The sequence below is a fragment of the Saccharopolyspora antibiotica genome, from assembly GCF_047200635.1.
Taxonomy (GTDB): Bacteria; Actinomycetota; Actinomycetes; order Mycobacteriales; family Pseudonocardiaceae; genus Saccharopolyspora_C.
The window spans coordinates 169962-251492 of sequence record NZ_JBJZOI010000005.1; the positions used below are offsets into that span (position 1 = coordinate 169962).

Consider the following 81531-nt stretch of genomic DNA (forward strand, 5'->3'; position numbering starts at 1 on the left):
GAGACCCGGACCGGTCGCGGTGATCCCCGACCCGCGACCGGTTCGCCGGGTGGCCGGGCGGCCCCCTCCCCGACTCCGCCCGGTCACCCTCCCACCGCAGAGGAGATCGGCATGGCCCCGCACGACACGCCCGCCCGCTGCTGGGCGGCCTTCGGGTACCAGAACCACCTGATCCCGGCCGTCGACGCCGACGAGATCGCGGGATGCTGCGGGGTCCTCGCCGACCGGGACGAACTCGTTCCGCGCGACGACCGCCCGACCTGCTCGGTGTGCGCCACCGTCGCCCGGACCGGCGAGCACAGCATCGTTACCTTCCCCGGAACGACTGGTTGTTAATAGCCAAACGGGTGAGCTGCCGGTGCGCTGCCTTGACCACCAATTCCGGCATTCCCGCCCGGCAGCGCCCCGCCGCGTGCTGAGCTGATCGCTGACCCCACCCCCGAGATCCGGACGACGAGATGACACCGCCCCGCCCACCGCACGGACACCCGCCCCACCAGTCCCGGCCGCCCGTCCAACCGCCCCCGCACTGGCAGCCGCCCCCGCACTGGCAGGCACCCCTGCCCCTCGCGCGGGAGCCACGCCGTTCCAGCAAGAAGCCGGTGGTCCTCTCCCTCGCGGTCGCCGCCGTCGTGGTGCTGCTGCTCGGCGTCGGGATGTTCGTCCTCGGCAACGAGGGCGGGACGAGCGGTGCCCAGGACGAGCGCGGGGCGGAGCGGTTCCTCCAGATGACCCCCGGCGGCCCGGCGGTGCGCTACGGCGACGCGGCCGCCTACGACGCCTGCGCGGTCCTGCCCCCGGACGCCCTGGAGCAGACCGGGCTGGAGATCTCACCGAACCGGAACCTGGAGCACTCCTACACCAAGGAGGACGTGGCCCCGGACCAGGCGTTCACCGGGAACGAGATGAGCGGGTGCGATTACCTCGTCCAGTCCGCGACCCGAGGGGCCGACAACGTCTCGCTGAAGCTCTACCAGCAGCCGCGCTCCCCGCGATCCGAGCTGGAGTGGATCGCCGGCCGCGCGGCCGACGCGGACGTCCCGGCCGAGATCCGCACGGACCGGGGAGTCCAGGTCGGCTACTGGCGTGATTCCGACCAGGAAGGCGGGTGGCTGATGACCGCCGTCCGCCCCGAGGCCGCCGTCCACGCGGTGATCACCCTGACCGATCCGGAGTACGGCGGGCGCCCCGCCGAGCAGGTCGTGCGAGACCTGAGCACGCGCCTCGTGGACGGGCTCGCGGCCGGGCCGAGCGCGCTGGAGATCGCCTACACCGGGCCGTACGCGGACACCCCGCACCCCTGCGACCTGCTGAACCCGGCCGCGCTGGAGGCGTCCTTCCCCGGAGAAGCGAGCGGTTGGGTGCGGGACACCTACCTGCCGGGCGAGTTGAGCATGGCCGGAACAGGTGGGTACCGGGTGGACACCGGCTGCTCCCGTTCGATCGCCGCCGAGAAAGACATCTACGGTCCGAGCCCGGACGGCATCAGGGCCTCGTTCATGCACTGGGACGCCCCGGAAGCCGGGCGCGAGCACCTGGCGACCATCTGCGGCCGCGCCACCTTCGGGAAGGAGCCCGTGCCCTCGGACGTGCGGATCGGAGACGGGGAAACCTGCCTCACCGACCTCATCGGGGACTGGCGGCTGGAGTTCCAGGCCGGCAAGACGACCGTCACCCTGAGCCCGACCCACGCGCCGCAGGACCCGCAGCAGGTCGCACGGCTGCTGGAACCCGCCGCGCAGGAGATCATCCGCAACCTGCCCTGACGCGAACCGGCCGCGCACCGGAATCCGGTGCGCGGCCGATGTCAGCTCAGTCGGAGCCGGGTCACTCCCCGAAGACCGGGGGAGCGGTGCGCGGCATGTCGTTCAGCCACACGTCGTCCTGCTCCTCCAGCCAGCTCTCGTGCTCCTGGTCCTCGTCCCCGGCCTGGCCCTTGCGGCCCGCACCGGCACCGGCGCCACCCATCGCGCCCATGCCTCCGCGACCACCGACCCCGGCGCCCTTCGCGCCACCGGCCCCGGCACCGCCCGCGGCCCCGGAACCCGGAGTCCCGACGCCCGCGCGGCCGCCAGCGCCGGGCTTGTTCGCGGCACCCGCGCCCGCACCGGCACCGCCGAGGCCCGCGCGACCACCAGCACCACCAGCGCGGCCACCGGCGCCACCCGCGGAACCGCCGGCGCCCACGCCCGGCATCATGCCGAGCCCGGCCCCACCGGCACCCGCGCCCGCACCGGCGCCACCAGCTCCGGCGCCGCCCGGGTTGAACGAGGGCATCGGCGAACCGGAACCGGGAGACCAGGCCGAACCGCTGCCGGACGGGGTGTCCGGGACGTTCGAGCCACCAGGACCGAACCCGGAACCGCTGCCCACGCCGCCGATCCCGCCGGTGCCACCGCCGATCGAACCCGGATTGCCGCCCGCTCCGACGCCCATCGGCGCGTTGATCGACCCGTTGCGGCCGAAGGAACCCTGGCCACCGTCACCGTTCTGCGTCGGCGGCGGATCGAACCGCGGCGGGTTCTGCACCTCGGGGCGGATGGTGTTGTCGTAGGTGTCGTAGGTCTGCTTCGCCGCCCGCGCTGCCTCAGTGGCCTCCCGCTCCTGCTTCTGCAGGTCGGTCTCGCCACCGACGAGCCAGGCGCCACCCTTCTCCAGCAGGCTGTCCGTCGCGTCAACCGGCTTGGGCTCCGGCATCGAGTTCCGGACCGTGAGGAAGCCGTCGACCTGCCGGTCGATCGACTCGCCCGCGCTCTGCGACGTCGCCTGGGCGTTGGTCAGGAAGCTCGTCATCGGCTTCGTCGAGTTGCCGAACTGCTCGGCGGCCTTGCCCTCCCACGCCACGTTCGCGTCGCGGTTCGCCGTTTCGAGCAGCTCCAGGGCGTTCCCGAAACGGGTGCTGATCGCGCCCTTCAGGTCGTCAGAAGCCTTCGACATCTGCTCCGGGCCGGCGCCCTCGTGGATCTGCTTGTACTTCAAGGGGTGGTCGAACCCCACCTCTTGCATGATCTCGTCGACGTTGCCGCCGTCGATCGGCGTGACCAGCGCGGTGCCGATCACGACGGGGACCACGGGAATCACCATTGCGGTTCCTCTCCTGAGTGTGAGAGCCGAGTCGGGCTCAGGCTGCCGGGATGTTCTTCACGGCCTCGGCGGCGATCTTGCTCGCGTAACCGCAGGCATCCTCCATCTCAGGAGTGCCGCCGGAGATCACCAGGTAGTAGACGTGCAGGCTCTGAGTATCCGAGACCCCGACCGCCAGGTTGCACAGGTTTTCGGAGAAGTTGACCTTCACTGCCGGATAACCCGCGACTTCGGTCGCCTCGAAGTTGTCGAAGTTGTCCCGACGCTCGTGAGCAGCAGTCATGCCTCCAGCGTTGGTGTTGACGTCGAGAGAGGTGTCGAACGCGCTGCTGCTGAATTCGCAGGCAGGCTCGTTGAACTCGCTCTGCCTCTGAGTCGGAGCGCCTTCCACCTGGAGCGCCGTGCGCTGTTCGGGCGTGAGCAACTGGCAGGCGTCGGTCACGCTTTTGAGATTCTTGGGGTTTTTCACCGCCAAGGCGGGGTCGACGTTCTCCGTGCTCGGCGAGGCCTGCGGAGGCGTCTGCTCTCCTCCACCGCCTACTGCGCACGAGGAGATCGCGGTGAGCACGAGGAGGGATGCGGTGAGCGCGCTGGTGCGTCGAAGCACGGAAATGTCCTTACGCCTGGTTCGGGGTGGCTGCGTCGTCGGCGGACCGGTAGTCCTGCTGGGCCGCCTTGAGCTGATCGATCTGAGACTGAATGTGATCGATGGCGCCGTTGACGACGTGGGTAATCCCGCCGTTGGAGTTACCCATGAGCGATTTGATCGCCTGAGCCGCGCTTTCGCTGACCTCGTCGTCTCCAGGAGGCTTCAAGAAGCCGGAGGCGGAGACCGTGCGGAGGATGGAGCCGAGCTCTCCCAGCGCGTCCTCGTACTTCGCGATCATGCCCGGGATGGCGTCCGTGTCGACGGAGAACGACGCCCCCGACGTCACGCCGCCGTTGTTCACGGTGGTGTTGATGGTGGCCATGCTGGTCTTACCCCCTAGTGTCACGTAGATCCGTGATCGGGCAGTAGCTTGCCAGATCACGGGCGTGCGGTGCACCGATACGACGGCGTCCGGCCGCCGTTCGTTCCCGCTGGGCGGGCCGGATCACGCGATCGGCCCAGCAGCGGGAAGTCACCAGGCGGACCTGCGCTGCGCGGCGCCCGCGAGGTCGCCGAGGACGCGGCGGAAGGTGCCGACGTCGGCCCCGGCGATCATGCGCTGGGTGCCGGAGTTGTAGATGGAGACGCGGCCGCCCTCGACGTCGACGACCTGCACGGTGTGGTCACCGCGGAACTCCTTGCGCTGCTGGTTCCACACCGTGACGCCGATCTGTCCCGCGCCGAGCTTGGTGCCGTCGAGCAGGTCGGTGGCCTTGCGGAAGCCCGCCACCTCCACGCCCCTGCTGCGCAGGCCGTGCTCCACGGCGCGCGGGTCGGTGATGCCCTTCTTCTCCACCTCGGCCATCACCGCGCGCATCTCGCCCAGGTCGATGTTGACCGGCTTCATCTTCACCGGGGGATGCTCGGGCAGCACCGAGACCAGGGCGGGGACGGCGTCCTCCGAGCGGACGCGCTCCAGGACGAGGCGATCACCGTGCATCACGCTGCGGACCGCGACCTTCCCCGCCTGGGACACGACCGCGCGCAACTCGGTGCCCTTCTGCGCGGAGAAGCGCAGGTCGTACTCGACAGCAGGGGAGCCGTAGGCGCCGACGAGATCCCACACCTCGTCGCTGACGCGGTCGGCCCGATCGACGAGACCGCGACCGCGGCAGCGATCGGCCGCCGCGTCCAGCTCGGCCCTGACGTTCCGCACCGGCGTGCCGTAGCGGCTGTACTGCAGGACCGGCGGTAACCGCTTCAAGCCTGCGTGTCCGGTGAGGACCAAGAATTCGAGGCGATCGACATCGAGCTTGGACGCCACGCGCAACTCCCCAGTTGTCGGTACTTCGCGAGCAGCAGACTAGCGAACGCACCAGAGCCACCAGGGAGCTTTCCCGCAACACCTACCCGTCGAGGCCGGACAGGCCCTTCCACGCGCCTCGCGAGCCGCGCCGCGACGCCGAGCGCTGCCAGCGGAAGACCCCGTAGCCGGTGAGCCCGAGCAGCAGGCCCGCGACGCTCGTCCAGAACTCCACGCTCCCGGGCGCGGTGACCGCGAACAGCACCACCCCGGCCAGCCACAATCCCGTCCCCGCCAGCAGCACCGGGGTCGGCTGGGCCAGCCTCCGCGGCAGCGCGGGCACGGTGCGTGCCGCCCCGGAGGGCGTCGTCGCTGGTGAGGAGGGGGTGCGTGCGCTGTCGTCGGCCACGTCCGGCAGGCTACCCGGGTAGTCGTCGGCAGGTGAGGTAGTGATGGCGGACAGCAATCCGGAGGAGCCGAGCACCGGGGGCAACGCCGGGGAACGTTCCGGTGACGAGGGCGCCCGGCCGGTTGCGGGATCGAACCGCGCTCCCGAAGATCCACGGATGAGCACAGGCGACGACACCGGAAGCTCCGCCGTCCGGCCGGGCGGCGCACTGGACCGCTTCTTCAAGATCTCCGAGCGCGGGTCCACGCTGAGCCGGGAACTGCGCGGCGGCCTGGTCACCTTCGTCACCGTCGCCTACATCATCGTGCTCAACCCGCTGATCCTCGGCAGCTTCTCCGCCGATTCGCCGACCGCGAAGCGGGACGTGCTGGGCGAGATCCTCACGGTGCCCCAGGTCGCGGCGAGCACCGCGCTCGTGGCGGGCGTCATGACCCTGCTGTTCGGGCTCGTCGCGAACTACCCGTTCGCCATCGCCGCCGGGCTCGGCATCAACACGCTGCTGGCCGTCACCATCGCCCAGCAGGTGAGCTGGGCCGAGGCGATGGGGCTCGTGGTCGTCGACGGGATCATCATCCTGATCCTGGTCGCCACCGGGTTCCGCACGGCCGTGTTCAACGCCGTGCCGCCCGCGCTGAAGGCGGCGATCGCCGTGGGCATCGGCCTGTTCATCAGCTTCGTCGGCCTGGTCGACGCCGGGTTCGTGCGCAGGTTGCCGGACGCGGCGAACACCACGGTGCCGGTGGGGCTGGGCATCGACGGCTCCATCGCGTCCTGGCCGACGGCCGTGTTCGCGTTCGGCCTGGTGCTCACCGCGGTCCTCGTGGCGCGGAAGGTGCGGGGCGGGATCCTCATCGCCATCGCCGCGAACACGGTCGTCGCGATCATCGTGGAGGCCCTGGTGCACGCGGGCCCGTCCGAGGGCACCGATCCGCGCGGCTGGAACCTCGGCTACCCGGCCCCGCCCTCGCAGATCTTCGGGCTGCCGGACCTGTCGCTGGTCGGGGAGATCTCCTTCGGCGCGTGGACGCGGCTGCCCGCGCTGGCCGCCGCGATGCTGGTGTTCACGCTGGTGCTGGCGAACTTCTTCGACGCGATGGGCACCATGACGGGGCTCGGCAAGGAAGCCGGGCTGGCCGACCGCGAGGGCAACCTGCCGGGCATCGGCAAGGCGCTCGCCGTGGAGGGCGTCGGCGCTGTGGCCGGCGGGCTGGGGTCCGCGAGCTCCAACACGGTGTTCGTCGAGTCCGCCTCCGGCATCGCCGAGGGCGCCCGCACCGGGCTGGCCAACGTGGTCACGGGGCTGCTGTTCCTCGCGGCCATGTTCCTCACCCCGCTCTACAGCGTGATCCCGGTGGAGGCCGCGGCCCCGGCGCTGGTCGTGGTCGGCGCGATGATGCTCGCGCAGATCAGGGACATCGACCTGTCCGACTTCACCGTGGCGCTGCCCGCGTTCCTCACGATCGTCGTCATGCCGTTCACCTACTCGATCGCCAACGGCATCGGGGTCGGCTTCATCGCCTACGTCGTGATGAAGGCCGCGACCGGGCAGGTCCGGAAGGTGCACCCGCTGATGTGGGTGGTCTCGGCGGCGTTCGTGCTCTACTTCGTCGCCGATCCGGTCTCCGCGCTGTTCGCGGGATGACGATCAGGACACATCCCCCCACCTGGGACGATCAAGGCACCTCCGGTCGCCTAAGCTCCGCGCATCGCGCCCGACCACGGCGTGAATGTCCGCTTTGTCGTCAAATAGTTTGGTAGACTAACGACGTGTCCGAGATCGCTGACCGTGAGCGCACGTTGGCCAGTCGGCTGCGGATGGCCTCCGTCCGGCTCAACCGCAGGTTGCGGGCGCAGAGCACCGACTCCGTCGTCACGCTCTCCCAGCTGTCCGCGCTGTCCTGCCTGCACAAGGTGGGACCCATGACACCGGGCGGGCTCGCCGCGAAGGAAGGCGTGCAGCCGCCCTCGATGACCCGGGTCATCGCCGCCCTGGAAGGCCTCGGCCTGGTGGTGCGCACTCCGCACCCCACCGACGGGCGGCAGGCGGTCGTCGACCTCACCGACGCGGGCCGGGCCCGCGTCGAGGAGGAGATCTCCGCCCGGGAGCGCTGGCTGGACGTCCAGCTGGCCGAACTCACCCAGGAGGAGCGCGCGGCGCTGAGCCGCGCCGCCGAGATCATGGAACGGATCTCGGAGCGCTAGGAGGGAGCTGAGCACGTCGGCGGCGTCAGGAGAATCGCTGCACCCGTCCGGGCCTGACCCGGAGGGTGCGAACCGCGCATCCAGCACCGGCGAGCTCAGCGGACCACCGGGTTCCCCCGAGCGGGACCCGGGCGGCGGCATGTTCGGCTCGCTGCGGGTGCGCAACTACCGCTACTACGCCTCCGGGCAGGTCGTCTCGCTCACCGGGACCTGGATGCAGCGGGCCGCGCAGGACTGGCTCGTGCTCGAGCTCTCCGGCGGCAGCGCGGCCGCGCTCGGGGTGGCGGTCGCGTTGCAGTTCCTGCCCACGCTGCTGCTCACGCTGTGGGCGGGCACCGCCGCCGACCGGTTCGACAAGCGGCGGCTGCTCATCGCGACCCAGACCGCGCTCGGCATCTGCGGGCTGCTGCTCGGGACGCTCGACGTCAGCGGGGTCGTGCGGCTCTGGCAGGTCTACGCGCTGTGCGCGCTGCTCGGGGTGTTCGCGGCGATCGACGCCCCGGTGCGGCAGTCCTTCGTGGTCGAGATGGTCGGGCCCGGGCAGCTCACCAACGCCGTCGCGCTGAACTCGATGACCTTCAACCTGGCGCGGATCGTCGGCCCGGCGCTGGCGGGCGTGCTCATCACGGGAATCGGCACCGGGTGGGTGTTCCTCGTGAACGGGATCAGCTCCGCCGCCGTCGTCGGCGGGCTGCTGCTGATGGATCCGGCGCGGTTGCACCGCGGCACGCCGCTGCCGAAGGAGCGCGGGCAGCTGCTCGCCGGCCTCCGCTACGTGCGGGGCCGCCCGGACCTCGTGGCGGTGATGGCGCTGGTGTTCTGCGTCAGCACCTTCGGGATGAACTTCGAGAGCACCTTCGCGGTGATCGCGCGCAACGTCTTCGGCCGGGACGCCGACGGCTACGGGCTGCTGGTCACGATGCTGGCCGTGGGCACGCTCTCCGGCGCGACGCTCGCCGCGCGGCGCAGCGGGCGGCCGGGATCGCGGCTGCGGTTGATGGTGCTCGGGGCGGCCGCGTTCGGCGCGCTGGAGGCGGTGGCGGCGGTGATGCCCGGCTACTGGGCCTTCGCGGTGCTCCTGATCCCGGTCGGCGTGGCGGTGATGACCTTCACGACCAGCGCGAACTCCACGGTCCAGCTGGCGGTGGACCCGTCGATGCGGGGGCGGGTGATGGGGCTCTACATGCTGCTGTTCCTCGGCGGGAAGCCGCTGGGCGGGCTGGCCTCGGGCTGGCTCGCGGAGGCGCTGGGGCCGCGGTCGCCGGTGCTGCTGGGCGGGCTCGCCTCGCTGCTCGCGGCGGTCGCCTGCGGGCTGCTGCTGCGGCGGTGGAGGTCGGGGGTTGCCGAGCCTGCGAGGTTAGGCTAACCTAATGCATGTCCGCTTCGTGGTGGGAGCGGCAGTCAGTTCGGGAACAGAGCGGGCCCCGTCTCCTCCGGGAGGCGGGGCCCGTTCGCGTCCGCCCCGACGCACCACCCGAGATTTCGCGAGAAATCGCGGCCCCGCGTGCCTGAGACGGGGAGATTTCGTGGGAAATCGCGGCCCCGTGTGCCTGGGGCGGGGAGATTTCGTGGGAAATCGCGGTGCCGTGTGCTCGGGGCGGGGAGATTTCGTGGGAAATCGGTGTGGGGGAGAGCACTTCGGGGCCTTCCCTGGGGAAGGCCCCGAAGTGTCGGCAGCAGAGCTTGTCGGAGCATCCACCGCCGGTCTGAGGGCCCGCGCGCTCCGCGGGCGGCGCCTGTGATCAGGCGGTGGGCAGCCGCAGGCCGTTGTACCCGGCGCGGGCGTCGGCGAAGCGGGCAGCGACCTCGTCCCAGTTCACGACGTTCCACAGCTGCTTGACGTAGTCGGCCTTCACGTTCCGGTACTGCAGGTAGTACGCGTGCTCCCAGATGTCGAACACCAGCAGCGGCGTGGTGGCGATGGAGAGGTTCGAGTGGTGGTCGCGCAGCTGCTGGGTGATCAGCCGCTGACCGACCGGGTCCCAGGCGAGCACGCCCCAGCCGTTGCCCTGGATCGTGGTCGACACGGCCTCCATCTGGGCGCGGAACTTGTCGAAGGAGCCGAAGTCCTGGTCGATCGCCGCCGCGAGCTCGCCGGTCGGCTTGTCGCCGCCGTTCGGGGAGAGGATCTTCCACCACACCAGGTGCAGCGAGTGGCCGGCCAGGTTGAACGCCAGCGTCGTCTCCAGGCCCACGATCGACCCGAAGTCGCCCTTGTCCCGCGCCTCGGCGATCTTCTCGATCGTGTCGTTGGCGCCCTTGACGTAGGTCGCGTGGTGCTTGCTGTGGTGCAGCTCGTTGATCTCTCCCGAGATCGCGGGCTCCAGCGCCGCGTAGTCGTAGTCCAACTCGGGCAGCACGTACTGAGCCATGGAGCGTCTCCCTGTGCGGTGTCGCTATCGGCAGTATCTGGCAATTGCAATCTAGTGGCAACTACCCTGCCGACGCAGGCCGGGGGGAGGTCGATCACACCCTCCGGGCGCTCAGTCCAGCGGCCAGGTGTGCACCGGCTCCCCCGCGTCGCTGAGCTCCAGGTACCGGCGCAGCATGATCACCAGCGCTTCCTGCCGCTCGTGGCCCTCCTGCTCCAGCCGCGCGACCACGTCCCGCTGCCAGGAGGATCCGGTCTGCTTGCTGCGGCAGCGCGCCTCGATGATGCCGAGCGAGCGCTCCCGAGCCGCGTCCGAGACCCCGCACAACCGCAGGCCCTCGTGCGCCATCGGCAGCAGGCGCCGCAGCACGAGTTCGTCGGGCGCGATCCAGCCCTCGCCCGGCCAGTACAGGTGGGAGTCCATGCCGTGCCGGGCGCCGGTGTAGAAGTTCTCCTCCGCCGCCGCGAACGACATCTGCGTCCACAGCGGGCGGTCCTGCTCGGTCAGCGCCCGCTGCGCGCCGTAGAAGAACGCCGCGTTCGCCACCACGTCCGGGACGCTCGGGCCGGAGGGCAGCACCCGGTTCTCGACCCGAAGGTGGGGGACCCCGTCCACCAGGTCGTAGACCGGGCGGTTCCAGCGCCAGATGGTCCCGTTGTGCAGCCGCAGCTCCGCAAGGGTCGGCGCCCTGCCCGCGTCCAGCGCGGCCACCGGGTCCTCCTCCTCGGGTTCCGGCAGCAGCGCGGGGAAGTAGCGCACGTTCTCCTCGAACAGATCGAAGATCGAGGTGATCCAGCGTTCCCCGAACCACACCCGGGGCCGCACGCCCTGGTTCTTCAGCTCCTCCGGCCGGGTGTCGGTGGCCTGCTGGAACAGCGGGATCCGGGTCTCGTGCCAGAGCGCCTTGCCGAGCAGGAAGGGGGAGTTGGCCCCGATCGCCAGCTGCACCCCGGCCAGGCACTGCGCCGCGTTCCAGTGCGCCGCGAAGTCCTCCGGCGCCACCTGCAGGTGCAGCTGCACCGAGGTGCAGGCCGACTCCGGAACGATCGAATCGGCGTAGCAGCGCAACCGCTCCGGGCCGCCCTCACCGAGCGGGGGGCCCTCCATGTCCAGCAGCATCTCCTCGCCCTTGGCGGTGAAGATCTGCTCGTTGAGCTGCGAGTAGCGCGCGTGGTGCGACAGCCAGCCCGGGTCGAAGTGGCTGCGCCGCAGCGTCGGCAGGGTGCCGATCAGCACCAGCTTCGCGTCCGCGTCCCGCGCCTTGCCGTCGGCGCGGCTCAGCGCCGCGCGCAGGTCCTGCTCCAGCTCCAGCGCGCCCTCCCCGGCGAGCGGGCGGGGCAGCACGTTGAGCTCGATGTTGTGCTGGCCCAGCTCGGTGGTGAACGAGGGATCGTTGATCTTCTCCAGGACCACCGAGTTCGACATCGACGGGTTCATCCGCTCGTCGACGAGGCTCAGCTCCATCTCCAGCCCCATCTGCTGACGGGGGAAGGAGAAGTCCGCCCCGGCGAGCATTCGCGCCAGCGCGTCCAGTCCGCGCTGCATCTTGTCCCGGTAGCGCTGCCGGTCCACAGGAGTGAAAGCCCGATTGGTCACGTGCCTCCCCATGCCGTCTCCCCGCTTGGTCGGCCAGCACGCCTGCTAGGTGGACACCAACCGTGACACATCGGTACCCAGCGAACCAGCGTCCAAAACGGTGTTCGAGCCGACACTCGAACACCACGCATGACCAGCGGGAAAAGTGAACTCCCGGGCTGCTGGCGGGCCTCGCGGTGATCAGTCCCGGTAGGACTCCGGCGGGCCGCGACCAGCGGCGCCGCGAGTCCTCGAGGGAGGGGAGGGGGTCGTGCCGAGGGGCCGGGGAGCCGGGCCGGACGTGCGGTCCCGGTGGCCCCGGGACCGCACGCAGCGTTGCGATCTCCGCCAATGCGGTGAGGAACGCGCCCGCGAGCCCGCCCGCCCCGCTACGGAGCGGGATCTCAGCCGCGAACCTGCTCGGGCGCCGCGGCGGGTTGGTCCGCCGAGCTCGCCACCACCTCGGCGCGCGGGCCGCGTCGGCGGCCCAGGGTGAGGAAGACCAGCATCGCGCTCACCAGCACGCCGAACATCACCGTCGCCATCGGCACCGCGGAGCCGGTCCCGCCCAGCCCGACCAGCGGGGCGGCCAGCGCGCCGACGACGAACTGGCAGACGCCGAGCAGCGCCGAGGCGCTCCCGGAGACCTCGCGGTTGTCGGCCAGCGCCAGCATCGTCGTGTTCGGCATGACGAAGCCCAGCGAGGAGATCATCACGAACAGCGCGGCCAGCAGGAACGGCAGCGGCAGGTCCAGCAGCGCCGCCCCCAGCAGCACCGCGCCCGCCGACGAAGCGGTCAGCAGCGCGCCCACCAGCAGCTGGGACTCGGTGGCCACCCGCCCGACGAGGCGCGCGTTCACCTGTCCCGCGAGCACCAGGCCGACGGCGTTGGCGCCGAACGCGAGGCTGTAGGTCTGCGGGGACATGCCGTAGATGTTCTGCAGCACGAACGAGGACCCGGAGATGTAGGCGAACATCGCCGCCATGCCGAGACCGCCGGCCAGCGCGCTGCCCAGGAACGAGGGCGCCGCCAGCAGCGCGCCGAAGGTGCGGAAGGTGCTGCCCAGCCGCGCCGGCTGGCGCCACTCGCGCGGCTTCGTCTCGGGCAGCAGGAACGCCGCCACCAGCAGCAGCACGGTGCCGAACGCGGTGAGCACCACGAACACCCCGCGCCAGGTGGTGTGCGCCAGGACCTGTCCGCCGATCACCGGGGCCAGGATCGGAGCGAGCCCGGTGACCAGCATCAGCGAGGAGAAGAACCGCGCGGCCTCCACCCCGGAGTACAGGTCGCGCACCGCGGCCCTGGCGATCACCATGCCGGCCGCGGCCCCGGCTCCCTGCAGCCCGCGCAGGGCGGCCAGCGCGTAGATCGAGCCGGACAGCGCGCACAGCACGGAGGCGGCGATGTAGATGGCGAGCCCGATCAGCAGCGGACGGCGCCTGCCGACCGAGTCGCTGATCGGACCCGCGATCAGCTGCCCGAGCGCGAGACCGAGCAGCACCGCGGTCAGCGTGAGCTGCGCCTGCGACTCGGTGGCGCCGAGCTCCCCGGTCAGCTGCGGCAGCGCGGGCAGGTACATGTCGATCGACAGCGGCCCGAAGGCCGTGAGCCCACCCAGGATGAGGGCGAACTTGGTCTTGCTGCCCAGCCGCGGCTGGGCGGCCGATCGTCGCTGCTCGGGCGGGGACTCCGCTGCGGACATGCGTCTCCTCCTCGATGACCGCCGGAGGCGCGAGGTACCGGCGGTGGTCGGTGCTGGCGGGGCCGTCGCGAGCGGGGCGCGGCTGGCGGGCCGCGGCCGGCTGGCGGGTCCGGGGACGTGCGCCCCGGGCCACCGGAGCGCGGCCGGACGACGGCAACAGCTTGCTGGTAGCAACTAACAACCGGAACGTTCTCGTTATGCCCGGGTTTTCGGGACGCCGCTGTGAGGTCGATCATCCGAGCTCCGGGGCCCGGCGAGATCGCGACACCGTTCCGGCCCGGGCAACACCGAATGCGAAACTGTTCCCGTGGCGCACGTGCTGGAGGTGACCGACGTCGACGACCCGAGGGTCGACGACTTCCGGGACCTCGCCACCGCCGACCGCCGCCCGGACCGCCCCGGTGGGCGCGGGCTGGTGATCGCCGAAGGTGTCGTGGTGGTGGAGCGCTTGCTGGACTCCCCGTACCCGGTGCGCGCGCTGCTCGGCGTGCGCAGGCGGATCGCGGCGCTCGCCGACCGGCTCGACGGCGTGGACGTGCCCGCCTACATGGTGCCCCCGGACGTGATGAGCGGCATCGTGGGCTTCCACCTCAACCGGGGCGTGCTCGCCGTCGCCGATCGCGCGCACCTCGCCGAGGCGGACGAGCTGATCGCCGCCTCCCGCGCGCTCGCCGTGCTCGAGGGCGTCGGGGACCACGAGAACCTCGGAGCCCTGTTCCGCAACGCCGCCGCGTTCGGCGTCGACGGGATCCTGCTCGGCCCGGGCTGCTCCGACCCGCTGTACCGGCGCAGCATCCGCGTGTCGATGGGCCACGTGCTGCGCGTCCCGTTCGCGCACCTCGACGACTGGCCCGGCGGGCTGGGGAAGCTCGCCGCGCACGGGTTCCGCACCGCCGCGCTCACCCCGCGCGCCACCGCCACGCCGCTCGCGGAGGCCGGGCTCGACGAGGGCCGGGTGGCGGTGCTGCTCGGTTCCGAGGGACCCGGGCTGACCGAGGACGCCATCACCGCGGCCGACGTGGCGGTGCGCGTCCCGATGAGCCCGGAGGTGGACTCGCTCAACGTCGCCACCGCCGGCGCCGTCGTCTTCCACGCACTCGGCGGAACGCGATGAGGGGAACCGCGCGGCGTCCTCCCTGGGAACTGCGGGTGCGCCGGGGTCGGGCCGTGCTGGTGAACCGGCCGGGGCCCGCCGCCGGGGAGCAGGTCCGGGAGTACGACCCGGCCGGGCTCGCGCTGCCCGTCTCGCTGGTCGAGGACCTGCACGAGTGGGCGCACGTGGTGCACGCCGTGGCGCCGGACCAGGTCATCGCGGGGGAGAGCTCGGCGACCCTGATGTCCCGCCGCGGCCGCCAGCTCGCGGCCCGGCTCGCCGCCGAGACCGGGGGTGAGGTCGGCTACTGGGATCCCTCGCGGGGACGGCTGAGCCGCGTCCGGGGAGCCGCTGCGGCCGGTCGCGCGGAGCCGACGCCGTGGACGACCGGACTCCCGATCAGCGCGGTGGTCGCGGCGATCGTGGCGGTCTCGCTGGTGGTGGTGAGCTTCGGTCTCGCCGAGGTGAACTCGCTGCTGGCGGTGCTGGTGAACGTCGTCGTGGTCGGCGGCTTCGCCCCGTCGATCTGGCTCGGCCGCCGCCTTCCGCTCTGGCGCTGGGGCGCCCTCGGCGCGGCCCTCGGCGTCACCGCCGCCTGGCTGGCGCTGCTGCTGTCCACCCTGGGCTGAAGTCGCCCCGCCCGGAGCCGTCCTGCCCGGAGCCGTCCTGCCCGGAGCCGTCCTGCCCGGAGCCGTTTTGCCCGGCGAACCGCGTCGTGCGGAGGCACACCGCCCGCCGCCCGGGGGCGCGCCGCTCAGCGGTTCCGCTGCTGCGGAGGTGCCGGATCATCGGTGGGAGCGGACTCCCAGCAGCACGTCCTCCCAGGACGGGACCATCGGGTGATTCTTGCGGCGGCGGGCCGGTTCGGTCTTGCGAGCGGCCTCGTCCTCGACGGCCTCGAGGTCGTCCTCCCCGGCCTGCTCGGCCAGCGGGGCCGAGGGCTCCGGCTCGGGGGACGGCGCGGGGACCACGCCCTCCAGGTCCAGCGGGGGGATCGCGGGCAGGGACTGCTTGGCCGGAGCGGGCGGCGCGGTGTCCTCGACGGGCTCGGCCAGCTCCTGCCCGGCCTCGTCGAACCCCAGCGCCTCCCTGGCCAGCGCGGTCACCGGGCGCACCGTGCGCAGCGTCCGGTTCGGCGAGGGGTCCAGCAGGTCGACCGCGTGGTCGTCGATCGGGGCGACGGTGCCGCCGTGCGCTCCCGGGTGGAAGACCCAGTGCGCGCGGTTCTCGGAACGCCCGGCCTGCCACTGCAGCCGGACGACCCACTTGCCGTCCTCGCCGCGCCAGGCGTCCCAGCTCGCGTCGGTGAGGTCGTGCCCGCGCATCCCGAAGGTGTGCGCCACGACCTCCCCGAGGGTCTGCACGTCGGGGCCGTCCTCGCGGACGGGGTGGGCGCGCTGCGAGCGCTCGGCGATCTGCGCGCGCTCCAGCAGCACCGGGTAGGCGTAGCGCTCGACCCGCTGCTCGGGGATGCCCGCGGCGGCGGCGACTTCCTCGACCGAGGCGCCGGCACGCACCCGGGCCTGGATCTCGCGGGGGCGCATCTGCGCCTCCATCTCGATCTGCACCTGGCCGAGGCGGGTCAGGTCACCGCGCGCGGCCGCCCGCAACCGCTCGTCGGCGGGCACGGAAAAGCGGTCGCCGTTCTCCGGGTCCTCGCAGATGACGGTCTCACCGTCCTCGTCGAGCCCGACAACCCGCAGCGCACGCATACGCCAGCCTCCCCGGTCGTTGTCACCAAGCTGTGACCGTAACCCGGCGTGCCCTCTTGACGGGGGAGGCACGCCGGGTTCGGTGTCGCTTCGTGACCATCCTCTCCCTCACCGATCTTGCCTGAACAGCGGTCGACATGCGATCTCGTGGCGAGATCCGACCACCGTTTTGATCACAGCAAGTGATCAACAGCCGGTTCGGGTGACACGGATGTGCCGGTCGTCATGGTGCGGCGGCCGACCGGGGGAGATGGACGCGCCGCGCTCAGGAGAGCTGCGAGACCACCCAGTCGATGGACTTCGTCAGCGCGGTGACGTCGTCCGGCTCGATCGCCGGGAAGGTGCCGACGCGGAGCTGGTTGCGGCCGAGCTTGCGGTACGGCTCGGTGTCCACCACGCCGTTCGCGCGCAGCGCCTTCGCGATGGCCGCCGCGTCGACCGCGTCGTCGAAGTCCAGCGTCACCACGACCTGCGAGCGCTTCGCCGGGTCCTGGACGAACGGCGTCGCGTAGCTCGACTCCTCCGCCCACCGGTACAGCCGCTGCGAGGACTCCCGGGTGCGCGCCGAGCACCAGTCCAGGCCGCCCTGGGAGTTCATCCAGTCGATCTGGTCGGCCAGCAGGAACAGCGTGGCCACCGCCGGGGTGTTGTAGGTCTGGTCCTTGCGGGAGTTGTCCAGCGCCGTCGGCAGCGACAGGAACTCCGGCACCCAGCGGTCGCTGGCGCCGATCTCACCGATGCGCTCGATCGCGGCCGGGCTCATCGCGGCCAGCCAGAGCCCGCCGTCGGAGGCGAAGGACTTCTGCGGCGCGAAGTAATAGACGTCCACGTCGGAGGCGTCGAACGGAAGCCCGCCCGCGCCGGAGGTGGCGTCGACCGCGATCAGCGCCCGCTCCGAACCCGCGGGGCGGGTCGGCGGCACCATGACGCCGGTGGAGGTCTCGTTGTGCGCCCAGCCGATCAGGTCGACACCCGGGTCCGAGACGGGAGCCGGGGCGTCGCCGGGCTCGGCGGAGACGACGATCGGGTCGGCCAGGAAGGGGGCGCCCTTGGTGGCCTTGGCGAACTTCTGCGAGAACTCGCCGTAGGTCAGGTGCAGCGAACGCTCCCGGACGAGGCCGAAGGTCGCGGCGTCCCAGAACGCGGTGGTGCCGCCGACCCCGAGCACGACCTCGTAGCCCTCCGGCAGCGAGAACAGCTGTCCCAGGCCCTCGCGGACCCGTCCGACCAGCGACTTCACCGGCTTCTGCCGGTGCGAGGTGCCCATCACCGCGGCGCCCTCGGAGGCCAGCCGGGCGAGCTGCTCGGAGCGGACCTTCGACGGGCCGCAGCCGAAGCGGCCGTCGGACGGGAGCAGCTCGCTGGGCAGCTTCAGGGTGGTCGGGTCGGTTTCGGCCTGCGTCATTTCCGGCGCCTCCGGGTGCTTGTCGGGTCGGCTTGTCTCGCGGGCGCCCCGGAACCGGGCAGCGCCCGGGTGCGTGGGCCCGCGTGCGGTGGACGGGTTCGGCGGAGTCCCGGTCGCCGCGGGGGACCGGCGCCGTTGCCGGTTCCGGCTCGGTGCGTGGCGCGACTACGGGTGCGATGGTCCATCCCGGTGCGCCGCGCGGGTGGCGGAGCCGTGGGGCAACTTACTGCGCGGGGACGTCTTTGGCCAGCAACCGGCCCGTCATGTGATCGAAAACTGGCGCCGTGACCAGGTGTTTTTCCGATGGCCCGCCGGGAGCGGCGTGGCGACGCCCGCCCGGCGGGCCGAACGGTCGGTCAGACCGCGGCGGGCAGGGCGGCGACGGAGTCCCAGCCCTCGACCTGCCGCGGGGAGCGGGGCTCCGGGCCGACGTAGTGCGCGGAGGGGCGCACCAGGCGTCCGGTGCGCTGCTGCTCCAGCACGTGCGCGGACCAGCCCGCGGTGCGCGCGCAGGTGAACATCGCGGGCATCATCTCGGTCGGCACCTCGGCGAAGTCCAGGACGACCGCCGCCCAGAACTCCACGTTGGTCTCGATCTGGCGGTCCGGCCGCCGTTCCCGCAGCACCGCCAGCGCGGCCTGCTCCAGCTCGGCGGCGGCCTCCCAGCGCGGTGCGCCGAGCCGCTCGCAGGTGTTGCGCAGCGCTCGCGCCCTCGGGTCCTCCGCGCGGTAGACGCGGTGCCCGAAGCCCATCAGCCGTTCGCCGCGGTCCAGGACGGATTCGACGACGGTGCGCGCGTTCCCGGTGCGCTCGGCCTCGGCGAGCATCGGCAGCACCCGGGCCGGGGCGCCGCCGTGCAGCGGCCCGGACATGGCGCCGACCGCGCCGGACAGCGCCGCGGCCACGTCCGCGCCGGTGGAGGCGATCACGCGGGCGGTGAAGGTGGAGGCGTTGAGGCCGTGCTCGGCGGCCGAGACCCAGTAGGCGTCCAGGGCCTGCACGTGGACCGGGTCCGGTTCGCCGCGCCAGCGGGTCAGGAACGCCTCGGTGAGGGTGCGGGCCTCGGCGACGCGCGCGGCGGGGACCTCGGGGAGGTCGCCGCGCGCCGACTGGGCCACGTAGGAGAGCCCGAGCGCGGTGCTGAGCGCGAGCTGCTCGCGAGCCTCCTCCGGGCCGATGTCCAGCAGCGGGCGGAACCCGCGCGCGGGGGCCAGCATCGCGATCGCGGCCTGCGCGTCGGCCCTGACGTCGCCGGTGCGCACCGGCAGCCGCGCGTCCCCGGCATCCGGCATCCCGAGCCCGAAGCGCCCGTCCACCAGCAGCTGCCACACGTCCCCGAACGACACCTTGCCCGCGAGGTCCTCGATGTCGACGCCCCGGTAGCGCAGCGCACCGCCGTCCCGGTCCGGTTCGGCGATCTCCGTCTGGAACGCCACGACGCCTTCCAGGCCCGGGCGGAAGTCCGAAGTGCTCATGGTTGCCTCGTCTCCTCGTTGAGTCGGTGGGTGGGCCGTGCGCCCGGGGGCGCGCGGCGGGACGTGGCGGGGTGCATGAGCACGAGCGGGACCGGTCGCCGCCTGTGCCGTGGCGGTAACCCTGCACCCGGTGCGCGGCCGGTGGCAATCGGTGCCGAGGCCGCCGATGGTGAAGATCACACGGCGGATCGCGCCCGCGAGCGGTGACCATCCTGGAGGAGCGGTGTTGAACAGGCGCAATTCCGGCCGCGCGTAGTTCCCGGCGACGCGCCGAGGACCCGCCGCCGCTCCTCCTCCCGAGCCGGGGAGGTCGCCGCGCGGCACCGGCGCCGCCCTCGCGCTGCCCGGGTCGGGCCGCCGCCGGGCGGTGACCGCGCGACACCACCCGGACGCAGCAGTGCGCCACCCGGAAGCGTCGACTCCACCGCCCGGGCACCGCGCTCCGGAGGGGCCACCGCGAGCGGGCCGGTCGAACCGGACCGCCCGGTGCTGCCATTCGGGTGTGCCGACGGTCACTGCATCGTTCGCGGAATCGATCGGGACGTCCCGGCCGGTTCGGCCCGCGTTCCGGATCCGTTTACCGTCGTACCCGGTGCCGCGGCGCACCGCGGTGGCCGCGCCGACCTCGTCGCCTCCTCCCCGCGTCGCCGCCCACCGGGAACACCAGTCGGTCAGGAGGGAAGAACGGATGTCCGAAAGCACCGCGAGCACCGGCACCTTGTCCTCGATGCGCGTCTCCTACGAGGAGGGCTCCCTGCTGGAGGGACTGCTCGCCGACACCTGGCACGACCAGCTGCGGATCTGGTTCGACGAGGCCGTGCGGGCGGAGGTGCAGGAGCCGAACGCGATGGTGCTGGCGACCGCGGACGCCGACGGCTTCCCGTCCTCGCGCACCGTGCTGTGCAAGGGCTTCGACGAGCGGGGGCTGGTGTTCTTCACCAACTACACCTCGTCCAAGAGCCACGACCTGACCGCGACCCGGGTGGCCGCCGCGACCTTCCCGTGGCTGGCGTTGCAGCGCCAGGTCAACGTGCGGGGCTCGGTGGAGAAGGTGCGCTCGGACGAGACCGCGGAGTACTGGGCAGCGCGCCCGCGCGGCTCGCAGCTCGGCGCCTGGGCCTCGCCGCAGTCCCGGGTGGTCTCCGGGCGGGAGGCGTTGCAGTCCTCGCTGAACGGGATCGAGCGCCGGTTCGCCGAGGCCGAGAAGGTGCCGGTGCCGCCGCACTGGGGCGGCTGGCGGATCGTCCCCGAGTCGGTGGAGTTCTGGCAGGGCCGCCCGGACCGGCTGCACGACCGGCTGCGCTTCCGCCGCGCGAACGACCGCTGGACCGTCGAGCGCTTGGCCCCCTGATCGACGAGGCCGGTGCACCGCTCCCGCCGCGGGTGGCGGGAGCGGTCGCGCGGCGGCCGGGTGCGTCACGAGAGTTGTTTCCTTAGCCTGGCTCACGGCTAGGCTGGCCCCTCGTGGATCAGCACACCGGCACCGAGCGCCCCCGCCGATCCTGGCGGGCGCTCCTGGGCAAGATCGTCCTCGACACCCGGCCGCTGAAGTTCCCGGCCTACCGCCGGTTGTGGACCTCCAGCATCGTCACGGCCGTCGGCGCGCAGTTCAGCGCGGTCGCGGTGCCCAAGCAGCTCTACGACCTGACCGGCAGCTCCGCGTACGTGGGCCTGGCCGGGATCTTCGGGCTGGTCCCGCTGCTGGTGTTCGGGCTCTGGGGCGGGGCCGTCGCCGACACCGTGGACCGGCGGAAGCTGCTGCTGGTCACCAACTCCGGGCTCGCGGGCACCGCCGTGCTGCTGTGGCTGGTGGCCGCCTCCGGGACCGGCTCGGTGTGGCTGGTGCTGGTGCTGTTCGCGTTGCAGCAGACCTGCTTCGCGGTGAACATGCCGACCCGCAGCGCCGCCATCGCCCGGCTCATCCCCGCCCCGCTGCTGCCCTCGGCGCAGGCGCTGGGCTCCACGGTGTTCCAGCTCGGTTCGGTGGTGGGGCCGCTGCTGGCCGGGGTGCTGCTGCCGCTGCTCGGGCTGTCGGTGCTGTACCTGGTGGACGCGCTCGCGCTGCTGGTCGCGGTGTGGGCGGTGTTCCGGCTGCCCGCGCTGCCGCCGCGGGAGGGGGCGCCGACGAAGGCCGGGCTGCGCTCGGTGATCGACGGGTTCCGGTACCTGGCGGCGCACTCGGTGCTGCTGGCCTCGTTCCTGATGGACATCATCGCGATGGTCTTCGGAATGCCGCGCGCGCTGTTCCCGGAGCTGGCCGAGCGGGTCTACGGCGATCCGCCCGGTGGCGGGGTCGCGCTGGGCTGGCTGTACGCGGCGATCCCGCTGGGCGCCTTCGTGTTCGGGGTGCTGTCGGGCTGGCTGCACCGGGTGGCGCGGCACGGCATCGGCGTCACGATCGGCGTGCTTGTCTGGGGCGTGGCGATCATCGGCTTCGGGCTCTCGGACTCGCTGTGGCTCGGAGTGGTCTTCCTCGCGATCGGCGGGGGAGCGGACCTGGTGAGCATGGTCTACCGGAGCTCGATGTTGCAGGCGGCGGCGACCGACGAGATGCGCGGCCGGATCCAGGGCGTGTTCACCGTGGTGGTGGCGGGCGGTCCCCGGCTGGCCGATGTGCTGCACGGCTCCGGCGGGGCGGCGCTGGGCGCGCAGCCGGCGATCGCCGCGGGCGGGATCCTGGTGGTGGTGTGCGCCCTCGGGGCCGCGCTGCTGCTCCCGGCCTTCTGGCGCTACCGGGCGCCGGTCGGGTGAGGGCGTCGCTCCGGTCGGCGAAGCCGGGGCGGCACCCGCGGCCTCGATGACGATCAGGTGACGGGCGGCTGGAGATTTCCACCGGACGGGTTTCGGCCGCGTTGCCCGCGACGCGAGGAACGAGCAGCTCACGCCGGGTCACTGCGGCATTCGGCCGAAACCGGTGCGTCCGGTGGCGCAGGCCGTCCACCAGGGGTGCCACACGATCGCTCCAGGTCGACCGGCACACTCTCCAGCCATGGCGAACGACACGACCGTGGACAACGACGCGCCGGACGGCGCGCAGCCCGGCCTGAAAAAGGTCATGGGGCCCAAACTGCTCTTGTTCTTCGTAGTGGGCGACATCCTCGGCACTACGGTGTACTCCCTGACCGGCAAGGTCGCGGGCAAGGTCGGCGGCGCGCTGTGGATCCCGTTCGTGGTCGCGTTCGTCGTCGCGTTCCTGACCGCGTGCAGCTACCTGGAGCTGGTCGGCAAGTACCCGAAGGCCGGTGGCGCGCCGCTGTACGTGCACCGCGCGTTCGGCATCCACTTCATCACCTTCATCATCGCCTTCGCGGTGATGTGCTCGGGGATCACCTCGGCCGCCTCCGCCGCGCAGGCGTTCAGCGGCAACTACCTGGAAGAGGTCTTCCCGGGCGTGGGCCCGGTCGCCATCGTGGTGGCGCTGGCGTTCCTGGTGCTGCTCGCCCTGATCAACTTCAGGGGCGTCGGTGAGTCGGTGAAGATGAACGTCGTGCTCACGTGCGTGGAGCTCGGCGGTCTGGTGATCGTCATCGTGTTCGGCGCGATCGCGCTGACCGTCGGGAGCAGCGACCCGGCGGTCGCCCCGGACCCGGGCCGGCTGCTGGAGTTCAACCCCGAGTCCAGCCCGCTGCTGGCGGTCACCTCGGCGACCGCGCTGGCGTTCTTCGCGATGGTCGGCTTCGAGGACTCGGTGAACATGGCCGAGGAGACCCGGAACCCGGCGAAGATCTTCCCGCGCGCGCTGCTGCTGGGCCTGTCGATCACCGCCGCGATCTACCTGATCATCGCGGTGATCACCTCGACGCTGGTGCCGACCGCCGAGCTGGCCGAGACCGACGCGCCGCTGCTGCTGGTGGTCAAGGCCGCGGCACCGTGGTTCCCGCCGGTGCTGTTCTCCATCATCGCGCTGTTCGCGGTCACCAACACCGCCCTGATCAACATGCTGATGGCGAGCCGCCTCGTCTACGGCATGTCGAACGAGAAGATCATCCCCTCGGTGTTCGGCCGCGTGCACCGCTCCCGGCAGACCCCGTGGGTCGCCATCCTGTTCACCAGCGTCCTGGCCGTGGTCCTGGTGAGCCTGCTGGACATCGAGGACCTGGGCAGCACCACCTCGCTGCTGCTGCTGGTCGTGTTCGCCATCGTCAACGTCGCGGTCCTGGTGCTGCGCAAGGACGTCGTCGAGCACAAGCACTTCAAGGCCCCCACCTGGGTGCCGGTGCTCGGCGCGGTGCTGTGCCTGTTCTTCGCCAGCCCGCTGTCCGGCCGGCCGGTCGCCGAGTACCTCGTCGCGGGCGGGCTGCTGCTCATCGGCGTGGTGTTCTGGGGCGTCAACCGGTTGATCTCGGGCCGCGTGGACTTCGACCCGAACAAGCTGGGCAAGTAGGACCGGAAGGTTCCGGGCAGAGCCCCGTCGCGCGGTGACCGCCGCGCGGCGGGGCTTTCTCGTGCCGCCGCCGACCGGGGCTGCGGGGTTCTAGAGTGGATGCCGTGAATGATCCAGTCGCCGCCACCGGCAGGCAGTTCGAGATCGCCCACGGCCCGGCCCGGGCCGTCGTCACCGAGGTCGGCGCGGGCCTGCGCCTGTTCGAGGTGGACGGGGTCCCCTACTCGGAGACCTTCGACGCCGACGAGCGGCCGCCGGGCGGGGCGGGCGCGGTGCTGGTGCCCTGGCCGAACCGGGTGGCCGACGGCCGCTGGAGCCTGGAGCGGGAGCCGCAGCAGCTGGCGCTCACCGAACCCGCCAGGCAGAACGCCATTCACGGCCTGCTGCGCCACACGCCCTGGACCGTCGTGGAGCACGCCGAGTCGACGGTGGTGCTGCACGCGATGGTGCCGGCGCAGCCGGGTTGGCCGGTGCCGCTGCTGACCTCGATCGGCTACGCGCTGGACGATTCCGGCCTCACCGTCACGCACACGGTGGAGAACCTGGGGCGGCGCGCGGTGCCGTTCGGCGTCGGGGTGCACCCGTACCCGCGCGCCGGGCTCGCCGAGACCGACGAGTGCGTGCTGCGGCTGGCGGCCTCCTCGGTGCTGCCGGTGGATCCGGAGCGCCTGCTGCCGGTGCGCCCGCCGCGCGCGCTGGAGGGCGACGAGCAGGACTTCCGCCGCGGCCGCCGGCTGGCGGGCGTGCTGCTGGACACCGCGTTCGGCGGTGCGGAGCCCGCACCGGGCGACTCGCTGGTCCGGCACTCGCTGACCGCGCCCGGCGGTGGTGGCGTGGAGCTGTGGGCGGATCCGGTGTTCAAGTGGGTCCAGGTCTACACGAACGACGAGTTCCCCGGACGCGGCCGGGCCGTCGCCATCGAGCCCATGACGTGCCCGCCGGACGCGCTGAACTCCGGCACCGACCTGATCACCCTCCCGCCCGGGGAGAGCTGGATAGCCCAGTGGGGCCTGCGCCCCTTCTGAGCCGAGGAGCCGGGGGGAGGGCGCCCGCCCGTCTTCCGGGCGGGGCCCTCCACCGGGATCAACCCTTCGCGAGGTGCCGGGCGATGACGAGGCGCTGGATCTGGTTGGTGCCCTCGAAGATCTGCAGCACCTTCGCTTCCCGCAGGTAGCGCTCGGCGGGGAAGTCGCGGGTGTAACCCGCGCCGCCGAGGACCTGCACGGCGTCGGTGGTCACCTTCATCGCCGCGTCGGTGGCCACCAGCTTCGCCACGGAGGACTGCGCCCCGAACGGCCGGCCCGCGTCGCGGCGCCGCGCCCCGTCCAGGTAGGCCGCGCGGGCCGACTGCACGGCGGCGGCCATGTCGGCGAGCAGGAACTCGACGCCCTGGAACTCGATGATCGCCTTGCCGAACTGGGTGCGCTGCCGCGCGTAGTCCACCGCGAGGTCCAGCGCCGCCTGCGCGAGGCCGACCGCGCACGCGGCGATGCCGAGCCGGCCCGAGTTCAGCGCGTCCAGCGCGATCGACAGGCCCTCGCCCTCCGCCCCGATCAGCCGCTCGGCCGGGACCCGGGCGTCCTCGAAGCGCAGCTCCGTGGTGGGGGAGCCGGTGAGGCCCATCTTGCGCTCGGGTGGTGCGGCGCTGAGCCCGGGCGCGTTCCCGTCCACGAGCAGGCAGCTGATCCCGCGCGGTCCGTCGTCGGAGGTCCGCGCCATCAGCGCGTAGAAGTCCGCGACCCCGCCGTGGGTGATCCAGGACTTGGTGCCGGTGATCCGGTAGTCCGCGCCGTCGCGTTCGGCCCGGGTGCTCAGCGCGGCGGCGTCGGACCCGGCGTGCGCCTCGGACAGCGCGTAGCCGCCGAGCAGCTCGCCGCCGATCAGGTCCGGCAGCCAGCGGGCCCGCTGCTCGTCGGTGCCGTGCCGGGCGAGCGGGTAGCAGGACATGGTGTGCACGGAGAGGCCGACGCCGACGGTCATCCACGCGCTGCTGATCTCCTCCAGCACCTGCAGGTAGACCTCGTAGGGCTGGCCGCCGCCCCCGTGCTCCTCCGGGTAGGGCAGCCCGAGCAGGCCGGAAGCGCCGAGCAGCCGGAACGCCTCGCGCGGGAACTCCGAGGCCTCCTCAGCGCGCGCCGCGGCGGGGGCGAGCTCGTCGCGGGCGATCTCCGCGGTGAGCGCGAGCAGATCGGTGGCGTCCTGGCTGGGCAGCAGTCGGTCGACGGCCATGCGGCGCTCCTGGGGTGGCGGGGCCAGTACTGGAACTAGTACTGCAGGACCGCTCAGAGTACTGACGGCGTGTCGGGCGCGCCAGGCCCGGAGGGCCACCGGACGGCCGCGCTGTGGCAGTCTCAGCGGCATGACTCCTCCCGCCCCGGACCCGCGGACGCGCGCGGCGGTCGGCCGCGCGGGGCGGTCCGCGCCGGAGCAGCGCCGCGCCGACCTGCTCGACCGGCTGTGCGCGCTGTTCCTGGCCGAGGGGTTCGCCCACTTCACGCTCGACGAGCTCGCCGCCCGGCTGCACTGCTCGAAGTCGACGCTCTACACGCTCGCGGGCAGCAAGGAGCAGCTCGCGGTCCGCGTCGTCGGCCAGTTCTTCAAGAACGCCACCGCCGGCATCGAGCGGGCCGTCGCCGGGACCGCTGACGTCCGCGCCCGGATGCGCACCTACCTGGACGCCGCCGCCGAGCAGCTGCGCCCGGCGTCCCGCCCGTTCATGGCCGACCTGGCCGCGAACCCGGCCACCCGCGCGACCTACCAGGCCAACGCCCGCGCCGCGGCCGACACCATGCGCCGCTACATCCGCGACGGGGTCCGCGACGGCGTGTTCCGCGAGGTGCACGCCGCGTTCGTCGCGGAGATGGTCGGCGGCACTATCGGCGCCATCCAGCGGGGTGAGATCGCCGAGCGCACCGGCCTGTCCGACGCGGAGGCGTTCGCGGAGCTGTCCCAGTTCCTGCTCCGGGGCCTGTTCGATCCGGCCGCCGACGAGCACCGGATCACCCAGCCCGCCGCGGAGCGCACCGGTCCGCGGCAACCGACCGGCCGGCCGTAGCGGCCGGGGAGGCCATCCGGCCGCGGTCGGGTCAGATGTTCAGCACGTCAGCACCAGCACGGAGGAATCGTGATCGTCATCGGTGGAGAGGCTCTCGTCGACCTCGTCCCGGACTCCGCAACGGAAGGCGGTGAGCTCGGGCCGCTGCACCCCCGGCTCGGCGGCGGCCCCTACAACGTGGCGATCGCGCTGGGCAGGCTGGACGTGCCAGCCGGTTTCCTCGCGACGCTGTCCACGGACCAGTTCGGCGACAAGCTGCTGGAGCGGATGGTCGAGTCCGGGGTGAGCACCGACCTGGTGAGCCGCAGCTCGGAACCGACGACCCTGGCCGTGGTGGGCCTGAGCGAGGACCGCTCGGCGCGGTACAGCTTCCACACCGAGGGCACCGCCGCCCGCTTCGTCAACGACCCCGGCCCGCTGGGCGAGGACGTCCTCGCGGTCTCGTTCGGCACCCTCGGGATGGTGTTGGAGCCCGGCGCCACGGTCTACGAGACCGTGCTGTTCCGGGAGGCCGAGCGGGGGATGTTCGTGGCCCTGGACCCGAACATCCGCGCGGACCTCATCGCCGATCCGGCCGCCTACCGCAAGCGCTTCGAGAGCTGGCTGCCCGCGGTGGACCTGCTGAAGCTGTCCGTCGAGGACGCGGAGTGGCTGGCCGGGGACGAGGAGCTGGACGTCGTGCTGCGCCGCTGGCAGCAGGCCGGCCCGGCCGGCCTGGTGCTCACCCGGGGTGCGGACGGGCTGGCCGCGCTGATCGGCGACGGCGAGCTGGTCGAGGTGCCGGGGGTTCGGGCCGAGGTCGCCGACACCATCGGCGCCGGGGACACGGTGCACGCCGCGCTGCTGGCCTGGCTGCACGACCACGGCGGGCTGTCCCCGGAGGCCGTGCGCGGGCTGACCAACGAGCAGTGGCGCGAGGCGCTGGACTTCGCGGCCCGCGCGGCCGCGATCACGGTCTCCCGCCCGGGCGCCGAGCCGCCCACGACGGCCGAGATCGGCTGACCACCGCTGCCGTCCCCGGCGCGCTCCCGGCGTTCCGGGCGTCCCGGCACCCGGTTGCGGCAACCGGGTGCCGGGCGCCCGGCGTCCGGGCTGATCGACGATGTGATCGTGGTCCCACCTGCCCAAAAGGGCTAACACGATTGCTGCGCGAGGGGCCTGGAGCGGTCTAGCGTGGCAACGGACAGGACCCCAACGGGGTGGTGCTGCGGCGGTCCGGTGACCCCGGCCGGCGCACGTGCGCGACCGACCCACGCTGCCGGACACCCACCACGGTGTCGGACATGCGCGCAGTCGTCGGCGGAAACGCCGCCCCTTTCACGAGCGCGAGAGGTTCCCGAATGCCCGACGACGCGACCGCCAAACGTACCGTCGCGCTGCGCTACGACGATGGCGAGCACGAAATGCAGGTGACGGAGCCCACCGCGGGCTCCGCCGGTGTGGATCTCGGGAAGCTGCTGGCCCAGACCGGTTTGGTGACGCTGGACCCGGGTTTCGTCAACACCGCCGCCTGCAAGTCCGACATCACCTACATCGACGGTGACGCGGGCATCCTGCGCTACCGCGGCTACCCCATCGAGGAGCTCGCCGCGAAGTCCAACTTCATCGAGGTCAGCTACCTGCTGATCTACGGTGAGCTGCCCACGCAGGCGCAGTACGACGACTTCGCCGACCGGATCCAGCGGCACACCCTGCTGCACGAGGACCTCAAGCAGTTCTTCGACGGGTTCCCCCGGGACGCGCACCCGATGCCGGTGCTCTCGTCGGCGGTCTCCGCCCTGTCGACCTTCTACCAGGACAGCCTGGACCCGTTCGACCAGAACCAGGTCGAGCTCTCCACGGTGCGCCTGCTGGCGAAGCTGCCCACGATCGCGGCCTACGCCTACAAGAAGTCCGTCGGCCAGCCGTTCCTGTACCCGGACAACTCGCTGGGCCTGGTCGAGAACTTCCTGCGGATGACCTTCGGGTTCCCCGCCGAGCCCTACGAGGTCGACCCGGCGCTGACCCGCGCGCTCGACCTGCTGTTCATCCTGCACGCCGACCACGAGCAGAACTGCTCCACCTCCACGGTGCGCATGGTGGGCTCCTCGGAGGCGAACCTGTTCGCCTCGATCTCCGCGGGCATCAACGCCCTGTTCGGCCCGCTGCACGGCGGGGCGAACAGCGCGGTGCTGGAGATGCTGGAGGGCATCCACGCCAACGGCGACGACGTGGACTCCTTCGTCAACCGCGTGAAGAACAAGGAGCCCGGCGTCAAGCTGATGGGCTTCGGGCACCGGGTCTACAAGAACTACGACCCGCGCGCGGCGATCATCAAGAAGACCGCCGACGAGGTGCTGGGCAAGCTCGGCGCGAACGACCCGCTGCTGGAGATCGCGCTCAAGCTGGAGGAGAAGGCGCTGGCCGACGACTACTTCGTCGAGCGCAAGCTCTACCCGAACGTCGACTTCTACACCGGCCTGATCTACAAGGCGATGGGCTTCCCGACGAAGTACTTCACCGTCCTGTTCGCGCTCGGCCGCCTCCCCGGCTGGATCGCGCACTGGCGGGAGATGCTGGAGGACCCGGCCCGCAAGATCAGCCGTCCGCGCCAGGTCTACACCGGTGCGCCGGAGCGCTCGTACCGCTCGATCGGCGAGCGCTGAGCCGAGGTTCTTCGGCGCCGGACCGCGTTCCCCCGGGACGCGGCGTCCGGCGCCGCTGAACCGGGCGGCAGGTCCGCCCACCCCTGGCCCCGGCGGCCGGCGCGAGCCGGTGCCGGGGCCGAGTCGCGTCCGGGCCCGGTTCGGGGCCGGACTTCGTGTCGGGTCGGTGGCCGGGCGCTCGCGGTCCGTAGGGTGGTCCAGCATGTCCGCACCTTCGATCCTGTGGTTCCGGCGAGATCTCCGCTGCGGTGACCACCCCGCCCTCGCGGCGGCTGCGCGCGGAGGGCCGGTGATCGGGCTGTTCGTGCTGGACGACTCGCTGCTGGGCCCGTCCGGCGCCGCGCGCCGCACCTTCCTGTTCCGCTGCCTGCGGGCCCTCGACGAGCAGCTGGGCGGCCGGTTGCTGGTGCTGCGCGGCGAACCCGAGCGGGTGCTGCCGGAGCTCGTCCGGAAGGTCGGTGCCGACGAGGTCCACGTCTCCGCCGACACCGGCCCGTACGGCCGCGCCCGCGACGAGCGGGTCCGCGCGGCGCTCGACGTCGAGCTGGTCGAGACCGGTTCCCCGTACGCGATCACCCCGGGCCGCGTCGTCAAGGGCGACGGCACGCCCTACCGGGTGTTCACCCCGTTCTCCCGCGCCTGGGCTGATCACGGGTACCCGCGCCCGGCCGGGACGAGCGCCGCCGAGGTGGACTGGCTGCTGCCGGACGACGCGGGCGCGGTGCCGATCCCCGAGGACGAGGACCTGGGCGGGTTGGTGCTGCCGCCCGCGGGCGAGGAGGCCGCGCTGCGGCGCTGGGCGGAGTTCCGCGACTCGCTGAACGACTACGACCGGGACCGCGACCGCCCGGACCACGACGGCACCAGCCGGATGTCGCCCTACCTGCGCTGGGGCTGCGCGCACCCCCGCACGCTGCTGGCAGATCTGGCCGGGCGGCGCGGCGACGGGGCGCGCAGCTACCGCAACGAGCTCGTCTTCCGGGAGTTCTACGCCGACGTGCTCTGGAACTGGCCGGAGAGCGCGCGGCGGAACTTCGACACCCGGTTCGACCGGATGCGCCTGGACACCGGCGCCGAAGCCTGGTCGCGGTTCGAGGACTGGTGCGCGGGTCGCACCGGGTTCCCGATCGTCGACGCGGGGATGCGGCAGCTGCTGAGCACCGGCTGGATGCACAACCGGGTGCGGATGGTGGTGGCGAGCTTCCTGGTCAAGGACCTGCACCTGCCGTGGTGGTGGGGCGCGCGGCACTTCATGAGCCACCTCGTCGACGGCGATCTCGCCTCCAACCAGCACGGCTGGCAGTGGGCGGCGGGGACGGGCACCGACGCCGCGCCGTACTTCCGGATCTTCAACCCGATCACCCAGGGCACCCGCTTCGACCCGGACGGCTCCTACGTCCGGACCTACGTCCCGGAGCTGCGGAACCTCGACGCGAAGCACACCCACCAGCCGTGGAAGCTCCCGGACGGGCCGCCGAACGGCTACCCCGGCCCGATCGTGGAGCACTCGGTGGAGCGGCAGGAGTCCCTGGCCCGCTACGGCGAGATCAAGGGATGAACCGCCAGCAGGCGAACGGCCCGCGCGGCTGAGTCGCCGCGGCCGGAGGACGAGCCGCGGGGCCGGGGGCGCTCGGCGGGCGGGATCAGCGGAACGGCCCACGACCGGACGAGGTCGTGGGCCGTTCCGCGCGCCGGTGGTTCAGTCGCCGCGGCGGATCGGGCCGAGGATCTCCCGCTCCTTCGGCGCGGTCACCAGGGTCAGCGGCATCCACAGCGAGTCGCCCAGCGCGATCACGCCGTCGTCCGGGATCTGGGTGAGCTGCTGGATCAGGTTCTGCCGCTGGGGCGCGTCGAAGTACCAGAACCGCGCCGCGAGCTGAGCCTGCTGCGGGGGCAGCCGCTGGAGCAGGATCAGGTCCGCGGTGTTCGTGGCCGTTCCGCTGCCCGCCTGCGGGTGCAGGTACGGCAGCACGTACATCGTGGTCTGCCAGGCGCTGCGCGGCGGGAACATCTCCTGGGGGACCGCCCCGCCGTCGTGCACGATCAGCAGCGGCGAGTCCTCGGTGGCCCGAGGCGTGTCGTACGGCGCGAGCTTGCGGGTCTGCACCACCGGAGCGGGTTGCCCCGCCGGGGTGCGCCCGGCGGCCCGCTCCAGCACCCGCCACGCGGCGGGGCGCCCGGTCACGATGTGCACCCAGGCGCCGGTGGCGATGGCGCGCAGCGCGATCTGCCGCGCCAGGTACAGCCCGCCGACCGTGACCATGCGGGTCGGTTCGGGACGCAGGATCGAGGCGGTCATCGGCGTGTTCGCCTTGCGGTCCGCCCCGATGATCATCCCGCCGCGGTCGCCGGGCGGGCTGACGAGGTCGAGCATCTCCGGGCGCACCTGGAACTCCGGCGCGGTGCCTGCCCCGGTGCCGGGGGTGTCGAGGGTCCGGGTCCGGCTCATGCCGCACCTCCGAGGGGCAGCGTTCCGGTCAGGCCCGCCAGCTGCATCCCGCGCAGCGGGGTCAGGGTCAGGTCGAGCTTGTTGCTGAGCGTCCGCAGCTGCTTGTCGGCGGTGCTCAGCGCCTCCGGGGTGAGCGCGCTGATCCGCACCAGCCCGCGCAGCCCGACCTCACCGTCCTCACCGGACGGAGCGATGGACAGCGCGATGCTGGTGGAGCGACCCCGCACCCCGGTGAGCGCGTTGATGCTGTCGCTCATGTGGTTCGGCCAGCCGGTGATCGCGTAGCTGGAGTGGCTGTAGTTGTCGGCGGTGACCCCGCTCCAGCGCTCCTTCAGCCCGATCGGCCGCTGGGTGCCGAGCGCGTCCTGCAGCTCGGCGGAAGCGATGCCCGCGCCCAGCAGCTCGTCCGGGTCCAGCGCGCGGGTCGCGATGCCCCGGCTTTCGAGGGCGTTGCGCACCCGGGACAGCGCACCGATCAGCGCCCGGTGCGCGCCGATCACGCCACCGCCGCGTTCGCCGACGGCCTTGGCGCAGGTCTGCGGGTCCAGCCGGACGGCGACCCAGGTGGTGCGGCGGGCCGCGGCGGTGGTCTTGCCCATCAGCTCCAGGTAGGAGTTCAGCGCGGGGGAGTCGGGCATCAGCGCGGCGCTGCCCGGGTAGCAGTGCCAGATGACCTGGATCGCGTCGAGCACGACCCCGCGGTCCTCCAGGCAGGTGGTGAGCACGCCCAGCGGCAGGTTCGGCGCGCTGTCCGCCGGGTTGATCAGCGACGGCGTCGGGTCGACCATGAGCACCGCGGTCCACTTCCCGTTGTGCCAGGCCAATCCGACGGGGTTGCGGTCGTGGTCCTGGCCGCGCGCGACGACGAGGTCCTCGACCAGGATCCGCAGCAGCGCGACCCGGTGGTTCTCGTCGGGGCCGATGATGCCGTCACCGTTCTTGTCCACGGCGAGCTCCCCGGCGTCGGTGTTCGGCGGCACCGAGCGGCGGACGTGCGAGCGGGTCCGGTAGTCCACGACGAGCCCGAACCACTGGGTGAACCAGCGGCCGCGCCTGCGGAGCAGCGCGATGATCAGCGCGAACGCGGCGATCCCGGCGGCCACCGGCCACAGCATCTCGTTGAGCAGCACGAGGACCAGGCCGATCGCCAGCCCCACCTCGATCACGACGATGTTGGCCACCGGCATCGGCCCCAGGCTCGCTCCGAGGGTGCGCCGCCGCGCTCGGATGCGCGTGCGGGCACCGCTGGTACCGGAGGCGTTCGGTTGGGCCGGATGTTGCGTGCTGACGGACATCCGTTCGGTCTCTTCCCCTCGCAGGCAGTGCGCACGCGGCAGGTGCGCAAACCAGGTCGTTCGGCAGCCGATCTCAGAGAATGCGGAAGGGTTCCGTCGAACCGGACCCGTGCGACGCGCCTCTGCGGCTATCCTGCGGAACCGTACCTCGGACGGGAGAGCTGTAGGCGAAGAATGGCATCAACACCCACAACGAAGTCACAGGTTCAGGCGTACCAGTTCGTCCTTCGCCGCATGGAATCGGCACTGGTGCGCAAAGACGCGGTGATGCTGCACGACCCGATGGGGTCGCACAAGCGCGCCACCGTCACCGGCGCCATCCTCGCTTGCATCGGACTGATCGGTTTTCTGGTCTGGGGACTGTTCGGGGGCAAGGGTTCCGTGCCGGAGCCCGGGTCCATCGTCGTCGGCAAGGAGAGCGGAAGCGTCTACGTCGTCACGGCCGACGACGCGGCGCAGAAGCGGCTCATCCCGATGCTGAACATGGCCTCGGCGAAGCTGCTCGTGATGGCGCAGACCCAGGGCGGTGCGGGCGGCCAGGCGGTGCCGACGACGACGGTGAAGGAGTCGGCGCTCGCGGAGTACCCGCGCGGCCCGCGCACCGGGATGGTCAACGCGCCCAACTACCTGCCGGATCCCACCAACATCGCCGAGCCCGCGTGGGCGATCTGCGACGTCGGCCAGGTGCGGGACAACCTCGACGTCGCGCGGGCCGAGCGCGCGACCGAGGTGGAGACCACCGTCATCGGCGGCGACCCGAACCACGGCGTCGAGCTGCGGCCGGACCAGTCGCTGTTCGTCCAGGACCAGAGCTCCGGCCAGGAGTACCTCATCTACCGGGTGGAGGACTCCGACCGCCCGCACACCAAGGCGGTCAAGGCCAGGGTGGACCGTTCCGAGCAGGCCGTGATGGACATCTACCGGCTGAGCGGGCAGACGCCCCGCACGATCAGCACCAACATGCTGAACTCGGTGCCGGACGCGCCGCCGCTGACCATTCCGGACGCCCCCGCCGGCTCGGTCGACTACATGCTGAACCCGTACGAATCCGGGGACGTGGTCCGCCAGACCGTCGCGGGTCAGCCGGACCAGTTCTACGCGCTGCTGCCCGAGGGCAAGCAGCGGATCAGCCAGGGCGCGGCCGCCGTGCTGCACGCCAGCAAGCGCGGCAGCCAGGAGATCCCGAACTCCACCGGGACCATCACCCGCGCGCCGGACGCCGAGAACCAGCACCTCGACCTGGACTCGTTCCCGCTCGCGGTGCCGGAGCCGGTGTCCTTCCGGGAATCCGCGACGTCCTGCGTGAGCTGGCGCAACATCAGCGGCGAGCACCACGTCACCGTCACCGTCAACCGGGAGAGCCCGGCGAAGGTGGCTCCGGTGAAGCTGGCGCAGCACGACGGCACCGGCCCGAAGGTGGACTACTTCTACATGCCCGCCGGCAAGGCCGCGGTGGTGCGCGGGGTGTCCAACGAGGCCGGCGCGGACTCGGGGCCGATCTACCTGGTCTCGGACCAGGGCGTGATCTACGGGATCAAGGACGCCGCGACCGCGCAGGGGCTCGGCGTGATCAACAATCCGCTGGGGATCAAGGCCGGTCCTTCGGGGATCATGCGCTCGTTGCCGAAGGGCGACCTGCTGGATCCGGCGCAGGCGAGCTACGTCTACGACTCCGTCCCGGTGCCGCCGGGCGGGGTGAACCGGCCGCCGCCGAACCCGCAGGCCCAGCAGCAGTCGGGGAGTTCCGCTTCCGACGGCTGATCGGGGAACCGACGAGGTCGCACGACCGTCCCAGGGACGGTGCATCCGCCCGCCGATCCACCGGATCGGCGGGCGGATCGCTTTCCGGGCGGAGGACGTGCTGGGCGACTGGGGAGGTGCCGGATGTCGGGGATCCGGGTGGAGGTGGACCGGCTGGCGGTGAGCGCGGAGGCGCTGCGCGCGGCCGGTGCGGAGTTCGAGGCCGCCGGGCGCGCGATGGCCGACGTGCCCGCCGGCCCCGCGTGGGCCGAGGGGGCGCTGGAGCCCTGCGAGCGGCTGGCGGCGGTGCTGGGCGAGCGGATCTTCGGCACCGCGCACGCCGTGCTCGGTTCCGGTGCCGAGCTCGCGGCCGTGGTCGAGCGGCACGCCGCCGAGGACGAGCGCCACGCCGCGGACCTGGCGCGCGGGGAGGGCTCGTGATGGCGGACTCCGAGGACCTGCTCCAGTCCAACGACCTGCGCAGCATCCGCGCGGAGGTGGCGGCGGAGGCGGCCGGGGCGGCGCCCGTCGAGGTGGCCGGTCCGGCAGCGGCGCCGCCGGAACCGCCCGAGGCGCCGCCGCTGATCGCCGGTCAGGACGTGGCCGTGCAGCTGGACTTCCTGCGCGAGGCGGTCGAGGTCCTGGAGGTGCCCGACCCGATCGGTCCCGCGTTCGCCCTGGCCGCCGACGACGGGCGCGAGGTGGCCGGCGCGGCGGCGTCCTGGCGCGCGATCGCCGAGGCCCTGCGCCCCGCCGCGTCCGTCGTGGAGTCCGAGGCCGCGGCGGTCGAATCGGCCTGGGACGGCCGGGACTCGGACGCCTTCGCCGATCGGTTGCGCGAGGTCGGTGCGCGCGGCGCGGAACTCGCCGCGGCGGTCGCGGACCTGGCGGAGTCGCTGGAGGCGGCGGCGGGGGAGCTGCGCGGGCTGGCCCGCGAGATGCGCGAGCTGATCGCGGGCGTCGCCGAGCCGGTGTGCGCGGCCCTGCAACGCTCCGAACCGGACCTGGCGGCGGCCCGCGAGCACCTGATGCGCGCCCGCCGTCCGGCGGCGGGACTGGCGGAGTCCGCCGAGGAGGTGCTGGCGGGAGTGGCCCGGCGCTGCGCCGACCTGGAGCAGCGGCTGCCCCCGGCGCCCGCCGCGATCCCGGCCCCGGCGAGCGGCACTCCGCTGCGGACCGAGCTGGTGGCCGGGGGACCGGCCCAGGTCACCACCGCGCAGGCCGAGCAGGAACCGGACTCCGAGGAGAGCTCCGCGACCTCGACCGGAGCGGCGGTGGTGGGCGGCGGCATGGCCGGTGGGATGCTGCCGATGGCGGGCATGGCCGCGATGGGCCGCGCCGGAGGTTCCGCCCGAGACCGCCGCAAGAAGCCCCGCGCGGGCGCCAGCACCGACGACCTCTTCGGCGCCCCGGCTCCTGCCGTCGATCCCGTTCTCGGTGACGCGGGGAAGAAGTCCGAGGGCTCCGGGAAGCCCGGTGAGGCGAAGGATCAGCGCTCGTAGTGCGAAGAACCTCGCTCACCGGGCGGTGGGCGAGGTCCGACGGCGGTCGAGGTCAGCGGAGTTCGTCCCGCTTGATCGCCGCGACGAAGGCGGTGATGGTGCGGTGGCTCAGCGCCAACGACGGTCCGTGCGGGTCCTTGCTGTCGCGGATGCCGAGCCAGGAACGATCCCGCGCTCCGAGCTCGACGCAGTTGTTCAGCCCGCCACTGCTACGACTGCTCCTGCGCCAGCTGACACGGTCCGCGTCCGGTGTCGTCATGTCGCTTCCCCACTCGGCAGTTCACTGATCGCCCTATCGAGCAGTCCCAGTGTCTCACGCTGACCGAGCGCAGCGATCTGAAGCCTTTCGGCGACAAGCTCGTACACCTTCACGTGTTGGGGCCCGTCCAGGCAGTCGGCCCGCGTCAGATCTTCCAGGTAGGCGTAGGTGAACGCGGCGTCCTCCAGCTGCATCCGGAGCAAGGAGAACGACGTGCCGAGCGCGGCGTGTTCGCCCGACCGGAACGGCAGGATCTGCAGTGTCACGTGCGGCAGAATCGCGACGTCGCGCAGCTGAGTCAGCTGATCGCGAAGCACGACGGGTCCGCCGATCTCCCGCCGCAGCGCTGCTTCTCCGAGGATGATGCTGATCTGGGGCGGGTTCGGCCTGTTGATGACCTGCTGTCGTCGCAACCGCGCCTTGACCGTTTGCTCGATGTCCGCGGTGGCGACCACCACCGAGGTGGAGACCACGGCTCGGGCGTACTCCTCGGTTTGAACGAGTCCCGGAACGAGCTCCGCGTCCCACATCGTCAACGCATCGGCGTCGTACTCCAGACCGAGGTACTGCCTCGTCCAGTCGGGAACTTTGCCGAAGCTCCCGCGCTTGCGCGCCTGGTGGGCGAGATCGTGAACGCGATCGACATCTGCGCTGGCGAGGTCGAACAAGCTCAGGAGCTCGTTGATCTCCGCCGTCTGCAAGGTGGCTTGGCCTTGCTCGATCCGGCTGATCTTGCTCCCGGTCCATCCGGTCCGCTTGCCGAGCTCTTCCCGGGTCACGCCTGCGGCGTCGCGGAGCTGTCGGAGTTCCCGGCCTAGAAGCAGGCGGCAGACCGCCGGGCTCGGTGCGTTCATGGGTGCCAATCTTGCCCCCTTCGACTGGGACGGTCCCATCACTTGATCGAGTTATTGCAACCTGAAATTCAAGTTGAAATGCTTTGAGCAAGTCGGGTTGAGTTGATCGGCAAGTAGTACCAGATCCGTACGTGCCGCCCTGATCAGGGAGTTCTCATGTCAGCGCAAGAGCGGGCGCTCGCCCCGCGAGGAACATCCACCGGCACCGCAGCGGGCCGCGCTCCCGTCCCCGTCCGATACCGGGCGGGGGTGGTGGGGGAGGCGTCGCGGGTGGTGCACCAGGCGGTCCGCGCGGAGCCGGTCTTCCAGGCGAGGTGCGGAAGAGCGCTGCCGGTGGAGCTCGTGGAGGTGGAGGCGCGCGGAGCGCCGTGCGCGCGGTGCGTGGCGCTGGCGTCGCTGAACCTCCCGGCCGCCGATCGGCCCGTGGTGGAGCTGGGATGAGCCCCGACGCGCTGGTGTGGGCGGCGACGGCCGGTGGGCGGTGGCGGGTGGACCGGCGCTGGCACCTGGTGCGGCGAGCCGCCGGGGGCGCGCTGCCGTCCCGCTGCGGGATCTACGTCTACGGCCCGCTGCACGTCCGCCGGAACGCCTCGGCACCGGCCGAGGCCCGCTTCGACGGGCTGTGCGAGACCTGCGCGGCGGCAGCCGGGATCGAGCGGCCCGGCTCCGCGCTCTCGCTGCGCGAACTGGTCGGTGCGCGACAGGCGTTGCTGGCGCAGGGGTCCGGCGCGCGGTCACCTCGATGGCCCGCGGCCGACCCGGACGACGGGTGGGCGCGGCACCGCGCCCGCGCCGCGTGAGGAAGCCCGGCCAGCCGAACGACTTCCCGACTCGGTCCGCCCTCCCGAACCCCGACCGGGAGCGGATCGACGCTCGGCCGGGCGCGGCTCCCCCTCCCCCGCCGCGCCCGGCCGGGCACCCGGCCGACCGAGGTGGCCCGACCGCGGCAGTCAGGTGCTGCCCCCGACGAAGCGGAGCCCGGTGGGCCGTGGCTCCACCGGGCTCCGCGTTCGCGTCGGTCAGTCCTCGTGGTTCCCCGCTCGGCGGGAGCGGACCGTGCGGACGGCGTTGATCAGGAAGGCGGTGAACAGCACCGCGCAGATCCCGCCGATGGCACCGCCGAACGCGATGGTCAGCGCGGGCCAGTCGGTCTGCGGGATCACGTCCGCGCTCAGCCGCGCGGGCTTGGCGGGGGCCGGCTGCTTGCCGTGCTCGGCGGGCACGATGTCGCTCAGCGCCGCCATCGGGTCGATCATGCCGTGGCCGACGATGTCGTTGCGGCCGCCGGGACCGCCGGGGCTCAGCGAGGTGTTCTTGATCCGGTCCATGACCTCGTCGGCGCTGAGGTCCGGGTACTTCTGCTTGATCAGCGCGGCTAAGCCGGAGACGTAGGGGGCGGCGAAGCTGGTGCCCTGGATCGGGCCCGGCTCGCCCTGCGGGCCCGAGGCGATCTGGTTGACCACGCCGGTGCCGCCGACTCCCGGATCCACCGAGGTCAGGTTCTCGCCGGGCGCGGCCACGTCCACCCACGGGCCGGGGACGGTGAACTCCGAGGGATTGCCCTGCTCGCCGATCGAGGCCACCGTGAGCACGTCGTCGTCGAACCACGCGGGCAGCACGGCCGTCGTCGGGCTGCCGACCGGGTTCTTCTGGCAGCTGTCCTGGGTGTTGCCCGCCGCCGCGACGACGACCACGCCCGCCTCGCGGGCGTTGCGCACCGCGTTCTGCAGCGCGCGGTTGTACGGGTCCGCCGGGTTCGCCGCGGCCGCGATCGGCTGGCACGACGACTGCGAGATGTTGATGACCGTGGCGCCGTTGTCGACCGCGTACTGCACGGCCTGCGCCATCGTCTGCGTGTCGCCGATCGTCCGCCCGGACTGCTCGTCCTCCCACAGCGACGAGGACTGCCGGATGGACATCAGCGAGCTGCCCGGGGCGATCCCGACGAAACCGGTGTCCGGGCTGGGCTGCGCGGCGATGATCCCGGCGACGATCGTGCCGTGGCCGTCGCAGTCCCTGTCCGCGCCGCCGTCCGGCACGCTCGACCCGCCGCCCGCGTTCACCGCGGGCAGCCGGGGCTGACCGCCGTTGACGCCGGTGTCGATCACCGCGATGGTCTGCCCGGCCCCGGTGAGCGCCTGGCCGGTCTCGGGGACCGTCTGCCCGTGCGCGCGCTCGAAGCCCAGCGCGAGCTGGGACCAGGGCTTCTCCTCGACGATCGCCGAACCCCGCGCGCCCTGCATGCAGCCCTGCTTCTGCGCGTAGGGCTTCGGGCTCAGCGGCACTCCGGGCACGCCGATCGGCACGAACTCCGGCGGTCCGAGGGTCTGCGCCGCGGCGGGCAGCGAGGGTCCGCTGAGGACGGCGGCACCGGCGGCGGCGCCGAGCACGAGCAGCCGGGCGGGAAAGCGGAAGCGCATCGGGATAGCCCTCAGAACGAGATGTTCAGATCGCGGATGGTCATGTAGAGGTCCATCACGCCCAGCGCCAGCGGCAGCACCAGGGCGATCAGCACCGCCTCCAGGATGTCCACCATGCGGCGCTGCACCGGGGAGAACCGGCGGTTCGGGAACACCACGCCGAACACCAGCGCGGCCACGCCCAGCACCAGCATCGGCGGGAACACCCACGCCACCGCCAGCGGCGTCAGCGCGGTCTGCACCAGCAGCCCGGCGGCCACGCCGACCGCCGCCAGCAAGCCGTTGAGCAGCAGCGCGACGGCCTGGCTGCCGTTGGCGTAGTTGCGCCCGCGCAGCAGCAGCACCGCCGAGACGACGAACGCGAACAGCGCGCCCCAGACCCCGCCGCCGGGCAGCGTGATCGCCAGGATCGCGCCGAGCGCGGCCGTCAGCCCGCAGCCGATGATGAGGCCCGTCATGTACTGGTGCGCCAGGCCGGTGCGGCGCTCGATCATCCGGTAGTCCGGGAAGCCCTCGTCCTCCTTGAGGTCGTCGGCGTTGCCCGGCACGTGCGGCAGCGGCAGCTTGGCCAGCTGGATCGTCAGCCGCGGCAGCAGCGAGATCCCGGCGAGCCCGACCGCGCCCGCGCCCGCCGCGACCCCGGCCGCGCTCGCCCCGCTGGGCAGCAGCAGGGTGGCGATGAACGCCAGCACCGCGAAGGCGGACATCGTGGCCGCCGCGATGAAGGTGACCACCCCGGTCCCGATCACCATGAGCGAGATCGAGGCGAAGATCAGCACCAGCGCGGACGCCAGCAGCAGCCCGGGGCGCAGGTCGTCGCTCGGCACCGCGTTCAACCCCGCCACGAACGCCATCGGCAGCCCGCCCGCCCCGGCGATCACGGTCCCGGTGGTGGCGGCGCCGTGGGCGCGGGTGACCACCGAGCCGATGCCGGTCGCGAACACGGCGACCACGAGCGCGATCGCGGCGGTCACGATCTGGTAGGGGAGAGTGCCGAACTGGCCGGCCAGGCCCAGCGAGGTCGCGGCCGCCGTCAGCCCGAGGACGCCCGCGGTGTGCCCGATCTTCGCCGCCGTCTCCTTAGTCCACGGCCGGTAGCTGCCCGGCTCCGCTTCGGCGAGCGCGTCGACCACGTCGTCGTACAGCGGCGGCGGCGGGTTGTCCGAGCGGCGGCGCAGCTGGAGCAGGTCACCGTCCACGATGCCCAGGGAGGCGAGCGTCTGGCTGTTGTCCAGCGGCTCGTCGCCGAGCTTGGCCAGGCACCAGCCGCCGTGCCGCGAACCGCCGTCGCTGCTGCCCTCCCGGGCCATGTCCAGCAGCATCGGCAGCAAGTCCGCCACCGCGACGTCGGCGGGCAGCGCCAGGTCGATGCGAGTGTTCGGCGCCACCACTGTCACGCGGCTGAACACCGTGGTCCCGGTTGCCACTGAGGCCCCCTACTTCCTGAGTCCGTGCACTTGGGTCCTTCTGCGCCTCGATCCGGACGACGCGGGTTTTCTCGCCGAAAGCGGCCCGCCCGGCCGGAGAGCGCCCCTAGTATGGCCGCACCGGCCGCGCAGGGGTGAAGGGTTTGGCCGAACTCGTGCCAACGGCTTCGCATCCGGTCGATCACGGGTGGGCCGGAAGGTTCGGGCCCTGCTGACGGCGGTCAGCGGACGGTACAGAATGCCGCCTGCGGGAGTGGGGCATCGCGATTCCGACCCCAGCCGCTCCACATTGCTACGACAGGAAAGGTTGCTGCCTCCGGTGAGCACGCTGCCGTTCAAGCGATTGCCGCGCATGGCCGCTCCGAGGCCTCCTGGTGGGGAGGTGCACCTCGAACCGCCACCCGAGATCCCGCGGGTGATCCCGGGCAACGTCGTTCAGAAGGTGTTGCCGGGCGTCATGATCGTCGCATCCCTCGGGATGATGGTCTTCATGCTTCAGCGGGCGAGGGACAACCCGATGATGATGATGATGCCGATGATGATGCTGGTCTCGACCTTCGGGATGATGGCCGGCGGCGGCAAGGACGGCGGCCAGAAGAAGGCCGAGATGAACGAGGACCGCAAGGACTACCTGCGCTACCTCGGCCAGATGCGCGACCGGGCCCGCGAGGCCGCCGACGAGCAGCGCCTCGCGCGGGAGTGGGTGCACCCCGACCCGCAGACGCTGTGGTCGGTCGCGGCCAACGGCACTCGGCGCATGTGGGAGCGGCGCCAGAACGACAACGACTTCTGCCAGGTCCGCGTCGGCCGCGGCTCGCAGCGGCTGGAGACCCGGCTGGTCCCGCCGCAGACCGGTCCCGTCGACGAGCTGGAGCCGATCACCACCCTGGCGCTGCGCCGCTTCGTGCGCGCCCACTCGCTGGTGTCGGAGCTGCCGATCGCGACCTCGCTGCGCGGCTTCGCCGTGGTCGGCCTGCAGGGGGACCGCGCGCTCACCCGCGGACTCGCGCGGGCGATGCTGGCCCAGCTGGCGACCTTCCACTCCCCGAACGACGTGCTCATCGCCGTCGCCTCCAGCGGTCGCTCCCGGGTGGAGTGGGACTGGGTGAAGTGGCTGCCGCACGCGCAGCACCCGACCGAGACCGACGGCATCGGCCCGATGCGGCTGATGTCCGGTTCGCTGTGGGGTCTGGAGGAGATGCTCGACGAGCAGCTCGCCGACCGGCCCCGCTTCCAGCGCAACGCGCCCCCGCCGGAGGGCCAGCCGCACATCGTGATCGTGCTGGACGACGCCGAGATCAGCCGCGAGGAGCAGCTGATCGTGGAGAACGGCCTCGCGGGCGTGACGATCATCGACCTGTCCGACGTGCTCGGGAAGCTGGCCGAGCGCCGGGGGATGCGCATCGCGGTCGAGGCCGACCGCATCGGCGCGCGCGGCCAGAACAGCGTGGAGTGGTTCGGCGAACCGGACTGGCTGAGCAAGGAGGAGGCCACCTCGCTGGCCCGCCTGCTGGCCCCGTACCGCCTCGCGGCGGGTCCGGCCGCCGTCGAGGACAGCGGCGGGTTCGAGCCGCTGACCACGCAGCTCAACTACATCGAGCAGCTCGGCCTCGCCGGCGACCCCGTCACCTTCGACCTCAACGAGGCCTGGCGGCCCCGGTCCCGCGACGACCTGTACCGCGTCGCGATCGGCCCCGGCGAGCAGGGCGAGATCGTCCACCTGGACATCAAGGAGACCGCCTCGGCGGGCATGGGCCCGCACGGCCTGTGCATCGGCGCGACCGGTTCCGGCAAGTCCGAGTTCCTGCGCACCATCGTGCTCGGCCTGATGGCCACGCACTCCTCCTCGATGCTCAACTTCGTGCTCGTCGACTTCAAGGGCGGCGCGACGTTCAACGGTTTCGAGACCGCGCCGCACGTCTCGGCGAGCATCTCGAACCTCGGTGACGACTCCACCCTGGTCGACCGGATGCAGGACGCGCTGGCGGGGGAGACCAACCGCCGCCAGGAGGTGCTGGACAAGGCGAAGGCCAAGAACGTCTGGGACTACCGCAAGCTGCACGAGGCCGGGGACGCCAACGCGCAGGAGCCGCTGCCCGCGCTGTTCGTGGTCATCGACGAGTTCGGCGAGCTGCTGCAGGAGAAGCCCGAGTTCGCCGACCTCTTCGGCAAGATCGGCCGCGTCGGCCGGTCGTTGCAGGTGCACCTGCTGCTCGCCTCGCAGCGGCTGGAGGAGGGCAAGCTGCGCGGCCTGGACGCGCACCTGTCCTACCGGATCGGCCTGAAGACCTTCAACGCCGCCGAGTCCCGCGCGGCCATCGGCATCCCGGACGCCTCCGACCTGCCGTCCAGCGGCGGTCACGGCTACCTCAAGCACCCGGAGGGCATGGAGCGCTTCCGCGCCTCCTACGTCTCCGGGTACCTGCACCAGACCAGCGGGCGGCGCCCGATGGGCCAGGCCGCCTCGCCGGTGACCGGGGAGCGGCGCCCGCGCTTCTTCATCCCGGACCACGTGGAGAAGCCCCCGGAGCCCGAGGTCCCGGTGGTCGAGGAGGAACCGGTGCCGGAGCGGGAGGTCACCGCTCCCACCGACTTCCAGCTGGTGATCCAGAAGGTCGAGGGCGCCGGGCCGCCCGCGCACTCCGTGTGGCTGCCGCCGCTGGACGCGCCGTCCACCCTGGACACCCTGCTGCCGCCGCTGCAGGCCACCGACGACCGCGGCTACAGCGCGGTCGGGTTCGCGGGCAGCGGGCGGCTGGAGGTCCCGATCGGCCTCATCGACGTGCCGTACCACCAGCGGCAGGACTCGCTGCTGCTGCGCTTCGCGAACGGCTCCGAGGGCAACGGCGCCGTGGTCGGCGGGCCGCAGTCCGGCAAGTCGAACCTGCTGCGGACGCTGATCTCCTCGATGGCGCTCACGCACACCCCGCAGGAGGTGCAGTTCTACTGCATCGACCTCGGTGGTGGCTCGCTCGGCGCGCTGCGGAACCTGCCGCACGTCGGTGCCTACGGCAACCGCCGCGACCTGGACACGGTGCGCCGGACGGTCGCCGAGATCAAGGCGCTGCTGGCCGCGCGCGAAGGCCGGTTCCAGGAGGCGGGCATCGACTCGATGGCCGACTTCCGCAACCGCAAGCGGCGCGGGGAGATCAGCAACGACCCGTACGGGGACGTCTTCCTCGTCATCGACGGCTGGGAGGCGTTCCGCGCCGAACCCGAGCTGGAGACGCTGGAGCCGGAGATCAACAACCTGGTCCAGCAGGGCCTGACCTACGGCGTCCACGTGTTCCTCGCCGCGAACCGGTGGGCGGGGATCCGTCCGCAGCTCAAGGACGCCCTGGGCACCCGCATGGAGCTGCGGCTCGGCGACCCCGGCGAGTCCGAGTTCGACCGCAAGATCGCCAAGATCGTCCCGGCGGGCCGGCCGGGCCGAGGGCTGCACTCGACGCGGCTGCACTTCCTCATCGGACTGCCCCGGGTGGACAGCGAGAAGCTGGACGAGCGGGTCAAGGCCGAGCAGGCGCGGGCGAAGGCCGTGGCCGACCACGCCGCGGCCAACAACCAGTCCGAACCGCCCGAGGCGACCCCGCGGCCGAAGTGGGAGCTCTACAACGAGGACCTCGCCGAGGGCGTCGGCGACCTGGTCAACCGGATCAAGAGCTCCTGGAAGGGCAGGCCGGCGCCCCAGGTCCGGCTGCTCCCGGACCTGCTGCCGTTCGAGCAGCTGCCGCAGCCGCAGCAGCAGCCCCACCCGAAGCTGGTGCCGATCGGCATCAACGAGGACGGGCTCAACCCGGTCTACCTCGACTTCAAGGCGGAACCGCACTTCTACGCCTTCGGCGAGCGCGAAGCCGGCAAGACCGCGCTGCTGCGCACGATCGTCAAGGGCATCACCAGCCGGTACACCCGCGAGGAAGCGCTGATCCTCATGGTCGACGTGCGGCGCACCATGCTCGGCGTCGTGCCCGACACGCACCTGATGGAGTACTCGGTCAGCGTCGACCAGCTCAAGAGCAACGTGCGCGACGTGTGCGCGGCGCTCAAGAAGCGGTTGCCGACCCCGGACGTGACGCAGGAGCAGCTGCGCAACCGCTCCTGGTGGAAGGGCGCGGAGCTGTTCGTCGTGGTCGACGACTACGAGCTCATCTCGCCGCAGGGCAGCAACCCGCTCGCCCCGCTCGCCGAGTTCGTGGCGCAGGCCTCCGACGTCGGCCTGCACATGGTGATCGCCCGGAACTCGGGCAACGCCAGCCGCGCGCTCTACGAGCCGATCATCGGCAAGATGCGGGAGGTCTCGGCGCCCGGTCTCGCGATGAGCGCGAACAAGGACGACGGCCAGCTCGTCGGCAACGTCAAGTCGCGGCCGCTGCCCCCGGGCCGGGGGACGCTGGTCAGCCGTGCCCTCCGCGGCGGGCCGCAGCTGGTGCAGACGGCGTACCTGCCGCCGGAGTGATCGACGGCATTCGCTGAGGACCTCCCGCACCCGCGTGGTGCGGGAGGTTTTCGTCGCTCTCGGTGAATGACACGATCGAGCGAAGATCTTCGCCCGCGAGGCCGCTTAGGGTGTGGGCCATGTCGGATACTCCCCGAGCCAGAGCGCTGGGAAAGGAATTGCGGGCGGTTCGAGAGCAATCCGGTCTGACCTTGCGCCAGCTCGGTGTTCTGATCGGGTGTTCGGAAGCCAAGGTCAGCCGGATGGAGACGGCCCGACGTCGCCTGGCGCCGAATTCCGTGCGGGCATTCCTGGACGCCGTGGACGTGCGCGGCGCGAACCGGACCCGGTTGTTGCGGCTCGCCTACGACATCGACGAACCGGTGTGGTGCGAATCGGGCGGCGGACTGCCCGCGCAACTCACCGAACTCATCGAAGCGGAAAGCCGCGCCGTGTCCATCACCGAGGTCTCGGAAGTCCTCGTCCCCGGATTGCTGCAGATTCCGGACTACACCCGCCCGCTGTTCCGGGCGGCGGACGTGCCCGCCGACCAGGTGGACCCGAGGATCACGGCGCGGCTGGCCCGGCAGCGGATCCTGCACGGCCCGGAACCGACCCGGTACCAGGTGCTGCTGGACGAGGCGGCGCTCTGCCGGCCGGTGGGCGGACCTGCGGCGATGGCCGCTCAGCTGCGCAGCGTGGTGACCTCCTGCGACTCGCCGAACATCACCGTCCAGGTGATTCCCTTCACGGCGGGCGCGCACACCGGGCTCGACGGTCCCTTCCTGCTGCTGGAGTTCCCGCGGAGCAGGCCGCTGGTCCACCTGGAGCAGCGCCGGTGCGGCGCGTTCCTGGATGACCCGGACGACGTAACGCCCTTCCAACAGGCTCGTTCTAGGCTGTGCCGGGCCGCGTTGAGCCCTAATTGTTCCCAGGAGCTCATCGCGGCATACGCGCGCAGGTACGAGTCCGGGGAGGAAACCAACCATGGGGAAGGGGAAATGGCGGAAATCGAGTTACAGCGCTAGCCAATCGGCGTGCGTGGAGGTGGGTTCTCTCGCGATGCGGGTCGACGTCCGCGATTCCAAGGATCGGTCGGCCGTCCTGCGCTTCCAACCCGAGCAGTGGCGGACGTTCGTCGCCGAGCTCAAGCATTCCGACTGAGCGTCCGCGCCATCGGCGTGACCGGAGCGCGCCGCCGGAGCAACCGGGGAACGCGGTCCCGGGCCCGGCCGCGCGAGACGCGAGCGAGTGAGGGGACTCCCCGTCCGAAGTCAAGGATCACCCCCGAAAGCCACCCGATCGAGGGCAGACTGTTGAACTGGGCGCACCCCCGGCCTCTAGGGTGCTCGGGGGTTTCGGGATCACGGTCCGGCCCGCGCGAACCGTTCGGGGGAATTCGGGTTCGGGTGCGGTTCGTCCTGCCGCGCAGGCGGGCCCGGCGAAGACACCGTCGCGACCCCGCGGTGGTGGCGAAGGAGTAGTTGGTGTCCCTGCACGTCTCGGTCGACTTCGGCACCTCCAGCACCTGCACGGTGGTGTCCGTCGGCGGCGGTGAACCGCAGGTGGTGGTCGTCGACGGGCAGCCGCTGGTGCCCTCCGCGGTGTTCGCCGCGGCCGACGGCACGCTGTTCGTCGGCCACGAGGCGGAGCGCCAGGCCGCGGTCGACCCCTCCCGGTTCGAACCGCATCCCAAGCGCCGCATCGACGAAGGCGAGCTGCTGCTGGGCGCGAGCGTGCTGCGCGTCGGCGACGTGGTGCGGGCGGTGTTGCAGCGCGCCGTCGGTGAGGCCCGGCGCTTCGCGGGCGGCGCGGTCGTGGACCTGCTGGTCCTCACCCACCCCGCCGACTGGGGCGCCGTCCGCGCGGGCGTGCTGCGCCAGGCCGCGGCCGGGCTGGCGAAGGAGCTCGTGCTCGTCCCCGAGCCGGTCGCCGCCGCCGTCTTCCACTCCGCCGGCCACGGGCTGCCGGACGGCGGCGCGCTGGCGGTGCTCGACCTCGGCGGGGGAACCGTCGACGCCAGCGTGGTCCGCAAGGAGGGCCACTCCTTCCGGGTGCTGGCGACCAAGGGCGACCCGCACTTCGGCGGCGCCGACGTCGACCAGGCGCTGCTGGAGCACATCGGATCCGTCGTGTCCGGGATGGACCCGGCGGCCTGGCACAAGCTCGTCGACGGCCGCGAGATGGCCGACCGCAGGCGGCGCCGGGTGCTGCGGCAGGACGTGCGGGGCGCCAAGGAAACGCTGTCCCGGCACGCCTACACCGACGTGCCGATGCCCCCGCCGTTCTCCGACGCGCACGTCACCCGCGCCGACCTGGAGCGGCTGATCGTCGCGCCGCTGGCCAGGGCGGCCGAGCTGGTCTCGGCGACCCTCCGCGAGGGCCAGGTCCCCCGGGAACGGCTGGCCGGGGTGTTCCTGGTCGGCGGTTCCAGCCGGATCCCGCTGGTGGCCCGGTTGATCCACGAGCGCACCGGGGTCCTGCCGACCACCTTGGACCAACCCGAGACCGTGGTCGCCCGCGGCGCGCTGCGGGCGGTGCGGCTCGACCCGGAGCGCACCGGTGGCCTCGCGCCCGCGGGGGGACACCGGGGCGGCGCCTCCCAGCCCACCGCGCACCACGCGCGGGCCGGTGGCCCGCGACCGCCGTGGGCGCCGCAACCCGTCCCGGCCGGTGACTCGCTCAGCCGCGCCTCCACCGTGGTCATCGGCGGCAGCGATCAGACTCGCCCGGTCTTCCACACGCCGGCGCCCGCGTCCTCCTCCTCGCGGCCCTGGCTGCTCGGCGCGGCGGTGGTGGCCGCCGTCGCGGTGGTGGCGGTCGTCTCGGTGCTGCTGGTGCGGGCCGGTGGAGGGCGGGCCGAGCAGGCGCCGCGGCACGTCGCCCAGTACGAGTACGCCTTCGACTACCCGGGCGGCTGGCGGCAGACCGGTGGTGACCCCGAGCTGTGGCAGACGATCGTCGCGCCGCGCACCGGCGGGGAGGACCTGGTGCTCGTGCAGCAGGGCGACCTCGGCTACGACACCGAGGCGGGTCGTTCCCGGGCCGTCTCCGGCCTGCGGCAGCAGTACGACAGCTCCAACGCCGCGGGCGGGCGGTTCTCCGACTTCTCCCCGGAGACGACCTTCGCCGGGCAGCGGGCGGTCTACTACCGCGAGTCGCTGCCGGGGTCGCAGGTCGAGTGGTTCGTGCTGCACCGCGATCACTTCCAGATCAGCGTCGGCTGCCGCTACGGCCCCGAGGGCAAGGAGGAGGTCCGGCGCGCCTGCGAGCAGGTCGTGTCCACCCTCACCACCGGCGAGCGCTGAGGAATGCGCGCAGCGCGGTGGCGAATGCGAATCGCGAATGCGAATCGGCGGCGTGTCGGTGCGGAGATGCCGCGAACCGCGGATTCTTCCCATTCGCTAATGGCGGGTTGACCTGCGGTTATCCCGATCTTCGTGCGCACTCGCAACCGTTCCCGGAAAAAGCTGGGACAGGGGGGAACCGGGCGTGGCAATGTCTGCGTCGTAGGTTCATCGATCTTCGAGCAACGAATGAAGGGGGCTCACCTATGAGCGGGATGGGTACCGATGCGGACCTGATGGCCAAGGCCGCAGGCCAGGTCGAAGAGGTTCGGGGCAACGTCGAGAACGCGGTGAACACGCTGCAGTCGCAGATCGACCCGGTGCTGGTCTCCTGGAAGGGTGGCGCGTCCGACGTCTTCCGCCGCCTGATGGACGCGTTCAAGGAGAACGCCGACACCATCAACCGCAAGCTGGGCGAGATCAGCGAGAACATCCAGTCCTCGGGTCAGGACTACATGCAGCGCGAAGAGGAGCAGGCCGCCGAGATCTCCAAGATCGAGGGCATGCTCGGCGGCTGAGTCCCGCCTCGACGCTCGCATTCTCCGCTTTCTTCCGACACTCCACTTGAGGGGACACCACCATGGAAATCCGCGTTGATTTCGGCCAGCTGAGCCAGGCCGCCGACGACCTGGGCGGCGCCGCCACGAAGATCCAGAGCGAGCTGGACGAGCTGGAGAACATGCTCAAGCCGCTCGTGAACACCTGGGAGGGCCAGGCGCAGGAGGCGTACCGCGCCGCGCAGGACGAGTGGGACAAGGCCGCCCAGAACATGATCGAGATCGCCGCGAAGATGGGCATGGCCGTCAACGCCGCGAACGAGTCCTACCAGGCCGGTGAGGCCAAGAACGCCGGTCGCTTCGGCGGCTGATCGCCCTGCCCGGCCCATCGCCGACCCCCCGGACGCCGCCGCGTCCCGGGGTCGGCGGTGTTCGGTCGGGCGGGTGTCCGGCCCGGCCGGGGCGCCGGGTACGATCCCCTCGGTGAGAAGGCACGCCGACGGCGATCCCGGTTACGGGGGACCCCGTCTCGGTGGGGCTTTTCGCCAACGAGTACCCTGATTGTTTGTTGTGCGGTGCGCGACTGCGGTGTTGGAGCGGTGACCGGCCCAGCGGCGACCCGGCGAGAGCCGGGGCCGAACGGGGCCAACAGGTCTCTGGTGACACTCAGGACGTGCCGGTTCCCCGGCCCGGCCGGGGCATCCGACCCGGCACGGTTCCGATGGGCTCCCCGGAGGAACACGGGGTCCGCACCGAGATTCCGACGCGAACGACGACGAGGTAGATCCGTGCGCACGTACAGCCCGAAGGCCGGCGAGGTGACCCGCGCCTGGCATGTCATCGACGCCGAGGACGTGGTGCTCGGCCGGCTGTCCACCCAGGCCGCCCTCCTGCTGCGCGGCAAGCACAAGCCGACCTACGCCCCGCACCTCGACACCGGCGACTTCGTGGTCATCGTCAACGCTGAGAAGGTGGCGCTGACCGGCAAGAAGCGCGACCAGGCGTTCCACTACCGGCACAGCGGTTACCCGGGTGGTCTGCGGAAGCAGTCGCTGGGGCAGGTTCTGGACTCCAAGCACCCCGAGCGCGTGCTGGAGAAGGCCATCCAGGGGATGCTGCCGAAGAACAAGCTCGGCCGCGCCATGGGCAAGAAGCTCAAGGTCTACGCAGGCCCGGAGCACCCGCACGCCGCCCAGAACCCGCAGCCGTACCAGATCAACGCGAAGGTCGAGAAGTGACCGAGGGACCCGAGGACCAGCCCGTGACCACTCCTGAGCCGGAAGAGACCCCGGTTATCGAGACCGTCGGCGAGGACGTCGTCGAGAACATCGGCGACAACTTCGCCGAGACCACTGAGGTGGACGTCGAGGACGCCCCTCAGGAGTTCGCGCCGATCCCGTCCGGTCGCGCCGTGCAGACCGTTGGCCGCCGCAAGGAAGCCATCGTCCGCGTGCGCCTGACCTCCGGCAGCGGTGGGTTCAAGCTCAACGGCAAGGCGCTCGAGGACTACTTCCCGAACAAGGTCCACCAGCAGATCGTGAAGGAACCGCTGGTCCTCGTGGAGCGCGCCGAAGGCTTCGACGTGCACGCGAACCTCAACGGCGGTGGCCCCTCCGGTCAGGCCGGTGCGCTGCGCATGGCCATCGCGCGTGCGCTCATCGAGCTCGACGCCGATGACCGCCCGGCGCTGAAGAAGGCCGGGATGCTCACCCGCGACCCGCGGGAGAAGGAGCGCAAGAAGTACGGCCTGAAGAAGGCCCGCAAGGCTCCGCAGTACAGCAAGCGCTGAGCTTTCGTACGATTCACGGGAGCAGCCGTGGCGTCCGCGCGACGCCGGGGCTGCTCCCGTGATCTTTTTGTGCGCCGGGTGGGGATCCGGCGCGGCTCCGCCGTCGATCCAGGAGGATTCGCAGCACATGTCTCGGCTGTTCGGCACCGACGGGGTCCGAGGTCTCGCGAACTCGGACCTGACGCCGGAACTGGCGCTGTCCGTGGCTGCCGCGGCGGCCCGCGTGCTCTACGACCGGGACGACTCGCGCCGCCGGGTCGCCGTCGTGGGCCGCGACCCGCGGGCCAGCGGCGAGATGCTGGAGGCCGCGGTCACCGCCGGGCTGAGCTCGGCGGGCATGGACGTGCTGCGCGTCGGCGTGCTGCCCACGCCCGCCGTCGCCCACCTGGTCGGTGCGCTGAGCGCGGACATCGGCGTGATGATCTCCGCCTCGCACAACCCGATGCCGGACAACGGCATCAAGCTGTTCGCCGCGGGCGGGCACAAGCTGCCGGACGCGGTGGAGGACGAGATCGCCGCCCGGCTCGACGAGGACGTGAGCCGTCCCACCGGCGTGCACGTGGGCCGGGTGCGGGACGTGCCGGACTCGGTGCAGCGCTACGTGGATCACCTGCTGGTGGCCACGCCGCAGCGGCTGGACGGGATCCGGGTCGTGGTGGACTGCGCCAACGGCGCCGCCTCCAGCGCGGCCCCGGAGGCCTACCGCCGCGCGGGCGCCGACGTGGTGGCCGTGCACGCGGACCCCGACGGGATCAACATCAACGACGGCGTGGGCTCGACGCACCTGGAGAAGGTCCGGGCCGCCGTCCTGGAGCACGGCGCCGACCTGGGCATCGCGCACGACGGTGACGCCGACCGCTGCCTCGCCGTGGACGCGGACGGCGAGGTCGTCGACGGCGACCAGATCCTCGCGGTGCTGGCGGTCGCGATGAAGGAGGCGGGCGAGCTCGCCGACGAAACCCTGGTCGCCACCGTGATGAGCAACCTGGGCCTGCACCTGGCGATGCGCGAGCACGGCGTGAAGCTCCGCACCACCAAGGTCGGCGACCGCTACGTGCTGGAGGAGCTGCGCGCGGGCGGTTTCACGCTGGGCGGTGAGCAGTCCGGCCACGTGGTGCTGCCCGGCCACGCCACCACCGGCGACGGCCTGCTGACCGCGCTGCGCCTGATGGGCCGGATGGCCGCGACCGGTGAGTCGCTGGCCGCGCTGGCCGCGACGATGCGCAGGCTGCCGCAGGTCCTGGTGAACGTGCGGGTCGCGGACAAGGGCCGGGCCGTTGCCGCGCCCGCGGTCTCCGAGGCCGTCACCGCGGCCGAGACCGAGCTCGGCGAGCACGGCCGGGTGCTGCTGCGCCCGTCCGGGACCGAGCAGCTGGTGCGGGTGATGGTGGAGGCGCCGAGCCAGGAGATCGCCGACGACACCGCGCGACGGCTCGCGGGGGTCGTTGCTGCGATCCGGTGACCCTGTGATCCAGATCTCCCCAGATCATGAGATCTGTGAGACGCTGCTCACATGGGTGCCATCGTCGTCGCCGCTGTCGTCGGGATCGTCGCGCTGAGCTTGCTCGCCGCGGTCCTGGTCCTGTCCGCTCTCGGCATCGCCGGGACCAAGGCCATCAACGCCGTCCACGACGGCGGCCAGTGGTGGGTGAACCGCCGCGGCCGCAGGCACCACGGCTGAGCGGGCGCGGTCGATGCGCGGGGAGTGGTGGGCGAACCTGATCGTCCTCGTGGTCCTGCCGTTGGCGGGTCTCGCGGTGGCGACCGTGCTCGCGATGGTGATCATCTCCCTGTGACCCCCGCCCGGCCGACCCCCGCCCGGCGGCCCTGCTCGCACGTCCTGTTCTCGCCCCCGCGATGAGCCTTCGCGTATGCAAGGAGATCATCGGATCTGGCCCGCGCGCGTCGCGCGGCTGCCAAGGTGGGGAACCTGGGCGCCACCACCGGACGTCGCACCGCTGCGCGCCGGTCGTGGCGTGACGGGCGAGGAGGGGCGATCATGTCAGGTTTCGGGGCGAACTCGGGCGAGTTGGTCGCGGCCGCGAGCAGCATCAGGGGCGCCGCCGATCCGGTCCGCGACGAGCACGGCGAGAGGATCGCGGGCCTCCGGATCGGTGGTGACGCGTTCGGGCGCGTGCACGGGCAGGCCGCGGGCGGTTACCAGGAGGGCATGGCCAAGCTGGCCAGGTCCGTGACCTCCGTCGCGGACGCGATGGACGACTTCTCCGGCAAGCTGGAGCAGACCGGACACGGCTACGACTGGTCCGATGCCGACGCCGCCGACACCGTCGGAAAGTCGGGGAACGCCTGATGGCGGACGAGAAGGACAACCCGTCGTGGAACGAGATCAAGGCCGTGCTCGACGACGGCGAGGTCTCCGACGAGAAGAAGCGCGCTCTCGTCCTCGCCTACAACGTCACCGTTGACGACGGTCTGTTCGGCAACGGCGTCGCCGACGAAGCGCAGTCGTACTTCGACAAGTACGACGACGCCCTCGGCAAGAGCATCGCCGAGGGCTTCTTCACCCCGGACCCCAACGAGAAGCTGCAAGATCTCTACGCGGACGCGAAGAAGCAATCCGACGAGGCGGGGGAGCGGGACCGCCGGCACGACGAGGCGGTGCGGGACGGCAAGGCCGCGATCGAGGGCACCCAGCGCGCGGCCGACAACGGCGAGAAGGGCGGCGCGGGCGCCGACTCCTCGGACGAGCTGCTGGACGCGGGCGACGCCGGGCTGCGCTTCTTCCGCGACCTGCTCCCGGTTTACCACCGAATCGGCGCTATCAAGAACGGCAAGGCCGGGGTCGGGCAGGTGAAGCAGGCCGAGGACCGCTTCCACGAGCAGCGCGGCATCGCGTTCGCCGAGTTCGCCCGCGGTGCCGAGGCGCTGAACGCGGCCGAGCGCGGACTGCGCGATGCCCACGAGAGCATGGCCTCGCGGCTCGGTCGGCTCTGGAAGGACTGGTCCGGGCCGGCCTCCGACAGCGCGCAGCGGTTCTTCGCGGAGAAGTTCACCCCGACCGTCAACGAGCGCGTGATCGACCGGTTGAGCACCGCCGCCCAGAGCACCACCGCCGCGCTGCGGGGACTCGGGGACCTGTGCCGGGAGAAGTCCCGCTACGTCCTGGAGCTGGAAGCCCGGCGCGAGCAGATCACGTGCGGGAAGAGCACGAAGGACTGGAACACCACCGTCGACCTGGCCAACGGGAACCAGGACGACGAGGTGATCCGCAAGGTCGCCTCGATCTGGGGCATCCCCATCGACGAGTCCTGCGGGGACGCCGCCCAGGAGACCAAGGACGCGGCCGTCCAGAAGGCGCAGGAGATGGTCGACTCCTTCGCCGAGGCCGTCGAGGAGGAGTGGAAGAACTTCGACGCCAAGTGCGCGGGCACGAAGAAGGCCGTGGACGAGACGTGGTCGAAGCTGAACGACGAGCTCGGCAAGGCCGAGGAGAACCCGTTCGGCGATCCCGGTCCCGCCCCGGATGAGTCCGGTCCCGGTCAGCGGGGCCCCGGTCAGCAAGGCCCGGGTCAGCAAGGCCCGGGTCAGCAGGGGCCGGGGCAGGCGGGTGGCTCTCCCGGTGGTGCTCCGGGTGGCTCGTCCGGCGGTGCCGCCGGAGGCTCGGCCGGGGGCGCTGGCGGTGCCCCCGCGATGCCGGAGGCGCCCCGGGGCCCCGAGATGCCCCAGGCGCCCGAGATGCCGCCGGAGCCGGAGATGCCGCCGGAGCCGGAGATGCCCGCGGCACCGGAGTTGTCGGAGCCCGGGCCGCGACCGGGAGAGCCGGGCGGGCCCGAGGTCAGGACCGTCGGCGAGGGCCGCGACGCCGTGCGGGTCCAGGAGCCCGACCAGCAGGGCACCTCCCGGGTCACGATCACCGGTGCGGACGGGCAGCCGAAGACCTACGACGTGCGGTTCGGCCCGGAGGCGGGCCAGCCGGGCGACCTCCCGGGCATCGGCACGAACCCGACCCCGGGCGCGATGCCGGCAGCCGCGGGTCAACCCGGCGCTCCCGGGCCGGTCCCGGGCCAGCCGGGCGTGCCGGGGCAGCCGCCCGCGATCCCGGTGGTGCCGGGGGCGGACGGCGCGGCGGTGATCCAGGAGGGCGACCGCACGATCACGCTGGAGCGCGGGCCGGACGGCGCGATCGCCGTGGGCGTGCGCGGCGGCGCCGACCAGCCGCCGTTCCAGGAGACCGTGTCCTTCGGCGACGAGCAGGCGGGCACCCCGCAGCCGGGCATCCCGCAGCCGGGGACTTCGCCGCTGGGAACTCCGCAGTCGGACGCCCCGCCGCCGCCCGCCGTGCCGGGCGCGGAACCGATCCCCGCTCCGCCGGTCGGGGGCGAACCGATCCCGGCTCCGGCGGAGCCCGCGCCGGGCGCCGCGTTCGACCCGGCCCCGTCGGCGACCCCGCCGCAGGTCGGCGGTTTCGACGCGGCGTCCGGCGGCACCGAGCCGGTGGCGCCGGAGGCGGGAACGGCCGCCGCACCGGACCTCGACGGTCCGGCCCCGACTGCTCCGCAGTCGGCGGGTCTCAGCCTGGCGGGCGCCTTCGCGCGCGACGGCGTGGCGAACTCGTTCACCAGCATGTCCGGTCAGCTGTTCGCGGGAGACCTCGCCGGGGACCCGTCCGCCCAGCAGCCGGTTCCGTTCGGCGGCCCGCCGCCGCAGTCCGGGGCGACCGGCCTGGCCAGCGCGCACGACGCCGCCCAGGGCAGCTCGCAGGGCGCGACCGGGCTGGCCTCGATGGGCGACCCGGTCGCGGGCCAGGGCGGTGCTCAGCAGGCCGGCGGGATGGGCGGCGGCATGATGGGTGGCATGGGCGGCGGCCAGCAGAACGGCGGCGGCGACCAGGAGCGGACGAACTCGAGCCCGTGGCGCACCCGGGGCCAGTTGTTCGACGACGTGCAGGAGCAGTCCGACACCCGCTTCCGCGCGGTGTTCGGCGAGGACCGGCGAGGGTGACCCCGCTGCCGGGGAGGGCGGTCTGAGATGGGCGTCGAGACACCGGACGCGCGCGCGTTCCGGGAATCGATGAACCGGTTGGTCGGCGAGGACGTCAACCGCGGTCACGAGCTCACGAGGAGCTCGCGGGAGAGCGCCGAGCGGGCGAGCGCGAGCATCGCGAGCACCGTGGACACGGCGAAGCGGATGGCCGAGCGGATCCGGGAGCGGGCCGAGCGGGAGAACGCCGAGCGCGGCGGGGTCTCCGAGATCGACGTCCGGGTGCGGGACGACGAGGAGGAGCCCGCCGACCAGGCGCCGCGCCGGGCCGCTCCGGCTTCCGCGCGCCCTGCCGCGCGGCGCCGTCCTCCGGTCGAGGACGACGACGAGGACTTCTTCACCAACCAGACCTGGCTGCGCTGAGCGGGGGACGGGGGCGGCCCGCCGCACCGTCCGCCGGGGAGATCCGGACCGGCGGGCTCAGGCGGCGCGGGCGGCGGTGCGGGTGCGGGCCCGGTCGAGGGTGGCGCCGGAGAAGTCGTCGTCGAGCAGCGCGGCCCCGCGCTCGTCACCGTTGAGGGTGCGCAGCAGGAACGCCGTGAGCAGCGCCCGCGCGGTGCGCTGGGTGCGGTACTCGGGCTTGCCGTCCAGCAGCAGTTCGGTCCAGTGCCTGCCCTCGGTGAACCCGAGGTGGGTGGCCTTGGGCAGTTCGCGCAGCTGCACCGGCCCGCCCCAGGCGGCGGCGATCGGCTGCGCGTTCGAGACCGCCGGGGCCAGCAGGTCCTTGCCACCGGCCAGGTGCAGCCCGGGGACGGTGACCCGGTGCGCGGCGGCCAGCGCCGAGGGCATCGTCTCGGTCACCGCGAAGGTCGCGGCGGCGCGGATCCGCGGGTCCTCGGCGGCGGCGAGGATCGCGCTGCCGCCACCGAGCGCGTGCCCGGCGACGGCGAGCTTGCGCTCGTCCACGCTGATCGCGCCCTCGCCGAGCCGGACGCCGGTGCAGATGTCCAGCGCGGTGCGCAGGTCGGCGGCCAGCAGCCGGTGCGAGGCCAGCGGGCCGCGCTGGGTGCCGGGAGCGGCGGCGACGACGCCCCAGGACGCGAGGTGGCGCAGCAGCCCGGCGTAGCGGCGCGGCGACTGGAGCCAGCCGTGGCCGAACGCGACGGCGGGCAGCCCCTTCCCGCTGCGCGGGGTGCACACGACGCCGGGCAGTCCGACCAGCGCGAGATCGCCGTGCAGCACCTCGTGCGGTCCCCGGTGGGCCAGTTCTTCCAACGCCTTCTTGGCATTCCGCGCCATGGTGGGTCACGGTAGCCGACGTGCCCGCGGGCACGCCCACGCGACGGCCCGCGCGCGGGACGTGTCCGACGCCTCGGCCGCGCCGCACCGGTCTCCCGGGCCGCCTGCCCCGCGCGGTACCACCGCGCCCGCTCCCCGCTTGGCGGGCTCGTGATTCGCTGAACAGCGAAGATCCGGTTCTTCGTCGTGCGGAGGCCTGGTGCCGTGCCCGTTCTGAGACGTTCCGCGGCGGTGGCTACGCTGACTCGGGTGTGCGGCATCGTGGGTTACGTAGGACATCGTCAGGCGCTGGACGTGGTGCTGGACGGGCTCAGGCGGCTGGAGTACCGGGGTTACGACTCGGCAGGCATCGCCATGCTCGACGGCGCGGGTGGGCTCGCGGTGGAGCGGGCGGCGGGTGCGCTGTCGAACCTGGAGGGCAAGCTCGCCGGGCAGGACGCCTCCCGGTTCGCGGCCACCAGCGGGATGGGCCACACCAGGTGGGCCACGCACGGCGCGCCGACCGACCGCAACGCGCACCCGCACCGGGACGCGGCGGGCAAGGTCGCCGTGGTGCACAACGGCATCATCGAGAACTTCGCGGCCCTGCGCGCCGAACTGGAGTCCGCCGGTGTCGAGATGGCCAGCGAGACCGACTCCGAGACGGCGGCGCACCTGGTCGCGGCGGCTCACGCCGCGGGCCCGACCGCGGGTGACCTGACCGCCAGCACCCGCGCGGTGGCGCGGCGGCTGGAGGGCGCGTTCACGCTGCTGGTCACGCACGCCGACGAGCCCGGCACGATCGTGGCGGCGCGGCGCTCCTCCCCGCTCGTGGTCGGCGTCGGCGAGGGCGAGCACTTCCTCGCCTCCGACGTGGCGGCGTTCATCGAGCACACCCGGGACGCGGTGGAGCTCGGGCAGGACCAGGTCGTCACCATCGACCGCGACGGCTACCGGGTCACCGACTTCCACGGCGCCGAGGTGCCGGCGAAGCCGTTCACGGTGGACTGGGACCTCTCGGCCGCCGAGAAGGGCGGCCACGACTACTTCATGCTCAAGGAGATCGAGGAGCAGCCCGAGGCGCTGGAGAACACGCTGCGCGGGCACTTCTCGGGGCGCGGCATCATCCTCGACGAGCAGCGGATGACCGAGCAGGACCTGCGCGACATCGACAAGGTCTTCGTCGTGGCCTGCGGGACCGCGTACCACTCCGGGCTGCTGGCCAAGTACGCCATCGAGCACTGGTGCCGCATCCCGGTCGAGGTCGAGCTGGCCAGCGAGTTCCGCTACCGCGACCCGGTGCTGGGCCGCGACACGCTGGTCGTGGCGATCTCCCAGTCCGGCGAGACCGCCGACACCCTGGAAGCGGTGCGGCACGCGCGCACCCAGCGCGCCCGGGTGCTGGCCATCTGCAACACGAACGGGGCGCAGATCCCGCGCGAGTCGGACGCGGTGCTCTACACCCACGCGGGCCCGGAGATCGGGGTGGCCGCGACGAAGACCTTCCTCGCGCAGATCACCGCGAACTACCTGGTGGGACTCGCCTTGGCGCAGGCGCGCGGGACGAAGTACTCCGACGAGGTGGCCCGCGAGTTCGAGGAGCTCGCCGCGATGCCGGACGCGGTGCGGCAGGCGCTGGCCTCGGTGGACCAGGTGCGGACCTTGGCCCGCGAGCTCGCCGACTCGAAGGCGGTGCTGTTCCTCGGCCGCCACGTCGGCTACCCGGTGGCGCTGGAGGGCGCGCTCAAGCTCAAGGAGCTCGCCTACATGCACGCGGAGGGCTTCGCGGCCGGCGAGCTCAAGCACGGGCCCATCGCGCTGATCGAGGACCGGCTGCCGGTGGTCGTGGTGATGCCGTCGGCGAAGGGCCGGGCGCTGCTGCACTCGAAGATGCTGTCCAACATCCGCGAGATCCAGGCGCGCGGCGCCCGCACCGTGGTCATCGCGGAGGAGGGCGACGAGGCGGTGCGTCCGTTCGCCGACGAGCTGATCGAGATCCCGGCGGTGCCGACGCTGCTGCAACCGCTGGTGTCCACGGTCCCGCTGCAGGTGCTCGCCGCCGAGATCGCCCGCGCGCGCGGCTACGACGTGGACAAGCCGCGGAACCTGGCCAAGTCGGTCACCGTGGAGTGATCCCCGGCCGAACTCCGGAGCGGACCGTCCGAGCCTCGGGCGGTCCGCTCCGCTGTCCCCGGGCCGCGGCAGGCCGGGCGCGCATCGGGTAGGACGGCAGCAACCGCGAAGGGGAGGTCCTCAGTGCAGGGAATCTGGAGCCCGGAGCAGATCCGGTCCGCCGAGCGCGTCGTGTTCGATCGGATCCCCGAACCCGTCGTGATGCGCCGGGCCGCGTTCGCCGTGGCCGTGCACTCCGCGCGGCTGCTGGCCGAGACCTCCGGCGCGGTCGCGGGCCGACGGGTGGTGCTGCTCGTCGGCGGTGGGAACAACGGCGGCGACGCGCTCTGGGCGGGCGTCGAGCTGCGCCGCCGGGGAGCCGGGGTCACCGCCGTGCTGCTGTCGCCGGACAAGGCGCACCCGGCGGGCCTGGCCGCGCTGCGCCGGGCGCGCGGGCGGGTCGTCGAGGCCGGAGGACCGGGCGCGGACACCGCGGGCATCGGGGCGGCCGCCGCCGACGCCGTGCAGCGGGCGGACCTGGTGCTCGACGGCATCGTGGGCCTGTCGGCGCGGGGGAGCCTGCGGCCGGTCGCGGCCGAGCTCGTCGCCCGGGTGCGGGCCCCGATCGTCGCGGTCGACCTGCCCAGCGGCGTGGACCCGGTCACCGGGGCGGTCGACGGCCCGGCGGTGGACGCGGACCTGACGGTCACCTTCGGCGGCCGCAAGCCCTGCCACGTGCTCGGCGCCGGTTCGGTGCGCTCCGGCGAGGTGGTGGTGGCCGACATCGGCCTGGGCGGCGACCTGCCGGAACCGGAGCTGCTGGTGCTGGAGCACGCGGACGTGGGCGCGGCGTGGCCGGTGCCCAGCGCCTCGGACGACAAGTACTCGCAGGGCGTCGTCGGCGTCGCCGCCGGCTCGGCCACCTACCCGGGAGCGGCGGTGCTGGCGGCGGGCTCGGCGGTGCAGGCGACCTCGGGCATGGTCCGCTACGCGGGGCCCGCGGCCGACGTGGTGCGCGCGCGGTGGCCGGAGGTCGTGGCCACCGGGTCGATCACCGACGCGGGCCGGGTGCAGGCCTGGGCGGTCGGCCCGGGGATCGGCACCGGGGCGAGCGGGCGGGAGGTGCTGCGGCGGGTGCTGGAGTCCGGCCGCCCGGTGTGCGCGGACGCCGACTCGATCACCCTGCTGGCCCAGGACCCGACGTTGTGGGACGCCCGCGACCCGGACGCCGCGCTGGTGCTCACCCCGCACGCCGGGGAGTTCGCCCGGCTCGCCGGGGACGTCGGGGCCGACCGGGTGGCGGCGGCGCGGGAGGTGGCGCGCCGGTACGACGTGGTGCTGCTGCTCAAGGGCAATTCCACCGTGGTCGCCGCTCCGGACGGGCGGGTGCTGGTGAACGACGCGCCCCACGCCTGGCCCGCGACGGCCGGATCGGGCGACGTGCTCACCGGGCTCATCGGCGCGCTGCTGGCGGCCGGGGTGGACCCGTGGCTCGCCTGCGGCTGCGCGGCGCACGCGCACGCGCTGGCCGCCGAGCTCGCCGCGTTCGGACCGACGGCGGAGGAGGATCCGGTCGGCGCCCCGATCGGGGCCTCCGCGCTGCTGGCCGCGCTGCCCGCGGCGATCCGCGCGCTCCGAGCCTCCTGATCACGGACGGTGATATCCTGGAGTCTCGCAGTGATCGATCCGGGAGTGGGATGTGGGGGTCCGTCACATATGCGGGCGTTGATCGTCATCTCGTGTGCGACGATGTCGGCGCCATGAGCGAACAGCCCGCGCACCGCGCCGACCTGCGCATTGACGTCGCCGCGCTGCGGCACAACGTCGGACTGCTGGCCGAGCGCGCCCGCCGGTCCGGCGCCCGGACGATGGTGGTCGCGAAGTCCGACGGCTACGGCCACGGGGCCGCCGCGGTGGCCCGGGCCGCGCTGGAGGCCGGGGCCTCCGCGATCGGCGTCGCCGCGATCGAGGAGGCGCTGCGGCTGCGCGCGGAGGGGATCATCGCTCCGCTGCTGTGCTGGCTGCACACCCCGTGGGACGACTTCGGCGCCGCCGTCGAAGCGGACGTGGAGCTCGCCGCCTCCTCGGAGGCCGAGCTCGACGCCATCCGCGCCGCCGCCGAGCGGAGCTCCCGCACCGCCCGGGTGCACCTCAAGATCGACACCGGGTTGAACCGGAACGGCTGCCCGCCCGCGCTGTGGCCCGAGCTGGTGGCCCGCGCGGCGAAGGCCCAGGCCGAGGGCTCGGTCCGGGTCGTCGCGATCTGGTCGCACCTGGCCTGCGCCGACGAGCTGGGCCACCCCTCGATCGACGCGCAGGCCGCTCGCTTCCAGGACGCCTACGAGCACGCGCTGGCCGCCGGGCTCACCCCGCTGCGGCACCTGGCGAACTCGGCCGCCGTGCTGACCCGCCCCGACCTGCACTTCGACCTGGTCCGGCCGGGCATCGCCGCCTACGGGCTGGACCCGGTGCCGCAGGACGGCGACCACGGACTGATCCCGGCGATGACCTTCCGCTCGACCGTGGTGCTGGTGAAGCGGGTCGCGGCCGGGGAGAGCGTGTCCTACGGGCACCGCTGGACCGCCGAGCGCGAGTGCACGCTCGCGCTGGTCCCGGTGGGCTACGCCGACGGCGTGCCGCGCAGCCTCTCGGGCCGGATGCAGGTGTGGCTCGCGGGCCGCCGCAGGCCCGTGGTGGGCCGGGTGTGCATGGACCAGCTCGTCGTGTGCTGCGACGACGATCCGATCGAGGTCGGCGAGGAAGTCGTGCTGTTCGGCTCCGGCGAGCGGGGCGAACCGACCGCCGCCGAGTGGGCCGAGGAGCTCGGCACGATCCACTACGAGATCGTCACCGGCATGTTCCGACCCCGGGTGACGCGCACGGTGACGGAGGAGGCGCCATGAGGCCGGTGTGGCAGGCGCTCGCCTGGACCAGCGGCGTCCTCGGCGCGGCGGTCACCGGTGCCGCCGTCGGCGTCGCCGCGCACTCCTCGCGCGTCGCCACCCAGCGCGACGACGAGAGCGACCTGCACGCTGAGGAAGCGCTCGGCAGGCTGCGACCGGACCGGCAGTCCACGGTCGCCGCCGACGACGGCGTTCCGCTGGCGGTGCAGGAGATCAAGCCGGCCGACGGCGGGCACGCCGAACTCACCGTGGTGCTGGTGCACGGCTACGCGCTCGACTCCCGGTGCTGGCACTTCCAGCGCCGCGACCTGCCGGGGATGACCGAGCCGCGGGTGCGGGTGGTGCAGTTCGACCAGCGCAGCCACGGCCGCTCCGGGCACTCCTCCCGGGAGAACAGCACGATCGAGCAGCTCGGCCGCGACCTGGACGCCGTGATCCGGGCGACCGCGCGGCGCGGCCCGGTGGTGCTGGTGGGGCACTCGATGGGCGGCATGGCGATCATGGCCTTGGCCGAGCAGCAGCCGAGGCTGTTCCGCGACCGGGTGTGCGCGGTGGCGTTCATGAGCACGTCCGCGGGCGAGATCGGGGCCTCCGGGCTGCCGAAGCCCTGGCTGTCCAAGCACAACCCGATCACCCGCGGTCTCGGCGTGCTGGCCGGCTTGCAGCCCGAGCTGGTCGAGCGGGTGCGGCGCACCGGCGGGCGGCTGGCCTGGAACATCGTGCGGGCGCTGTCCTTCGGCGACCGGGACGTGAGCCCCTCGCTGGTGGACCTGATGAACAAGATGATCACCGCGACGACGGTCGAGGTGGTGACGGACTTCCTGGAGACGCTGGGCTCGCACGACCGCAAGGCCGCGCTCGCGGGGCTGCGCCACACCGACGTGCTGGTGCTCAGCGGCGACGCCGACCGGCTCACCCCGTTCTCGCACTCCGAGGTGATCGCCGGCGAGCTGCCCGACGCCGAGCTGGTGCGCGTCGAGGGCGCCGGGCACATGGCGATGCTGGAACAGCACGAGCTCGTCACCCGGCACCTGGTCGGCCTGGTGCGTCGCGCCGCGCAGCGGATCTCCGGTGGTGAGAAGGAAGTGAGCACTCGGTCATGAGCACGGATCTGGCGTCCACCACCGAACTGGCGACGCCGCAGGAGGCGCTGGACTTCGGCCGCAGGCTGGGGGAGGTGCTGCGGGCCGGGGACCTGGTCGTGCTGGAGGGACCGCTCGGCGCGGGCAAGACGGTGCTGGCGAAGGGGATCGCGGCGGGCATGGGCGTGACCGGGCAGGTCACCTCGCCGACCTTCGTGATCGCCCGCGTGCACCACCCGGCGGCGGCCGGGCCCGCGCTGGTGCACGTCGACGCCTACCGGCTCACCGGGCTGGAGGACATCGACGACCTGGACCTGGACACCGACCTCACGGACGCGGTGGTCGTGGTCGAGTGGGGCGCGGAAGTCGCCGACCGGCTGGCGGACGAGTTCCTGGTGGTCCGCCTGCACCGCCGTCCGGACGACGTCCGCGAGCTCGCCCTGGAGCCGCACGGCCCCACCTGGGCCTCCCGCCTCACCCTCCCCTGACCGGCACCGCCCGAGGCACGCCCGGCCCTTCCCCGCCGCCCGAGGCCATGCCCGGACCTTCCCTGCCCGGCGCCGACGGAGGCACGCCCGGAACCTCCCCGCCCCGAGACCGCCGCCCTGCGCCGGACCCTCGCGACCCCCGCGCCTCCAACCCACCCGCCCGCGCGCCTAACTCCCCGAACCCTCGCGGCTCCCACCCCATCCAGCGATCACCCGGCCGCGCACTCCCACCCCCGCACGCCCCTGCGTCACCCCCACAACCCCCGACCAGAGCCGCACGCAATTTCACGAGAAATCGCGCCACCGCCGCCCCCGGGCTCGCGATTTCTCGCGAAATGTCGGTCACCCAGGCCTTCGCGGCTCGCGATTTCTCGCGAAATGTGGGGCTCCAGGGCGCCGGGGGCGCGATTTCGCGAGAAATCGCGGCCTCGGTGGGCGGTGGGATGGCGGGCCTTGGTGCGCTGGGGGTGGGGTGCGCCCCGGGGGGAGGGCGATTTCTCGGGAAATCGCGGGGCTGCGGAGGGTGGTGCGGGGGATCCCTCAGCGGTGGGGCAAGACCGGAGGTGGGGGAGTGGTGTGAACGTAGGGTGAGCGGGCACGACAGGCGGAGCGGAGGCGGACCGGTGATCGAGTACTTGGCCGGGCTCCCGGTCCTGGGCCTGTTCGCGGTCGCGGCGCTGGTGCTGGCGGCGGAGTCCGGCTCCCCGCTCGGCCTGTTCCTCCCCGGCTCCCCGACGCTGCTCGCGCTGGGTGTGCTGTCCGGGGAGGACGTGGTGAGCCCGTGGACCGCGGTGCTGGTGGCGGGGTCCGCCTCGGCGCTGGGCGCCCAGTGGGGGTTCCTGCGGGCGCGCCGCCTGCGGCTGCTGGAGCCGGGTTCGGCCGCGCTGCTGGAGCCGCCGAGCCGCCGGGAGCGCGGCCTGATCCGCCGCGTCGGCCCGGAGCGGGTCCGCCGCCTGCTGGCGTTCCTGGGCCGCCGCGCGGTGCCCGCCGTGGCGCTGGGCCACGTCCTCAGCGGTGCCCGCACGGTGATGCCTCGGCTGGCGGGGCGGGCGGGTGTGTCGCACCGGAGGTTCACCGCCGCGAACGCGCCGACGGCCTTCGCCTGGGTCGCGGTGGTCGTGGGGCTCGGCCAGGTCGCGGGCGCCGCGTACGAGCAGGTCGAGACGGCCGTCGGCTTGGCGGGCCTGCCGGTGGTGCTGCTCGCGGGTGCGGTGGTGGCGGTGGTGCTGCTGGTGCGCCGTCGTCGCGATCGGGAGCGTTCAGGCGCTGTGTGAGGCGGCCTTGAGCTCGGCCGAGAGGTCTCCGGCGAGCCGCTGCATGAGCGGGATGATGGTCGGCGTCGAGATGCGGGTCATGCGCCCTTCCGGGCCGCTGATGGAGATCGCGGTCCCGGCCGGTGCGCCGGGCACGGCCACGGCGTAGCAGCGCACGCCGACCTCCTGCTCGCCGTCGTCGATCGCGTAGCCCTGCGCCCGCACCTGCTCCAGCGCCTCCTGCATGGCGGGCACGGTGGTGAGGGTGCGCTCCGTCTTCGGCCGCATCCCGGAGCGCCCGAGCAGCTGGGCGACGGTGTCGGCGGGCAGGTTCGCCAGCAACGCCTTGCCGACGGCGGTGGCGTGCGCGTCGACTCGCCGTCCGACCTCGGTGAACATCCGCATGGAGTGCTGCGAGGGCGCCTGGGCGACGTAGACGATCTGGTCGCCGTCGAGCACCGCGAGGTTCGAGGTCTCGCCGGTGGCTTCGGTGAGCTCTGCCAGGTACGGCCGCGCCCAGGAGCCGAGGGAGCGGCCGGCGGTCTCGCCGAGCCGGATCAGCCGGGGTCCGAGGGAGTACCGCCGCGAGGGCTGCTGCCGGGCGTATCCGCTGTTCACGAGGGTCCGCATGATCCGGTGGATGGTCGGCAGCGGTAGCCCGGAGGCGTCGGCGAGTTCCGAGAGCGCGACCTCGCCGCCGGCGTCGGCCATCAGCTCCAGCAGGTCGAAGGCGCGTTCGATGGACTGCACACCTCCGCCTTGGTTGGCACGGCGTGGCCCGGTCATCGCTGCGGTCCCTTCGTCGACCCGGACGTGTCGGACAGGTGATCGAGTCTAGTCGGCGGTGCCCGAGCTCATGTTGCCTCGGGCCTCTCGTGGAAACTAACATCCACGATGCAGAAAAGCATTGAGGCGACGCTGCCGGGGGCGCCCCGACGAGGCGGCGAGCGCAGGAATCCGAGAGAGGTGGGCTTCCATGTCCGAGACGACCCCGACGGCGAGCGTGCAGGTGCTCGGCGGTTCCGTGGAGCGGGGCGACGAGATCCTCACGCCGGAGGCCCTCGACTTCGTCGCCGGTCTGCAGCGCGAGTTCGGCGCCCGTCGCGATGAGCTGCTGGCCCGCCGGGTGCAGCGCCGCGCCGAGGCCAAGCGCAACGGCAGGCTCGACTTCCTGCCGGAGACCGCGGAGATCCGCGAGTCCGACTGGCAGGTCGCCGCGCCCCCGGCGGACATCGCCGACCGCCGCGTGGAGATCACCGGTCCGACCGACCGCAAGATGTCGGTGAACGCCCTGAACTCCGGCGCGCGCGTCTGGCTGGCCGACCTGGAGGACGCGAACACCCCGCACTGGCAGAACGTCGTCGGCGGCCAGGTGAACCTCTACGACGTGGTCCGCAAGCAGGTCGAGCTGACCACCCCCGAGGGCAAGCGGTACGCGCTGCGCGACGACGTGCGGCACGCGGTCCCGCTGGTGCGCCCGCGCGGCTGGCACTTCGACGACAAGCACGTGCTGGTCGACGGCAAGCCGATCGTCGGCGCGCTGCTGGACTTCGGGCTGTACTTCTTCCACAACGCCCAGGAGCTGCTGAACCGGGGCAGCGGGCCGTACTTCTACCTGCCGAAGATGGAGAGCCACCTCGAAGCGCGGCTGTGGAACGACGTGTTCACCCGCGCCCAGCAGCAGCTCGGCGTCCCGCACGGCACGATCCGCGGCACCGTGCTGATCGAGACCTTCCCGGCGGCGTTCGAGATGGAGGAGATCCTCTACGAGCTGCGCGACCACTCCGCCGGGCTGAACGCGGGCCGCTGGGACTACCTGTTCAGCGTGATCAAGACCTTCCGCGACTCCGACCAGTACGTGCTGCCGGACCGCAATTCGGTCGGCATGACGGCGCCGTTCATGCGCGCCTACACCGAGCTGCTGGTGCGCACCTGCCACAAGCGGGGCGCGTTCGCGATCGGCGGCATGGCCGCGTTCATCCCGAACAAGAAGGACCCGGAGGCCAACGACAAGGCGATGGCCAAGGTCCACGACGACAAGAACCGCGAGGCCGGGGACGGCTTCGACGGCTCCTGGGTCGCGCACCCGGGTCTGGTGGAGATCTGCTTCGAGGAGTTCGACGCCGTTCTGGGGGACGCGCCGAACCAGATCGACCGCAAGCGCGAGGACGTCGCGGTCACCGCCGACGACCTGCTGGCGGTGAACAAGACGCCGGGTGACAAGACCATCGAGGGCCTGCGCGCCGCCGTGGACGTCGGCGTCCGCTACATCGCGTCCTGGCTGGGCGGCAACGGCGCGGCCGCGATCCACAACCTGATGGAGGACGCCGCGACCGCGGAGATCTCGCGTTCGCAGCTGTGGCAGTGGCTGCACAACGACGTGGTCCTCGCCGGCGGGGAGCGGGTGACGGTGGAGCTGGTCCGCCAGGTCATCGCCGAGACCGAGGAGGCGCTGCGCGCCGAGCAGGGCTTCCCGGTGGAGAACCTGCCGTCGGCGGTGGAGCTGTTCGAGCAGGTCGCCGTCGCCGACGAGTTCGTGGACTTCTTGACCCTGCCCGCGTACGAGCGGATCTGATTGGCTGGCGGGGGCGGCGTGGGAGTGCCGCCCCCGTTCCCGTTCCGGGGAGGTGCGCGCGTGAGGATGTCGCTGGACGCCGAGCAGGTGCGGCGGAGACTGGACCGGCTGACCTCGGTCGACGAGGACATGGCCCGCCGCTACCCGGGGGCGGGAGGCGCGCGCCAGCCGGTGCACACCTGCTACGCGCCCGCGAGCGCGGTGGACGGGGGGACGTTGCGCGGCTGGGCGGACCGGGCGCTGGCGGCCTTCGACGAGCGGCTCCCCGAGCCCGACTCCTTGTCCTACCTGCTGGGCATGGACGCCCCGGTGGCGGAGGCGGTGCACCCCCGGATCCGGCAGAAGCTGGCCGGCCCCGCCGTGGAGGACCTGCGGATCGACTTCGAGGACGGCTACGGCGTTCCCGGGGACGAGACCGAGGACGCCGACGCGGAGCGGACCGCGGACGTGGTCGCGGGTTGGCTGCGCGACGGGGTGCGGCCCGCGTCGTTCGGGCTGCGGATCAAGTCGTTCGACAGCCCCGAGCTGCGGGCGCGTTCGGTGCGCACCCTCGACGTGTTCCTGACCGCGCTGCTGCGGCGCTGGGGGAGCCTGCCCGCCGGGTTCGTGCTGACCTTCCCGAAGGTCGTGGACGTCGCGCAGGTCGAGGTGCTGGTGGAGCTGCTGGAGCTGTTCGAGCACCAGCTCGGCCTGGCCGCCGGATCGCTGCGCTTCGAGATCCAGGTGGAGACGACCCAGTCCATAGTGGATGGTTCGGGCCGGGTGGCGCTGCCCCGGTTCATCGAGGCGGGCCGGGGCCGGGTCAGCGGCCTGCACTTCGGCACCTACGACTACACCGCGGCCTGCGGGCTGACCGCGGCCCACCAGCACCTCGCGCACGACGCCTGCGACTTCGCCCGGCACGTGATGCAGGTGTCGGCGGCGGGCACCGGGATCTTCCTGTCGGACGGTTCGACGAACGTGCTGCCGGTCGGTGGTCAGATGGACCACGGCTGGCGCAACCACTACGAGCTGGTGCGGCGCTCCCTGGCGCACGGTTTCTACCAGGGCTGGGACCTGCATCCGGCGCAGCTGGTGAGCCGGTACGCGGCGGTGTTCGCGGCCTTCCGCGAGAGCGCGCCCGCGCAGGCGGAGCGGCTCGCGGCCTACGTCGGCGCCGGAGGAGGTGCGGTGCTGGACGAGCCCGCCACGGCCCGGGCGATGGCCGGGGCCTTCGTGCGCGCCCTGGACAACGGGGCGATCGACGCGACCGAGGCGCAGCTCATGACCACCCTCGACGAGCCGGGTCTGCGCGAGCTGGCCCGGCTCTGACCGATCGACCCCGGCGCGGCCCGGATGCGGCTAGTGTTCGTGGTTCGGGTTGTCGTGAGGAGGCGTCGTGGCGGACGAGGGTTCAGAACTGGTGTCGATCGAGGAGACCGTGGCCGCGCTCGCGACCCGGTCCCAGGACGGCCAGGTGTTCGGGACGCCGGTGCAGCAAGGGGAGACCACGCTGGTGCCGGTCGCGCGGGTGCGCACCGGTGGCGGGGTCAGCGGCAACCGCAAGACCCGCTCCGGCGGCGCGGGCACCGTGGCGGAGCCGATGGGAGCGTGGGTGGTGACCAGCGGGGGCGCCGAGTGGCGCCCGACGGTGAACGTGAACCTCATCGTTCTCGGCGGCCAGGTCGCGTTCGCGGCGGTCGGCGTGGCCTGCGCGATCGCCTTCCGCCGCAAGCGCTGATCAGGCGGTTGGATCGACGCCGGACCAGGCGATGAGCCGGTCGGCGACCTCCTGGACGCCCGGCCGGGAGGCCGGATCCGGGGTGAGGCAGGCGTCGACGGTGCGGGCCAGCCGGGCCGGGAGCCCGCGCCGGGTGCGCAGCGGCGCCGGGCGTTCGGTGAGCTGCGGGTAGCGGCGCTCGCCGTGCTCGTCCCGCCGGTGCGACACCTCCGCCCACGGCGGTTGCCCGGACAGCGCCTCGTACAGCGTCACCCCCAGGCCCCAGGTGTCGGTCGCGGCGGTCATCTCGCCGCCGCGCGCCTGCTCGGGCGCGAGGTAGTCGAAGGTCCCGGCGGTGCTGCGCTCCCCGATGCGGCAGGCCAGGCTGAGGTCGAGCAGCACCGCGCGACCGCCCGCGCACACCACGTTGGAGGGCTTGACGTCCAGGTGCGCCCAGCCCTGCCGGTGCAGGTAGCCCAGCGCCGAGCACAGCTGCGCGCCGAGGATCGCCGCGTCCACCGGTTCCAGCCGCTCGTGCTGCTCCACCAGGTAGCCCAGCGTCGCGCCCGGCAGCGTCTCGGTGATCACCACCGGGCGCGCGGGGTCGTCGCTGAGCACCGTGTCGTAGCCGCGCACCAGGTGCGGGTGGGTGAGCGAGGTCAGCAGCATCCCCTCGCCGCGCAGCCTGCCCGCGGCGGTGGTGTCGGCGGCGCGTTCGGGGCGCAGCGTCTTGCCGACGCAGCGGCAGCCGCGCTCCTCGCTCCACAGGTCGTAGACGTCGAGCCGGTTTCCGCGCCGCAGCAGGGAGAGCACGCGGTAGCCGGGGGCGAGCCGCGCTCCCGGATCGAGGACGGGACCGGGTTCGCCCCAGTCGCCGTCCTCGCCGTAGTAGGAGCTCGCCGGGGCAGCGGTCAACTGCGGCTGCGGTGGCGGCGGCGGTCTGAGCCGCTGCGGCTGGAGCTGTCGCGGCGGCGACGGCGGTGGTGGTCGCTGCTGGAGCCGCTGCCGTGGCGGCGGTGATGGCGGTCGCTGCTGTCGCGCGACGAGCGGTGGGTGTGCTTCGCGGGCGAGAGCGAGTGGAAGAACTTCCCCAAGTCCACTGCGGATCCTCCTGGTCCGGGTCGCGGCCGTCCGGCCGCACCGAGATCATCTCTGGCCAGGTTACGCGAAGATCGGTCATACCGGACGCCCCGAGGATCGGGTGAACGGACCGTTGGTCCAGCGGGTTTGGTCGAACGGTCCGTTCGCTGGTGGGTGGGGTTGGGTGAACGGACCGTTGGTCCAACGGGTTTGGTCGAACGGTCCGCTCGCTGGTGGGTGGGGTTGGGTGAACGGACCGTTTGTCCAGCGGGTTTGGTCGAACGGTCCGTTCACTCGGAAAGTGGGCGGCGGGTTGGTCCGGCGGGTTTGGGTGAACGGACCGTTGGTCCAGCGGGATTGGTCGAAGGGTCCGTTCACCGGGGGCGGGGTGGATGGTGGCCGGGCGCTGTCGGGGAGGGGGGAGCGCCCGGCCACCGCCGGACCGGGGCGGTGTCGGGGCAGGCCGCACCGGGCCGGGGTCAGGGCTGGAGGTTCCGGCGCGGGAGTCAGAAGTCCCAGGTGATGAGGTCGTAGCCGTGCTCGGCCGCGAAGTCCGCGCAACCGGGGCAACGGGCGGAGATGTCTGCGGAGCGCGGGCGGCGCGGCGGCGGGGTCTCGAACGGGATCCTGATCCGCGAGCCGCAGAGCGTCGCCGCCTCCGCGCCGCCGGGCAGCGCCCCCGGCCGGGACGGCGTCGCGTGCCGCAGGAACAGCGCCAAGCCCACGATCCAGTACGCCACCGGTCGCTCGCACCGGTACGGGTGGGGCAGCTCCACGACCGGTCCTCCTTTCGGTTCGATCACCGGAGAACCCGCTGACAGAGCGAAAGGTAGATCGCTATCTTGTGGCCCAGCCAATTTGTGACACCGCAGTTCAGGGGCCTATCGCGGTGTGAACTCGGTCAGCTCCCGACCTGATCCCAGAGCGGAACCCGGAGGTCATCGAATGCGGCAATCGGAAGCACTGCGTCAGCTGGGACTCGGCGTGCGCCTGCGAACTCTGCGCGAGAACAGGGGGATGACCACCCGATCGGTGGCGGCTTCGCTCGGTGTCTCACGGTCGTCGATCAGCAGGACGGAGCGCGGATTGCGCGCACCGGACCGGGAAGAGGTCAGCGCTCTCTGCGCGCTGTTCGGCGTCGTCGGTGACGAGAAGCAGGAACTCCTGGACCGGGTCGGGGAATCGCAGGAGACGTCCGCGTGGCTCGCGCTGGGCGATGGGATGTCGGATCAGCTCGCGAGCCTGCTGGTCCTCGAACGCGAGGCCGCGAAGATCACGTGCGTGGAGCTGGCGCTGATCCCGGGGTTGGCGCAAATCGCGGATTACTCGCGGTGCCTGATCGGAAGTCGAGGCCTGCCGCCGCGTGAACTGGAGCGGAAGGTTGCGACGAGGTTGGGAAGACAAGCCGTCCTCTCACGGAACAATCCGCCCCAGACCCGGATCGTGATCGAAGAGTCGGTGCTCAGCCGAACGTTGGGCAGCGATGAGGTTCTGCGGATGCAGCTCGATCACCTGGTCACCCTCAACCAGCGGCCGAACGTCGACATTCGGGTCATCCCGCTCTCGGCTCCGGCGCACTTGGCGCTGAACGGATCCTTCAGCTTCTTCGAGCTGGCCGATGGATCGGCGTACGCCTTCATGGAGTCGCAGGGTTTCGCCGTTTGCCTGGTGGAATCCGATGATTTGAGGTTCGTCGTGGACACCTGCGCGGGATTGGAAGATATCGTGCTCGACGAGGTCGAATCGATGAGCGCGATCGTGGCGGCGGCGGAGAGGCTGAGGCGATGACCGATCGGAAGTGGCGCAAGAGCTCCTGGAGCAACGCCTTCGACAACTGCGTCGAGGTCGCGTTATCGCCGGAGGTTGCGGCGGTGCGGGACTCGAAGGCGCCGGAGGGCGGGCACGTCGCCGTCCCGGCGGTCCGGTGGGGATTCTTCTTGCAAGGCCTCAAAACCGGTCGCTTCGACCGATGAGGCAGCTGGAGTGGCGCAAGAGCACGCGAAGCGGGGATTACAACTGCGTCGAGGTCGCGTTATCGCCGGAGGTTGCGGCGGTGCGGGACTCGAAGGCGCCGGAGGGCAGGCACGTCGCCGTCTCGGCGGCGCGGTGGGGATTCTTCTTGCAAGGCCTCAAAACCGGTCGCTTCGACCGGTGAGGGCGCGGTGGGCGGTCCGGGCTCCGGGCCGCCCACCGGGTGCTCAGGGCTGGGTGACCGGCTGGGCGACGGCTGCCGCGGCGTCGACGACGCCGTGCCCGAGGAACAGGCTGAACTGCCCGGTCCGGTCGCTGCCGGGGGCGTGCGCGGTGGCCATCAGCGCCTGCTCCACCTGGGCGGCGGAACGGCCCTGCGCGGTGAGCAGTGCGGCGACGCCCGAGACCATCGGCGCGGCCATCGAGGTCCCCGCGAGCGCGTCGTAGTCCTGGGCGCCGCACTTGGGCGTGCCGGTGCCGCGCGGGACGGTGGAGATGACGTCGTCGGCGCAGGTGTCGTCGCCGGCGCCGCCGGGCGCGGCCACGGCGTTCATGTCCAGCTTCAGGCCGAAGTTGGAGTACGAGGCCTTCCGCTCCGCCGAGTCGGTCGCGGCGACGCACATGGCTCCGGGCTCCCAGGCGGGGGTGTCGCACAGCGGCGCGGTCTCGTTGCCCGCCGAGGCGATGACCACGACGCCCTGCTCCCGCGCGTAGTCGATGGCCTGCTTGGCCTCCGCCTGGATCCCGAGCAGCGTGAGCAGCTGAGCGCCGGGCTGGGCGCCGAGGCTCAGGTTGATGACATCGGCGCCGTGGTCGGCGGCGTAGCGGATGCCCGCGCCGATCTCGGCGAACTCACCGGCGCCGTTCTCCAGCACCTTCACCGGCATGATCTTCGCGTCGGGCGCGACGCCCGCGATGCCGACGCCGTTGTTCGCGGCGGCAGCGGCGATCCCGGCGACGTGCGTGCCGTGGACGTCGGTCTCCTGGCCGATCCCGTCCCCGCCCAGCCAGTCGCCGTCGCCGCAGGGCCCGGGAGCTCCCCCGCAGGTGAAGGTGGCGCCCGGGACGAGCTGGGACCGCAGGTCCGGGTGGCCGAGGTCCACGCCGGTGTCCACGACCGCGATCACCTGCCCGGCGCCGGTGCTGGTCTGCCACGCCTGCTCGGCGTGGATCTGGTCGAGCCCCCACTGCTGGCCGGCCAGGGGATCGTTGGTGGTGGCTGCTGAGGCGGACGGCGTGGCTAAGGCCGTCAGGCCGGCGACCGTGATTGCGAGGGCCCGAAGACGCATGGGCTGCTCCCGGAGTTCGGCGAAAGTACAGGCGATCAACGACAGCCTGCGGGACGACGGTGTGGCCTGTTGCACGTCCGAGCCCAGAAGGGGCCGAGCGGACCGAACAATTGGGCCGAACGGAGCAGCGATGAACGGAAAAAACGGACCCGGTGTCCACAAAGGACACCGGGCCCGCTCCCTCCCGCGTCCCATCCGGTTGCCTCGCAACAGAATCGCGCGCCGTTGGATGGGACTGACCGGAACGATAGTCGCGCCCGAGGTGGCGCGGGAGCTGCACGATCGGGTGGATCAGTGGCGCGCGCGCACCGCGCTTCCGGGGGACAGGACGGGGTTGAGCCCGTCCCACTCCAGCTCACCGATCCACAGCCCGCGGTCGCCGACCGGCTCCGGCAGGTCGGCGTGGAAGGCGATGAGCTCGTCGTCGGCGAACACGTCCTGGCCGCCCGGGTTCGACACCGCGCCACCCAGCACCGCGCTGCTCAGCAGCGCTCCGGGGGCCTTGGTGAACGGACCGGTGGGGCTCGACGAGGTGGCGTAGTTCGTGAAGTAGCGGCCGCTGTCGAAGGTGTTGCCGGAGTACAGCAGCACGTAACCCCCGGGCCTGCGCAGCAGGGTGGGGGCCTCGACGACGCCGGACTCCTCGGGGCGGTCGGCGCTCAGCAGCGGGATGTCCTCGCCCGCCTGGGTGAGCCCGTCCGCGGCGACCGGCCGCAGGTGGATGGTGGACGGGCCGCTGCGGGCGCGGCTGCCGCGCGAGTCCTTGTAGAGCAGGTAGCGGCTGCCGTCGGAGTCGACGAAGCTCGCCGGATCGATCACGTCGCCCTGCCCCGGGGCGCAGATCAGCGGGTCGGAGCTGGTGGGGGAGAACGGCCCCTCGGGGGAGTCGGCGACGGCCGCGCCGATGCACTGGCGGCCGGACGCGGTGTGGTGCGCGGTGTAGTACAGCAGGAAGCTGCCGTCGGAGCGCTCGCTCACGTCCGGCGCCCACACGTTGAGGCTGCCGGTCTCGGCCGGCCCGACCCACGGTGGCAACCGCGGCAGCGCGTCCGGGCGCTGCTCCCACGAGGCCTTCGCGTCGGTCGCGGTGGCGAGCTGGACGTTGTAGCCCGCGGTGTTCGTCGCGTAGGCGTAGTGCTGCCCGTCGTGGGTGAGCACGTCCGGGTCCGGGAAGTTCCGGCCGATGGCCGGGACGGCGAGCTCGGTGCGCTCCGCGCGCTCGTGGGCGAGCGCGGTCGGGGACATGAGCAGCAGCAGGATGGCGGTCAGGCTGATCTGGCGGCACTTTCGCGGCACGGCCCCTCCTTCGGTGACCGCACCAGTGCACCGGCGCCCCGCCTGCCCCGCCGGACACATTCACCCCACGAGTGACACCCGACCAGGGGTTTGCGCGAGCGCGCGACCACGTCCGGGCGGTACTCGGGGCAGTTGCCGCGCCGACCGGCGGCAGCGGCCACCGGCGCGGCGACGCCCTCGCGTTCATCGGAGCCGCCTCGGGGCACGCCCCGACCCCGGTGCGGCTCCCCCCGGCGAGCGGTGCGGCGCGAAGCCGACTTGGCCGGAACACCGGGAGCGCGCTGGTCAGCGAGGCCGTGCGAAGTCCCGCGCGGGAGCGGCCGCCCCCGGACGGGTGGTCATCCGCCCGCGCCGGTCGCCGCCTCGTGCTCACGGCGGCGGAACAGGGCGTTGAGGACGAGGGCCGCGAGGCAACCGGTGCTGATGCCCGAATCCAGCACGGCGCGCAGCGCCTCGGGCGCGTGCGCGTAGAACTCCGGGCGGACCACCGGGATCAGCCCCACGGCCAGCGAAGCCGCGACGACGAGGGCCTGGTGCGGATCGCCCAGGTCCGCCCGGCCCAGCGTGCGGATGCCGCTGGCGGCGACCGAGCCGAACAGCACCAGCGCCGCCCCGCCGAGCACCGGCTGCGGCACCAGCGAGACCACCGCCCCGGCCACCGGGAACAGCCCCAGCACCACCAGGATCCCGCCCGCCGCGGACACCACGTACCGGCTGCGCACCCGGGTCATCGCCACCAGCCCGACGTTCTGCGCGAACGCGCTGCAGGTGAAGCCGCCGAACACCGCGCTCAGCGCGCTGCCCGCCCCGTCCGCGCGCAGCCCGGCGGCGATGGTGCGCTCGTCCGCGGGCCGGTCCACGATCTCGCCGAGCGCGATCATGTCCGCGGTGCTCTCCATCATCGCCACCAGCATCACCACGCACAGCGAGAGCACGGCCCCGAACTCGAAGCTCGGGACGCCCAGCGCGAACGGCACCGGCAGCGCGAACACCGGCGCCTGGCCGAAGGTCGACACGTCCACCAGGCCCAGCGGCCAGGCCACCAGCGTGCCCGCCAGCAACCCCACGAGCAGCGCGATCCGGTTCCAGAACCCGCGCAGGAACCGGTTCAGCAGCAGCACCAGCAGCAGCGTCCCCGCGCCGAGCGCGATCCGGCCCGGCGCGGCGTGGTCCGGGGCCGCCGGATCCTGCCCGGCGATCCAGCCGATCGCCACCGGCATCAGCGACAACCCGATCAGCGTGATCACGGTCCCGTTCACCACCGGCGGGAAGAACCGGACCAGCCGCGAGAAGTGCGGCGCGGCGAGGAAGGCCAGCGACCCGGCCACCAGCACCGCCCCGTACACCGCCGACAGCGGGTTCGCCCCGGACGGCTGCGCGATGATCGCCAGGATCGGTGCCACCGAACCGAACGTGACCCCGTTGACGAACGGCAACCGGGCCCCGATCCGCCAGACGCCCAGCGACTGCAACGCGGTCGCCAGCCCGGCGGTGAGCAGGCTCGCCCCGATCAGCAGCGCCTGCCGCGCCCCGTCCAGGCCCAGCGCCTCGCCGATGATGAGCGGTGGGGCGACGACGCCCGCGTACATCGCGGCCACGTGCTGCACCCCGTACGCCAGCAGCGCGCCGGGGGAGGGCAGTTCGTCGACCGGGTGGACCTCGGCGCCGGCGTTGTTCTGAACGGCCATGGCAGGACTCCTCGGCCAGGGAAGGGAATTCGGCTGCTCCACCCGGTGCGGGCGCGCGGTGCCCCCGCGCGGATTCGGGCGCGCGGAGCTGGCGAACCGGAAGCGGTTCGCCGCGGGGGAGGAGGATCAGAACTCGGGCAGGCCGTACCAGGCCATCGGGGCCGGGGCCACGTCGTCACGGGCGACGGTGCCCTCGATCAGCCCGTACGGGCGATCGGAGGCGAGGAAGACCTCGTTGTCGTTGCGCAACCCGAACGGGCTGAGATCGACGGGGAAGTGGTGCTTGTTCGGCAGCGACAGGCGGATCTCCGCGATGCCCGGGTGCGCGCGCAGCACCGCCGCGCCCATCGCGTGCAGGGTCTGCTGCAGCGCGTAGCTGTGCGTCGTCGCGAACGCCTCCAGCAGCGCCGCGCGGACCGAAGCGTGATCGGCCGCCCACTCGACGTCCGTGCCGAGGTGTCGCCAGCGCGCCGAGACCGCCGTGGCCAGGATCCGGTCCGTCGTCTCCGGCAGCGTCGTGTACTCGTCCTTCGGGTAGCCCCAGAACTCCGACCCGGTCGTCTTGAGCACCACCAGGTCGGTCAGCCCCGAGACCACGTGCACCGCGTCGCCGTCGAAGGTGACCGCCGCGGTGCGCTTCTCCTCGCTGCCGCGCCGGAACGAGTGCTCGTGCCCGGCGCCGCCGACCTCGATGCGCTCCCAGGCGTGCTCCTCGACGAGGATCCGGGCGCCGCGCACCGGCTCCCGGGTGTTCAGGAAGTGCCTGCCCAGCCGCAGCGCGAAGTCCTCCACCTCCCCGACCGGAGCCTGCTTCGCGAAGGCGTAGGCGGTGTTCTTCTGGGTGTCGGTCGGCAGCACGTTCGCGTTGTCCCCGCTGAGGTGCGCGTCCGCGAAGTCCCCGCGCAGCGCGGTGCTGATGGTGAGGTCGCGCAGCCCGTGCCGCTGCCCGTCCCGCCGCACCGCGACGAGCCGGATCTCCGCCTTGCCGTACTGGTTCGGTCCTAAGACGATGCCCATCGGTGGTCAGCTCCCTCGGTAGGTGGAGTAGGCGAACGGGCTCAGCAGCAGCGGAACGTGGTGGTGCTGCGCGGGATCCGCGATCCGGAAGGTGATCTGCACCAGCGGGTAGAAGGTGTCCACCCCGCGCTCGGCGAAGTAGGCGCCGGTCTCGAAGGTCAGCCGGTAGTCCCCGGCGGGCAGCCGCTCCGGGCCGAGGTCGCCGATGCGACCGTCGGCGTCGGTGGTGCCGCGCGCGCAGAGCTCCGGCCCCTCCAGCAGCACGGCGATCCCGGCCGCCGGGCGGCCCAGCGCGGCGTCCAGCACGTGCATGGTCACGGCACTCACAGGATCACCTTCTCCAAGCGCAGCAACGCGATCCGGCGCAGCTCCCCGGCCACCACGCCCAGCTCGGTGCGCGGGTCGTTGCCCATCCGCGAGCGCAGCACCGCCAGCAGCTCCGCGCCACTCCGGCCCGCCGCGCACACCAGGTACACGTGCCCGAACCTGCGTTCGTAGGCGGCGTTCCCGGCCCGCAGCGCGGCCGCCATCTCGGCGTCCGCGAGGTCCACAGCGGACTGCTCGGAGCGGGACCAGGAGGCGGAGGCGCCGGATCCTTCGGGCCGCTCGCCGATCCGCGGGTGCGCGGCGAGGGCGGCGCGGACCTCCTCGCCGGTGAGCTCGCGAGCGGCCGAGTCGGCCACCGCAAGCACCTCGGGGCCGGTGGCGCACGGGCGGGCGTCGGCGACCCGCTCCGCCCAGCGCGGGACGTCGAGGCAGGACCGCAGTTCGGACAGGAGTTCGGTCCGGGACAAGGAGTTGAACCGATCGGGTGCTGGCATGGAGCTCCCCTCGCGCTCGGCGGATGGGAGCAGAAGCTACGGCCAGCCCTCACGGGTGTCAACAAAATGTTGAAGACGCTGGCCGGAAAGGCCTTACTCGCGGTTCAGGTAGTTGTAGACCGTGAAGCGGCTGACGCCCAGCGCCTTCGCCACCGCCTCCACCGACTTGCGCAGCGTGAACGCGCCGCGCTCCTCCAGCAACCGCACCGCCCGCTGCTTGTCCGCCCGAGCCAGCTCCGGCAGCGGGGCGCCGAGCTCGGACTCCACGTCGGCGATCAACCGCTCCAGCGCGCTCGTCAGCTCCGCACCCGGCAACCGGACCGCCACCGCGGGCTCGCCCTCCCAGTGCAGCACCACGTCCCCGGGCGCGCGGTCCTCGACGGGAACGGCCGTGGCGCCGAGCTGCGCCAGCAGCGGCGCGATCGCGGTGGCGAGCGGGTGCATCCCGCCAGGGTAGGAGGCCGCGCGCCCCGGTTCGGAAAGCGGTGCGGAACGGCTCAGGACCCGTCGACGGTGACCTGGAGCGTGATGCGGTGCGCGCCCGCCTCCAGCGCCGCGTCGACCACCGCCGACAACGCGGGCAGCACGGACCCGCGCGGACCCGAGACCGAGGTGCCCAGCGGGCCGAAGTCCGGCTCCAACCCCGCCGCCCGCAACCGGTCCCGCGCCGCGACCGCGTGCGCGGGCGGCTCGCCCTCGCCGTGGAACGGCTCGGTGGTGAACTCCGCCGTGACCTGCGGATCGGTGGGGTGCATGGCTTCCTCCGAAGGCGCGGGTGCGCAACGCGGCCCACTGTACGACGCCGCACCGCGACCCCGAGGTGCTCCGAGGACGCAGCGCGGTCCGCTGAACGCTGCGCACCGGGGTTCCGCTGATCGGGCGAGTCGGGTGGAATGTGCGGGCAACCACCGCGAGCCGAGGGAGAGCGCTGTGCCCGGTCCCGTCCTGATCGCGCCGGACAAGTTCAAGGGGTCGTTGACCGCCCCCGAGGTCGCGAGCGCGCTCGCCGCAGGACTGCCCGGGATCGAAGTGCGGCTCGCACCCATCGCCGACGGCGGCGACGGCACCGTCGAAGCCGCCATCGCCGCCGGATACCAGCGCAAGCAGGCCAGGGTCACCGGCCCCGTCGGCGCCCCGCTCACGGCCGAGTTCGCGCTGCACGAGGACACCGCCGTCGTCGAACTCGCCTCCGCCTCCGGCCTCGCGCTGCTGCCGACCCGGGAACCGGCCCCGATGACCGCCTCCAGCTTCGGCACCGGCGAACTCGTCCGCGCCGCCCTCGACGCGGGAGCGCGGACCATCGTGCTCGGCGTCGGCGGCAGCGCCAGCACCGACGGCGGCGCCGGGATGCTCGCCGCGCTCGGCGCCCGGCTGCTCGCCGACGCCGGACGCCCGCTGCCCCCCGGCGGGGGCGGGCTCGTCGAGCTCGCCGAGGTCGACCTCAGCGGTCTCGACCCGCGGCTGGCCGAGGCGGACATCGTGCTCGCGTCCGATGTGGACAACCCGCTGCTCGGAGAGCGCGGCGCCGCGCACGTCTACGGGCCGCAGAAGGGGGCCGACCCCACCCAGGTCCGGCTGCTCGACGCCGCGCTGCGCAGCTGGGCCGGAGCCCTCATGCGCGCGGGCGGACGCGACGTCGCCGCCGAAGCCGGAGCCGGGGCCGCCGGAGGAGTCGGCTACGCGGCCCTGGCCGTGCTCGGGGCGCGGCAACGCGCCGGAGCCGACCTCGTGCTCGAACTCGTCGGATTCGACGCCGCCCTGCCCGGCAGCGGGCTCGTGCTCACCGGGGAGGGATCCGTGGACGAGCAGACCCTGCACGGGAAGGGGCCGATCGTCGTGGCTCGGCGGGCCGGCGAGCTGGGCATCCCCACCGTCGCCGTGGCCGGGCGGTGCTCGCTGGCGCCGGAGCGGCTGCGCGAGGCCGGGTTCGCGGACGTGTTCGCCCTGACCGAGATCGAGCCCGATCCGCAGCGGTGCATCCGCGAGGCCGCTTCGCTGCTGCCCGTGCTCGCCGGGGAGATCGCCGGGAAGTGGGTGTGAGGTTCGTTCCGGCCGGCCGGCTCCCCCTCGGGAACGCCGGGTTCCTCCCCGGCCGGTGTTCCCCGGCCGGCGGACCTCCCGTCGCGCCCCGGAGCGACGACCGGGCGCGACGAGGTCGCGGAGCGCGCGGGGCGGCGCGGAGCGCGTAGCCGCGAGCTTCGCCCGCAGGAGTGGCCGAGTGCCGACCGGGCTCGTGTGCTGAGGTGGTCGTGATCGTCCTGCGTTCGGGGAGGTGCCGGGATGAGCGGGGAGGTTCCGCTGCGGGAGCGGGTTCGGCGGGAGTTGCTGGAGCGGATCAGCGACGGACGGCTGCGGCCCGGGGACCGGCTCTTCGAGCAGGAGCTCGCCGGTGAGTTCGGGGTCTCCCGGGTTCCGGTGCGCGAGGCCATCCGGATGTTGCAGAGCGAAGGTCTCGTCGAGGTGGCTCCGCACCGGCGCGGCGTGTTCGTGCGCAGCCTCGACCGGCACCAGGTGGAGGAGCTGTTCGACGTGCGCGAGGCCCTGGAGGCGCTCGCCGCCCGGCTCGCCGCCACCCGCGCCTCCGCCGCCGACGTCGAGAGGCTCGGGGCGCTCGCCGCCCAGGCCCGGGACGCCCTCGCCCGCGGCGACGTGGACACCATGTCGCGGGCGAACACCGAGTTCCACGACGGCGTGGTCGCGCTCTCCGGCAACGAGCTGCTGGCCTCCGTGCTGGAACCGCTGCACGGCAGGCTCGCCTGGCTGTTCCGGCTCAACCTCGAACCCGAGCGGGTGTGCCGGGAGCACGCCGAGCTGCACACCGCCATCGCGGGCGGCGAACCCGACCGCGCCGCCGAACTCGCCCTCGCCCACGTCCGGGCCAGCCGCGACATGGTCCTCACCCGCATGGCCTTCTAACCCCCCGCTCCGGCCACCCCGCTCCGGCCTCCGCGCTCCGGCCTCCGCGCTCCGGTCTCCCCGCTCCGGTCTCCCCGCTCCGGTCTCCCCGCTCCGGTCTCCCCG

77 protein-coding genes are annotated in these 81531 nt (G+C 72.6%); 47 read left to right on the forward strand and 30 right to left on the reverse strand.

The genetic code is table 11. The features are described from left to right. Positions 1–111: 111 nt before the first annotated feature. Positions 112–336 (forward strand): hypothetical protein, encoded by a 225-nt coding sequence (locus ACL03H_RS05285; RefSeq protein WP_412809938.1) that lies wholly within the window; start codon positions 112–114, stop codon positions 334–336. Between the two features lie 266 nt (positions 337–602). Then, a complete protein-coding gene (locus ACL03H_RS05290; RefSeq protein WP_412809939.1) occupies positions 603–1766 on the forward strand; it encodes a hypothetical protein in 1164 nt (387 codons plus the stop codon). 61 nt (positions 1767–1827) lie between these two features. Here ACL03H_RS05290 and ACL03H_RS05295 read toward each other — a convergent pair whose 3' ends face one another. The 5 genes from ACL03H_RS05295 to ACL03H_RS05315 all read right to left on the reverse strand — a co-directional run bounded on the left by ACL03H_RS05295 (position 1828) and on the right by ACL03H_RS05315 (position 5385). Continuing rightward, positions 1828–3084: a PPE domain-containing protein gene (locus tag ACL03H_RS05295; RefSeq protein ID WP_412809940.1), complete on the reverse strand. Its 1257-nt coding sequence runs from the start codon at positions 3082–3084 to the stop codon at positions 1828–1830. A 37-nt stretch (positions 3085–3121) separates the two neighbouring features. Then, positions 3122–3691 (reverse strand): DUF3558 domain-containing protein, encoded by a 570-nt coding sequence (locus tag ACL03H_RS05300; protein ID WP_412809941.1) that lies wholly within the window; start codon positions 3689–3691, stop codon positions 3122–3124. Between the two features lie 10 nt (positions 3692–3701). After that, positions 3702–4055 carry a hypothetical protein gene (locus ACL03H_RS05305; protein WP_412809942.1) on the reverse strand — a complete coding sequence of 118 codons (354 nt, stop codon included), beginning with the start codon at positions 4053–4055 and terminating at the stop codon, positions 3702–3704. Between the two features lie 150 nt (positions 4056–4205). Then, a complete protein-coding gene (locus ACL03H_RS05310) occupies positions 4206–4997 on the reverse strand; it encodes an ESX secretion-associated protein EspG (RefSeq protein WP_412809943.1) in 792 nt (263 codons plus the stop codon). Positions 4998–5079: 82 nt separating this feature from the next. Then, positions 5080–5385: a DUF2530 domain-containing protein gene (locus ACL03H_RS05315; protein ID WP_412809944.1), complete on the reverse strand. Its 306-nt coding sequence runs from the start codon at positions 5383–5385 to the stop codon at positions 5080–5082. A 157-nt stretch (positions 5386–5542) separates the two neighbouring features. Between ACL03H_RS05315 and ACL03H_RS05320 the strand changes: the two genes are divergently transcribed. The 3 genes from ACL03H_RS05320 (at position 5543) to ACL03H_RS05330 (ending at position 8953) form a co-directional block, all read left to right on the forward strand. Next, positions 5543–7027, forward strand: coding sequence for an NCS2 family permease (locus tag ACL03H_RS05320; protein ID WP_412809945.1), 1485 nt, complete (start codon positions 5543–5545; stop codon positions 7025–7027). A 125-nt stretch (positions 7028–7152) separates the two neighbouring features. Further along, a complete protein-coding gene (locus ACL03H_RS05325; RefSeq protein WP_412809946.1) occupies positions 7153–7587 on the forward strand; it encodes a MarR family winged helix-turn-helix transcriptional regulator in 435 nt (144 codons plus the stop codon). Positions 7588–7726: 139 nt separating this feature from the next. Continuing rightward, a complete protein-coding gene (locus ACL03H_RS05330; RefSeq protein ID WP_412809947.1) occupies positions 7727–8953 on the forward strand; it encodes an MFS transporter in 1227 nt (408 codons plus the stop codon). A gap of 376 nt (positions 8954–9329) precedes the next feature. Here ACL03H_RS05330 and ACL03H_RS05335 read toward each other — a convergent pair whose 3' ends face one another. The 3 genes from ACL03H_RS05335 to ACL03H_RS05345 form a co-directional block, all read right to left on the reverse strand. Next, positions 9330–9959 (reverse strand): superoxide dismutase, encoded by a 630-nt coding sequence (locus tag ACL03H_RS05335; RefSeq protein WP_412809948.1) that lies wholly within the window; start codon positions 9957–9959, stop codon positions 9330–9332. Between the two features lie 111 nt (positions 9960–10070). Next, positions 10071–11567: a glutamate-cysteine ligase family protein gene (locus ACL03H_RS05340; RefSeq protein ID WP_412809949.1), complete on the reverse strand. Its 1497-nt coding sequence runs from the start codon at positions 11565–11567 to the stop codon at positions 10071–10073. 371 nt (positions 11568–11938) lie between these two features. Further along, the gene (locus ACL03H_RS05345) at positions 11939–13237 is read right to left on the reverse strand and encodes a multidrug effflux MFS transporter (protein ID WP_412809950.1); all 1299 of its coding nucleotides are present in this window, start codon (positions 13235–13237) and stop codon (positions 11939–11941) included. Positions 13238–13544: 307 nt separating this feature from the next. Here ACL03H_RS05345 and ACL03H_RS05350 point away from each other — a divergent pair, with 307 nt between their 5' ends. Continuing rightward, positions 13545–14351 carry a TrmH family RNA methyltransferase gene (locus ACL03H_RS05350; RefSeq protein ID WP_412809951.1) on the forward strand — a complete coding sequence of 269 codons (807 nt, stop codon included), beginning with the start codon at positions 13545–13547 and terminating at the stop codon, positions 14349–14351. A gap of 35 nt (positions 14352–14386) precedes the next feature. Further along, entirely contained in the window at positions 14387–14959 is a 573-nt protein-coding gene (locus ACL03H_RS05355) for a DUF2537 domain-containing protein (RefSeq protein ID WP_412809952.1), read from the forward strand. A 156-nt stretch (positions 14960–15115) separates the two neighbouring features. Here ACL03H_RS05355 and sepH read toward each other — a convergent pair whose 3' ends face one another. From sepH to ACL03H_RS05370, 3 genes are all read right to left on the reverse strand, one after another. Then, entirely contained in the window at positions 15116–16042 is a 927-nt protein-coding gene (gene sepH / locus ACL03H_RS05360; RefSeq protein ID WP_412809953.1) for a septation protein SepH, read from the reverse strand. Positions 16043–16307: 265 nt separating this feature from the next. Further along, a complete protein-coding gene (serC, locus tag ACL03H_RS05365; RefSeq protein ID WP_412809954.1) occupies positions 16308–17447 on the reverse strand; it encodes a phosphoserine transaminase in 1140 nt (379 codons plus the stop codon). Between the two features lie 356 nt (positions 17448–17803). After that, complete coding sequence (locus tag ACL03H_RS05370; RefSeq protein WP_412809955.1) at positions 17804–18922, reverse strand: citrate synthase 2; 1119 nt, start codon at positions 18920–18922, stop codon at positions 17804–17806. Between the two features lie 688 nt (positions 18923–19610). Here ACL03H_RS05370 and pdxH point away from each other — a divergent pair. From pdxH to ACL03H_RS05390, 4 genes are all read left to right on the forward strand, one after another. Continuing rightward, positions 19611–20273, forward strand: coding sequence for a pyridoxamine 5'-phosphate oxidase (pdxH, locus tag ACL03H_RS05375; protein ID WP_412809956.1), 663 nt, complete (start codon positions 19611–19613; stop codon positions 20271–20273). Between the two features lie 113 nt (positions 20274–20386). Next, positions 20387–21673: an MFS transporter gene (locus ACL03H_RS05380; RefSeq protein WP_412809957.1), complete on the forward strand. Its 1287-nt coding sequence runs from the start codon at positions 20387–20389 to the stop codon at positions 21671–21673. A gap of 238 nt (positions 21674–21911) precedes the next feature. Next, entirely contained in the window at positions 21912–23306 is a 1395-nt protein-coding gene (locus tag ACL03H_RS05385) for an APC family permease (protein ID WP_412809958.1), read from the forward strand. A gap of 104 nt (positions 23307–23410) precedes the next feature. Next, entirely contained in the window at positions 23411–24331 is a 921-nt protein-coding gene (locus tag ACL03H_RS05390; RefSeq protein WP_412809959.1) for an aldose 1-epimerase family protein, read from the forward strand. A 58-nt stretch (positions 24332–24389) separates the two neighbouring features. On the opposite strand, the gene ACL03H_RS05395 is transcribed toward ACL03H_RS05390, so the two are convergent. Beyond that, entirely contained in the window at positions 24390–25535 is a 1146-nt protein-coding gene (locus ACL03H_RS05395) for an acyl-CoA dehydrogenase family protein (RefSeq protein WP_412809960.1), read from the reverse strand. Positions 25536–25665: 130 nt separating this feature from the next. Between ACL03H_RS05395 and ACL03H_RS05400 the strand changes: the two genes are divergently transcribed. From ACL03H_RS05400 to ACL03H_RS05415, 4 genes are all read left to right on the forward strand, one after another. Next, positions 25666–26361, forward strand: a complete 696-nt coding sequence (locus ACL03H_RS05400; protein ID WP_412809961.1) for a TetR/AcrR family transcriptional regulator — start codon at positions 25666–25668, stop codon at positions 26359–26361. Between the two features lie 69 nt (positions 26362–26430). Further along, positions 26431–27363: a carbohydrate kinase family protein gene (locus ACL03H_RS05405; protein ID WP_412809962.1), complete on the forward strand. Its 933-nt coding sequence runs from the start codon at positions 26431–26433 to the stop codon at positions 27361–27363. A gap of 338 nt (positions 27364–27701) precedes the next feature. Continuing rightward, a complete protein-coding gene (locus tag ACL03H_RS05410; RefSeq protein WP_412809963.1) occupies positions 27702–29006 on the forward strand; it encodes a citrate synthase in 1305 nt (434 codons plus the stop codon). Positions 29007–29208: 202 nt separating this feature from the next. Beyond that, positions 29209–30564 carry a cryptochrome/photolyase family protein gene (locus ACL03H_RS05415; RefSeq protein WP_412809964.1) on the forward strand — a complete coding sequence of 452 codons (1356 nt, stop codon included), beginning with the start codon at positions 29209–29211 and terminating at the stop codon, positions 30562–30564. 141 nt (positions 30565–30705) lie between these two features. Here the strand turns inward: ACL03H_RS05415 and ACL03H_RS05420 are convergent, their stop codons facing one another. Further along, positions 30706–31455 (reverse strand): hypothetical protein, encoded by a 750-nt coding sequence (locus ACL03H_RS05420; protein WP_412809965.1) that lies wholly within the window; start codon positions 31453–31455, stop codon positions 30706–30708. After that, complete coding sequence (gene eccE, locus ACL03H_RS05425) at positions 31452–32642, reverse strand: type VII secretion protein EccE (RefSeq protein WP_412809966.1); 1191 nt, start codon at positions 32640–32642, stop codon at positions 31452–31454. The genes ACL03H_RS05420 and eccE overlap by 4 nt, the downstream gene beginning before the upstream one ends. A gap of 282 nt (positions 32643–32924) precedes the next feature. Here eccE and eccB point away from each other — a divergent pair, with 282 nt between their 5' ends. From eccB to ACL03H_RS05440, 3 genes are all read left to right on the forward strand, one after another. After that, positions 32925–34511, forward strand: coding sequence for a type VII secretion protein EccB (gene eccB, locus ACL03H_RS05430; RefSeq protein ID WP_412809967.1), 1587 nt, complete (start codon positions 32925–32927; stop codon positions 34509–34511). A 123-nt stretch (positions 34512–34634) separates the two neighbouring features. Further along, complete coding sequence (locus ACL03H_RS05435) at positions 34635–34931, forward strand: hypothetical protein (RefSeq protein ID WP_412809968.1); 297 nt, start codon at positions 34635–34637, stop codon at positions 34929–34931. Further along, positions 34931–35992 (forward strand): WXG100 family type VII secretion target, encoded by a 1062-nt coding sequence (locus ACL03H_RS05440; protein WP_412809969.1) that lies wholly within the window; start codon positions 34931–34933, stop codon positions 35990–35992. The genes ACL03H_RS05435 and ACL03H_RS05440 overlap by 1 nt, the downstream gene beginning before the upstream one ends. 52 nt (positions 35993–36044) lie before the next feature. On the opposite strand, the gene ACL03H_RS05445 is transcribed toward ACL03H_RS05440, so the two are convergent. Further along, on the reverse strand, positions 36045–36251 hold the full coding sequence (locus ACL03H_RS05445; RefSeq protein WP_412809970.1) for a DUF397 domain-containing protein: 207 nt from the start codon (positions 36249–36251) through the stop codon (positions 36045–36047). Further along, positions 36248–37105, reverse strand: a complete 858-nt coding sequence (locus ACL03H_RS05450; RefSeq protein WP_412809971.1) for a helix-turn-helix domain-containing protein — start codon at positions 37103–37105, stop codon at positions 36248–36250. The genes ACL03H_RS05445 and ACL03H_RS05450 overlap by 4 nt, the downstream gene beginning before the upstream one ends. A gap of 156 nt (positions 37106–37261) precedes the next feature. Between ACL03H_RS05450 and ACL03H_RS05455 the strand changes: the two genes are divergently transcribed. Continuing rightward, complete coding sequence (locus ACL03H_RS05455; RefSeq protein ID WP_412809972.1) at positions 37262–37546, forward strand: hypothetical protein; 285 nt, start codon at positions 37262–37264, stop codon at positions 37544–37546. After that, on the forward strand, positions 37543–37905 hold the full coding sequence (locus ACL03H_RS05460) for a hypothetical protein (RefSeq protein ID WP_412809973.1): 363 nt from the start codon (positions 37543–37545) through the stop codon (positions 37903–37905). The genes ACL03H_RS05455 and ACL03H_RS05460 overlap by 4 nt, the downstream gene beginning before the upstream one ends. A 219-nt stretch (positions 37906–38124) precedes the next feature. Here ACL03H_RS05460 and mycP read toward each other — a convergent pair whose 3' ends face one another. Continuing rightward, a complete protein-coding gene (mycP, locus tag ACL03H_RS05465; protein WP_412809974.1) occupies positions 38125–39525 on the reverse strand; it encodes a type VII secretion-associated serine protease mycosin in 1401 nt (466 codons plus the stop codon). A gap of 11 nt (positions 39526–39536) precedes the next feature. Beyond that, positions 39537–40952, reverse strand: coding sequence for a type VII secretion integral membrane protein EccD (gene eccD, locus ACL03H_RS05470; RefSeq protein WP_412809975.1), 1416 nt, complete (start codon positions 40950–40952; stop codon positions 39537–39539). 319 nt (positions 40953–41271) lie between these two features. Here eccD and eccCa point away from each other — a divergent pair, with 319 nt between their 5' ends. The 13 genes from eccCa to ACL03H_RS05535 all read left to right on the forward strand — a co-directional run bounded on the left by eccCa (position 41272) and on the right by ACL03H_RS05535 (position 56381). After that, positions 41272–45405, forward strand: a complete 4134-nt coding sequence (gene eccCa, locus ACL03H_RS05475) for a type VII secretion protein EccCa (protein ID WP_412809976.1) — start codon at positions 41272–41274, stop codon at positions 45403–45405. Positions 45406–45467: 62 nt separating this feature from the next. After that, on the forward strand, positions 45468–46412 hold the full coding sequence (locus tag ACL03H_RS05480) for a helix-turn-helix domain-containing protein (RefSeq protein ID WP_412809977.1): 945 nt from the start codon (positions 45468–45470) through the stop codon (positions 46410–46412). Continuing rightward, on the forward strand, positions 46372–46548 hold the full coding sequence (locus ACL03H_RS05485; RefSeq protein ID WP_412809978.1) for a DUF397 domain-containing protein: 177 nt from the start codon (positions 46372–46374) through the stop codon (positions 46546–46548). The genes ACL03H_RS05480 and ACL03H_RS05485 overlap by 41 nt, the downstream gene beginning before the upstream one ends. A gap of 323 nt (positions 46549–46871) precedes the next feature. Next, positions 46872–48692, forward strand: coding sequence for a type VII secretion-associated protein (locus ACL03H_RS05490; RefSeq protein WP_412809979.1), 1821 nt, complete (start codon positions 46872–46874; stop codon positions 48690–48692). Positions 48693–48937: 245 nt separating this feature from the next. Next, entirely contained in the window at positions 48938–49249 is a 312-nt protein-coding gene (locus tag ACL03H_RS05495) for a WXG100 family type VII secretion target (protein WP_412809980.1), read from the forward strand. A gap of 62 nt (positions 49250–49311) precedes the next feature. After that, positions 49312–49599 (forward strand): WXG100 family type VII secretion target, encoded by a 288-nt coding sequence (locus ACL03H_RS05500; protein WP_412809981.1) that lies wholly within the window; start codon positions 49312–49314, stop codon positions 49597–49599. 417 nt (positions 49600–50016) lie between these two features. After that, positions 50017–50466: a 50S ribosomal protein L13 gene (gene rplM / locus ACL03H_RS05505; RefSeq protein ID WP_412809982.1), complete on the forward strand. Its 450-nt coding sequence runs from the start codon at positions 50017–50019 to the stop codon at positions 50464–50466. Positions 50467–50489: 23 nt separating this feature from the next. After that, entirely contained in the window at positions 50490–51017 is a 528-nt protein-coding gene (gene rpsI / locus ACL03H_RS05510; protein WP_459561768.1) for a 30S ribosomal protein S9, read from the forward strand. Positions 51018–51144: 127 nt separating this feature from the next. Continuing rightward, on the forward strand, positions 51145–52479 hold the full coding sequence (gene glmM / locus ACL03H_RS05515; protein ID WP_412809983.1) for a phosphoglucosamine mutase: 1335 nt from the start codon (positions 51145–51147) through the stop codon (positions 52477–52479). A gap of 51 nt (positions 52480–52530) precedes the next feature. Then, positions 52531–52698: a hypothetical protein gene (locus ACL03H_RS05520; protein WP_412809984.1), complete on the forward strand. Its 168-nt coding sequence runs from the start codon at positions 52531–52533 to the stop codon at positions 52696–52698. A 318-nt stretch (positions 52699–53016) separates the two neighbouring features. After that, positions 53017–53328 (forward strand): WXG100 family type VII secretion target, encoded by a 312-nt coding sequence (locus ACL03H_RS05525; RefSeq protein ID WP_412809985.1) that lies wholly within the window; start codon positions 53017–53019, stop codon positions 53326–53328. Further along, entirely contained in the window at positions 53328–55979 is a 2652-nt protein-coding gene (locus ACL03H_RS05530) for a hypothetical protein (protein WP_412809986.1), read from the forward strand. The genes ACL03H_RS05525 and ACL03H_RS05530 overlap by 1 nt, the downstream gene beginning before the upstream one ends. A gap of 27 nt (positions 55980–56006) precedes the next feature. Next, a complete protein-coding gene (locus ACL03H_RS05535) occupies positions 56007–56381 on the forward strand; it encodes a hypothetical protein (RefSeq protein WP_412809987.1) in 375 nt (124 codons plus the stop codon). Between the two features lie 57 nt (positions 56382–56438). On the opposite strand, the gene ACL03H_RS05540 is transcribed toward ACL03H_RS05535, so the two are convergent. Next, a complete protein-coding gene (locus tag ACL03H_RS05540) occupies positions 56439–57257 on the reverse strand; it encodes a dienelactone hydrolase family protein (RefSeq protein ID WP_412809988.1) in 819 nt (272 codons plus the stop codon). Between the two features lie 249 nt (positions 57258–57506). On the opposite strand from ACL03H_RS05540, the gene glmS reads away from it, so the two are divergent. The 6 genes from glmS (at position 57507) to ACL03H_RS05570 (ending at position 65095) form a co-directional block, all read left to right on the forward strand. After that, positions 57507–59369: a glutamine--fructose-6-phosphate transaminase (isomerizing) gene (glmS, locus tag ACL03H_RS05545; protein ID WP_412809989.1), complete on the forward strand. Its 1863-nt coding sequence runs from the start codon at positions 57507–57509 to the stop codon at positions 59367–59369. 123 nt (positions 59370–59492) lie between these two features. After that, positions 59493–60995, forward strand: coding sequence for an NAD(P)H-hydrate dehydratase (locus ACL03H_RS05550; RefSeq protein WP_412809990.1), 1503 nt, complete (start codon positions 59493–59495; stop codon positions 60993–60995). Between the two features lie 113 nt (positions 60996–61108). After that, the gene (gene alr, locus ACL03H_RS05555; RefSeq protein ID WP_412810018.1) at positions 61109–62251 is read left to right on the forward strand and encodes an alanine racemase; all 1143 of its coding nucleotides are present in this window, start codon (positions 61109–61111) and stop codon (positions 62249–62251) included. After that, entirely contained in the window at positions 62248–63354 is a 1107-nt protein-coding gene (locus ACL03H_RS05560) for an alpha/beta fold hydrolase (protein ID WP_412809991.1), read from the forward strand. The genes alr and ACL03H_RS05560 overlap by 4 nt, the downstream gene beginning before the upstream one ends. Continuing rightward, a complete protein-coding gene (tsaE, locus tag ACL03H_RS05565) occupies positions 63351–63821 on the forward strand; it encodes a tRNA (adenosine(37)-N6)-threonylcarbamoyltransferase complex ATPase subunit type 1 TsaE (RefSeq protein ID WP_412809992.1) in 471 nt (156 codons plus the stop codon). The genes ACL03H_RS05560 and tsaE overlap by 4 nt, the downstream gene beginning before the upstream one ends. Positions 63822–64444: 623 nt before the next feature. After that, complete coding sequence (locus ACL03H_RS05570) at positions 64445–65095, forward strand: DedA family protein (RefSeq protein WP_412809993.1); 651 nt, start codon at positions 64445–64447, stop codon at positions 65093–65095. Here ACL03H_RS05570 and ACL03H_RS05575 read toward each other — a convergent pair. Next, positions 65081–65860: an IclR family transcriptional regulator gene (locus tag ACL03H_RS05575; RefSeq protein ID WP_412809994.1), complete on the reverse strand. Its 780-nt coding sequence runs from the start codon at positions 65858–65860 to the stop codon at positions 65081–65083. The genes ACL03H_RS05570 and ACL03H_RS05575 overlap by 15 nt on opposite strands. 190 nt (positions 65861–66050) lie before the next feature. Between ACL03H_RS05575 and aceB the strand changes: the two genes are divergently transcribed. The 3 genes from aceB to ACL03H_RS05590 all read left to right on the forward strand — a co-directional run bounded on the left by aceB (position 66051) and on the right by ACL03H_RS05590 (position 69369). Continuing rightward, entirely contained in the window at positions 66051–67649 is a 1599-nt protein-coding gene (aceB, locus tag ACL03H_RS05580) for a malate synthase A (RefSeq protein ID WP_412809995.1), read from the forward strand. Between the two features lie 66 nt (positions 67650–67715). Beyond that, positions 67716–68960 carry a DUF6986 family protein gene (locus ACL03H_RS05585; RefSeq protein ID WP_412810019.1) on the forward strand — a complete coding sequence of 415 codons (1245 nt, stop codon included), beginning with the start codon at positions 67716–67718 and terminating at the stop codon, positions 68958–68960. Positions 68961–69027: 67 nt separating this feature from the next. Further along, positions 69028–69369 carry a hypothetical protein gene (locus ACL03H_RS05590; protein ID WP_412809996.1) on the forward strand — a complete coding sequence of 114 codons (342 nt, stop codon included), beginning with the start codon at positions 69028–69030 and terminating at the stop codon, positions 69367–69369. Here the strand turns inward: ACL03H_RS05590 and ACL03H_RS05595 are convergent, their stop codons facing one another. Together ACL03H_RS05595 and ACL03H_RS05600 are read right to left on the reverse strand one after the other, a co-directional pair. Beyond that, complete coding sequence (locus ACL03H_RS05595; protein WP_412809997.1) at positions 69370–70263, reverse strand: serine/threonine-protein kinase; 894 nt, start codon at positions 70261–70263, stop codon at positions 69370–69372. Positions 70264–70934: 671 nt separating this feature from the next. Next, a complete protein-coding gene (locus ACL03H_RS05600; protein WP_412809998.1) occupies positions 70935–71204 on the reverse strand; it encodes a hypothetical protein in 270 nt (89 codons plus the stop codon). A gap of 169 nt (positions 71205–71373) precedes the next feature. On the opposite strand from ACL03H_RS05600, the gene ACL03H_RS05605 reads away from it, so the two are divergent. From ACL03H_RS05605 to ACL03H_RS05615, 3 genes are read left to right on the forward strand one after another with little or no spacing between them, the layout of a single operon-like run. Beyond that, the gene (locus ACL03H_RS05605; RefSeq protein WP_412809999.1) at positions 71374–72216 is read left to right on the forward strand and encodes a helix-turn-helix domain-containing protein; all 843 of its coding nucleotides are present in this window, start codon (positions 71374–71376) and stop codon (positions 72214–72216) included. After that, positions 72213–72401: a DUF397 domain-containing protein gene (locus ACL03H_RS05610; RefSeq protein WP_412810000.1), complete on the forward strand. Its 189-nt coding sequence runs from the start codon at positions 72213–72215 to the stop codon at positions 72399–72401. Before ACL03H_RS05605 ends, ACL03H_RS05610 begins: the two co-directional genes overlap by 4 nt. Next, the gene (locus ACL03H_RS05615; RefSeq protein WP_412810001.1) at positions 72398–72583 is read left to right on the forward strand and encodes a DUF397 domain-containing protein; all 186 of its coding nucleotides are present in this window, start codon (positions 72398–72400) and stop codon (positions 72581–72583) included. Before ACL03H_RS05610 ends, ACL03H_RS05615 begins: the two co-directional genes overlap by 4 nt. 43 nt (positions 72584–72626) lie before the next feature. On the opposite strand, the gene ACL03H_RS05620 is transcribed toward ACL03H_RS05615, so the two are convergent. From ACL03H_RS05620 to ACL03H_RS05655, 8 genes are all read right to left on the reverse strand, one after another. Further along, positions 72627–73688 (reverse strand): S8 family serine peptidase, encoded by a 1062-nt coding sequence (locus ACL03H_RS05620; RefSeq protein ID WP_412810002.1) that lies wholly within the window; start codon positions 73686–73688, stop codon positions 72627–72629. A 291-nt stretch (positions 73689–73979) separates the two neighbouring features. Then, positions 73980–74984, reverse strand: a complete 1005-nt coding sequence (locus tag ACL03H_RS05625) for a glycoside hydrolase family 43 protein (protein WP_412810003.1) — start codon at positions 74982–74984, stop codon at positions 73980–73982. Between the two features lie 338 nt (positions 74985–75322). Next, positions 75323–76672 (reverse strand): nucleobase:cation symporter-2 family protein, encoded by a 1350-nt coding sequence (locus ACL03H_RS05630; RefSeq protein WP_412810004.1) that lies wholly within the window; start codon positions 76670–76672, stop codon positions 75323–75325. 126 nt (positions 76673–76798) lie between these two features. Beyond that, on the reverse strand, positions 76799–77689 hold the full coding sequence (gene pucL, locus ACL03H_RS05635) for a factor-independent urate hydroxylase (RefSeq protein WP_412810005.1): 891 nt from the start codon (positions 77687–77689) through the stop codon (positions 76799–76801). Positions 77690–77695: 6 nt separating this feature from the next. Further along, positions 77696–78016, reverse strand: coding sequence for a hydroxyisourate hydrolase (gene uraH / locus ACL03H_RS05640; RefSeq protein ID WP_412810006.1), 321 nt, complete (start codon positions 78014–78016; stop codon positions 77696–77698). Beyond that, positions 78013–78510: a 2-oxo-4-hydroxy-4-carboxy-5-ureidoimidazoline decarboxylase gene (uraD, locus tag ACL03H_RS05645; RefSeq protein WP_412810007.1), complete on the reverse strand. Its 498-nt coding sequence runs from the start codon at positions 78508–78510 to the stop codon at positions 78013–78015. Before uraD ends, uraH begins: the two co-directional genes overlap by 4 nt. Before the next feature lie 93 nt (positions 78511–78603). Beyond that, complete coding sequence (locus ACL03H_RS05650) at positions 78604–78954, reverse strand: helix-turn-helix domain-containing protein (RefSeq protein WP_412810008.1); 351 nt, start codon at positions 78952–78954, stop codon at positions 78604–78606. A 53-nt stretch (positions 78955–79007) separates the two neighbouring features. Next, complete coding sequence (locus ACL03H_RS05655; RefSeq protein ID WP_412810009.1) at positions 79008–79265, reverse strand: thiamine-binding protein; 258 nt, start codon at positions 79263–79265, stop codon at positions 79008–79010. A 175-nt stretch (positions 79266–79440) separates the two neighbouring features. Between ACL03H_RS05655 and ACL03H_RS05660 the strand changes: the two genes are divergently transcribed. After that, positions 79441–80550 (forward strand): glycerate kinase, encoded by a 1110-nt coding sequence (locus tag ACL03H_RS05660; RefSeq protein WP_412810010.1) that lies wholly within the window; start codon positions 79441–79443, stop codon positions 80548–80550. A gap of 240 nt (positions 80551–80790) precedes the next feature. Beyond that, a complete protein-coding gene (locus ACL03H_RS05665) occupies positions 80791–81426 on the forward strand; it encodes a GntR family transcriptional regulator (RefSeq protein ID WP_412810011.1) in 636 nt (211 codons plus the stop codon). Positions 81427–81531 lie beyond the last annotated feature (105 nt).

What these genes read in the sequence shown, in the direction of transcription:
- glmM (WP_412809983.1), top strand. Translation starts at nt 51,145, where the DNA reads ATGTCTCGGCTGTTCGGCACCGACGGGGTCCGAGGTCTCGCGAACTCG.
- ACL03H_RS05520 (WP_412809984.1), top strand. Translation starts at nt 52,531, where the DNA reads ATGGGTGCCATCGTCGTCGCCGCTGTCGTCGGGATCGTCGCGCTGAGC.
- pucL (WP_412810005.1), bottom strand. Translation starts at nt 77,689, where the DNA reads ATGGGCATCGTCTTAGGACCGAACCAGTACGGCAAGGCGGAGATCCGG.
- ACL03H_RS05540 (WP_412809988.1), bottom strand. Translation starts at nt 57,257, where the DNA reads ATGGCGCGGAATGCCAAGAAGGCGTTGGAAGAACTGGCCCACCGGGGA.
- tsaE (WP_412809992.1), top strand. Translation starts at nt 63,351, where the DNA reads ATGAGCACGGATCTGGCGTCCACCACCGAACTGGCGACGCCGCAGGAG.
- ACL03H_RS05620 (WP_412810002.1), bottom strand. Translation starts at nt 73,688, where the DNA reads ATGCGTCTTCGGGCCCTCGCAATCACGGTCGCCGGCCTGACGGCCTTA.
- ACL03H_RS05435 (WP_412809968.1), top strand. Translation starts at nt 34,635, where the DNA reads ATGTCGGGGATCCGGGTGGAGGTGGACCGGCTGGCGGTGAGCGCGGAG.
- ACL03H_RS05395 (WP_412809960.1), bottom strand. Translation starts at nt 25,535, where the DNA reads ATGGCCGTCGACCGACTGCTGCCCAGCCAGGACGCCACCGATCTGCTC.
- ACL03H_RS05610 (WP_412810000.1), top strand. Translation starts at nt 72,213, where the DNA reads ATGACCGATCGGAAGTGGCGCAAGAGCTCCTGGAGCAACGCCTTCGAC.
- ACL03H_RS05615 (WP_412810001.1), top strand. Translation starts at nt 72,398, where the DNA reads ATGAGGCAGCTGGAGTGGCGCAAGAGCACGCGAAGCGGGGATTACAAC.
- ACL03H_RS05440 (WP_412809969.1), top strand. Translation starts at nt 34,931, where the DNA reads ATGGCGGACTCCGAGGACCTGCTCCAGTCCAACGACCTGCGCAGCATC.
- ACL03H_RS05410 (WP_412809963.1), top strand. Translation starts at nt 27,702, where the DNA reads ATGCCCGACGACGCGACCGCCAAACGTACCGTCGCGCTGCGCTACGAC.
- ACL03H_RS05530 (WP_412809986.1), top strand. Translation starts at nt 53,328, where the DNA reads ATGGCGGACGAGAAGGACAACCCGTCGTGGAACGAGATCAAGGCCGTG.
- ACL03H_RS05500 (WP_412809981.1), top strand. Translation starts at nt 49,312, where the DNA reads ATGGAAATCCGCGTTGATTTCGGCCAGCTGAGCCAGGCCGCCGACGAC.
- ACL03H_RS05460 (WP_412809973.1), top strand. Translation starts at nt 37,543, where the DNA reads ATGAGCCCCGACGCGCTGGTGTGGGCGGCGACGGCCGGTGGGCGGTGG.
- ACL03H_RS05575 (WP_412809994.1), bottom strand. Translation starts at nt 65,860, where the DNA reads ATGACCGGGCCACGCCGTGCCAACCAAGGCGGAGGTGTGCAGTCCATC.
- ACL03H_RS05535 (WP_412809987.1), top strand. Translation starts at nt 56,007, where the DNA reads ATGGGCGTCGAGACACCGGACGCGCGCGCGTTCCGGGAATCGATGAAC.
- ACL03H_RS05320 (WP_412809945.1), top strand. Translation starts at nt 5,543, where the DNA reads ATGAGCACAGGCGACGACACCGGAAGCTCCGCCGTCCGGCCGGGCGGC.
- eccB (WP_412809967.1), top strand. Translation starts at nt 32,925, where the DNA reads ATGGCATCAACACCCACAACGAAGTCACAGGTTCAGGCGTACCAGTTC.
- ACL03H_RS05445 (WP_412809970.1), bottom strand. Translation starts at nt 36,251, where the DNA reads ATGACGACACCGGACGCGGACCGTGTCAGCTGGCGCAGGAGCAGTCGT.
- ACL03H_RS05400 (WP_412809961.1), top strand. Translation starts at nt 25,666, where the DNA reads ATGACTCCTCCCGCCCCGGACCCGCGGACGCGCGCGGCGGTCGGCCGC.
- ACL03H_RS05295 (WP_412809940.1), bottom strand. Translation starts at nt 3,084, where the DNA reads ATGGTGATTCCCGTGGTCCCCGTCGTGATCGGCACCGCGCTGGTCACG.
- ACL03H_RS05455 (WP_412809972.1), top strand. Translation starts at nt 37,262, where the DNA reads ATGTCAGCGCAAGAGCGGGCGCTCGCCCCGCGAGGAACATCCACCGGC.
- ACL03H_RS05495 (WP_412809980.1), top strand. Translation starts at nt 48,938, where the DNA reads ATGAGCGGGATGGGTACCGATGCGGACCTGATGGCCAAGGCCGCAGGC.
- aceB (WP_412809995.1), top strand. Translation starts at nt 66,051, where the DNA reads ATGTCCGAGACGACCCCGACGGCGAGCGTGCAGGTGCTCGGCGGTTCC.
- uraD (WP_412810007.1), bottom strand. Translation starts at nt 78,510, where the DNA reads ATGCCAGCACCCGATCGGTTCAACTCCTTGTCCCGGACCGAACTCCTG.
- ACL03H_RS05385 (WP_412809958.1), top strand. Translation starts at nt 21,912, where the DNA reads ATGGCGAACGACACGACCGTGGACAACGACGCGCCGGACGGCGCGCAG.
- sepH (WP_412809953.1), bottom strand. Translation starts at nt 16,042, where the DNA reads ATGCGTGCGCTGCGGGTTGTCGGGCTCGACGAGGACGGTGAGACCGTC.
- ACL03H_RS05630 (WP_412810004.1), bottom strand. Translation starts at nt 76,672, where the DNA reads ATGGCCGTTCAGAACAACGCCGGCGCCGAGGTCCACCCGGTCGACGAA.
- ACL03H_RS05585 (WP_412810019.1), top strand. Translation starts at nt 67,716, where the DNA reads ATGTCGCTGGACGCCGAGCAGGTGCGGCGGAGACTGGACCGGCTGACC.
- ACL03H_RS05485 (WP_412809978.1), top strand. Translation starts at nt 46,372, where the DNA reads ATGGGGAAGGGGAAATGGCGGAAATCGAGTTACAGCGCTAGCCAATCG.
- alr (WP_412810018.1), top strand. Translation starts at nt 61,109, where the DNA reads ATGAGCGAACAGCCCGCGCACCGCGCCGACCTGCGCATTGACGTCGCC.
- ACL03H_RS05340 (WP_412809949.1), bottom strand. Translation starts at nt 11,567, where the DNA reads ATGGGGAGGCACGTGACCAATCGGGCTTTCACTCCTGTGGACCGGCAG.
- ACL03H_RS05370 (WP_412809955.1), bottom strand. Translation starts at nt 18,922, where the DNA reads ATGAGCACTTCGGACTTCCGCCCGGGCCTGGAAGGCGTCGTGGCGTTC.
- ACL03H_RS05665 (WP_412810011.1), top strand. Translation starts at nt 80,791, where the DNA reads ATGAGCGGGGAGGTTCCGCTGCGGGAGCGGGTTCGGCGGGAGTTGCTG.
- mycP (WP_412809974.1), bottom strand. Translation starts at nt 39,525, where the DNA reads ATGCGCTTCCGCTTTCCCGCCCGGCTGCTCGTGCTCGGCGCCGCCGCC.
- ACL03H_RS05305 (WP_412809942.1), bottom strand. Translation starts at nt 4,055, where the DNA reads ATGGCCACCATCAACACCACCGTGAACAACGGCGGCGTGACGTCGGGG.
- ACL03H_RS05415 (WP_412809964.1), top strand. Translation starts at nt 29,209, where the DNA reads ATGTCCGCACCTTCGATCCTGTGGTTCCGGCGAGATCTCCGCTGCGGT.
- ACL03H_RS05560 (WP_412809991.1), top strand. Translation starts at nt 62,248, where the DNA reads ATGAGGCCGGTGTGGCAGGCGCTCGCCTGGACCAGCGGCGTCCTCGGC.
- ACL03H_RS05525 (WP_412809985.1), top strand. Translation starts at nt 53,017, where the DNA reads ATGTCAGGTTTCGGGGCGAACTCGGGCGAGTTGGTCGCGGCCGCGAGC.
- serC (WP_412809954.1), bottom strand. Translation starts at nt 17,447, where the DNA reads ATGACGCAGGCCGAAACCGACCCGACCACCCTGAAGCTGCCCAGCGAG.
- ACL03H_RS05285 (WP_412809938.1), top strand. Translation starts at nt 112, where the DNA reads ATGGCCCCGCACGACACGCCCGCCCGCTGCTGGGCGGCCTTCGGGTAC.
- ACL03H_RS05420 (WP_412809965.1), bottom strand. Translation starts at nt 31,455, where the DNA reads ATGAGCCGGACCCGGACCCTCGACACCCCCGGCACCGGGGCAGGCACC.
- ACL03H_RS05345 (WP_412809950.1), bottom strand. Translation starts at nt 13,237, where the DNA reads ATGTCCGCAGCGGAGTCCCCGCCCGAGCAGCGACGATCGGCCGCCCAG.
- ACL03H_RS05605 (WP_412809999.1), top strand. Translation starts at nt 71,374, where the DNA reads ATGCGGCAATCGGAAGCACTGCGTCAGCTGGGACTCGGCGTGCGCCTG.
- pdxH (WP_412809956.1), top strand. Translation starts at nt 19,611, where the DNA reads ATGTCCGAAAGCACCGCGAGCACCGGCACCTTGTCCTCGATGCGCGTC.
- ACL03H_RS05655 (WP_412810009.1), bottom strand. Translation starts at nt 79,265, where the DNA reads ATGCACCCCACCGATCCGCAGGTCACGGCGGAGTTCACCACCGAGCCG.
- ACL03H_RS05650 (WP_412810008.1), bottom strand. Translation starts at nt 78,954, where the DNA reads ATGCACCCGCTCGCCACCGCGATCGCGCCGCTGCTGGCGCAGCTCGGC.
- ACL03H_RS05330 (WP_412809947.1), top strand. Translation starts at nt 7,727, where the DNA reads ATGTTCGGCTCGCTGCGGGTGCGCAACTACCGCTACTACGCCTCCGGG.
- ACL03H_RS05335 (WP_412809948.1), bottom strand. Translation starts at nt 9,959, where the DNA reads ATGGCTCAGTACGTGCTGCCCGAGTTGGACTACGACTACGCGGCGCTG.
- eccE (WP_412809966.1), bottom strand. Translation starts at nt 32,642, where the DNA reads ATGCCGGTGGCCAACATCGTCGTGATCGAGGTGGGGCTGGCGATCGGC.
- ACL03H_RS05450 (WP_412809971.1), bottom strand. Translation starts at nt 37,105, where the DNA reads ATGAACGCACCGAGCCCGGCGGTCTGCCGCCTGCTTCTAGGCCGGGAA.